101 protein-coding genes, 3 tRNA genes, 9 pseudogenes and 2 riboswitches (1 of these 115 running past the window's edge) are annotated in these 115,343 nt (G+C 67.3%); of the genes and pseudogenes, 47 read left to right on the top strand and 66 right to left on the bottom strand.

Annotation, left to right across the window (positions count from 1 at the left end; genetic code table 11):
• On the top strand, window positions 1-100 hold the end of the coding sequence (locus tag G6N20_RS17910) for a PaaX family transcriptional regulator C-terminal domain-containing protein (protein ID WP_083050338.1). 689 nt of this gene lie to the left of the window's left edge; only the last 100 of its 789 coding nucleotides appear in the window; the start codon falls outside the window, past its left edge; its stop codon occupies window positions 98-100.
• 204 nt (window positions 101-304) lie between these two features.
• Here the strand turns inward: G6N20_RS17910 and G6N20_RS17905 are convergent.
• From G6N20_RS17905 to G6N20_RS17865, 10 genes and pseudogenes are all read right to left on the bottom strand, one after another.
• A pseudogene (locus tag G6N20_RS17905) lies at window positions 305-720 on the bottom strand (PE family protein); the annotation flags it as partial.
• Window positions 721-888: 168 nt separating this feature from the next.
• Window positions 889-975 (bottom strand): annotated as a pseudogene (locus tag G6N20_RS21485) (hypothetical protein); the annotation flags it as partial.
• Window positions 966-1,145, bottom strand: a pseudogene (locus G6N20_RS17900) (oxidoreductase); the annotation flags it as partial. The pseudogenes G6N20_RS21485 and G6N20_RS17900, both read right to left, overlap by 10 nt.
• 4 nt (window positions 1,146-1,149) lie before the next feature.
• Window positions 1,150-1,500 (bottom strand): lsr2/espR transcriptional regulator, encoded by a 351-nt coding sequence (locus G6N20_RS17895; RefSeq protein ID WP_083048165.1) that lies wholly within the window; start codon window positions 1,498-1,500, stop codon window positions 1,150-1,152.
• 108 nt (window positions 1,501-1,608) lie between these two features.
• Entirely contained in the window at window positions 1,609-2,061 is a 453-nt protein-coding gene (locus G6N20_RS17890; protein WP_083048167.1) for a pyridoxamine 5'-phosphate oxidase family protein, read from the bottom strand.
• A complete protein-coding gene (locus G6N20_RS17885; protein ID WP_083048169.1) occupies window positions 2,058-2,879 on the bottom strand; it encodes a sigma 54 modulation/S30EA ribosomal C-terminal domain-containing protein in 822 nt (273 codons plus the stop codon). Before G6N20_RS17885 ends, G6N20_RS17890 begins: the two co-directional genes overlap by 4 nt.
• 103 nt (window positions 2,880-2,982) lie before the next feature.
• Window positions 2,983-4,212, bottom strand: coding sequence for a geranylgeranyl reductase family protein (locus G6N20_RS17880; protein WP_083048171.1), 1,230 nt, complete (start codon window positions 4,210-4,212; stop codon window positions 2,983-2,985).
• Window positions 4,213-4,326: 114 nt separating this feature from the next.
• Entirely contained in the window at window positions 4,327-5,517 is a 1,191-nt protein-coding gene (locus G6N20_RS17875) for a CaiB/BaiF CoA transferase family protein (protein WP_083048173.1), read from the bottom strand.
• Window positions 5,514-6,101, bottom strand: a complete 588-nt coding sequence (locus G6N20_RS17870) for a UGSC family (seleno)protein (RefSeq protein WP_083048175.1) — start codon at window positions 6,099-6,101, stop codon at window positions 5,514-5,516. The genes G6N20_RS17875 and G6N20_RS17870 overlap by 4 nt, the downstream gene beginning before the upstream one ends.
• 26 nt (window positions 6,102-6,127) lie before the next feature.
• A complete protein-coding gene (locus G6N20_RS17865) occupies window positions 6,128-7,234 on the bottom strand; it encodes a hypothetical protein (protein ID WP_083048177.1) in 1,107 nt (368 codons plus the stop codon).
• Window positions 7,235-7,305: 71 nt separating this feature from the next.
• Here G6N20_RS17865 and G6N20_RS17860 point away from each other — a divergent pair, with 71 nt between their 5' ends.
• The 3 genes and pseudogenes from G6N20_RS17860 to G6N20_RS17850 all read left to right on the top strand — a co-directional run.
• Complete coding sequence (locus G6N20_RS17860) at window positions 7,306-8,235, top strand: LysR family transcriptional regulator (protein ID WP_083048180.1); 930 nt, start codon at window positions 7,306-7,308, stop codon at window positions 8,233-8,235.
• Between the two features lie 193 nt (window positions 8,236-8,428).
• The gene (locus tag G6N20_RS17855) at window positions 8,429-8,635 is read left to right on the top strand and encodes a hypothetical protein (RefSeq protein ID WP_083048182.1); all 207 of its coding nucleotides are present in this window, start codon (window positions 8,429-8,431) and stop codon (window positions 8,633-8,635) included.
• Window positions 8,632-8,910: pseudogene (locus G6N20_RS17850) on the top strand (nucleotidyl transferase AbiEii/AbiGii toxin family protein); the annotation flags it as partial. The gene G6N20_RS17855 and the pseudogene G6N20_RS17850, both read left to right, overlap by 4 nt.
• A 58-nt stretch (window positions 8,911-8,968) precedes the next feature.
• Here the strand turns inward: G6N20_RS17850 and G6N20_RS17845 are convergent.
• The gene (locus tag G6N20_RS17845; RefSeq protein ID WP_083048184.1) at window positions 8,969-9,574 is read right to left on the bottom strand and encodes a TetR/AcrR family transcriptional regulator; all 606 of its coding nucleotides are present in this window, start codon (window positions 9,572-9,574) and stop codon (window positions 8,969-8,971) included.
• A 56-nt stretch (window positions 9,575-9,630) separates the two neighbouring features.
• Here G6N20_RS17845 and G6N20_RS17840 point away from each other — a divergent pair, with 56 nt between their 5' ends.
• A complete protein-coding gene (locus G6N20_RS17840) occupies window positions 9,631-10,473 on the top strand; it encodes an alpha/beta fold hydrolase (RefSeq protein ID WP_083048186.1) in 843 nt (280 codons plus the stop codon).
• A 15-nt stretch (window positions 10,474-10,488) separates the two neighbouring features.
• Here the strand turns inward: G6N20_RS17840 and G6N20_RS17835 are convergent, their stop codons facing one another.
• Together G6N20_RS17835 and G6N20_RS17830 are read right to left on the bottom strand one after the other, a co-directional pair.
• On the bottom strand, window positions 10,489-11,481 hold the full coding sequence (locus G6N20_RS17835; protein ID WP_083048188.1) for an ATP-binding cassette domain-containing protein: 993 nt from the start codon (window positions 11,479-11,481) through the stop codon (window positions 10,489-10,491).
• Between the two features lie 3 nt (window positions 11,482-11,484).
• Entirely contained in the window at window positions 11,485-12,534 is a 1,050-nt protein-coding gene (locus G6N20_RS17830) for an ABC transporter permease (RefSeq protein WP_083048260.1), read from the bottom strand.
• Between the two features lie 93 nt (window positions 12,535-12,627).
• On the opposite strand from G6N20_RS17830, the gene G6N20_RS21480 reads away from it, so the two are divergent.
• Window positions 12,628-13,077, top strand: coding sequence for a hypothetical protein (locus G6N20_RS21480; protein ID WP_232065372.1), 450 nt, complete (start codon window positions 12,628-12,630; stop codon window positions 13,075-13,077).
• 233 nt (window positions 13,078-13,310) lie between these two features.
• On the opposite strand, the gene G6N20_RS21475 is transcribed toward G6N20_RS21480, so the two are convergent.
• Window positions 13,311-16,748 carry a PE family protein gene (locus tag G6N20_RS21475; RefSeq protein ID WP_232065371.1) on the bottom strand — a complete coding sequence of 1,146 codons (3,438 nt, stop codon included), beginning with the start codon at window positions 16,746-16,748 and terminating at the stop codon, window positions 13,311-13,313.
• Between the two features lie 674 nt (window positions 16,749-17,422).
• A riboswitch (glycine riboswitch) is annotated at window positions 17,423-17,513 on the top strand.
• Window position 17,514: 1 nt separating this feature from the next.
• Window positions 17,515-17,622, top strand: a riboswitch (glycine riboswitch).
• A gap of 57 nt (window positions 17,623-17,679) precedes the next feature.
• Between G6N20_RS21475 and gcvP the strand changes: the two genes are divergently transcribed.
• From gcvP to G6N20_RS17805, 3 genes are all read left to right on the top strand, one after another.
• Window positions 17,680-20,583 carry an aminomethyl-transferring glycine dehydrogenase gene (gene gcvP / locus G6N20_RS17815; protein WP_142272025.1) on the top strand — a complete coding sequence of 968 codons (2,904 nt, stop codon included), beginning with the start codon at window positions 17,680-17,682 and terminating at the stop codon, window positions 20,581-20,583.
• A gap of 82 nt (window positions 20,584-20,665) precedes the next feature.
• The gene (gene glyA / locus G6N20_RS17810) at window positions 20,666-21,943 is read left to right on the top strand and encodes a serine hydroxymethyltransferase (protein ID WP_083048265.1); all 1,278 of its coding nucleotides are present in this window, start codon (window positions 20,666-20,668) and stop codon (window positions 21,941-21,943) included.
• Entirely contained in the window at window positions 21,940-23,325 is a 1,386-nt protein-coding gene (locus G6N20_RS17805) for an L-serine ammonia-lyase (RefSeq protein ID WP_083048194.1), read from the top strand. Before glyA ends, G6N20_RS17805 begins: the two co-directional genes overlap by 4 nt.
• Before the next feature lie 18 nt (window positions 23,326-23,343).
• On the opposite strand, the gene G6N20_RS17800 is transcribed toward G6N20_RS17805, so the two are convergent.
• A complete protein-coding gene (locus G6N20_RS17800) occupies window positions 23,344-24,255 on the bottom strand; it encodes an SDR family NAD(P)-dependent oxidoreductase (RefSeq protein WP_083048196.1) in 912 nt (303 codons plus the stop codon).
• A 113-nt stretch (window positions 24,256-24,368) separates the two neighbouring features.
• On the opposite strand from G6N20_RS17800, the gene G6N20_RS17795 reads away from it, so the two are divergent.
• From G6N20_RS17795 to G6N20_RS17780, 4 genes and pseudogenes are all read left to right on the top strand, one after another.
• On the top strand, window positions 24,369-24,932 hold the full coding sequence (locus G6N20_RS17795) for a TetR/AcrR family transcriptional regulator (protein WP_083048197.1): 564 nt from the start codon (window positions 24,369-24,371) through the stop codon (window positions 24,930-24,932).
• Window positions 24,933-25,053: 121 nt separating this feature from the next.
• On the top strand, window positions 25,054-27,285 hold the full coding sequence (locus tag G6N20_RS17790) for an NADP-dependent isocitrate dehydrogenase (RefSeq protein ID WP_083048199.1): 2,232 nt from the start codon (window positions 25,054-25,056) through the stop codon (window positions 27,283-27,285).
• A gap of 106 nt (window positions 27,286-27,391) precedes the next feature.
• Window positions 27,392-28,603: an acyl-CoA dehydrogenase family protein gene (locus G6N20_RS17785; protein WP_083048201.1), complete on the top strand. Its 1,212-nt coding sequence runs from the start codon at window positions 27,392-27,394 to the stop codon at window positions 28,601-28,603.
• A 65-nt stretch (window positions 28,604-28,668) separates the two neighbouring features.
• A pseudogene (locus G6N20_RS17780) lies at window positions 28,669-28,845 on the top strand (VapC toxin family PIN domain ribonuclease); the annotation flags it as partial.
• Between the two features lie 59 nt (window positions 28,846-28,904).
• Here G6N20_RS17780 and G6N20_RS22310 read toward each other — a convergent pair.
• From G6N20_RS22310 to G6N20_RS17770, 3 genes and pseudogenes are all read right to left on the bottom strand, one after another.
• On the bottom strand, window positions 28,905-29,165 hold the full coding sequence (locus G6N20_RS22310; RefSeq protein WP_232065369.1) for a hypothetical protein: 261 nt from the start codon (window positions 29,163-29,165) through the stop codon (window positions 28,905-28,907).
• The gene (locus G6N20_RS17775) at window positions 29,111-30,073 is read right to left on the bottom strand and encodes an ATP-binding protein (RefSeq protein WP_232065368.1); all 963 of its coding nucleotides are present in this window, start codon (window positions 30,071-30,073) and stop codon (window positions 29,111-29,113) included. The genes G6N20_RS22310 and G6N20_RS17775 overlap by 55 nt, the downstream gene beginning before the upstream one ends.
• Window positions 30,074-30,306: 233 nt before the next feature.
• Window positions 30,307-31,436 (bottom strand): annotated as a pseudogene (locus G6N20_RS17770) (glycoside hydrolase family 6 protein).
• A gap of 333 nt (window positions 31,437-31,769) precedes the next feature.
• On the opposite strand from G6N20_RS17770, the gene G6N20_RS17765 reads away from it, so the two are divergent.
• Window positions 31,770-32,114 carry a hypothetical protein gene (locus G6N20_RS17765; RefSeq protein WP_083048216.1) on the top strand — a complete coding sequence of 115 codons (345 nt, stop codon included), beginning with the start codon at window positions 31,770-31,772 and terminating at the stop codon, window positions 32,112-32,114.
• Window positions 32,115-32,289: 175 nt separating this feature from the next.
• Here the strand turns inward: G6N20_RS17765 and dnaB are convergent, their stop codons facing one another.
• Window positions 32,290-35,241, bottom strand: a complete 2,952-nt coding sequence (gene dnaB, locus G6N20_RS17760) for a replicative DNA helicase (protein WP_083048218.1) — start codon at window positions 35,239-35,241, stop codon at window positions 32,290-32,292.
• 253 nt (window positions 35,242-35,494) lie between these two features.
• Here dnaB and G6N20_RS17755 point away from each other — a divergent pair, with 253 nt between their 5' ends.
• The gene (locus G6N20_RS17755; protein WP_158084755.1) at window positions 35,495-35,671 is read left to right on the top strand and encodes a hypothetical protein; all 177 of its coding nucleotides are present in this window, start codon (window positions 35,495-35,497) and stop codon (window positions 35,669-35,671) included.
• Window positions 35,672-35,797: 126 nt separating this feature from the next.
• Here the strand turns inward: G6N20_RS17755 and rplI are convergent, their stop codons facing one another.
• The 8 genes and pseudogenes from rplI to G6N20_RS17715 form a co-directional block, all read right to left on the bottom strand.
• Window positions 35,798-36,259, bottom strand: coding sequence for a 50S ribosomal protein L9 (rplI, locus tag G6N20_RS17750; protein ID WP_083048222.1), 462 nt, complete (start codon window positions 36,257-36,259; stop codon window positions 35,798-35,800).
• 32 nt (window positions 36,260-36,291) lie between these two features.
• The gene (gene rpsR / locus G6N20_RS17745) at window positions 36,292-36,546 is read right to left on the bottom strand and encodes a 30S ribosomal protein S18 (RefSeq protein ID WP_083048224.1); all 255 of its coding nucleotides are present in this window, start codon (window positions 36,544-36,546) and stop codon (window positions 36,292-36,294) included.
• Between the two features lie 49 nt (window positions 36,547-36,595).
• Window positions 36,596-37,096, bottom strand: coding sequence for a single-stranded DNA-binding protein (locus G6N20_RS17740; protein WP_083048226.1), 501 nt, complete (start codon window positions 37,094-37,096; stop codon window positions 36,596-36,598).
• A gap of 148 nt (window positions 37,097-37,244) precedes the next feature.
• Window positions 37,245-37,535, bottom strand: coding sequence for a 30S ribosomal protein S6 (gene rpsF / locus G6N20_RS17735; RefSeq protein WP_083048228.1), 291 nt, complete (start codon window positions 37,533-37,535; stop codon window positions 37,245-37,247).
• Window positions 37,536-37,658: 123 nt separating this feature from the next.
• A complete protein-coding gene (locus G6N20_RS17730; protein WP_083048230.1) occupies window positions 37,659-38,297 on the bottom strand; it encodes a DJ-1/PfpI family protein in 639 nt (212 codons plus the stop codon).
• Window positions 38,236-39,919 (bottom strand): annotated as a pseudogene (locus G6N20_RS17725) (glycosyltransferase family 87 protein). The gene G6N20_RS17730 and the pseudogene G6N20_RS17725 overlap by 62 nt, the downstream one beginning before the upstream one ends.
• Window positions 39,916-42,516: a transglycosylase domain-containing protein gene (locus tag G6N20_RS17720; protein WP_083048234.1), complete on the bottom strand. Its 2,601-nt coding sequence runs from the start codon at window positions 42,514-42,516 to the stop codon at window positions 39,916-39,918. The pseudogene G6N20_RS17725 and the gene G6N20_RS17720 overlap by 4 nt, the downstream one beginning before the upstream one ends.
• A complete protein-coding gene (locus tag G6N20_RS17715; RefSeq protein WP_158084756.1) occupies window positions 42,416-42,859 on the bottom strand; it encodes a DUF5318 family protein in 444 nt (147 codons plus the stop codon). Before G6N20_RS17715 ends, G6N20_RS17720 begins: the two co-directional genes overlap by 101 nt.
• 126 nt (window positions 42,860-42,985) lie before the next feature.
• On the opposite strand from G6N20_RS17715, the gene G6N20_RS17710 reads away from it, so the two are divergent.
• The 6 genes from G6N20_RS17710 (at window position 42,986) to G6N20_RS17685 (ending at window position 48,243) form a co-directional block, all read left to right on the top strand.
• Complete coding sequence (locus G6N20_RS17710; protein ID WP_083048270.1) at window positions 42,986-43,855, top strand: DUF1707 SHOCT-like domain-containing protein; 870 nt, start codon at window positions 42,986-42,988, stop codon at window positions 43,853-43,855.
• Window positions 43,856-44,014: 159 nt separating this feature from the next.
• Window positions 44,015-44,557 carry a PadR family transcriptional regulator gene (locus tag G6N20_RS17705; RefSeq protein ID WP_083048236.1) on the top strand — a complete coding sequence of 181 codons (543 nt, stop codon included), beginning with the start codon at window positions 44,015-44,017 and terminating at the stop codon, window positions 44,555-44,557.
• Between the two features lie 63 nt (window positions 44,558-44,620).
• On the top strand, window positions 44,621-45,724 hold the full coding sequence (locus tag G6N20_RS17700; RefSeq protein ID WP_083048238.1) for an inositol-3-phosphate synthase: 1,104 nt from the start codon (window positions 44,621-44,623) through the stop codon (window positions 45,722-45,724).
• Between the two features lie 105 nt (window positions 45,725-45,829).
• A complete protein-coding gene (locus tag G6N20_RS17695) occupies window positions 45,830-46,615 on the top strand; it encodes an LLM class F420-dependent oxidoreductase (protein ID WP_083048240.1) in 786 nt (261 codons plus the stop codon).
• Window positions 46,616-46,697: 82 nt separating this feature from the next.
• The gene (locus G6N20_RS17690; protein WP_083048242.1) at window positions 46,698-47,390 is read left to right on the top strand and encodes a GntR family transcriptional regulator; all 693 of its coding nucleotides are present in this window, start codon (window positions 46,698-46,700) and stop codon (window positions 47,388-47,390) included.
• 349 nt (window positions 47,391-47,739) lie between these two features.
• On the top strand, window positions 47,740-48,243 hold the full coding sequence (locus G6N20_RS17685) for a MarR family winged helix-turn-helix transcriptional regulator (protein WP_083048244.1): 504 nt from the start codon (window positions 47,740-47,742) through the stop codon (window positions 48,241-48,243).
• Window positions 48,244-48,302: 59 nt separating this feature from the next.
• Here the strand turns inward: G6N20_RS17685 and leuS are convergent, their stop codons facing one another.
• Window positions 48,303-51,230: a leucine--tRNA ligase gene (leuS, locus tag G6N20_RS17680; RefSeq protein WP_083048246.1), complete on the bottom strand. Its 2,928-nt coding sequence runs from the start codon at window positions 51,228-51,230 to the stop codon at window positions 48,303-48,305.
• A 187-nt stretch (window positions 51,231-51,417) separates the two neighbouring features.
• On the opposite strand from leuS, the gene G6N20_RS17675 reads away from it, so the two are divergent.
• From G6N20_RS17675 to G6N20_RS17665, 3 genes are all read left to right on the top strand, one after another.
• Window positions 51,418-52,449, top strand: coding sequence for an LpqN/LpqT family lipoprotein (locus G6N20_RS17675; RefSeq protein ID WP_083048248.1), 1,032 nt, complete (start codon window positions 51,418-51,420; stop codon window positions 52,447-52,449).
• Between the two features lie 80 nt (window positions 52,450-52,529).
• Window positions 52,530-52,880 carry a hypothetical protein gene (locus G6N20_RS17670; RefSeq protein WP_083048250.1) on the top strand — a complete coding sequence of 117 codons (351 nt, stop codon included), beginning with the start codon at window positions 52,530-52,532 and terminating at the stop codon, window positions 52,878-52,880.
• A 19-nt stretch (window positions 52,881-52,899) separates the two neighbouring features.
• A complete protein-coding gene (locus G6N20_RS17665; RefSeq protein ID WP_142272027.1) occupies window positions 52,900-53,934 on the top strand; it encodes a bile acid:sodium symporter family protein in 1,035 nt (344 codons plus the stop codon).
• Window positions 53,935-53,940: 6 nt separating this feature from the next.
• On the opposite strand, the gene G6N20_RS17660 is transcribed toward G6N20_RS17665, so the two are convergent.
• Complete coding sequence (locus G6N20_RS17660) at window positions 53,941-54,570, bottom strand: YqgE/AlgH family protein (protein WP_083048252.1); 630 nt, start codon at window positions 54,568-54,570, stop codon at window positions 53,941-53,943.
• 138 nt (window positions 54,571-54,708) lie between these two features.
• Between G6N20_RS17660 and G6N20_RS17655 the strand changes: the two genes are divergently transcribed.
• The gene (locus G6N20_RS17655; protein WP_083048254.1) at window positions 54,709-55,995 is read left to right on the top strand and encodes an MFS transporter; all 1,287 of its coding nucleotides are present in this window, start codon (window positions 54,709-54,711) and stop codon (window positions 55,993-55,995) included.
• Between the two features lie 47 nt (window positions 55,996-56,042).
• On the top strand, window positions 56,043-56,816 hold the full coding sequence (locus G6N20_RS17650; protein ID WP_083048277.1) for a TIGR03084 family metal-binding protein: 774 nt from the start codon (window positions 56,043-56,045) through the stop codon (window positions 56,814-56,816).
• A gap of 192 nt (window positions 56,817-57,008) precedes the next feature.
• Here the strand turns inward: G6N20_RS17650 and G6N20_RS17645 are convergent, their stop codons facing one another.
• The 8 genes and pseudogenes from G6N20_RS17645 to G6N20_RS17605 all read right to left on the bottom strand — a co-directional run bounded on the left by G6N20_RS17645 (window position 57,009) and on the right by G6N20_RS17605 (window position 63,177).
• Window positions 57,009-57,425 (bottom strand): type II toxin-antitoxin system VapC family toxin, encoded by a 417-nt coding sequence (locus G6N20_RS17645; protein ID WP_083048256.1) that lies wholly within the window; start codon window positions 57,423-57,425, stop codon window positions 57,009-57,011.
• Complete coding sequence (locus G6N20_RS17640; protein ID WP_083048258.1) at window positions 57,422-57,670, bottom strand: FitA-like ribbon-helix-helix domain-containing protein; 249 nt, start codon at window positions 57,668-57,670, stop codon at window positions 57,422-57,424. Before G6N20_RS17640 ends, G6N20_RS17645 begins: the two co-directional genes overlap by 4 nt.
• Window positions 57,671-57,780: 110 nt before the next feature.
• Window positions 57,781-58,923, bottom strand: a complete 1,143-nt coding sequence (gene ltrA, locus G6N20_RS17635; RefSeq protein ID WP_197745484.1) for a group II intron reverse transcriptase/maturase — start codon at window positions 58,921-58,923, stop codon at window positions 57,781-57,783.
• Window positions 58,924-59,746: 823 nt separating this feature from the next.
• On the bottom strand, window positions 59,747-60,160 hold the full coding sequence (locus G6N20_RS17630; protein ID WP_083052334.1) for a PIN domain nuclease: 414 nt from the start codon (window positions 60,158-60,160) through the stop codon (window positions 59,747-59,749).
• Entirely contained in the window at window positions 60,151-60,378 is a 228-nt protein-coding gene (vapB, locus tag G6N20_RS17625) for a type II toxin-antitoxin system VapB family antitoxin (RefSeq protein ID WP_083052337.1), read from the bottom strand. Before vapB ends, G6N20_RS17630 begins: the two co-directional genes overlap by 10 nt.
• Window positions 60,379-60,514: 136 nt before the next feature.
• Window positions 60,515-60,844 carry a DUF2710 family protein gene (locus G6N20_RS17620; protein WP_083052340.1) on the bottom strand — a complete coding sequence of 110 codons (330 nt, stop codon included), beginning with the start codon at window positions 60,842-60,844 and terminating at the stop codon, window positions 60,515-60,517.
• 308 nt (window positions 60,845-61,152) lie between these two features.
• Window positions 61,153-61,894, bottom strand: a pseudogene (locus G6N20_RS17615) (PE family protein); the annotation flags it as partial.
• A 107-nt stretch (window positions 61,895-62,001) separates the two neighbouring features.
• A complete protein-coding gene (locus tag G6N20_RS17605) occupies window positions 62,002-63,177 on the bottom strand; it encodes a DUF5631 domain-containing protein (protein ID WP_083052343.1) in 1,176 nt (391 codons plus the stop codon).
• A 79-nt stretch (window positions 63,178-63,256) separates the two neighbouring features.
• Here G6N20_RS17605 and G6N20_RS20500 point away from each other — a divergent pair, with 79 nt between their 5' ends.
• Complete coding sequence (locus tag G6N20_RS20500) at window positions 63,257-63,400, top strand: hypothetical protein (protein WP_169715475.1); 144 nt, start codon at window positions 63,257-63,259, stop codon at window positions 63,398-63,400.
• A 4-nt stretch (window positions 63,401-63,404) separates the two neighbouring features.
• Here G6N20_RS20500 and G6N20_RS17600 read toward each other — a convergent pair whose 3' ends face one another.
• The 6 genes from G6N20_RS17600 to G6N20_RS17575 form a co-directional block, all read right to left on the bottom strand.
• Complete coding sequence (locus tag G6N20_RS17600) at window positions 63,405-63,710, bottom strand: DUF2694 family protein (protein WP_083052346.1); 306 nt, start codon at window positions 63,708-63,710, stop codon at window positions 63,405-63,407.
• Between the two features lie 16 nt (window positions 63,711-63,726).
• A complete protein-coding gene (locus G6N20_RS17595; RefSeq protein ID WP_083052349.1) occupies window positions 63,727-64,044 on the bottom strand; it encodes an ESX-1 secretion-associated protein in 318 nt (105 codons plus the stop codon).
• Window positions 64,045-64,102: 58 nt separating this feature from the next.
• Window positions 64,103-65,413 carry a DUF4226 domain-containing protein gene (locus tag G6N20_RS17590; RefSeq protein WP_083052352.1) on the bottom strand — a complete coding sequence of 437 codons (1,311 nt, stop codon included), beginning with the start codon at window positions 65,411-65,413 and terminating at the stop codon, window positions 64,103-64,105.
• A gap of 129 nt (window positions 65,414-65,542) precedes the next feature.
• Window positions 65,543-65,902 carry a DUF4226 domain-containing protein gene (locus G6N20_RS17585; RefSeq protein ID WP_083052356.1) on the bottom strand — a complete coding sequence of 120 codons (360 nt, stop codon included), beginning with the start codon at window positions 65,900-65,902 and terminating at the stop codon, window positions 65,543-65,545.
• A 48-nt stretch (window positions 65,903-65,950) separates the two neighbouring features.
• Window positions 65,951-66,787 (bottom strand): C40 family peptidase, encoded by an 837-nt coding sequence (locus G6N20_RS17580; RefSeq protein ID WP_083052359.1) that lies wholly within the window; start codon window positions 66,785-66,787, stop codon window positions 65,951-65,953.
• A complete protein-coding gene (locus G6N20_RS17575) occupies window positions 66,784-67,554 on the bottom strand; it encodes a helix-turn-helix domain-containing protein (RefSeq protein WP_083052362.1) in 771 nt (256 codons plus the stop codon). Before G6N20_RS17575 ends, G6N20_RS17580 begins: the two co-directional genes overlap by 4 nt.
• Before the next feature lie 144 nt (window positions 67,555-67,698).
• Here G6N20_RS17575 and G6N20_RS17570 point away from each other — a divergent pair, with 144 nt between their 5' ends.
• Window positions 67,699-68,115 carry a WhiB family transcriptional regulator gene (locus tag G6N20_RS17570; RefSeq protein WP_083052365.1) on the top strand — a complete coding sequence of 139 codons (417 nt, stop codon included), beginning with the start codon at window positions 67,699-67,701 and terminating at the stop codon, window positions 68,113-68,115.
• A gap of 190 nt (window positions 68,116-68,305) precedes the next feature.
• Here the strand turns inward: G6N20_RS17570 and G6N20_RS17565 are convergent.
• The 3 genes and pseudogenes from G6N20_RS17565 to G6N20_RS17555 form a co-directional block, all read right to left on the bottom strand.
• Window positions 68,306-68,816: pseudogene (locus G6N20_RS17565) on the bottom strand (DUF222 domain-containing protein); the annotation flags it as partial.
• Window positions 68,817-68,985: 169 nt separating this feature from the next.
• Complete coding sequence (locus G6N20_RS17560; protein WP_083052368.1) at window positions 68,986-70,467, bottom strand: WS/DGAT/MGAT family O-acyltransferase; 1,482 nt, start codon at window positions 70,465-70,467, stop codon at window positions 68,986-68,988.
• Window positions 70,468-70,857: 390 nt separating this feature from the next.
• Window positions 70,858-70,940, bottom strand: a tRNA-Leu gene (locus tag G6N20_RS17555).
• 253 nt (window positions 70,941-71,193) lie between these two features.
• Between G6N20_RS17555 and G6N20_RS17550 the strand changes: the two genes are divergently transcribed.
• The 7 genes from G6N20_RS17550 to pknB all read left to right on the top strand — a co-directional run bounded on the left by G6N20_RS17550 (window position 71,194) and on the right by pknB (window position 80,918).
• Window positions 71,194-72,789 carry a DUF3662 and FHA domain-containing protein gene (locus G6N20_RS17550; protein ID WP_163663126.1) on the top strand — a complete coding sequence of 532 codons (1,596 nt, stop codon included), beginning with the start codon at window positions 71,194-71,196 and terminating at the stop codon, window positions 72,787-72,789.
• Between the two features lie 136 nt (window positions 72,790-72,925).
• The gene (locus G6N20_RS17545; RefSeq protein ID WP_083049421.1) at window positions 72,926-73,393 is read left to right on the top strand and encodes an FHA domain-containing protein FhaB/FipA; all 468 of its coding nucleotides are present in this window, start codon (window positions 72,926-72,928) and stop codon (window positions 73,391-73,393) included.
• Window positions 73,390-74,874: a PP2C family protein-serine/threonine phosphatase gene (locus tag G6N20_RS17540; protein ID WP_083049418.1), complete on the top strand. Its 1,485-nt coding sequence runs from the start codon at window positions 73,390-73,392 to the stop codon at window positions 74,872-74,874. Before G6N20_RS17545 ends, G6N20_RS17540 begins: the two co-directional genes overlap by 4 nt.
• A complete protein-coding gene (locus G6N20_RS17535; RefSeq protein ID WP_083049415.1) occupies window positions 74,871-76,280 on the top strand; it encodes an FtsW/RodA/SpoVE family cell cycle protein in 1,410 nt (469 codons plus the stop codon). The genes G6N20_RS17540 and G6N20_RS17535 overlap by 4 nt, the downstream gene beginning before the upstream one ends.
• On the top strand, window positions 76,277-77,752 hold the full coding sequence (gene pbpA, locus G6N20_RS17530; RefSeq protein ID WP_083049412.1) for a D,D-transpeptidase PbpA: 1,476 nt from the start codon (window positions 76,277-76,279) through the stop codon (window positions 77,750-77,752). The genes G6N20_RS17535 and pbpA overlap by 4 nt, the downstream gene beginning before the upstream one ends.
• On the top strand, window positions 77,749-79,041 hold the full coding sequence (locus G6N20_RS17525; protein ID WP_083049409.1) for a serine/threonine-protein kinase: 1,293 nt from the start codon (window positions 77,749-77,751) through the stop codon (window positions 79,039-79,041). Before pbpA ends, G6N20_RS17525 begins: the two co-directional genes overlap by 4 nt.
• A complete protein-coding gene (gene pknB, locus G6N20_RS17520; protein WP_083049406.1) occupies window positions 79,038-80,918 on the top strand; it encodes a Stk1 family PASTA domain-containing Ser/Thr kinase in 1,881 nt (626 codons plus the stop codon). Before G6N20_RS17525 ends, pknB begins: the two co-directional genes overlap by 4 nt.
• On the opposite strand, the gene G6N20_RS17515 is transcribed toward pknB, so the two are convergent.
• Together G6N20_RS17515 and G6N20_RS17510 are read right to left on the bottom strand one after the other, a co-directional pair.
• Window positions 80,896-81,582, bottom strand: coding sequence for an aminodeoxychorismate/anthranilate synthase component II (locus G6N20_RS17515; RefSeq protein WP_083049403.1), 687 nt, complete (start codon window positions 81,580-81,582; stop codon window positions 80,896-80,898). The genes pknB and G6N20_RS17515 overlap by 23 nt on opposite strands.
• A gap of 21 nt (window positions 81,583-81,603) precedes the next feature.
• Entirely contained in the window at window positions 81,604-82,347 is a 744-nt protein-coding gene (locus tag G6N20_RS17510; protein ID WP_083049401.1) for a DUF881 domain-containing protein, read from the bottom strand.
• Between the two features lie 123 nt (window positions 82,348-82,470).
• Between G6N20_RS17510 and crgA the strand changes: the two genes are divergently transcribed.
• Both crgA and G6N20_RS17500 read left to right on the top strand, forming a co-directional pair.
• Window positions 82,471-82,752, top strand: coding sequence for a cell division protein CrgA (gene crgA / locus G6N20_RS17505; RefSeq protein ID WP_083049398.1), 282 nt, complete (start codon window positions 82,471-82,473; stop codon window positions 82,750-82,752).
• Between the two features lie 155 nt (window positions 82,753-82,907).
• Entirely contained in the window at window positions 82,908-83,315 is a 408-nt protein-coding gene (locus G6N20_RS17500; RefSeq protein ID WP_083049443.1) for a PH domain-containing protein, read from the top strand.
• Between the two features lie 83 nt (window positions 83,316-83,398).
• Here G6N20_RS17500 and G6N20_RS17495 read toward each other — a convergent pair whose 3' ends face one another.
• Window positions 83,399-83,947: a peptidylprolyl isomerase gene (locus tag G6N20_RS17495; protein WP_083049395.1), complete on the bottom strand. Its 549-nt coding sequence runs from the start codon at window positions 83,945-83,947 to the stop codon at window positions 83,399-83,401.
• A gap of 142 nt (window positions 83,948-84,089) precedes the next feature.
• On the opposite strand from G6N20_RS17495, the gene cwsA reads away from it, so the two are divergent.
• Window positions 84,090-84,518, top strand: coding sequence for a cell wall synthesis protein CwsA (gene cwsA, locus G6N20_RS17490; RefSeq protein ID WP_083049392.1), 429 nt, complete (start codon window positions 84,090-84,092; stop codon window positions 84,516-84,518).
• 117 nt (window positions 84,519-84,635) lie between these two features.
• On the opposite strand, the gene G6N20_RS17485 is transcribed toward cwsA, so the two are convergent.
• From G6N20_RS17485 to dnaA, 9 genes are all read right to left on the bottom strand, one after another.
• A tRNA-Ala gene (locus tag G6N20_RS17485) sits at window positions 84,636-84,708 on the bottom strand.
• Window positions 84,709-84,852: 144 nt separating this feature from the next.
• Window positions 84,853-84,926: transfer RNA gene (locus G6N20_RS17480), tRNA-Ile, on the bottom strand.
• A 90-nt stretch (window positions 84,927-85,016) separates the two neighbouring features.
• Complete coding sequence (locus tag G6N20_RS17475; protein WP_083049389.1) at window positions 85,017-85,892, bottom strand: DUF3566 domain-containing protein; 876 nt, start codon at window positions 85,890-85,892, stop codon at window positions 85,017-85,019.
• Between the two features lie 152 nt (window positions 85,893-86,044).
• Window positions 86,045-89,689, bottom strand: coding sequence for an intein-containing DNA gyrase subunit A (gene gyrA, locus G6N20_RS17470; protein ID WP_083049387.1), 3,645 nt, complete (start codon window positions 89,687-89,689; stop codon window positions 86,045-86,047).
• A gap of 10 nt (window positions 89,690-89,699) precedes the next feature.
• On the bottom strand, window positions 89,700-91,727 hold the full coding sequence (gyrB, locus tag G6N20_RS17465) for a DNA topoisomerase (ATP-hydrolyzing) subunit B (RefSeq protein WP_083049440.1): 2,028 nt from the start codon (window positions 91,725-91,727) through the stop codon (window positions 89,700-89,702).
• 254 nt (window positions 91,728-91,981) lie between these two features.
• A complete protein-coding gene (locus G6N20_RS17460) occupies window positions 91,982-92,530 on the bottom strand; it encodes a DUF721 family protein (protein WP_083049385.1) in 549 nt (182 codons plus the stop codon).
• Window positions 92,527-93,684, bottom strand: coding sequence for a DNA replication/repair protein RecF (recF, locus tag G6N20_RS17455; protein ID WP_083049382.1), 1,158 nt, complete (start codon window positions 93,682-93,684; stop codon window positions 92,527-92,529). Before recF ends, G6N20_RS17460 begins: the two co-directional genes overlap by 4 nt.
• A gap of 20 nt (window positions 93,685-93,704) precedes the next feature.
• Window positions 93,705-94,904 (bottom strand): DNA polymerase III subunit beta, encoded by a 1,200-nt coding sequence (gene dnaN, locus G6N20_RS17450; protein ID WP_083049379.1) that lies wholly within the window; start codon window positions 94,902-94,904, stop codon window positions 93,705-93,707.
• A 523-nt stretch (window positions 94,905-95,427) separates the two neighbouring features.
• Window positions 95,428-96,948, bottom strand: coding sequence for a chromosomal replication initiator protein DnaA (gene dnaA / locus G6N20_RS17445; RefSeq protein ID WP_083049377.1), 1,521 nt, complete (start codon window positions 96,946-96,948; stop codon window positions 95,428-95,430).
• Between the two features lie 558 nt (window positions 96,949-97,506).
• On the opposite strand from dnaA, the gene rpmH reads away from it, so the two are divergent.
• The 9 genes from rpmH to G6N20_RS17400 all read left to right on the top strand — a co-directional run bounded on the left by rpmH (window position 97,507) and on the right by G6N20_RS17400 (window position 104,125).
• Window positions 97,507-97,650 carry a 50S ribosomal protein L34 gene (gene rpmH / locus G6N20_RS17440; RefSeq protein WP_083049437.1) on the top strand — a complete coding sequence of 48 codons (144 nt, stop codon included), beginning with the start codon at window positions 97,507-97,509 and terminating at the stop codon, window positions 97,648-97,650.
• A 22-nt stretch (window positions 97,651-97,672) separates the two neighbouring features.
• Window positions 97,673-98,029, top strand: a complete 357-nt coding sequence (gene rnpA, locus G6N20_RS17435; RefSeq protein WP_083049434.1) for a ribonuclease P protein component — start codon at window positions 97,673-97,675, stop codon at window positions 98,027-98,029.
• 86 nt (window positions 98,030-98,115) lie between these two features.
• A complete protein-coding gene (gene yidD / locus G6N20_RS17430) occupies window positions 98,116-98,361 on the top strand; it encodes a membrane protein insertion efficiency factor YidD (protein WP_232065539.1) in 246 nt (81 codons plus the stop codon).
• On the top strand, window positions 98,345-99,472 hold the full coding sequence (gene yidC, locus G6N20_RS17425; RefSeq protein WP_083049374.1) for a membrane protein insertase YidC: 1,128 nt from the start codon (window positions 98,345-98,347) through the stop codon (window positions 99,470-99,472). Before yidD ends, yidC begins: the two co-directional genes overlap by 17 nt.
• 97 nt (window positions 99,473-99,569) lie before the next feature.
• On the top strand, window positions 99,570-100,175 hold the full coding sequence (locus tag G6N20_RS17420) for a Jag family protein (protein WP_083049371.1): 606 nt from the start codon (window positions 99,570-99,572) through the stop codon (window positions 100,173-100,175).
• A 70-nt stretch (window positions 100,176-100,245) separates the two neighbouring features.
• Complete coding sequence (rsmG, locus tag G6N20_RS17415) at window positions 100,246-101,019, top strand: 16S rRNA (guanine(527)-N(7))-methyltransferase RsmG (RefSeq protein ID WP_083049368.1); 774 nt, start codon at window positions 100,246-100,248, stop codon at window positions 101,017-101,019.
• 101 nt (window positions 101,020-101,120) lie between these two features.
• Window positions 101,121-102,056: a ParA family protein gene (locus G6N20_RS17410; protein WP_083049429.1), complete on the top strand. Its 936-nt coding sequence runs from the start codon at window positions 101,121-101,123 to the stop codon at window positions 102,054-102,056.
• Entirely contained in the window at window positions 102,053-103,042 is a 990-nt protein-coding gene (locus tag G6N20_RS17405) for a ParB/RepB/Spo0J family partition protein (RefSeq protein ID WP_083049365.1), read from the top strand. The genes G6N20_RS17410 and G6N20_RS17405 overlap by 4 nt, the downstream gene beginning before the upstream one ends.
• 327 nt (window positions 103,043-103,369) lie before the next feature.
• On the top strand, window positions 103,370-104,125 hold the full coding sequence (locus G6N20_RS17400; RefSeq protein WP_083049363.1) for an acetyltransferase: 756 nt from the start codon (window positions 103,370-103,372) through the stop codon (window positions 104,123-104,125).
• A gap of 27 nt (window positions 104,126-104,152) precedes the next feature.
• On the opposite strand, the gene G6N20_RS17395 is transcribed toward G6N20_RS17400, so the two are convergent.
• From G6N20_RS17395 to G6N20_RS17360, 8 genes are all read right to left on the bottom strand, one after another.
• Window positions 104,153-105,370, bottom strand: coding sequence for an N-acetylmuramoyl-L-alanine amidase (locus G6N20_RS17395; RefSeq protein WP_083049360.1), 1,218 nt, complete (start codon window positions 105,368-105,370; stop codon window positions 104,153-104,155).
• A 130-nt stretch (window positions 105,371-105,500) separates the two neighbouring features.
• Window positions 105,501-105,854: a thioredoxin gene (gene trxA, locus G6N20_RS17390; RefSeq protein ID WP_083049357.1), complete on the bottom strand. Its 354-nt coding sequence runs from the start codon at window positions 105,852-105,854 to the stop codon at window positions 105,501-105,503.
• A complete protein-coding gene (trxB, locus tag G6N20_RS17385; RefSeq protein WP_083049354.1) occupies window positions 105,851-106,852 on the bottom strand; it encodes a thioredoxin-disulfide reductase in 1,002 nt (333 codons plus the stop codon). Before trxB ends, trxA begins: the two co-directional genes overlap by 4 nt.
• Before the next feature lie 88 nt (window positions 106,853-106,940).
• Window positions 106,941-107,684: an anti-sigma factor gene (locus tag G6N20_RS17380; RefSeq protein WP_083049351.1), complete on the bottom strand. Its 744-nt coding sequence runs from the start codon at window positions 107,682-107,684 to the stop codon at window positions 106,941-106,943.
• Between the two features lie 57 nt (window positions 107,685-107,741).
• The gene (gene sigM / locus G6N20_RS17375) at window positions 107,742-108,308 is read right to left on the bottom strand and encodes an RNA polymerase sigma factor SigM (protein WP_083049348.1); all 567 of its coding nucleotides are present in this window, start codon (window positions 108,306-108,308) and stop codon (window positions 107,742-107,744) included.
• A 55-nt stretch (window positions 108,309-108,363) separates the two neighbouring features.
• Window positions 108,364-111,969, bottom strand: a complete 3,606-nt coding sequence (locus tag G6N20_RS17370; protein ID WP_083049346.1) for a lipid II flippase MurJ — start codon at window positions 111,967-111,969, stop codon at window positions 108,364-108,366.
• Window positions 111,966-114,377, bottom strand: a complete 2,412-nt coding sequence (locus G6N20_RS17365; RefSeq protein ID WP_142272075.1) for a hypothetical protein — start codon at window positions 114,375-114,377, stop codon at window positions 111,966-111,968. Before G6N20_RS17365 ends, G6N20_RS17370 begins: the two co-directional genes overlap by 4 nt.
• A complete protein-coding gene (locus G6N20_RS17360) occupies window positions 114,374-115,129 on the bottom strand; it encodes an NUDIX hydrolase (RefSeq protein ID WP_083049345.1) in 756 nt (251 codons plus the stop codon). The genes G6N20_RS17365 and G6N20_RS17360 overlap by 4 nt, the downstream gene beginning before the upstream one ends.
• Window positions 115,130-115,343 lie beyond the last annotated feature (214 nt).

Here is a 115,343-nt window from a genome sequence, read left to right as displayed (position 1 = left end):
GATCGGCCAGCGCTGGCCGGGGCATACGCTGCGCAGCACCTACCGCCGTTTCGACGCGGCCCTCAAACGGCGAATGGGTCGTGCCTTCCGCCGAGCATAGGGTCGGTTGGCGATATCCGTCGCGCCGTCACCAGGGGCGTGGGTGGCGTGCGACCCGATCACGGCGCAGCGGTCGTTAATCCGGTGCGCCGTTGGCGCCGGCCAGGCCGTTCGTCCCGTTGGCGCCGGCGATGCCGCCGATGTTGACCGTCCCACCCGAGGCTGCACCGCCTTTGCCGCCGGCGCCACCGGTGCCGAAGCCGCCGCCGGTGCCGCCGGAACCGCCGGTGCCGGCGGCGCCGCTGATGCCCGGCCCGCCCATCAGCAACCCGCCGGGCCCGCCCGCGCCACCGATGCCGGCGCCGCCGCCATCACCGCCGTCCCCGCCCGCGCCGCCGCCCCCGCCGAGACCACCGGCCCCGCCGATGGCGGTGCCAGCCCCAATGGATTGCGCGGGGCCGCCGGCGCCACCCACACCGCCGCGCTGTGCGCCTGATACTCCCGGGCGTACCCGCCGAACAACGCCGCGACCCGCGTCGACACCTCATCGGCACCGGCGGCCAGCACCCCGACGGTCGGGGCCGCCGCCACCGCGTTGGCCGCATCGATCATCGAACCAATTCCAGCGAAATCCGAAGCCGCCGCCAACAACGCCTCCGGCGCCGCGATCACAAACGACATCCCGCACCTCCCACCAGGTTTGGGCAACCCGGCCAACGCCCGGCCACCCCCGAGCACTCAGCAGAGAAAAATCGTAAGACGATCCTCCGGCCGATCCCAGCGCGCGGGGTAGCGGCGTGGTGTATGACATCGCTCGACCCCAACCCCAGACACCGCGGGCACCCGCAGTTACAGGTCGTTGCCGGCGTAGGACTGGTTGAAGCTTTCGTTGGCCAGTGGGAAGTCGGGGACGATGGTGTCGGCCAATACACCGGGCCGAAGGCGCCCGAAATCTCCACCTCGCCCCCGTTGCACGAACTGGCGTCGACATGCCGGATCTGCAACGAACCCCGCACCCCCGCCGGCGGTTCGGTGGCCGCCGCCGGCGCTGGGCTCGCGGGCTCGGCCGCCCGGCCAACACGACAAATCTTGGCGACCCAGCCCATGGCGTTACTTGGACGTAGCGGTGCCGCCGGCGCGTAGGTCCTCCAGCACGGCGACCCGGTCGCTGAGCACCCTGGCCAGCACCTTGCGGGCCACCGCTAACAGCTCGGCGATATCGGGCGAGGCGATCGAATAGATCACCGCGTTGCCGTCACGGCGCGCGGCCACGACGCCCGCCCGGCGCAGCACGCCCAGCTGCTGGGACAGATTCGACGACTCCAACCCGACGTCGGAGGACAACAACTCGCCGACCGAGCGGTCCCGCTCCACCAGCAGCTCCAAGATCCTGATCCGCGCCGGGTGCCCGAGGGTCTTGAAGAACTCCGCCTCGAGCTTGTACAGCGGCTCCGTCCCCACCGCATCTCCTGAAAAGTTCAGTGTCCCGATAGTCAATGAATTGAAGGACTTATCAGATAATGCTCGGGTCGCGATCCGGCAGTGCGCCCATCGGGTTGCGCCGGTTAGTTATCGCGTGTGGCTGTCGGCAACGATGCGGATGCCGGTCACGATCCCGGGTTCGATCGCGATCACGCTGTCCATGGCCATGTTCACCCACGGGTGCAGCAGGTGTTCGTAGCGGGCGATCTGCTCGGGGTCGGTGACCGCGGTCGCCAGTCCGGTCACCACCACGCTCCAGCCCATCCGCCGCCGCGGGTCGAGGTCGTCGGCTTCATAGGCAACCACGACACCGGCGCTGGATCGCACCGAGACGGACACCTTGCTGGTCAGCCGGGTGCGCACGATCACCCGGCCGTCGACGACGAGGTGATTGACCGGGCGGATCGCCGGCAGCGCATCGCGGGTGAACACCACCCGCCCATGGTCGACGCTGGCCAACAATCGCATTGCCTCGTCACGGTCGAGCTCGACAACCTCCCGGTCGGTGTCGGGGCTGGCACATCGGGAATCCTGGCTCATGGCACGCCGTCCTCCCCGCCGTCGCCGTTCGTGGTGATCAACCCGAGGTCACCGGCGTAGCGCGGGTACAGCAACCGGCCGCGACCGGTGACCGGATCGGTGAAAAACAGAAACGGCAGGCCGTGCTCGCACATCCGGCCCACCGCGGAGTCCTCCGTGAGGACCGGCGTCGGTCGCGAGCTCACAACCAGCGGGACCGGCGGGACAGCGCTGCCAGCCGACCACGACCATCCAGGGGGGTACACGTGTCTCTGGCGGGCCAGCCGCAGCCCCGACGGTCCAGCCCGGTAGACCACGGCGTCCTCCCCGCTCTCGGCGTCGGTGAACAAATGCACGTCGTAGTCCATCGCGTCCATCGCCGCGACGGCCCCCAACGGGGTGTCGCGCCGTGGCACAACGGGTTTGCGACGGGTGATGTGGGCACCGGCCGGCGCGGTCAGAACCCGGCGGCGCCGATCCGGCCAGGGCCGGGGCCGCCACTGCGCCAACAAACGCACGATCTGCAAGTCCAGCCTGAGCAACGCGGACGACAGCTCGTCGGGCCCGGGTGTGACGGCCTGTACCCGCGCCGGGGTGTCACCCACCCGCAGGTTGACCTGCATCAGCGCCGGCCCGTCGGCGCAGTCCGCCGTCGTCAGGCGCACCCGAGCACCCCCGGCGATGCCGCGACGGGCCAACACGCGGCCCACGGCATGGGCGACCCATTCGGCCTGCGAAGCCGTGACTCGGCCGCCGCGACACACGCGGACGTCGGGAAATTCTCGCGCCGGTGATGACTCGGGTGCATACATGACGAGACGACTCCGCCTTTGTTCCACCTTCGCAACTCTCGACGATGGCCAACGCTCAAGCCTTTCTGGCTGACACCCGGATCGGACAGGGCCGAAAGTCCCGCACCGCAGGTGGCGTTGGTCACCGCTGTCAGCTGAACGGCGGCCGGCTCTCGAGGATGCGCGACCCGGCGCCGGCTCGCCGCCACCACCGCGCGGTCAGGTCCGCGTCGTCGTCGGTGAAGAAGTTTCCCATCACCCGAACGGCACGATCTGTCAATGTGGCTGACCGCATGGCGATCACGCCGCCGGCCGGCAGAAACCCGGGCACCGTCAGCAACCGCCCAAACCGCCGGGCGATCGAGAAGTCGCGCGCGAAATGCCGTCGCAGCAGCCGCGGCCAGGTTTGCGAAACATCACCGCTGCCAAGCAGTCCGGCCGCCAGCCGGCCGCTCTGAAGCCCGTAGTCGATGCCCTCGCCGTTGAGCGGGTTGACACACGCGGCGGCGTCGCCGATCAGCATCCAGTTCGGGCCGGCCAGTCCGGACGCCGCACCGCCCATCGGTAACAGTGCCGACGCGACCGCCCGTGGCTCGCCGTCGAATCCCCACGCATCGCGTTGCATGTTGGTGTAGTGGCTGAGCAGTTGGCGCAGCGCCACCTTCGCCGGTCGCTGTGCAGTCGCCCACGCGCCGACGCCGATGTTCACCTGGCCGTTGCCCAGCGGGAAGATCCACCCGTAGCCGGCCAGCCGGCGGCCATCTGGCCGCCGCAGGTCCAGGCTGGTGGACAGCAACGGCTCGTCGCTGCGTGGCGATGTCAGATAGCCGCGGACGGCTACGCCGTAGACCGTCTGCCGGTGCCACCGCCGTCCCAGCATGCGCCCGATCTCGGATCGCGCCCCGTCGGCGACGATCACCTGCCCGCACCGAATGCGGGACACCGTGCCGTTGCGGCGGACCACCAGTTCCGCCACCCGTCCTGCCGGATCTTGATGCACGTCAACAACTTTGCGGCCGAGCAGCATCGAGGCGCCGGCGGCCGCGGCCGTCTGGCGCAGCCGGTCGTCAAGTTCGGCCCGCGGAACGGCGCTGCTGTGAGACGGAAACGATGGTGCCGGCCAATCCATTTCGATCGAGCCGCCGAAGCCAGAGACCCGCAGTCCACGGTGTTTGATGTGGTGGTCGAGCCACCCGCCGAGGCCCAACAGCTGCAATTCGGCGACGGCGCGAGGCGTGAGCCCATCCCCGCAGGCCTTGTCGCGGGGAAACTCGGAGGCGTCGATGACGAGCACGTCGCGACCGGTTTGGGCCGCCCACACCGCGGCGGCCGAACCGGCGGGCCCCGCGCCCACCACGACGACGTCGGCACTGGTGTCCATGGCTTATCGCACGGTTCCTGTCGTCCGGTTTGCATCTGAGGTTAATTCGGAGCCGCGCGGGTTGCGGATGCCGACGATCACGTCACGGTGGGCCGGCGATGACAGCGGTGAATGTCACGCTGTGCTACGCGCCGTTGTGCGCCCGGCCTCAAGCTCGGCGAGCCACCCGCGGATGTCGGTGCTGTGTTCGCCCAGCCGCGGTGCCCTGATGCGATACGTCACCGGTGTGGCCGACAGATTGATCGGACTGGCCACCTGGCCACCGAACCGACGGTCGCCGTCCTCGGTGCTGCGGATCGGGTGCAGTCCCAGCCGCTCGGCCAGCGTAAAAGCCTCGGCGATGTTGTTGATCGCTCCGGCGGGAACTCCCGCGGCGGTGAGGGCCATCGTCCAATAACCGGCCGGGTAGTCGGCCAGCGCCTGTTCCAGGGCCTGGCGTAACGACGCCCGATTGTGCACCCGCAACTCGTTCGTGCGGAAGCGGTCATCCGCCGCCAACTCGGCAATGCCCAAGACTTTGCAGAGTTTGCCGAATTGCTTGTCGTTTCCCACGGCCAGCACGATCATCCCATCCTCGGTGGCATAGGTGTCATAGGGGGCGATGCTGGGGTGGCCGTTCCCGACGGCGCGTGAGATCTGCTCGGCCAGAACATAACTGGCGGACTGGTTGGCCAACGCAGACAGCAGCACCGACATCAGGTTGATCTCGACATGCTGGCCCCGACCCGACCGATCGCGCTCACGCAGGGCCGACACGATGCCGACGGCGGCAAACAGCCCCGCCAGGACGTCGACGAGGGCCATCCCGACTTTGGTCGGAGTGGCGGGATCTGGCCCGGTGATGCTCATTAACCCGCCGAGTGCCTGGATGAGCAAGTCGTACCCGGTCAGCTCGCGTCCCGCGGCGGGCCCAAACGCCGAGATGCTGCAGTACACCAGCGCCGGGTTGGCCTGGCGAACAGTGGGCTCGTCCAGGCCGAACCGCGCCATGGTGCCGGGGCGGAAGTTTTCCACCAGCACGTCGGCGTGCTCGGCCAGGGTTCTGGCCACTCGCAGGTCGTCGGGGTCGCGCAAATCAAGGACGATGCTGCGCTTGTTGCGGTTGACGCCGAGGAAATAGGCGCTTTCGTTGGCGACGAACGGCGGGCCCCAGGCCCTGGTGTCATCACCGCCCGGTTGCTCGACCTTGATGATCTCGGCGCCCAGATCGCCGAGGGTCATCGTGGCGAACGGCCCAGCCAGTATCCGGGAGAAGTCCGCCACCAGCAGGGATGACAGCGGTGGTGGCGCAACCTGATTCATCATGCGCCCAGCTGCCCCAACGTCATGGGCGCTGCACCGTCTCGGTGCGATGGCGCCTCGGCACCGAACCAGATGCGCCAAGCCTGCGCGGCGATTTCGGCGGCGCGGTCGTTGAGTTGGTCAAGCGTCAGGCTGCTGATCGGATGGGTGACGACCGCGGGTTCGAGACCGGCCATGCCGCGCGACGCACGCTGCAGGCGTGCCTCATGCTCGAATTCCGTGGTCACCACGACCAGCGTTGGCACCCCAGCGGATTCCAGACGCACCGCGTCGTTGACGCATGCCGAGCAGCACGAGCCACAGTCGCCGATCGCCGTGAGGGCGATGTCGTTTTCTGCGGCCATTTGACGGATCAGCTCGGGACTGGCATCCGTGGAGAAATGCTGCTTGTCGTAGTGGTTGACCGCGGCGAAAGTGAGTCCATGCTCGGCCAACTCGCGCACCGTGGCGCGCAACAACTTGGCCGCGTTCCACTTGGTATTGCTCAGCACACCCAGGCGCAGCCCCACCATGCTGGTCGGTCGGGGAGCCATCGGAATGGCCTCCACCTCGACCACACCGCAGGGGTCGTAGACAACGTTGGTCATTACCCTTCTCCTCAGTTGGTCTGATCTCAAAGCCGACAGCTGCCGTCGGAGCAGTCAAGCTCACGGTTGGTAGCGCCGGCAGCACTCTCATCGATGGCGCGTAGCACCGGCGTCGTCGCGGTGCTCCATCCCGGCAGGAACGCGGAGAATCGACCGGCGACTCCACCGGCGACAAACACGTGAATGTCGTCGGGGGTGAACACGATCGGCAACCGCCTGCCCGACTCGCGGGGATACCACCTCGGCAGATTGCGGTTGTAGGTGCGTCGGCCGGGCGGCGCATACCGGTTGCCGTAGCTCACCTCGTCCCAGTCGTTGGTGCCGTTGAGCCACAGGTAGCGGCGGACGTCGTCGCGGGTCCAGCCGAAGGAGGCGATGGTGCGGGCATGTTCCACGCCGATGACGACCGTGCAGGAACCCCCGAGCACGGCGTTGTTGTGGGCGATGGTGCTCATCGCCGACGCAACGGAGTCGAGGATCCCGTGCGGGTCATCGGAGATGTGGTTGGTCACGCTGTGGGGGGCTTCGGCGCCGATCACCAGGACGGTGCTGTCCTCGGGCGCGTAGCCGTGCTCGACGTGATAGGGCGCCCATGGGCTTTCTTCTTCGTTTTCGGCGATGCAGAACGTGTATTTGCCGGGATGGCCCAGGGTGCTCTTGTCGAACTCGCCCGGGATGCCGCCACCGACGCTGAGCAGGATCAGCCGTACGGCGCGGCCGATGGTGGCGTTGGCGCGATTACCCGAACCGAAAACGTTTGCACCGGAGTTCATTCCGATCTGACGTGCGATGGGACCGTTGACCACGATCAGCGGTGAGACGACATGGGTGGTGGCTTGAATGCCGTTGAGGTTGAACCGCGTATCGGTCAGGGCAAGAATGGCCGCTCGCACGACGGGGGCGTATTCGGGTTTGCAGCCGGCCATCACCATGTTGACCGCCAGCAGTTCCGCGGTCAGGTTGCCCCAGCGCGGGGGGATGCGCGCCAGGAGTTGCTTCGGGTCCCCGCCCAGCACGTCCAGCACCGCGGCGACGTGCTCCGGTGTTGGTGGAACCACGGGTAACCCGTCACTCCAGGGCTGGTCGAAGTAGTACTCGACGAGATCACGCTCTGCGGTGGTTATAGCGGTCATGTCGGTAACGGTAAATCCGCGACATCTTCATAGTCCAAGACATATTCAGACAGCTTTTATATCCTGTGTATATGGATCCCGAGCTGCGGTTGCTGCGCTACTTCGTGACCGTTGCCGAGGAACGGCACTTCGGCCGCGCGGCGGCGCGACTGCACATCGCCCAACCGCCGCTAAGTCAGCAGATCCACAAGCTCGAACGCCAGCTGGGGGTGGACCTCATCGATCGGTCCCGGCGTCCGATCGAACTCACCGATGCTGGCAAAGCACTTCTGGATGAGGCTCGGCTGGCGCTCACCCATGCCGAGCGCGCCTTTGCGGCCGCACGCAGGGCTGCCGCCGGTCATCTCGGTCATTTGCATATCGGTGCCCTGCAGGCGGCGGTGGATGGCGTCCTGCCGTACGTCATGCGCGCACATCGCCGGGCATATCCCGACGTCCAGCTCGAGCTGACCGAACTGGGCACCGCCGAGCAGGTGGCCCATCTCGTCGAACACCGCATCGACGTCGGTTTCCTGCGCGGGCCGGTCGATGAGCCGTCGCTGAGCATCCAGACGCTGATCGACGACCCGCTTGCCGCCGTCGTGTGCGACGAGGAGCCTCTTGCCGACCACGAGCGGATCACCCCAGCCCTGCTGGCACATCAGCCGATCGTCTTGTGGGCGCGAGCCGCGGCGGCCACCACATACGCCGACGTCGTCGAGCTATTCCGGCTACATGACATCGAGCCACCGATCGTTGCCGAAGTGCCCAACATCCAGACGATCCTCGCGCTGGTCGCATCTGGAGCGGGAATTGCGGTGTTACCAACGTCTTTCATCAACCTCAACCGAAAAGGAGTCCGGTTTATCCCGCTGCATGGACCCCTTCCATTCCGCCCGCTGGCGTTGGCATGGCGCACCGCCAACCAGTCGCCAAGCGTGCGTTGCTTTCTCGACGTAGCGACACAGGCTTCTCCGCAGTACCTGCGCGACCTCGGCGAGCATTATCCCCAACTCGCATAGCCAGCCGAAGCTTGCTAAAGCCTCCGCTGAGGAGGCCATCAGGTTCCTTCCCGAGTCAAAAGTCCAGCGATGCTGTGGCCCGCACGTTGACCGCCGGCCAAACCCCGGGACCGCAGTGGGGAAGGGCAGGCCCAGTTGCTGGATTTTGTGCGGATTGGCTCGTTGCCACCCGGTCGCCCAGTAGGCTTTGAGTGTGGCAAATTCGGTCGCCGCGCGGAAGCTGAGGCTCGCGCTCGACATCTACGAGGTCGGCGAGCAGATGCAGCGCATGAGGCTGCGCCGTGAACGACCCGATGCGGATGTCGTTGACATCGAAGTGGCCATCGACGCGTGGCGGATGACGCGCCCGGGGGCGGAGGCAGGCGACAGCGCCGGCCGGACATCCACACGGTTCATGTGAACGCTGTCGAGTCGGCACTCCGTAGGGCGGCCAAGGACCTGACCGGATTGGGTCAACGGTGGGCGTTGGTCGGTGGTTTCGCGGTGTCTGCGCGATCCGAGCCACGTTTCACCCGTGACGTGGACATTGTTGTCTCGGTGGCAAACGACGATGCCGCAGAGTCATTAGTTCGTCAGCTTCTCACCCGGCAGTACCATCTCCTGGCGTCGGTAGAGCAGGACGCAGTCGGACGGTTGGCAACGGTCCGTCTCGGAGCAACCGCAGACACTGCCGCCTGCGCGGCTTCCACCGGGACCGTGACCTGGCAGCGGAATGGACACGGCTTGTCCAGCGCTAGCCGGCCAGCATCCCATCGATGAGCCGACGCAGCACCTGCCTGGTCTCCCGGCGCGCGCGCTTCGGGTCGTCGGCGGTGGCGATGAACATCGCCGCCTCGTCGAGCGCTCCGATGAGCACGTGCGCCAGCGGCCGCACCGGCAGCCGATCCAGTTGGCCCACGCGGATGGCCTCGGTGATCAGTTGTTCGGTCATGCCCAGGCTGTACCGCTGGGCGACATCACGGAAGCCGGACCAGCCGAGCACGGCGGGTGCGTCCAACAGGATCAGCTGACGCACCTCGGGCTCGCTGGAGACCTCGAACCAGGCGTCGACCGCCGAGCGGATCGCATCCGCGGGCGTCGCCGCGCCCGACGAACCCACCAGGGTCGCCAGCCGGGCCATCACATCCTGCTCCACCGTCTCCACCACGTCGCGGAATAACGCTGCCTTGTCTGCGAATTGGTGGTACATCGCACCGCGGGTGACCCCCGCCTCCTGGGCAATCTCGGGCGTCCCCACCTCCGCATAGCCACGTCGACCCCACAGTGTGCGAGCGGCCGAGATCAGCGCCGCGCGGGTCGCCGCGGAGCGCTCTTCCTGAGTCCGCCTCTTGATTTCCATACAGTCTGTTGGTAAGTTACCGGCAATCTGTTTGTAACTATAGATCGGAGTGATCGATGTCGAAAATCGACATTAGCGCCGGAACCATTCATTACGAAGCAACCGGGCCCGAGAATGGCAGGCCCGTCGTGTTCGTGCACGGCTACCTGATGGGCGGTCAACTGTGGCGCCACGTCAGCGAACGGCTCGCTGGCCAGGGCCTGCGGTGCATCGCCCCGACCTGGCCGCTCGGCGCGCATCCACAGCCACTGCGGCCGGGCGCCGACCGAACCATCACCGGCATCGCCGGCATCGTCGCCGATGTCCTTGCCGCCCTTGACCTCGACGACGTGGTGCTGGTCGGCAATGACACGGGCGGGGTCGTCAGCCAACTCGTCGCGGTGCACCATGCTGAGCGGCTCGGCGCTCTGGTACTCACCAGTTGCGATGCGTTCGAACACTTTCCGCCGCCGATCCTCAAGCCGGTGATCGTTGCGGCCAAGTCCAAGACGCTGTTCCGGGCGATGAGCCAGGTGATGCGGGCACCGGCCGCCCGCAAGCGGGCATACAACGGCCTGGCGCATGCCAACATCGACGACCTCACCCAGACCTGGGTGCGGCCCATGCTCACCAATCCGGCGATCGCCGAAGACCTGCGGCAACTTTCGCTGTCGCTCCGCGCCGACGTCACCACCGCAGTCGCGGCCCGGCTGCCCGGGTTCGACAAGCCCACGCTCATCGCGTGGTCGGCCGACGACGTGTTCTTTGACCTCGGCGACGGCGAACGACTGGCCGCGACCATCCCCAACGCCCGCCTCGAGATCATCGAGGGAGCGCGGACCTTCTCGATGATGGACCGGCCGGGCCGACTCGCCGATCTGCTGTCAACGATCGCGGTGCGCGGCCCCAGCCCGCGTTAGGGTTAGGGCCGGGGATCAGTCGCTGGCAAGCGCGCGGTGCTCGATCAGGTCGCGCAGGCCGCCCACGCCGAGCCGTTCGCGAAACGCCTGCGCCGTGTACCCCACCGCCGTCGCATCGGTGCGGGCGCGCACGGTCGCCGAGCGCGGCATGTGAAACAGCACGCCCATTTCGCCGAAGTAGTCCCCGCGCCCGACTACCTTGACCAATTCCTCACCGCCATCGGCTAATTCGTGCACAATGTCAAACTCGCCCTCGGTCACCACATAGATCAGCTCACCCATCGTGCTCTGCTCAAACAACACCTCGCCGGCCTTGAGTTGCACGGTTTCGGGTTCTCGGTCGGTGTCGGCGAACTCGGGTGTCAGCTCCACGACGCGATCGGCCATCGGTAACATCCTGCTGTCGTGGGTGGCGACCACCACGACACGGTCGTCGTCGGCGAGTTCACGGATCAGCCGCAGCACCTCCTCCACCTGGATGAAGTCCAGGTGCGCGGTCGGTTCGTCGGCGAGAATCAACGGTGGATCCAAAGCGATCGCGCGGGCGACCGCGACGCGTTGCTGCTGCCCGCCGCTCAGGTCGCCCGGTCGGTGTTTCATTCGGTCCTGCAGGTTGACCCGGGTCAGCAATTCCTCGGCGCGCTTTCGCGACGCCGAGCGCGACCACCCGGCCGAGCGCAGTGGAACCATCACGTTCTCCACGGCGGTGAGGCTGGGCACCAGGTTGAACGCCTGAAAGACGATGCCCACCTTGTCGCGCCGGTACCTCGCCAGCGCGGCCCCCTCGAGGGTGGTGATGTCGACATCATCGAACTTGATGGCGCCCGACTTTGGCCGCAGGATGCCGCCCAGGCAGGACAGCAGCGTCGTCTTCCCGCAGCCACTGGGCCCGAGCAGAATCACCAGTGACCCGGCCGCCACGTCGAGGTTCAAGCCATTGATCGGCCGCAGCACATATCCGCCGCTGTAGTATTCGACGACAAGGTTTTGAATGCTGAGATCGCCCACCGTCTACGGACCTCCAAACGCCAGCGCGGGATCGACGGCCACCACGCGCCTCAGCCCGGCCAGGCTGGCCAACAGACCGATGACGATCGCCACCACCGGTAACGCCAGGTAGGCACCCGCGGGGACGGCCACGATCATCGGGAAGAGCGGCGCCAACAGCTGCGCGAGGATGACGCCCACCAGCGCCGCCAGCAGCGCAACGACGAGCGCCTGCAGTGCCAGCCCCGCCACGATCGAGCGCGTTGGCGTGCCGATCGCCTTGAACACCGCGAAGTCACGCAGTCGCTCGAGCGCGGACAGGTACACCACCGATCCGACGATGAGCACCGCCACGATCCACAACAAGACGGCCACGATCGAGATCGAATTCACCGCGACCTTCAGCGGGCGCACCAACTCGTTGACGGCGCCCGTGCGGTCGAAGCTCTGGTAGCCCTCCGGGAGCTGTCGGGGTGCACCTTTGATTCCGAACGACGTGATGTTCGGCTGCCCGTTGTAGGCCAGTCGCTGCAAGCCCTCGGTGGTCAGGAAGACGTTGGGAATCTTGGCCATTGCCGTGGAATCGGGCACGATGCCGACGATCCGCAAGGTGTGCGTCCCGACCTCGATGGTGTCGCCGACATGCCGACCCACCGTGCTCGACGCCGCCACCTCGTCCGGCGTCGACGGCGCCCGGCCCTCGGAGACCTGCGGCATGCCCGGTCCATGCTCGGGCGCGCCGAAGGCCGTGACGTTGCGCGTTGACGTGCCTTCCTTCATCATCGTCCCCACGCAACCCAATGGGGCCGCAGCCACGACGCCGGGTAACGAGGCCACCCGGGCCAGGTCAACATCGGGAAACGGTATCGAACCCAGAAACGGTCCGGCCGCACCAGATTTGACCACAAATTCGTCGACACCCATCGAATCCACGGTGTGCCTGGCCTCGACCCGAAAGCCGTTGGCGAGCCCGGTCAGAACGAGCGTCATCCCGAAGATCAAACCGGTGCTGACGATCGCGATAACGAGGCGCCGTTTTCGCCATTGCATGTCACGCAGGGCCGCAAAGAGCACCACCAGAATGTACCAACGCCGAACCGATTGGGGGCAAGATTAGCTAGCCGGCCGCCCCCCGGTTCTGCCGGGCGTCCTTGCGCGCCGCTGTGTGTGCGCCGCCTGTTTCCTGCGATGATGTTGGCGCCCAGGCCCGAACCGTCGCCCCAGGCGTTAGAATCCCCGCTTGTGACGACGCCGTCGAACCCCTGGGGCGACGAACGAAAGAACCATCAGCTGCGGTTGCGGGGTCAGCGTCCTGGGCGCCGGCAGGCGCGCCGGCTGAGCCGGCGCTTTGCCCGGGTCGGCGTCGAAACCCCGCCGCGGCGTCTTCGGGAGTTGCTGGCGGGCGCGCCCGCCGCGGAGCGCGAATTGACCGACCTTAATTTCGCGATCATCGCCACCCGAATCAACCGTGAAAAGCGCGTCGCGAAGTTCGAACAGCTAAAACGTCGCGGCACCCGCTCACTGATGTTCGCCGGCCTGTTTCTGGTCGTGTTGAATTTCCTATTCTGCTTGGCCTACGTCTTCGTCGACCTGACCCAACTGGCCGTGCCGCCGTGACGACGTGGTGAGGCAGGAATTCACGCCGGTCGGATCTGGCCTGCCACAGCGATCCGGCCCAACCCTACCGCCAGCTTTGCCGGCACCAGAGCCAATTCACCACCGCAGCACTCACGGCAGTTTGAACGCCAACCTGGTCTGATTGTGAACTTCGCCTGACCAAGCGAACCTTTAGTTTCGTTTTCGTGTTGGCGGTTTCACCAGCTCTCGGGCTTTACCGGTCGGACCTCGGCTCAGTAGATGTCGAATCGGGCCAACACGTCCGCAACAGCGTTGAGGACATCCTGCTCCGCCGTGCCGAGTGCGGTGAGGAGGATCTGTTCGGCGGTGCCCAACGCCTCGATGGGGTTGCGCGCCGCGTCGAAGACTTTTTCCTGGGCGACCTGGATCGCGGTGAGGAGGTCTTGTTTGGCGGTGGCCAGTGACCGGGTGAGCTCAGGGACGGCGAGCAGGTTCTGTTCGGCCGTATGGATCGCCGTGAGCAGATCCTGTTTGGCGTTGGCCACTGTCTGACTGGGACCGTGGACCGCGCTGAGGAGATTCTTCTCGGCCGCGTAAAAAGCGTCGAGCAGGTTCTGTCCGCCGGCGGTGGCGCGGGGCTGGCCGGCTACGCCCTCCGCGCCTGCGGCACCGCCCACGCCGTTGGCCCCATGGCTACCGCCGCCTCCCACGCCGCCCCGGCCGGCAAGGTTACCAAACATCGCGTCGCGTTGGCCCGGCTGCCCGCCTTGGCCGCCGCTGCCCTCGACGCCCCCGAGGCCCGCCTCCCCGCCGTCGCCACGGTTGCCGGGGTTGCCGAAGAACCCACCCGCGCCGGCGTCGCCGCCCCGTCCGCCGTTGCCGCCGTTGCCGCCGTTGCCGCCATTGCCGCCGTTGCCGCCATTGCCGCCCCTGCCACCAGCTTCGCCAAGGACGCCGGCGGTGCCGCCAGACGCGCCAGCGCCCCCGTCGCCGCCGTTGCCGCCGCCAGCGCCGGCGCCGCCGACGTTGCCCATGCCGCCACGGCCACCGTCGCCACCATCGCCGACAAGCAGCCCACCACGGCCGCCCGCGCCGCCGGCGCTACCCCCGCTGCCACCGGCGCCAGCGGCGCCAGTGCCGCCGTTGCCGCCGTTGACACCACCGTCGCCGCCGTCACCGCCGTGCTGCCCGAAGGTGGTGCCGGGACTTCCGGGCTGGCCCGCGGTCGTGGTGGTGCCGTTGGCGCCGTTTGGCGCTGGTACGCTGGCCGGGTTATTTCCGGGGGCACCGGCCGCCCCGTCACCGCCGTCACCGCCGTCGCCGCCGGAGCCCCACAACCCGGCGTTGCCCCCGGCGCCGCCCTGACCGCCGGAGCCACCGGCCACCACGGCCATCCCGCCGGGGCCGCCATCACCGCCGTTCCCGTAGAGCCAGCCGCCATTGCCGCCGGCGCCGCCGGCCGCGCCGGGCCCGCCGCCGCCGCCGCGTCCGCCGTTGCCCCATAGCCCGGCATGGCCCCCGCGCGTGCCGGCCACTCCGGCGGTTGTGCTGGTGTAGCCGGCCCCACCGTTGCCGAACAGCAGCCCGCCATCCCCGCCGGCCTGGCCCGGCGTGGTGGCATCGGCGCCGTCGCCGATCAGCGGGCGCCCCAGCAGGGCCTCGGTCGGGGCGTTGACCACGTGGAGCACATTCTGTTCGGCGTCGTGAACCCCGGTGAGCAGGTGTTGTTGGGCGTTGGCCAGTGCCTGGCTAGGGTTGTGGACCACGTCAAGAACATGCTGTTCTGCCGCCTGAACCCCGCTGAGCAGGTTCTGTGCGGCGCCATGGACCCCGGTGAGCACGTCGTGTTGAGCGTTGACCAGTGCCTGGTTGGGGTTGTCGGCAACGTCGGAAACGTGCTGTTCGGCTGCACGAATCCCGGTGAGCAGGTTCTGTTCGACGGCATGGACGCCGTTGCGGAGGTGCTGTTCGACGTTGGCCAGTGCCTGGGTGGGTACCGCGTCCAGGAGGCCTCGCTCGGCCGCCTGGATCCCGGTGCGCAGGTTCTGTTCGGCTGCGCGGAGCCCGTTGAGCAGGTTGTGGTGAGCGTTGACCACCGCCTGGTCGGGGTTGTGGACCGCGTCGAAAACGTGCTGTTCGGCCGCGCGGACCTCGCTGAGCAGGTTCTGTCCGGCGGCATGGACCCCGCTGCGGAGATGATGTTCGATGGCCAGTGCCTGGGTAGGTACCTCGAGGAGGCCTTGCTCGGCCGCACGAATCCCGCTGAGCAGGTACTGTTCGGCTGCGCGGACGGGGTCGAGCGGGTTCTGTCCACCAACGGTGGCGCCGGGCTGACCCGCCACCCCTTGGGTGCCGACGGCACCGTTCACGCCGTTGCCGCCCGAATTCCCGCCGGGAGACCCGGACCCGCCGTTACCCGGCGTGCCGGTATTTCCGCCGACGCCCCCGGGGCCCGCCTCCCCGCCGTCGCCGCGGTTGCCGGGGTTGCCGAAGATCCCACCCGCGCCGGCGTCGCCGCCCCGTCCACCGTTGCCGCCGTTACCGCCGTTGCCGCCGTTCCCGCCATTGCCGCCGTTGCCGCCGAAGTCATTGCCGTTGAGCACGCTGTCGTCGCCACCATGGCCGCCGTTGCCGCCGTCAGCGCCGGCGCCGCCGACGTTGCCCATGCCGCCACGGCCACCGTCGCCACCATCGCCGACAAGCAGCCCACCACGGCCGCCCGCGCCGCCGGCGCCGCCGCTACCCCCGCTGCCACCGGAGGCGCCAGCGGCGCCAGTGCCGCCGTTGCCGCCGTTGACACCACCGTCGCCGCCGTCACCGCCGTGCTGCCCGAAGGTGGTGCCGGGACTTCCGGGCTGGCCCGCGGTCGTGGTGGTGCCGTTGGCGCCGTTTGGCGCTGCAACGCTGGCCGGGTTATTTCCGGGGGCACCGGCCGCCCCGTCACCGCCGTCACCGCCGTCGCCGCCGGAGCCCCACAACCCGGCGTTGCCCCCGGCGCCGCCCTGACCGCCGGAGCCACCGGCCACCACGGCCATCCCGCCGGGGCCGCCATCACCGCCGTTCCCGTAGAGCCAGCCGCCATTGCCGCCGGCGCCGCCGGCCGCGCCGGGCCCGCCGCCGCCGCCGCGTCCGCCGTTGCCCCATAGCCCGGCATGGCCCCCGCGCGTGCCGGCCACTCCGGCGGTTGTGCTGGTGTAGCCGGCCCCACCGTTGCCGAACAGCAGCCCGCCATCCCCGCCGGCCTGGCCCGGCGTGGTGGCATCGGCGCCGTCGCCGATCAGCGGGCGCCCCAGCAGGGCCTCGGTCGGGGCGTTGACCACGTGGAGCACATTCTGTTCGGCGTCGTGAACCCCGGTGAGCAGGTGTTGTTGGGCGTTGGCCAGTGCCTGGCTAGGGTTGTGGACCACGTCGATCAGATGGTGCGCCGCGTTGGCCGCCTCGGTGGCAACGTACGAAGCCCCAGCATTGCTCAGCGTCTGCACGAAATGGTCGTGAAATAAACCCACTTGGGCGCTAATAACCTGATAATCCTGCGCATGCGCGGATAACAGCGCCGCGATTGCTGCCGACACCTCGTCCTCGGCGGCGGCGACCACATTCGTCGTGTAGGCCGCGGCTGCCACGTTGGCCGAGTCGATTGCCGAACGTATACCCGCCAATTCCGTTGCCCCGGCCACTAGGAATTCCGGCAGAGTGATCACAAATGCCATTTCCCGTCCTCCGAAACGTCCTTTGCTGCAGCGCGTGCGCGTTGGTCAGCGCCAGCGTCTGACCACGAAACTAACTTGCCCGATGCGATTGGCGGTCGCTGACTCCGTGCGATTCAATACGTAAATACGTAAATGACATTAGGTCTAGCCGGCTTTCGGTAAAGGTTCGATGATCATGAAACTCACAGGTTATAGTGGGTTGTCGCCGGGCGAGGTAGTCTGGATCGTGCAAGTGTTGAAGGTTGTATTGTCGCCAAAGACGGCAAGCCGGCGGCGCGCCCACCTGGGAATGCGGAATTCACCATTTATTCGCATTCTCGGAGCCCGAAAATAGCGGCTTTGTCATCGGTGATAGCGGGCTCTGACGGCGGTCCCGGCGCTGTACCGGGTCACCAATCGCTCGCTTCGCGGCGACCGTGGTCCTGGTCTGTGGGTTGGTCGCGGCCGTCGACGCGGTCCGGGTGCACTGCCCCCCGGGCCACATCGCGATCCCGACATGGGCGCTGTTGCTGTTGCCGGGCGTTTTCGGCCGTGCCTACCGCCATCAGCCACAGGCTGCCCGTGCCGCACAAGCACCCACCCGCCACGCGCTCGACGTCGGTGAGCCACGGCGGACACGTGACAAGACCGCGCTTGGTGTGTATCTTGAGTCCCCGACACAACTGAACCGCCGTTGAAGCGTTGCGGGAGAACCTCGATATCGAGGCGCCGTAGGAGCAATCTCCTCCCCGGGAATCTCTCAGGCCCCAGTACCGCACCGCCAAGGCAACTCTGGAGACAAGGACCGGTCAGCACGACCGACCTTACCGAAGGTGTACGGCCCCGCCAGCATGCGCGGCCACAGACTCTCAGGTTTCAGGACAGAGCGGGGAGGGAGCGACCAGCCCGGTGCCGTCGGGCTCACTGAAACCGGAGTTGCCCCTTGTCCGAGATGCGTGTTCAGGTCCCCAGCTGCCTAGCCGGGCCGGCGAGCTTTGCGCCCCGCCACATCGGAGCCGACCCTGCCGCGGTTGCGCACATGCTCGCCACGGTCGGCTATGCCAGCCTCGACGACCTTGTCGAGGCCGCCATCCCGGCGCAGATCCGCGACACCGCGCCGATGGCCTTGCCCGCGGCCCGCACCGAGCGGCAGGTGCTGGCCGATCTGGCCTCGATCGCCGCGCGCAACATCGTTCAGGTGTCGATGATCGGGCAGGGCTATTTCCCCTGCGTGACACCGGAAGTGTTGCGCCGCAATCTCATCGAATCACCGGCCTGGTACACCTCCTACACCCCGTACCAGCCGGAGATATCCCAGGGTCGCCTGGAAGCGTTGCTGACCTTCCAGACCATGATCGGAGACCTCACCGGACTGCCCGTGGCCGGCGCCTCGCTGCTCGACGAGGCCACCGCCGTCGTGGAGGCGATGCTGCTGATGCGCCGGTCCAACAAGAACCGGTCGGCGCGGCTCCTGGTCGACAGCGACTGCTTCCCGCAGACCCTGTCGGTGCTTCGGACGCGCGCCGCGGCGGTGGACATCGACGTCGACATCGTGGACGTGGACAAGCTTTCGGCGGATTTGCCCTCCGGTGATTTCTTCGGGATCGTGCTGCAATCACCCGGCGCCAGCGGAGCGGTGCGAGACCTGGGCGCCCTGATCGCCGCGGCAAAAGCCCGCGGGGCGATGACCACGGTGGCCGCCGACCCGCTGTCGCTGACGCTGCTGACGCCCCCGGGCGAACTGGGCGCCGACATCGCCGTGGGCTCGGCGCAACGGTTCGGGGTTCCGCTGTACTTCGGCGGGCCGCACGCCGGGTACCTGGCCGTGCGCAACGGCCTGGAACGCGCGTTGCCGGGCCGGCTGGTCGGGGTGTCCCAGGACGTCAACGGTGCCCCGGCCTACCGCCTGGCATTACAGGCTCGCGAACAACACATCCGCCGCGACAAGGCCACCAGCAACATCTGCACCGCGCAGGCGCTGGTGGCCAACCTCGCCGCCATGTACGCGGTGTACCACGGCCCAGAAGGATTGCGCCACATTGCCTCTCGAGTGCACGCGCACGCGGTGTCGCTGGCGGCCAGTCTGCGCTGCGCCGGATACACCGTGGTGCACGAACGATTCTTCGACACGGTGCTGGTGGCGGTCCCCGGACGGGCCCGCGACATCGCAGCGCGTGCCTACGAACTGGGCGTCAACCTGCGGATTGCCGACGCCGATCACATCGGGATCAGCTGCGACGAGACCACCACCACCGACATCATCGCGCTGGTGCTCATGGCCTTTGGTGTGGAGCGCATTGCACCGGGGCTCTCCGGGCTCGACCCGAAGCTGCTCAGAAAGACGCCCTACCTGCAGCACCGGGTGTTTCACGAACACCGCTCCGAGACCGCGATGATGCGCTACCTGCGCACCCTGTCGGATCGCGATCTGGCGTTGGACCGCACCATGATCCCGTTGGGGTCATGCACCATGAAGCTGAATTCCGCGGTGGAGATGGCGCCGATCAGCTGGTCCGGCTTCGCCGCGATCCACCCGCACGCCCCGGCTGAGCAAACGGGCGGCTATCACAAACTGATCACCGATCTGGAACGCTGGCTGGCCGAAATCACCGGCTATGACCAGGTGTCGGTGCAACCCAATGCGGGTTCACAGGGTGAGCTCGCCGGGCTGCTGGCCATCCGGGCCTACCACGCCAGCCGCGGCGAACACCGGCGACGGATATGTCTGATTCCGCAGTCGGCCCACGGCACCAACGCCGCTTCGGCGGTGCTGGCCGGCATGCGGGTGGTCGTGGTGGCCACCGCCGCCGACGGCGCCATCGACCTCGCCGACCTGCGGGCCAAGCTCGCCGCCCACGGCGCGGAGCTGGCGGCGATCATGCTCACCTACCCGTCCACCCACGGCGTTTACGAGGCCGATATCACCACGGTGTGCGATCTGGTGCACGACGCGGGTGGGCAAGTTTACCTCGACGGCGCCAACCTCAACGCGCTCGTCGGGGTGGCGCGGCCCGGCCAGTTCGGCGCCGACGTGTCACATCTGAACCTGCACAAGACGTTTTGCGTCCCGCACGGCGGCGGTGGGCCCGGTGTGGGCCCGGTGGCCGTCCGCGAACACCTGGCACCGTTTTTGCCGGGTGACCCGTGCCAGGACACCGCGAACCCGCCGGTGGCGGCGGCGGCCTACGGTTCGGCGGGCATCCTGCCGATCAGCTGGGCCTACATCGCGCTCATGGGACCCGACGGACTGGCCGCGGCCACCAAGACCGCCGTGCTGGCGGCCAACTACCTGGCCACCCGGCTGCGGGAGCATTACCCCGTGCTCTACACCGGCCCCCAGGGGCTGGTCGCCCACGAATGCATCCTGGATCTGCGGGAGTTGACTCGCCGCTCCGGCGTCACCGCCGAAGACGTCGCCAAGCGGCTCATCGACTACGGATTCCACGCCCCCACATTGTCTTTCCCGGTGAACGGCACCTTGATGGTGGAACCGACCGAGTCCGAGAACCTCGCCGAACTCGAGCGGTTCATCGCCGCGATGATCGCCATTCGCCACGAGATCGACCGGGTCATCGACGGCAGCTGGCCGTTGGAGTCCAGTCCACTGCGACAAGCGCCGCATACCGCGGAACTGGTGTGCGCAGACACCTGGGACCTGCCCTACCCACGCAGCGTCGCCGCCTTCCCGGCCCCCGGCCTGGCCGCCACCAAGTACTGGCCCCCGGTGCGGCGCATCGACGGGGCACACGGCGACCGCAACCTGCTCTGCTCGTGCCCGCCGCCGCTCTTCGACGCCAGCAGCCTCCCCGAAAACGGCCATGCCCCAATTATGTTGACCGACAGGGTGCCGACATAACGACCCCCTCGGCCACCCGGTCCCTGACCGTGCGATGCCCGACGGCCGCGGCCACACCGCCGACCCGAATGGACTTGAGCTGATGAACGATCTCAATCAACCACTGGCCACGTCTGACCCCGACATCGCCGCCCTGATCGACGGCGAACTGCACCGCCAGGAAACCGGGCTGGAGATGATCGCCTCGGAGAACTACGCGCCGCTGGCGGTGATGCAGGCCCAGGGGTCGGTGCTGACCAACAAGTACGCCGAGGGCTACCCGGGCCGGCGCTACTACGGCGGCTGCCAATTCGTCGACGGCGTCGAGCAACTGGCCATTGACCGGGTCAAGGCCCTGTTCGGCGCCGAATACGCCAACGTGCAACCACATTCGGGGGCCACCGCCAACGCGGCCACCATGCACGCCCTGCTGACCCCGGGAGACACCCTCCTCGGATTGTCGTTGGCCCACGGCGGTCACCTCACCCACGGGATGCGGATCAACTTCTCCGGCAAGCTCTACCACGTCGCCGCCTACGAGGTGTCCAAACGGGACCATCTCATCGACATGGACGCCGTGGCCGAGGCCGCCCACGAACATCGGCCCACGATGATCATCGCGGGCTGGTCGGCGTACCCCCGGCAGCTGGACTTCGCTCGGTTCCGCGAGATCGCCGACCAGGTGGGCGCCCTGTTGATGGTCGACATGGCACATTTCGCCGGCCTGGTCGCCGCCGGCCTGCATCCCAACCCGGTGCCGCACGCCCACGTCGTCACCGCCACCACCCACAAAACACTCGGCGGGCCGCGCGGCGGCATCATCTTGTGCAACGACGCCGCCGTCGCCAAGAAGATCAACTCCGCGGTCTTCCCCGGCCAGCAGGGCGGCCCGCTGGAGCACGTCATCGCGGCCAAGGCCACCGCGTTCAAGATGGCCGCGCAACCGGAATTCGTTCAGCGTCAGCAACGCTGCCTCGAAGGCGCGCGGATTCTGGCCGACAGGTTGACCCGGACCGACGTCGCCGAACGTGGCATCACCGTGTTGACCGGCGGCACCGACGTGCACCTGGTCCTGGTCGACCTGCGTCACTCCGAACTCGACGGCCAACAAGCCGAAGACCGGCTGGCCGCCGTGGATATCACGGTCAACCGCAACGCGGTGCCGTTCGACCCCCGCCCGCCGATGGTCACCTCCGGCCTGCGGATCGGTACCGCCGCCCTGGCCGCCCGCGGCTTCACTCTCGACGACTTCCGCGCGGTGGCCGACATCATCGCTGCCACGCTGACGGCCCCCGGCGACGACCGGCTGGATCGGCTGCGCGCCCAGGTCCATGAGCTTGCCGCCCGCTACCCGCTCTACCCCGGGCTACACACGTCATGACCATCAGCGTCTTCGAGCTATTTACCGTCGGCATCGGGCCGTCCAGTTCGCACACGGTGGGCCCGATGCGTGCGGCCAATCGGTTCGTCGACACGTTGCGCTCGGACCGTCGGCTGCATCTGGTCGGCACGGTGCAGGTGGACCTGTACGGTTCGCTGGCGGCCACCGGCGCCGGCCACGGCACCATGTCGGCGATCCTGCTGGGGCTGGAAGGCTTTCGGCCGGAACTGATTACCGCCGAAATCAAGGAGCTTCGCCTCGGCGAGATCGCCGCGTCGGCCACGACGTGGATCGACGGCATGGTGCCGGTGCCATTGACCGAGGGTGACATCGCCTTGCATCCCGACGTCGTCCTGCCAACCCACCCCAACGGAATGACGTTCACCGCCTTCGATTCCCGCGGCTCCGTCCTGGCCACCCGGACGTACTTCTCGGTGGGCGGCGGTTTCGTCGTCACCGACCAGGACAACCCCAACGGCGCCCAACATGCCTGCCCAATGGCCCTGCCGTACACGTCGGCCGCCGAACTGCTGGACATCTGCGACCGGCTGGACCTCGCCATCAGCGAGGTGGCGTTGCGCAACGAGTCATGTTGCCGCACCGAGGACGAGGTTCGCGGTGCGCTGCTGCACCTGCGCGACGTCATGGTCGAGTGCGCACAACAAAGCATCGCTCGCGACGGGCTGCTTCCCGGCGGCCTGCAGGTCCGCCGCCGCGCGAAGCGTTGGTATGACCGGTTGTGCACCGAAGATCCCACTCGCAAACCGGAATTCGCCGAGGATTGGGTCAACCTGGTGGCGCTGGCGGTCAACGAGGAGAACGCCTCGGGCGGGCGGGTGGTCACCGCACCGACCAACGGCGCCGCCGGCATCGTGCCCGCCGTGCTGCACTACGCGACGCACTACACCCCGGCCGGGGCCGCGGACCCCGACGATGTCGCCGTGCGTTTCCTGCTCACCGCGGGGGCCGTCGGGTCGTTGTTCAAGGAACGCGGGTCGATCTCCGGCGCCGAGGTCGGCTGTCAGGGCGAGGTCGGCTCCGCGGCCGCCATGGCCGCTGCCGGATTGGCGGAAATCCTCGGCGGCACACCGCGACAGGTGGAAAACGCCGCCGAGATCGCGATGGAACACAGCCTGGGCCTGACCTGCGACCCGATCGCCGGATTGGTGCAGATCCCCTGCATCGAACGCAACGCGATTTCGGCCGGCAAGGCCATCAACGCGGCGCGGATGGCGTTGCGCGGAGACGGCTTTCACCGCGTCACCCTCGACCAGGTGATCGACACCATGCGCGCCACCGGTGCCGACATGCACAGCAAGTACAAGGAAACCGCCGCCGGCGGGCTGGCCATCAACGTGGCCGTCAACATCGTCGAATGCTGACCGTGGCCGGGCACCCCGTCAGCCGACGGGATAGCTTACCCCGGTGAGTTCTTCGGAGACCGCCCACAACCGCCGCTGCAGGTCGAGGTCGTGCGACTGGGCGCTGGAGGCCACGACCTTCGGGTAGCCCCGCAGTTCACCGAAACCGTCCGGCCCGTAGTACTGCCCACCGGTCACGGCGGGGTCGGTGGCGGCCCGCAGGATCGGCAGCGCGCCCAGGTCGGCGTCTTGCATCAGCGGTGCCAGCAGGGCGGAGACGGCCACCAGCGGCCGCGGCATGTTACGAATCAGTTCGGTGTTGGAGACCCCCGGGTGGGCGGCGACCGCGATGGTGGTGCCGCCGGGGGCCAGTCGGCGCTGCAGTTCGTAGGTGAACAGCAGATTGGCGAGCTTGGATTGCCCGTAGGCGGCGACCCGGCTGTAGCGGCGTTCCCATTGCAGGTCGTCGAAATGGATTGCGGCACGGATACGATGGCCCACGCTGCTGACCGTGACCACCCGCGAGCCGGGCACAGGCAGCAGCCGATCCAGCAGCAGTCCGGTTAGGGCGAAGTGGCCCAAGTGATTGGTGCCGAACTGCATCTCGAAGCCGTCCGCGGTGGTCGACTTGGGTGTATACATCACCCCGGCGTTGTTGATCAGCAGGTCGATGCGCTCGTACGCGGAGCGCAGCTGGGACGCGGCGGCGCGCACGGAAGCCAGCGAGGTCAGGTCGAGTTCCTGCAGCTCCACGCCGGCACCGGGAGCGACCTCGCTGATCCGCGCCGCGGCCTGCTTACCCTTGTCGAGATTGCGCACGGCCAGCACGACGCGCGCACCGTGGGTTGCGAGCGCGGTCGCGGTCTCGAAGCCCAGGCCGGTGTTGGCGCCGGTTATGACGGCGGTGCGGCCGGTCTGGTCGGGGATGTCGGCGGCGGTCCATCTGGTCATCGGGGGCTCCTCGCTATCATCCAGTAAACGGGGCAGGCGCTCCGCTTGATCTGATACTATACGGAACGACCGCCCCGCTTTGCAACGGCTTCGCGGCAGCTCGGAGGTGCGACGTGGCTCAACGGGCTCGGCCGGTGCGCGCCGACGCCGCCCGCAACCGGGCGCGCATCTTGGAGGTCGCCTACCACACCTTTGCGGCCGAGGGCTTGTCGGTGCCGATTGACGAGATCGCCCGCCGCGCCGGGGTCGGCGCGGGCACGGTGTACCGGAATTTCCCCACCAAGGAGGCGCTGTTTCAGGCGGTGATCGCCGACCGGATGCGTCACATCATTGACGACGGCCATGACCTCCTCCGATCGAAGCAACCCGGTGAAGCGCTGTTTACCTTTCTGCGGTCGATGGTGTTGCAGTGGGGCGCCGCCGACCGCGGCCTGGTCGAGGCGTTGGCCGGGATCGGCATCGACATCAACAGCGCGGCCCCGGACGCCGAGGCGGACTTCCGGGATCTGCTCGCCGGCCTGTTGCACGCCGCTCAGCGGGCCGGCACCGCTCGCCGCGACGTCGGGGTAGCCGAGGTGAAAACGCTCTTGGTCGGGTGCCAGGCGATGCAGGGCTACAACGCCGCGTTGGCCGAGCGGGTGACGGATGTGGCCCTCGACGGCCTGCGGCAACGATGATCGACGGGACTCCCGCCGTCGCGCCCTCCGCTTCGTGCCCGACGGCCCTGCTGGTGGTGGGTCGAATGTGCTGAGATGGTAGAGCCACCTTTAAATCTGACCCCGACGCCGGGAGAGCACTATGAGCGCCGAGCAGCCGACCATCATCTACACGCTGACCGACGAGGCGCCGCTGTTGGCGACCTACGCCTTTCTGCCGATACTGCGGGCCTTCGCCGAGCCTGCCGGCATCAAGATCGAGGCCAGTGACATCTCGGTGGCGGCACGCATCCTGGCCCAGTTTCCCGATTACCTCACCGAAGAGCAGCGGGTGCCGGACAACCTCGCCGAACTGGGCAGGCTGACGCAGCTACCGGACACCAACATCATCAAGCTGCCCAACATCAGCGCCTCGGTGCCCCAGCTCGTCGCCGCCATCAAGGAACTGCAATCCAAGGGCTACGCCATCCCGGACTATCCGCAGGACGCCAAGACCGACCAGGAAAAGGACATCCGCGCGCGCTACGCAAACGTCCTGGGCAGCGCGGTGAATCCGGTGCTCCGCCAAGGCAACTCGGACCGCCGCGCGCCCAAGGCGGTGAAAGAGTACGCGCGCAAGCACCCGCACAGCATGGGCGAGTGGTCAATGGCCTCGCGCACCCACGTGGCGACCATGAAGCATGGCGACTTCTACCACGGCGAGAAGTCGATGACCCTGGACCGCGACCGCGAGGTGAAAATGGAACTGGTCACCCGCGGCGGCACGACCATCGTGCTCAAACCCAAGGTCTCCCTAGAGCAGGGCGACATCATCGACAGCATGTTCATGAGCAAGAAAGCGTTGTGCGAGTTCTACGAAGAACAGATGGAGGATGCGCGCAAGACCGGCGTGATGTTCTCGCTGCACGTCAAGGCGACGATGATGAAGGTCAGCCACCCCATCGTGTTCGGACACGCGATCCGGGTCTTTTACAAGGACGCCTTCGCCAAGCACCAGAAGCTGTTCGACGAACTGGGTGTCAACGTCAACAACGGGCTGGTCGATCTCTACGGCAAGATCGAGTCGCTGCCGGCGACGCAGCGCGACGAGATCATCGACGATCTGCACCGGTGCCATGAGCATCGCCCGGAACTGGCCATGGTGGACTCGGCCAGGGGAATTACGAACTTTCATTCGCCCAGTGACGTGATCGTCGACGCTTCGATGCCCGCGATGATTCGCGCCGGCGGCAAGATGTACGGCGCCGACGGAAAGCTCAAGGACACCAAGGCGGTGCACCCCGAGTCCACCTTCTCCCGCATCTACCAGGAGGTCATCAACTTCTGTAAGACCAACGGCGCGTTCGATCCGGCGACCATGGGCACCGTCCCCAACGTCGGCCTGATGGCCCAGCAGGCCGAGGAGTACGGCTCGCACGACAAGACGTTCGAGATTCCCGAGGACGGCGTGGCCAACTTCGTCGACCTGGCCACCGGGGAGGTGCTGCTGTCGCAGAACGTGGAAACCGGCGACATCTGGCGGATGTGCATCGTCAAGGACGCCCCGATCCGTGACTGGGTCAAGCTGGCCATCACCCGGGCCCGCATCTCCGGGATGCCGGTGCTGTTCTGGCTGGACCCCTACCGGCCGCACGAGAACGAGCTGATCAAAAAGGTCAAAACCTACCTGAAGGATCACGACACCGAGGGCCTCGACATCCAGATCATGTCGCAGGTGCGGTCCATGCGTTACACGTTGGAACGGTTGATCCGCGGGCTGGATACCATCGCGGCGACCGGCAACATCCTGCGCGACTACCTCACCGACCTGTTCCCCATCCTGGAGCTGGGCACCAGCGCCAAGATGCTGTCCATCGTGCCGCTGATGGCCGGCGGCGGAATGTACGAAACCGGGGCGGGCGGTTCGGCGCCCAAGCACGTCAAGCAACTGCTGGAAGAGAACCACCTCCGCTGGGACTCGCTTGGTGAATTCCTCGCGCTGGGCGCCTGTTTCGAAGACATCGGCATCAAGACCGGCAACGAGCGAGCCACACTTTTGGCTAAGACCCTCGATGCGGCCATCGGCGAGCTGCTGGACAACGACAAGAGCCCGTCACGCAAGACCGGCGAGCTGGACAACCGGGGCAGCCAGTTCTATCTCGCCATGTACTGGGCGCAACAGCTGGCCGCGCAGACCGATGACCGGGAGCTGGCCGAACATTTCGCGCCACTGGCCGATACGTTGACCAACAACGAAGACATCATCGTGGCCGAACTCGCCGAGGTACAGGGCGAGCCGGTCGACATCGGCGGCTATTACCAACCCGACAACGACAAGACCGCGGCGGTGATGCGACCGAGCAAGACGTTCAACGAGGCACTGGCGGCTTCGTAACGGTGCGCCGGCGCGTTGTGTCATCGTCGACTGTGAATGCCGCGACGCCACACCGGCGTGTCGCGTCGTCAGGTTCACCGTCGGTGTATCCAAGAGGGAGTGGACTGTGGCGTTCTCACTGCAGCTGAGCGACGACGTGATCGCCGTTCGGGATTGGGTGCACCGATTCGCGGCCGAGGTGGTCCGGCCCGCCGCCGCCGAATGGGACGAACGTGAGGAAACTCCGTGGCCCGTGATCCAGGAGGCCGCGAAGGTGGGGCTGTACTCCGCCGACTTTTTCGCGCAGCAGGCGGCCGAGCCGACCGGGCTGGGCATGCTCACCGCGTTCGAGGAGATGTTTTGGGGGGACGCCGGCATCGCGCTATCGATCATGGGTACCGGCCTGGCCGCAGCGGCGTTGGCGGGCAACGGAACTCCCGAGCAGTTGGGCCACTGGCTGCCCGAGATGTTCGGAACACCCGGCGAGCCCAAGCTCGCGGCGTTCTGCTCGTCGGAGCCCGATGCGGGTTCCGACGTCGGCGCCATCCGCACTCGCGCCCGCTATGACGAGGCGTCCCGCGAGTGGGTCCTCAATGGCACCAAGACCTGGGCCACCAACGGTGGCATCGCCAACGTGCACATCGTGGTGGCATCGGTCTATCCCGAGCTCGGCACCCGCGGCCAGGCCAGCTTCCTCATCCCGCCCGGCACCGCAGGTTTGGTTCAGGGGCAGAAATTCAAGAAGCACGGGATCCGCGCGTCGCACACCGCCGAGGTGATCCTCGACAACGTCCGGCTGCCCGAGGATCTGATTCTCGGTGGCCGGGAGAAATTCGAAGCACGGATCAAACGGGTCAGATCGGGAGCCTCCGCGGGCGGGCAGGCGGCGATGAAGACCTTTGAGCGTACCCGGCCCACGGTCGGTGCGATGGCCGTCGGTGTGGCACGGGCCGCCTATGAGTATGCGCTCGAATACGCCTGCCAGAGAGAGCAATTCGGCCGCAAAATAGGTGAGTTCCAGGCGGTGGCGTTCAAGCTGGCAGACATGAAGAGCCGCATCGACGCGGCTCGTCTGCTGGTGTGGCGGGCCGGCTGGATGGCGCGCAACAACCAGGCATTCGACTCGGCGGAGGGCTCGATGGCCAAGCTGGTGGCCAGCGAGACGGCGGTCTATGTCACCGATGAGGCCATCCAGATCCTGGGTGGCAACGGATACACCCGCGACTATCCCGTCGAGCGGATGCACCGCGACGCCAAGATCTTCACCATCTTCGAGGGAACCAGCGAGATCCAACGCCTGGTGATTTCGCGGGCGCTGACCCGTCTGCCCATCCGCTAGGAACCGCGTAGCGGCGACCAACGTGTTTCGCGCCGCCAGGATAGGCGTTAGGACGTATGTTGGGGATCGATTCGGCGCAGCACCGGCTCGCGAGAGCGGGCGCGGTCGCTGCCCTGTCGGTCGTCGATCTGCTGATCTGCGGCACCGCGGTGGCCAGGGGCCTGGTGGTCCTCCACGATGACGCCGACTACGAACTCGCCGGGCGCCACCTTCCGGACGTCACCGCGCGGCGCGTCGCTTGAGTCGACCGGCAGCTCGGTTCGGGCGAGTGGCTGCGCCACCCCCACTGCGACGGCTTGGATCAGAGGTACATCCCCGCCGGAACCGCGGCCCGATACCGCCCGCTGCCCACCTCGGCCAGCAGCCGCGTCGTGCTGACGCTTCCGCCGTCACCGGCCAGCACCGCCCGGCGGACGATTTCGCGGATGTCGCTGCCGCTGGTGCGCTCGGGCAGCGCGGCCGCCACCGCCGCCGTGTCCACGGCGTGGCCACCGGAGATGTCGCGGATCAGCGCCGCCAGGATGCGCGCCGCGTCGGCGCGGTTGGGGTAGCCGACCTGCACGACGGAGTCGACGCCTCGACGTAGATGACGGTGAATTCCCCGACCACCTCCCGGGCCACGACCGCGCTCACCGCGGACTTTCCGGTGCCGGGCGGACCGCACAGCAGCACACCGCGCCGCGCGCCCAGGCCGTGTGCGTTGAGCACCTCGTGGCGGTCGCGCACCGCGGTGACGCCCAGGTCGACCTCGGTCCACACCACGTCGGGCACGATGACGGTGTCCCGCGCCGCCGTCTCCGGCAGGTCGATGACGGTGAAGCACAGCCCCCGGTTGTCGGTGGCGCGCACCGCCCGGCCGCGGTACGGGTTGAGCTCGTTGGCCCGCTCGGCCAGCCGGTCCAGCACGGCGCGGGCCTGGGCCTGGTTGTCCGGTGTCACATACGCCGACACCTCGGCCGAGTACAGGACGGTCTCACGCGCCTCGATGTGGATGACGCACCCCGTGTCCTGTAGCAGCGTCCCGGCGGGGAAATGCGCGCGCAGGCACAGCGGGTGCCGGTACCGCCGCCCGCCGATCTCGGTCTGCGTCCACTTCGGCGGGTAGCCGCACTCACCCGGACCGACCTCGCAGACGTGCGCGTACTCGTCGATCCACTCCGCCAGCGCCAGCGCGGCGGTCAACCGGGACACCGGATTGAGTGCGCGTTCCTCGTCGAGCAGGTGCCCGACGTCCGGCACGCCCAGGCAGCGGGCGGTGAACCGGTCGGCGCTCTCGGCGCTGCCGCGCTCGGCGACACCGACCAGCAGCTCGCCGAGCGCGCGCAGCGCGGGACGGACACCGCAGTCCAGGCTGTCCAGCCAGGCGTTGACGTCGTTGATGGGTCGGCGGTGCGCGTCGTCGCCGCCGGTCAGCTCGGCGGTCAGGTCGGTCAGTTGGTCGTCGGCTAGGGTCATGGCTTTCGCGGTCATCGGGAGCAGGGCAACTGATCAGGGTCTCACCCGGCTGGCACGTGGTCAACCGGTTTTAGGTTTAGGTGTGCGCCGATCCCGCCGCCGCCCCTACTTGCGGGTGCGCGCACGCGATGATCCTTGTCGTGATCGCGGCGCGGCGTCGGATGATGCACCGTCGCGCGCCGGCCACCGCCCTTGTCTCACGAACCGTTCATTCCTACGGCCGCCCACCGCGGCTGCGCGTGAGGCCGCTACCGGCCCGCGTTGTGGGCCAAATCGATGGCGTACTGACTAACAAACCGACCGGCCTGGGGCTCCCCGCGGCCGCAAGCGCCGTCGGATTCACCGGGACGTTTGATCCACAGGTAGGCGTCGGCGTGCGCGCCCGCGGTGGCCGTGGTGGGCGGCGCGCCCAGGGCGCGGCCGCTGGGGTTACACCAATTGACCGGCGAGTCGGGCGCCGGTCCGGCGCCGTTGCGTGACGTGTCGATCACGTAATGCGAACCGTTGGTGAGCCCCGAAATCGCCTCGCCGTAACCGATTTCCTCATCGGTGGTGTAGAAGTTCGAGACGTTGAGGCTGAATCCCCGCGCACGGCCCACACCGACCTGGTTGAGCCTGGCGGCCATTGCCTCGGCGCTCAGCCAGCGCGAATGCCCCGCGTCGATGTACACCGCGGCGGCCGGATCGCGGGTCAGCGTGTCGAGGGCGTACCGCACCAAGTCGAAACGTTCCTGGCGCTGCTCGGGCGACAGACAGTCGGCCATGGCGAGCGCATCGGGTTCGACGATGATCGCCGCCGACGATGAGCCCAGGCCGGACGCGACAGCATCGACCCAGCCGCGGTAGTCGCCGGCCGTCGCGAACCCGCCCGATGCGTAGCTGCCGCAGTCGCGATGCGGGATCGCATACAGCGTCAGAACCGGCATGGCACCGGCAGCCTCCGCCGCGCCGGTATACCTTGCCACCGTGCCGGCGACCGTGGCAGGCGGGAACGCCTGGTCGAGCCAGTAGGATTGCGGGGTGTTGGCGACGGCTGTCAACTCCGCACTCGGCGGGTTGGCGTTCCGGGCCGCGACCATGGCCGCCGACGCGGGATCGACGTAGAAGGGCCTTCCGGCCAGCGGGTTGGGCTGATCGACCAAGTTCACACCTGGTGCGCGAACGATCGGCACCGGTCCGGCGAACATACCCATGCACGCAACGGCCGTAACCACCAGCAAGGGGGCGATCCATCGCGCGATCACACCAACGGTTGAAGACATCACCCCAGCAAAATAGTGGCACCATTCAACAAACGCCAATACCGACGACCGGTGACGGGACGCTGCCCGTGAGTTGCGGACGGGGACGTCGCTAACGTCCAACGCCACCCCGACACCGGTGTTTCGTTGCACCGCAAACTCGAAACCACCAGCGGCCACTACCACGTCGGCCAAACCCGCCGCCAAGCCGAACCGTGTATGTCCAGCCCGGCGACGGTGTGCTCGCCAGCCCAGCCCCCGCATCGTATACAATCTCCCCGACGGTTGTGCCTTCCCGAGTCAGTGCCTCGTGCCAGTACGTCAATGCCGGCTCGTGTTCGGAACGAACAGGACTTCAGAGCTGTTCTCGGGAATGCCTGTCCGCCTTCGCCTCATCGCCGCGGCTCCTCCACAAATTCTGGCCATTGCTTGGAATCCGCCGAGTCGATTCAACGTTGGACGGGGTTGAAATGAAGTTGAAGCTTACTCGCCTTGGGGCTGCGCTATCGGGTTGCGCTGCGGCGCTGGTGTTTTCTGCCGCGGTTGCCAGCGCTGATCCGCCTGACCCGCATCAGCCGGACATGACGAAAGGCTATTGCCCGGGTGGTCGCTGGGGTTTTGGCCAATTGGCGGTGTGCGATGGCGAGAAGTACCCCGACGGCTCGTTTTGGCACCAGTGGATGCAAACCTGGATTACCGGCCCGCAATTTTACTTCGATTGCGTCAGCGGAGATGAGCCTCTCCCCGGCCCGCCGCCGCCGGGCGGTTGCAACGGAGCAATTCCGCCCGAGCAACCCGTCCCACCCACAACCTGACCGCGGCGGGGTCCTGTCGAAAACGGCTGGTAATCTCCAATGAATGCATCCAGGTCAGAGTCGGCGGTTGGCTACCGGCTCTGACTGGTCGCGCTGCTGCAGCCGGCGTGACTGATGGCGGCCACAGGGCGGGTAGGCGTAGCGAGCGACGGCTCCTAGAACCCGTCGTGTCGCGTCACCTCGCCATGTTGGCGAATCGCGACAAGTGCAGCTGATGCGCTACGGTGACCGTCTTCGTCGGACCGTTACGGTGTTTGGCGAGAATGAAATCCGCCTCTCCCCCACGTGGATCGTCGCGGTCGAAGGCGTCGGGTCGATGTAGCAGGATCACGACGTCGGCATCTTGTTCCAGCGAGTTGTGTAAACTAATGCCATTAGCGACGAAATTGTGTGTGCCGCTTACAGTTCCATCGTAAACGTGGTGATCACCAAGGCTCGTGATCTCTACGATGGCATCCCAGTACACATCGCCGGCCGCCAACGCATCGATCTCGTGATCCTCGAGCGGTTCCGCCGCCGCCCACACCCCAATTGGCACGGTGTCTAGGTTCGGGTTCCCCACCATTCCCTCCAGGTGACATAGCATCTCTTGTGCCGCTGCCGCTGTGGCACCGTGCACCCCCACGTGGCGAAGGAAGCTGGCCTGATCTTCCGCGCCGCAGATATGTAGCTGCCACGAGTCGCGGCAGCCCAGCTTAGGGGCGTTTTTGATCCGTGCAAAAACCCCAACCCGTAACAGCAATTGAGCCACATCGTCGACGAGACGCCGACTGGTAGATGCGTAACAGATCCGCGCTTGGCCGGCCTTTGCATCCCATCGAACAGCGCCATCCGTCGCCCAAAGATGCCGCAGGAACAATGCCACCTGGTCGTTGGGAGCGCGAAATACGGCCTCCGGCACGAATTTCTCGTGACTGCGACACCCGAACATCCCCGGACCATCGAACCGGGTCGCGATCCGGTTGCGCCGCCCGCGCGCCACCGGAACCGGCGACGGCAACCGCAGCGTGGTCTCCCGCGCCCCGGGGGACTCATCGCGAACCGCGGTCACGCCGAAATGAGCGGGAGAGGCCGTCACCGCCGCGAGGTTGGCCTCGTTCACCGACGCTTCCCGGATGAGCCGACACTTCACACACGCACCAACACCGATCGTGTGGGCCAGCACAATGATCTCGGAATCGGCCATCCGCCGGGTGTCCACAGGCTCGGGCACCCGCCGGGGCGTGGCAATGCGGTCACCAACCGTCAGCTGCTCCAACGGAGTCCAGCCCTCGAGTTTTTTCATGAAGGGGTGGTTGCCGCTGGCCTCAACCACACGCCCTGAGGCCAGCCGCAGCCGAAACACTTCCTTGCGGCCGCTCGGGAACACATCGGTCATCGGCCGGGCGACCATCCGCAGCCGTTCGTCCAGCGACCACACCAAGGGGCGCTCACCGGTGCGCATGAGCTCACCGAACGCGACCTCGGCACCGGTGTCGGCACGCAGGATTCGCGTGGCGGCCGTCAGACATCCCGACTCGCGAAGATCCGCCAGCATCGGCTTCTTGTCGGTGCGCTGCTCGGGCCCGCGGTTGAGCTGGCTGATCGCCACCACCGGAACCTCGAGCTCCTTGGCCAAGAGCTTGAGCTGACGGGAGAACTCGGACACTTCCACCTGCCGTGACTCATACTTCTTGCCCGAGGTCATCAGTTGCAGGTAGTCGACCACGATCAGCTTCAGGCTGGCCTTTTGCCGCAGCCGGCGCGCCTTGGCGCGGATCTCCATCATGGTCAGGTTGGGCGAGTCATCGATATACAGCGGGGCTTCGCTGATTTCGCTCATCCGACGCGCGAGCCGCGTCCAGTCATCATCGGTCATCCGGCCCGAACGCATGTCGGAGAGCTTGATTTTCGCCTCCGCCGACAGCAGCCGCATCACGATCTCGGACTTGCTCATCTCCAGTGAGAAGATCACGCTGGCCTGACGGTGCTTGATCGAGCAGGACCGCATGAAGTCCAGCCCGAGGGTGGAGTTGTGCGTCGGCACCATCCCGCGACCGGCCAGGTACAACCGTGCGGGGTTGTCCACTTCGACGCACCGCACCGGAACACTGGGCACCCGTCGCACCGAGTCGATCTGCAGCACCGGAGCCATCACGGCCGTCTGACGCCCCGTCAACCCGGCTGCAGCGATCGTGTCCCGGCCGCAACGCAACTGACCCGACGTCCGAATCCCCTCACCCGTGGGCCACCGATGCTCGGCGTCGGCGACGATGACGGTGCCGTCGGAGAATTCGATCTCGTAGCACGGCCGGCCCAACATGACTCCCGTGGTGCCGACCACCCGGGTCGGCTGCCCGAGGGCGTCGAGCAACTGGTCGCCCACGGCGACCTCGCCCATGGTCGTCCAGCCGGTCGATGTGGGCAGCGGCGTGTCGAGGGCGAGTGCCTTGCCCACACCCGGGCGCGCCGCGACGATGATCATCTGTCCCGGATGCAGACCATTGGTCACCTCGTCGAGTTCGGTGAAGCCGGTGGGCACGCCGCGCGCCAGACCTCCGTTGGAGGCGATGGCGTCGATCTCGTCCATCGTCGGCTGCAGCAGATCCTCAAGCGGCACAAAGTCTTCGGACAGCCGCCGGTCGGTGACGTCGTAGATTTCCGCCTGCGCGCGGTCGACCACCTCGGCAACGTCTGCGCCCTCGGCACCGGCATAGCCGTACTGCACCACCCGGGTGCCGGCCTCCACCAGCCGGCGCAGCAGCGCCTTCTCGGCGACGATGCCCGCGTAGTAACCGGCGTTGGCGGCGGTCGGCACCGTCGAGATCAGGGTGTGCAGGTAGGGGGCACCGCCGATCCGGCGCAATAACCCGCGGCGGTCCAGTTCGGCGGCCACCGTCACGGCGTCGGCGGGTTCCCCGCGCCCATACAGGTCCAGGATGGCGTCGTAAACGTTTTGGTGCGCTGGGCGGTAGAAGTCGCCGGGGCGTAGCCGTTCCAACACATCGGCGATGGCGTCTTTGCTCAACAGCATGCCGCCCAGCACCGACTGCTCGGCGGCGAGATCCTGCGGTGGCTGGCGGCCGAAGTCCTCACTGGGCGGCGGGCCATCCATGCCCGGATGCGCCAAATCGTCGACCACCGCCACGCGCTCTCACCTCCTCCGACATAAGCACTCGAATGTACATTCGATACCGATATCCAGAGCGTAAGTCACGGCTCCGACAACCCCGCCCGCTGACACCCATGGGCCGACTCCTGGCGGGCCGCTGCCCGGTCCGCCTCGTCACCGCCCCAGGGCACCCTCTTCGCCTTGCGCCGGGACGACGCTAAGCGTTGCTGGCGAGTACTCCAAGTGGGTCCTGTTTATGCAGTTGTGCATCGGGTGTGCATACCCGACGATGGCCGTGTTGAGCGGGATGTGGAAAAGCTGTGGATTGATCCGGAACGTCGGCGCATCGCTGCAGCTAACCTCCATGGAACGCGACGCGATTGGTGTGGACAACAATCTCTGCGGCGTGTCGGGGCAGGTTACCAAGCCGGGCGTGTTGGATTTCCCTGACGTTTTCACCGGGTGACGGGCCGGTAACGCGGCCGGCGCGGGGTACACCTGGACAAAAGTTCGCCGGCGCCAGAGTCCTTCAGGACGCAGATCAGGGCGACGTCAGCAGCCGCCATCGGGACCGGCAACGCCGGGTCCGGGCTTAAGCCCCCTCGGAGACGACGTCAAGCGAAACCTCGACATCGATTTCCGGGTGCAGGTGCACCACCACCGAATGCATGCCCACGGACTTGATATGTGCCTTGGGCAGCCGGACGATTCGCTTGTCGAGGTTGGGGCCCCCCGCCTTCTTGATGGCCGCGACAACATCGCCGGCGGTCACCGAGCCGAACAGCTTGCCGGAGTCGGCCGAGGTCTTCACCGGCAGCGACACCGGGCCGAGCTCCTCGATCGCCGTCCTGATTTCGTTGGCGTGCTCCCGGTCACGAACCGCCTTGCTTTCACGGGCCCGACGGATCTCGTCGGCCTGCTTTTGGGCACCACGGGAAGCGACGATCGCCAGCCCGCGGGGCAGCAGGAAGTTGCGGCCATACCCGTCCTTGACCTCGACGGTGTCGCCGACCGACCCAAGGTGGTCGACATCGGCGGTCAGAATCAGCTTCATCGTTTGCGTGCTTTCCGTTGAACGGCCGGCGATTACCGCGCCGAGGAGGTAAAGGGCAGCAGTGCGACCTCGCGGGCATTCTTCACCGCGAGCGCGATGTCTCGCTGGTGCTGCACGCAGTTGCCGGTGACCCGGCGCGCCCGGATCTTGCCGCGCTCGCTGATGTAGGTCCGCAGCAGCGCGGTGTCCTTGTAGTCGATCTTTTGGTCCTGCTTAGCGCAGAAGACGCACTTGCGCGTCTTAACCGGCTTCTCCGGCGCCGGGCGGCGCCTGTTGGACTTGGCCATGTGTGTCTTTCTTTCCGTTCCTCAGTTGCGCTGAAGTGTTGGTCGGGAATCAGAACGGCGGTTCGTCGTCGCCACCGCCGAACGAGCCCGACGCCGGGGCGCTGCCCCAGGGGTCGTCACTGGGCCCGGCCTGGGCTGCCCCCGGACGAGACCCGCCGCCACCAGCGAACCCGCCGCCACCGGTGCGGCTTGCCTTGTTGACCTTGGCGGTGGCGTACCGAAGCGACGGCCCGATCTCGTCAACCTCGACCTCGACGACGGTGCGCTTCTCGCCTTCGCGGGTCTCGAAGGACCGTTGCTTGAGCCGGCCCGTGACGATCACCCGCGCCCCCCGGGTCAGGCTCTCCGCCACGTTCTCGGCGGCCTCCCGCCAGATATTGCAGCGCAGGAACAGCGCTTCCCCGTCCTTCCATTCCCCGCTCTGGCGGTCATAGATCCGCGGTGTGGACGCCACGGTGAAATTCGCCACGGCAGCACCCGACGGGGTAAACCGCAATTCGGGATCAGCGGTGAGGTTTCCGACGACGGTGATGGTGGTGTCACCAGCCACAATTTCCTCCTGTGTCCGCCTGATGAGTGGTCATGAGGGTCTCTCGTTGACCTTGGAAACGAGCCTAGGCAACAGCGCCGACAGCGGACAGTCGGTGCTCGATAACCCGGCTGGCGTTCGCCCGGCTCGCGGTCGCATCGTGGCCAGGCTAGTGCTTGTCGGTGCGCATCACCTTGGTGCGCAACACCGACTCGTTAAGGCTGAGCTGCCGATCAAGCTCGGACACCGTCGCTGGGTCGGCCTTCAGGTCGATGACGACGTAGATGCCTTCGGCGTGCTTGGCAATCTCGTAGGCCAGCCGCCGGCGGCCCCAGATGTCGACCTTCTCGACCGTTCCGCCGTCTTTGCGGACCACGTTCAGGAACGTCTCCAGCGACGGCGCGACGGTACGTTCGTCGAGGGTGGGGTCGAGGATGACCATGATTTCGTACGGACGCATACGGACCTCATCACCTCCTCTGGTCTGGGCGGCCACGGTCGGTCCGTGGCAGGAGGGTCGCCTGCGCCGGCAACCGCACCAGGCTACCGGACTCGGGGCTGGCTGTTAAATCACCGGCCACATCTACTTCCGCGTGTGCAGGAATTCGGCCGCCCGGGACCTTGTCCCGACATCGGCCTTGCCCAGCGCTCCCGAATCGAACGGCGGCTGCGGGTCGTATTCGATGAGCAATTGGGCGGCCTGCGCGGCCTCACGGTCCACCAACAGCTCGACCAGCCGCAACGCCATGTCGATGCCGCTGGACACCCCCGCCGCGGTGATGATCCGCTGCGGTAGATGCTCCACGACGCGCTGGGGCACATACCGCGCCCCCAACTCGTCGAGCAGATCCGCGGCCCGCCAGTGCGTCGTCGCGGTGAGTCCGTCGAGTAGGCCCGCGGCCGCGAGCAGCAGCGCGCCGGTACACACCGAGGTGGTGAACCTGGTGTGCGGGTGCACCGATTGCAGCCAGCAGCGGACGGCTTCGTCGCCGACCAGCACGCGGGTTCCGATGCCGCCGGGAAACACCACGACATCGGGTGCGCGAACTTCCTCGAAGGTGGCGTCACACGTGACGCCGAGCATGCCGTTTTCGGTGCGCACCTCCCCCCGCCGGTGCCCGACGAACACCACGTCCAGTGCCGGAACGCGTTGCAGCACTTCATAGGGCCCCACCGCGTCCAGCGCGGTGAACCGCGGAAACAGTGGGATGGCGACCTGCATCAAGCCTCCCCGGCGCCGGAGGCGACCCGCCGCCGAAGCGGAGCCGGACGTAGCCACCCCGGCAACCAGCCGGGCGGGGCGTCGGGGGCGCGGTCATACACCCCGCCCACCGGGTCGTCGATGCGCCCGCCCCAGCGCACCAGGTCCTCGTCGGGCCGGTAGATCTGGCGGATCACCAAGGCGCACAGCATCATCACCGCGATGTCACGCACCAGCACCGTCGCGGTAAACCACTGCTCGGGCAGCGAGCGGTTCGGGTTGCCGTACAGGTAATACATCCGGGGCACCCACACCAGCGCATCGATCGTCATCCACGCCAGCAGGACCCGCCGATGCGGCACGGCCAGCACCGCCAACGGCACCAGCCACAGCGAGAATTGGGGACTCCATACCTTGTTGGTCACCAGGAAAGCCGCCACCACCAAAAACGCCAACTGCGCCAGCCGCGGCCGCTGCGGGGCGGTGAGCGCGACATATCCCAGCGCCGCGCCCGCCACCGTGAACAACACCGCGACAACGGTGTTGAGCACCATCGGCGGCTCCCAGAAGCCCAACCCGGGATCGAAACCGCGCCACGCGGTGAACGACTTCACGACGTTGTACAACGAGTCCATGTCATCACCGCGGCGGGCGTTGAGCCGGAAGAACTCCGACCAGCCCCTCGGGAACAGCAGCAGAATGGGCACATTCACCATCAGCCAGGCGACCGCGGTCGCCATGGCCGTGCGGGCGACAGCGCCCAGGCGACCGGCGCGGATTCCCAGCACCAGCAGCGGGCCCAGGAACAGCAGCGGATACATCTTGGCCGCCGCCCCCAACCCGATCAGCACACCGGCGAGCACTGGGCGGCGCCGAGCCCAGGCTAGCAGGCCGCCCATCGCGAAAGCCGTTGCCAATGCGTCGAAATTGGTGAATATCTGAAATATCACCAGCGGTGAGGCCGCCACCAGCGCCGCATCCCACACTCGCCGGCCCGCCAGCCCCGCGCTGGCCCACACGGTGGCCAACCAGGCCAACGCCAGCCCGACTGCGGCGAAGTTGAAGAACATCACCACCTCGGCGACCACCGGAACGGGAGCTATCTTGCTCACCACGGTGTAGGTCTTGGCCAGCGCCATCGACATGTACTGGTAGAGCCCGGTCAGCACCGGGTACTCCATGTAGCGCACCGCGACCTGACCGTCGTAGCGGATCTGCGGAGCACCGGTGCTGTCGGTTTCGATCCAGCTCGACTTGTACGGAAACTTGCCCTGGTTCAACAACTCCGCGCCGTAGAGCGGGACGATGTCGGAGTAGCACAGCTCGTAATAGGCCCGCTGGTTATCCCAGTTGGCCACCCGCTGATCGCCGGGCCCGCTGCCGGTGCTTTGCAGGCAGGCCGCCTTCGTCGACCAACCCAGCCCCAGGAATGCCAACGCGATCACAAACATCACCCGCAGCGGCGTCATGAAACGGGTGCGGCCGATCAGCGCGTGCCGGCCCACCGGCCCGCCGACCACATCGGCCAGGGCAGCGCCCAAAACGTCGGTGCGACTGGGGCAGTCGCGGTTGTCTGAGCTACGCAGATCAGTGGCCAACGACCGTGGCGAGATGGTGGGGCTGGGCGTGGTTGCGCCGGTCACGGTGGCGCGGAGGGGGTCTCGGCGGGCGGCGACGCCGACGGCGGTGCCGGCGCAAGGGTGATCGTGGTGGGCGGACCGACCGGGATGGTGATCCCCGGCGCGATCTCAACCGTGGGTTGGATCACCGTTTCCGTCGGTGGCGGCGCGGACGGGGGCGGCGGCGGCGCGGCGGGCACACCCGCATAGCCGCCGATCTCGGCGGGCTTGGGGAAGGTTTCGTTCGGGGTGCCCTTCAGGGCGCCGTCCATGGTCGCCTTCCAGATGTCTGACGGCAGGCCGGAGCCGTAAATCGGTGCGCCCGAGGCGGTTTCCAGGGGCACGTCGCCCTTGACGGTGCCCACCCACACGGCCGTGGACAGCGACGGCGTGTACCCGACCATCCAGGCGTCCTTGTTGGCGGTGGTGTCGCCCAACTGCGTGGTGCCGGTCTTGCCCGCCGACTCCCGGCCGCCGGCCAGGTTGTGGCCGCGGGAATATCCGGCGATCGGCACCATCGCCGCGGTGACGTTGTCGGCCACCGCCTTCGGGATGCGCTGCTCACCGGTGGTGTCCGCGGTGCTAGCGTCGAAGAGCACTTGACCGCTCGCGTTGACGACCTTTTGCACGAAGTGTGGCGGGTGGTAGCGGCCCGACGCGGCCAGGGTGGCGTACGCCGACGCCATGTCGATCACCCGGGTTTGATACTGGCCCAGCACGATCCCGTTGTTGGGCGGCCCGCCCTTGCCGTCTTCGGACAGCGTGTGCGCAACACCCGGGAAGCTGGCGGCGATGCCGGCTTGGTGCGCGGCGTCCGCGACGGCCTTCGGGCCGCCGTTGAGTTTGAGCATCAGCCGGTAATAGGAGGTGTTCAGCGACATCTTGAGCGCTTCGGCGATATTGCACGTCCCGCAGCCTTCGCCCTCGACGTTGGTGATCGTGATGCCGTCGACCGTCAGCGGGGAGCTGTCCACCTGGTAGCCCAACCCGATCCCCTGCTCCAGCGCGGCGACGAGCGCGAACACCTTGAACGACGACCCGGTCTGCAATCCGGCCTGGGCGAAGTCGAACCCGCTGGCATTGTCCCCGCCGTAGTAGGCGCGCACCGCCCCATTGTGCGGGTCGATGGAAACCACCGCCGCACGCATTTCGGGATCTTGTCCGTCGAGGTACTTCGCCACCGCCTTTTCCGCGGCCTGCTGGGCCTGCGGGTCGATCGTGGTGGTGACCTGCAACCCTTGGGTGTTTAGGGTCTGCTCGTCGATGTTGAACAGCTCGAGCAGCTCCCTGGTCACCTGTCGTTCGATCAGCCCGGTGGGACCGCTGGTCTGGTTGGCCGCGCGTGCCTGCTCGGGCGGCACGGTGTTGGGAAACACCTGCGCCGCACGATCATTGGCGGACAGTGCCTTGGTCTCCACCATCCCGTCGAGCACCCAATTCCAGCGGGCCAGGGCACCTTCGGGATCGATCGCGGGATCCAGCGTGGAGGGCCGCCGAATCAGCGCGGCCAGCAGCGCTCCCTCGGAGACGGTGAGTTGCTCGACGGGCTTGCCGAAATAGGCTTTGGACGCCGCCGAGATCCCGTAGGCGCCCCGACCGAAGTAGATGATGTTCAGATAGGCCTGCAGCACATCGTCTTTGGACCACTCCCCCGACATCTTGGTCGCGATCACCAGTTCTTTGGCCTTGCGCAGCAAACCGCTCCACCCGTGTTGCGCGGTGCCCACCAGCGCGTTCTTCACGTACTGCTGGGTGATGGTGGAGCCGCCCTGCAGATCACCGCCCAAAAGGTTGTTCTTGGCCGCCCGGGCAAATCCGCTGAGCGAGAATCCCGGGTTGGTGTAGAAGCCACGGTCTTCGGCGGCGATCACCGCCTGACGCACGTGCACCGGCACCTGGCTGAGGTTGACGTCGACCCGATTGCCTTCGGGCGGAACGATTTTAGCGATTTCCGAGCCGTCGCTGGCCAGGATTGTCGAGACCTGGTTGGTACGGATGTCACCCGGCCTGGGCACGTCGACGATCAGGTAGGCCATCGTGAAGGTGACGATCGGCAGCAGGATGACCGCGGCCGCGGTCAGATACACCGCGCGTCGAACCCATGTCCAGTTGATCTGCTGGACCCAGGTCACGCCCGCCTTTGGCCTGGTGGCCCTGGCGCTGGGCGGCCCGGGCGGGCCCGGCGGTCCGGGCGGCCCCGGCGGGCGGCGATCGCTCAATCGGTCCTGCCGCGGCGGTGTGCCCGCGCGGTGGTCCAGCTCCCCCTCGACCCGCGGGGCGCGCCGCAGCGGCGTCGACGGCGGGCCGTCTAAGGCGGCCTTGACCGCTTCGATGGGATCGGCGTGCCCGGTCGATCGGTCGTCGGTCACCGGCGGGATGATCGTGGTCAATCTGTCGTCGGGGGGAACGTGCTGACGCTGGCCGGACACAGGACGCGGGTGGTCCGGGCCGCTGGAATGCCTGCCCGCACCCGCCGTCGCGCCTTCGGCCGCGCTGGGCGACTGGTGGGGGCCGTTGGGGCTATTCACTGGCGGTGCGGGCGCCGTTGCGCGCAGTCCGCGGGCCGCCCGCCCCACCGGGGGCCCTAGGGGGTTGTGCCGGACGCGCCGCGCCCAGGACATACGACTTGACCAGATGATTCCAGCTGCAGGTGCGGCACACCTCCACCACGTGCACGGCGAACTCCGAGAACCGTGCCGCCAGCATGACCAGCTCTTCGGCGGTGCGCGCCGAGCCCGATACCGCGCCGAGGTGCTCGCCGAACACCCACGACACCAGCGTGAGCTGCTCTTTCCGGCAGATCGGGCAGATCACCTGGCTTGGTTTCCCGTGAAACTTGGCAGCGCGCAGCAGATAGGGATTCGCATCACAAACCTCGGTCACACCGGTGCGTCCGGAGTACACCTCGGCCAACAGCGAGCGCCGCCGAAGCGCGTAATCCACCACCTGTCGCTGCAGTCGCACGCTGACCAGCCTACGTCGCCAACCCCGGCCTCGATACACACCGACGCCCCGGTGGCCCGTGTGCCCGGGCGTTCGGTGATCACCCGCGCGCTGCCCATCGGTGGTCGGACTTCTACCATCGTCCCCGTGGCGAAATGGCTGGGCACCCCGCTCGCCCGCGGTGCGATGGCGACAACCCGGGCAAAGGACTCCGATCGTCAGGACGCCTGCCGGATTCTCGACAACGCCCTCGCCGACGGCGAGCTCTCGATGACTGAGCACCGGGAACGCGTCAGCGCGGCCACCAACGCGGTCACCCTGGGCGACCTGCAGCGACTGGTGGCCGATCTGCAGTTCCAGAGCGCTCCCGCGCAGATGCCCGCGTTGAAAACACGAGCCCGGCGCAACGGGTTGGGCCTGCTGATCGCCGCGCTGGCGACGTCGGTGGTGCTGGGCATCGGCATCGGCTGGGGCCTGTACGGAAACACCCGCTCTCCGTTGGACTTCACCACCGATCCGGGAGCCAAAGCCGATGGTGTCGCGGCAATAGTGCTCACCCCACCCAGACAGCTGCAGTCCCTAGGCGGGCTCACCGGATTGTTGGAACAAACGCGCAAGCGATTCGGCGACACGATGGGATATCGGCTGGTGGTCTACCCGGACTACGCGTCGATCGATCGCCTCGACCCCGCCGACGACCGCCGCGTGCTGAGCTATACCTATCGCGGCGGATGGGGCGATCCGTCCAGCACGGCCAAGAGCAGTGCCGACACCGTCCTCGTGGACCTGAGCAAATTCGACGTCAAGACCATGGTGGGTATTCTGCGCGGTGCCCCGGAAACCCTCGGCATGAAGCAGTCCGACGTCAAGACCACGTATCTGACCGTCGAACCGGCCAAAGACCCGACCGCGCCCGGGGCGCTGTCGCTGTCGCTGTATGTCTCCACCGATTACGGCAGCGGCTACATCGTCTTCGCCGGCGACGGCACCATCAAACACGTCAGCTACCCGACATAGCCGAGCGCCGGGCCGCCGCCGATGGTCAACTCACCCATGGTGTGATGAACGGCGCATTAACGCTCAGTGTGTTGTCCCTAATATATCGAGACGATACGATGACGCGAGGCGTCGGACCAACGTAACCAACGTAACCAGCCATCGGGAGGAGGTGACTCGATGCTCGAGCTCGCCATCCTCGGTCTCCTGATCGAGTCGCCCATGCACGGCTACGAGCTGCGCAAGCGGCTGACCGGCCTGCTCGGTGCCTTCCGGGCGTTTTCGTATGGTTCGTTGTACCCCGCGCTGCGGCGTATGCAGGCCGAGGGGTTGATCGCTGAGAACGCCGCCCCGGCGGGCACCCCGGTGCGCCGGGCGCGCCGGGTCTACCAGCTCACCGAGAAGGGCCGCCGCCGCTTCGCTGAGCTGGTGGCCGACACCGGCCCGCACAACTACACCGACGACGGCTTCGGGGTGCACCTGGCGTTTTTCAACCGCACACCGGCCGAGGCGCGGATGCGCATCCTGGAAGGCCGCCGCCGCCAGGTCGAGGAACGCCGGGAAGGCCTACGCGAAGCCATCGCCCGGGCCAGCACGTCGTTTGACCGCTACACCCGCCAACTCCATCAACTCGGGCTCGAGTCCAGCGAGCGCGAGGTCAAGTGGCTCAACGAGCTCATCGCCGCGGAACGGGCAGCGCCCAACCACGCCGAACAGACGTAACCCCACACCAGACCATCGACCACCCACGACACCCCAGAGGTTATGAGGTTAGGAGAACGCCCTATGAGTCAGTACAACGCGCCACAGGCGTCGCAGGCGCAGGCGGAGGTACGTGTGGCCATCGTCGGCGTCGGCAACTGCGCGTCCTCGCTGGTTCAGGGCGTCGAGTATTACCACACCGCCGACGACTCGTCGACGGTACCGGGCCTCATGCACGTGCGGTTCGGCCAATATCACGTTCGCGACATCAAGTTTGTGGCGGCGTTCGATGTGGACGCCAAGAAGGTCGGGTTCGACCTGTCGGACGCGATCTTCGCCTCGGAGAACAACACCATCAAGATCGCTGATGTGGCGCCCACCAATGTGATCGTGCAACGCGGCCCGACCCTCGACGGCATCGGCAAGTATTACGCCGACACCATCGAGTTGTCCGACGCCGAGCCGGTGGACGTGGTCCAGGTGCTCAAGGACGCCGAGGTCGACGTGCTGGTCTCCTACCTGCCGGTGGGCTCCGAGGAGGCCGACAAGTTTTACGCCCAGTGCGCCATCGACGCCGGCGTGGCGTTCGTGAACGCGCTGCCGGTGTTCATCGCCTCCGACCCGGTATGGGCCGAGAAGTTCGCCCACGCCGGGGTGCCGATCATCGGTGACGACATCAAGAGCCAGGTCGGCGCGACCATCACCCACCGGGTGCTGGCCAAGCTGTTCGAGGACCGCGGCGTGCAGCTGGACCGCACCATGCAGCTCAACGTCGGCGGCAACATGGATTTCCTCAACATGCTGGAGCGGGAGCGGCTGGAGTCGAAGAAGATCTCCAAGACGCAAGCGGTCACCAGCAATTTGCAGCGCGAGTTCAAGACCAAGGATGTGCACATCGGCCCCTCCGACCACGTCGGCTGGCTCGATGACCGCAAGTGGGCCTACGTGCGCTTAGAAGGCCGCGCCTTCGGCGACGTGCCATTGAACCTGGAGTACAAGCTCGAGGTCTGGGACTCGCCGAACTCGGCGGGCGTGATCATCGACGCGGTGCGGGCGGCGAAGATCGCCAAAGACCGCGGCCTCGGCGGACCGGTGGTGGCCGCGTCGGCCTACCTGATGAAGAGCCCGCCGCAGCAGCTGCCCGACGACATCGCGCGCGCCCAGCTCGAAGAATTCATCACCGGCTAGCGTTGAACTCTGCGCTGACCACGCAAGCGCTACTCGCACATTTGCCTGGTATCCGCAGAGTCAACGTGGCGTCGATACGGGGGCGGCCCCGCCTACGGTGGTTGTATGACGGCTGATTTTCCCATTCGCATTGGCGTGCAGCTGCAGCCCCAGCATGCTGCGCGGTACCGCAGCATCCGAGACGCTGTCCGCCGGTGTGAGGACATCGGCGTGGACATCGCCTTCAACTGGGACCACTTCTTCCCGCTCTACGGTGATCCCGAGGGACCACATTTCGAATGCTGGACCATGCTCGCGGCCTGGGCCGAGCAAACATCACGCATTCAGATCGGCGCCCTGGTGACCTGCAACTCCTACCGCAATCCGGAGCTGCTGGCCGACATGGCCCGGACCGTCGACCATATTTGTGACGGGCGGCTCATCCTAGGGATCGGATCGGGCTGGAAAGAAAAGGACTACGCCGAGTACGGCTACCCGTTCGGCACCGCCGGCAGCAGGCTGCACGACCTGGCGGCCGCATTGCCCCGGATCAAGGCGCGGCTAGCCAAGCTGAACCCGGCGCCGACGCGCAACATCCCGGTGCTGATCGGCGGTGGGGGTGAGCGCAAGACCCTGCGGCTGGTCGCCGAATACGCCGACATCTGGCACAGCTTCACCTCCGCCGACGAGTTCCCGGCGAAGTCAGCCGTGCTCCACCGGCACTGCGCAGACGTCGGTCGGGACCCGGCCAGCATCGAACGATCGGCCGCGGTGGATAGTGGCCGGGGGCTGATCGCCAACGCCGAAGCCCTCACCGGCCTCGGCGTCACACTGCTCACGGTGGGATGCAACGGTCCGGACTACGACCTCACCGCCGCCGAAACGCTCTGCCGGTGGCGTGATTCACGCTAACCTCTGCAAACGTCGGTGCAGCGAGTCGTGAGAAACTTGCCGGCGCTGAGGCTCTAGCTAGCGGGAAAGACGCGACGTACTGATGCCTAAGAGGTATGGGGTCAAGGAAAAGGACCAGGTTGTCACGCACATTCTCAACCTGATATTGACCGGCAAGCTGCGCAGCGGCGACCGCGTCGACCGTACCGAGATCGCCCACGGTCTGGGGGTCAGTCGCGTGCCCATCCAAGAGGCCCTGGTCCAGCTCGAACATGACGGCATTGTGTCGACTCGCTACCACCGGGGCGCGTTTGTCGAGCGGTTCGACGAAGCCACCGTGCTCGAGCATCACGAGCTCGACGGCCTGCTCAACGGCATTGCCTCAGCGCGCGCGGCGGCCAATCCCACACCGCGGATCCTGGGGCAACTCGACGCGCTGATGCGTTCGATGCGCGCTTCCAAGGATTCGCGGAGCTTTGCCGAAATCTGCGGGGAGTATCGGCGCACGGTCAACGACGAGTACGCGGGGCCACGGCTGCACGCCATCATCCGCGCCTCCCATAACCTCATCCCCCGAATGTTTTGGACGACATATCAAAACACCCGCGACGACATCTTGCCTTTCTACGAAAAAGAAACCTCCGCGATCCACCGGCGCGACCCGGACGCCGCCCGAGCCGCGTGCATGGGTCGCTCGCAGCTGATGGCGCAGACGATGCTGGCGGAGCTGTTTCGGCGCCGAGTGTTCGCCCCGCCCGACGACTGTCCTGACCATCGGCAATGGGCGGCGACTTAGGTTAGGTGGCATCGATTGTGCGCTGACCGGTCGTTGGGTGGACCTACGGTGGCGGTGACGAGGTTACCGGCGCCCTCGCCCGCTTGACCACCGAAGGTGAACGCCGTCAACCGGTTTCATCGGCCGCGCCCCGCCGGCCGGAATCTGGCACCGTCGTCCGGACCGAGTTGGGCTGAAACACAAGGCCAGTTCCGGTCCGGCCAGCTGTCGGGTCGCGCCGCCGCACGGTATGACAATGCTCGTAGTCACCCGCGGCCGCAGCGGTCCCGGTACCAGGTGAACCGACCGTCCAAGGCCGGTCTAAAGAGTGGTCTTCCGTCACCGGCGCGTCGGGTTAGACTGCCGACTTATGGCGGACTGCGAATCCACCGCGCCCGAGGTGACGGAGCTTGCGGAGGGGTTGCACCGCGCACTGTCCAAGCTTTTTGCGATCCTGCGCCGCGGCGACCCCAACGGCGCGGTGGCCCGTGAATTGACGCTGGCGCAACTGTCGATTCTGGTCACCCTGCTCGACCGCGGACCCATCCGGATGACGGACCTGGCCGCGCACGAGCGGGTGCGGACCCCAACGACCACCGTGGCGATCCGGCGGCTGGAAAAGATCGGGCTGGTGAAACGCTCACGCGACCCCTCCGACCTGCGCGCCGTACTGGTCGACATCACCCCGCAGGGCCGTGCGGTTCATGCCGAGTCGCTGGCCAACCGGCACGCCGCGCTGGCGGCGATGCTCGGCCAACTCCCCCACACCGACCTGGAAACGCTGATGAAGGCGCTGGCACCGCTGGAACGCCTGGCCCGCGGGGAGCCGGCCGACAGCGCCGTCGGCGACTCCGACACACGCCAGCAGGCCTGAAAACTCCTGACTACCAATCAATATCGCAACGGCTAGCACACAGGGCGGTTGCAGCTAGGCTAGACGACCAGATTGACCAACCGGCCGGGAACCACGATCACCTTGCGCGGTGTGGCACCCGCCAGGTACGCCCGCACCTTTTCGTCGGCCAGGGCCGCCGCTTTCAGCGTGTCAGCGTCCGCGTCGGCGGCCACCACCACGCGGCCACGCACTTTGCCGTTCACCTGCACCGGGTATTCGACGGTCTCGTCGACCAGGTAGGCGGGATCGGCCTCCGGAAACGGGCCATGTGCCAACGAGGTGGCGTTACCCAGCCGCAGCCACAGCTCTTCGGCCATGTGCGGGGCCAGCGGCGCCAGCATCAGCACCAGCGGCTCGACCGCCGCCCGCGGAACCGCGTCACGCTGCCGCTTGGTCAGATGGTTGGTGTACTCGATCAGCTTGGCCACCGCCGTGTTATTGCGCAACGCCGCATAGTCTTCGGACACTCCGGCGATGGTTCGATGCAGCGCTCGCAGCGTGTCCGTGTCCAGCTGACCACCCTCGTCGACCACTCGGGTTTCACCGGTGTGCTCGTCGACCACCAGCCGCCACACCCGTTGCAGAAAGCGATGGGCGCCGACGACATCCTTGGTGGCCCAAGGGCGCGACGCTTCTAGGGGTCCCATCGCCATCTCGTAAACCCGCAGCGTGTCCGCGCCGTAATCGTCGCAGATCTCGTCGGGTGATACCGAATTCTTCAGGCTCTTACCGATTTTGCCGAATTCCTGAAAGACCTCGACCTCACCGCCTGGCCCCGGATAGACGAAGCGCCCGTCCCGCTCGATCACCTTCTCGGCCGGGACGTAGGCACCGCGCGAATCGGTGTAGGCGTACGCCTGGATGTAACCCTGATTGACTAGCCTGCGATAGGGCTCACGTGAGCTGACGTGACCCAGGTCGTACAACACCTTGTGCCAAAACCGCGAATACAGCAGGTGCAGCACCGCGTGTTCGGCGCCGCCGACGTACAAGTCCACACCACCCGGGTCATCCGGTCCGTGCTCGGCGGGCCGCGGACCCATCCAGTATGCCTCATTCTCCTTGGCGCAGAACCGCTCCGAGTTATGCGGATCGGTATACCGCAGCTCGTACCAGGAGCTGCCGGCCCACTGCGGCATCACGTTGGTATCACGGGTGTAGGGCTGCAAACCATCGCCGAGATCCAGCTCCACGTGCACCCACTCGGTCGCCTTGGCCAGTGGCGGCGATGGCTCGCTGGCGGCATCGTCGGGGTCGAACAACACCGGCGAATAGTCCGGCACGTCGGGCAGTTCGACCGGCAGCGACGCCTCGTCGAGCGCATGCGGACGTCCGTCGCTGTCATAGACGATCGGAAACGGCTCACCCCAATACCTTTGCCGCGCGAAAAGCCAGTCACGCAACTTGAATTCGACACGGGCCTGACCACGACCATCCGATTCCAGCCGTTCGGTAATCGCCTTCTTGGCCTCCGCCACATTCATGCCGTCGAGGTACCCCGAGTTCACCAACATGCCATCCCCAACGTATGCGGCCTGCGAAATATCCCCTCCAGCAATGACTTCGACAATTGGCAGACCAAAGGTCCGCGCGAAGTCCCAGTCTCGCTGGTCATGGCCCGGGACCGCCATGATCGCACCGGTGCCGTACCCGACCAGCACGTAGTCGGCGATGAAGATCGGCACCGGCTCGCCGTTGGCTGGGTTGATCGCGTAGCTGCCCAAAAAGACGCCGGTCTTCTCCTTGTTCTCCTGCCGCTCCAGGTCCGACTTGGCCGCTATCGCGCGGCGGTAGGCGGCCACCGCCGCTCCCGGCGTAGCACCGCCATAGGTCCACGCGGGGTCGACTCCGTCCGGCCAGCTGGCAGCGACCAGCTCGTCAACCAGGTCGTGCTCGGGGGCCAACACCAGATACGTGGCACCAAACAAGGTATCCGGCCGGGTGGTGAACACTTCGATGTCGACTGCCTGCCCGGCCCTGTCACCGGTGTTCACCGTCGCCGAGAACAGCGCTGCGGCGCCGGTAGAGCGCCCGATCCAGTTGCGCTGCATGGTCTTAACCTGTTCGGGCCAGTCCAGTAGGTCGAGGTCGTCGAGCAGCCGGTCAGCGTAGGCGGTGATCCGCATCATCCATTGCCGCAACCGCTTCCGGAATACCGGGAAGTTACCGCGGTCGCTGCGACCGTCGGCGGTGACTTCTTCGTTGGCCAGCACCGTACCCAGCCCGGGACACCAATTCACCATCGAATCCGCTCGGTAGACCAGCCGGTGGTTGTCGATCACATCGGCCCGCTCCCCCGCCGACAGGTTGGCCCATTCCCGACCATCCTCCAGACGACGTGCACCGGAATCGAATTCGGCTACCAGTTCGGAGATGGGGCGCGCCTTGTTGGCCGCGGTGTCGAACCAGGCGTTGTAGATCTGCAGGAAAATCCACTGCGTCCACTTGTAGAACTCGACGTCGGTGGTCGAGAAGCTTCGCCTGCTGTCGTGCCCAAAGCCCAGCCGGCCCAACTGCCGTCGAAAGTTCGCGATGTTGGCCTCGGTCCTGGTCCGCGGGTGGGTGCCGGTCTGCACCGCGTACTGCTCGGCGGGTAACCCGAAGGAGTCGAAACCCAACGCGTGCAACACGTTACGGCCAATCATCCGGTGATACCGGGCATAGACATCGGTGGCGATGTAGCCCAACGGGTGGCCGACGTGCAGTCCCTCGCCGGAGGGGTAGGGGAACATGTCCTGGACGAAGAGCTTGGACTCGGGCGCCTGCAGGATATCGGCGCCGTCCTTCGGTGCCAGCGAGCCGACCGGATTGGGCACATGAAACGTCCCGTCCCGGGCCCAGTTGTGCTGCCAAGTCCGTTCCAGCGTTGCCGCGAGTCGCGCGGTGTAGCGGTAAGGTGGCGCGGCAGAGTCCGCATCGTGCACTCCGGACGGGCCACCGGGAGCTGCCATCGGCGATTCGGTCACGTCCAACAGGGTATAAGGGTGTGGCCGGCCCAGTGCCGGGCCACAGGTTGATCTCGGTTGCGTTGCACACCGATCAGAGGTTCATCCCAGGTCGATTTCGGCCCTGTTCGGTGTCGTCGAGCACTCGCTACATTCAGCCTCTATGGCGGGCAGTGGCGCCCCAGCGAGTTCGGAGGGACCGACGCACATGCATCAGTACGTGCCCACCCGGCGGCTGTTCGCCGCGGGTATGGCAACCGGTTTCATCGGCGTGATGCTCATCGCGGGCGGGAGGGCCTCGGCTGATCCGCTGTTCCCACCGCCACCCAACCCCGTGCCGGTACCCACCCAAGCCGCAGCCCCACCCGTCCAGAACCTCACGGCGTCACCCGGGGGCGTTGCCGCCAACAGGTTCGCCCCGGCCCCGGCCCCCGCGCCGGCGCAGGCGCCCGCGCTCGTCGCCTCACCGATTCCAGCCACCGCCGCAGCCGCCGCCCCCACCGTGGTGGCGCCGATGCCGCCCACCATGACACCGTTGGTCACCGGGACGCTGCGGGAATACCTGCAGGCGCAGGGGGTCAAGCTGGAGGCGCAGCGGCCGCAGGGGTTCCAGGCGCTCGACATCACCCTGCCGATGCCCCCGCGCTGGACTCACGTGCCCGATCCGAACGTGCCCGATGCCTTCGTGGTGATCGCCGACCGGCTCGGCAACAGTGTGTACACGTCGAACGCGCAGGTGGTGGTGTACAAACTGGTCGGCAACTTCGATCCCGCGGAGGCGATCACGCACGGCTACGTCGACAGCCAGCGCCTGCTGGCGTGGCAGACCACAAACGCGTCGCTGGCCAATTTCTGCGGCTTTCCGTCCTCGATCATCGAGGGCACGTACCGCGAAAACGACATGACGCTCAACACCTCCCGGCGCCACGTCATCGCCACCTCCGGGCCCGACAGGTACCTGGTGTCGTTATCGGTGACCACCGCCCTGTCCCAGGCGGTCGCCGACGGACCGGCCACCGACGCCATCATCAACGGATTCCGGGTGACGGCACCCGCGGCTGCCGCTCAGACACCGGCTCCGGGGCCGGCGCGGGGGACGCCTCCGCCCGCGCCTCCCCAGGCGCCGCCCCCGACGGCCCAACCGGCGCCCCTGGGTGTTGGCGGCCATCAGTCACCGGCGCCGAATACGAATCCGGCCCAGCCTCCGCTGACCAACCTGACGCCGGTTCCGGGACGCTAACGCGCGACGGCCCCGAAGGGAAGGTCGAACCCGGTGCGGCCGGGCAAGCGGAATTGCCGGCGAACTCGTATTGTGAGCGCATGCTGATGACGGGCGTGCTGTGCGTGTGCGCGGCGGCGATGTCCGCCACGGTGGGGGCCTGGTCGCTGTCACGTGCCCACGCCGACGACACCGTCACGCTGGCGCTGCGCGCGATGGCTCCCACACAGCTGGCGGCCGCGGTAATGCTGGCCGCCGGGGGAGCGGTGGCGCTGGCGGCGTCGCCGCGCACCGCCCTGGTGGTGGTGGTCGTGGGTATTGCCGGCGCGATCGGAACGCTGGCCGCGGGCTCCTGGCAGAGCGCCCGCTACGCGCTGCACCGCGAAGCCGCCGGCCTCCAGGCCGGCGCCTGCGGCGGGAGTTGCGCGGTCTGCAGCCAGTCGTGCCGTTGATCGTCGCGCGGCAAACGTCGTGCTCAGGCCGCTGAAAGCGATCCCGGTCGACACGTTTCTGCTCGCGCTGGCCGCGACCGTGGCCGTGGCCGCGCTGCTGCCGGCCCGCGGCCCGGCCGCAGACACCGTGTCCGTCGCGGCCAAGGCGGCCATCGCGTTGCTGTTCTTCCTCTACGGCGCCCGGTTGTCGCCGCGGCAGGCCTTGCAGGGCATGCGTCAGTGGCGGCTGCACCTACTGGTCTTGGCTACCACTTTTGTGGTGTTCCCGGTGCTCGGGCTGGCCGCTCGAGCGCTGGTGCCCTCGGTGCTGACCATCAGCCTGTACCACGGGGTGCTGTTCTTGTGTCTGGTCCCGTCGACGGTGCAGTCGTCCATCGCATTCACGTCGATCGCGCGGGGTCATGTCTCGGCCGCCATGGTCAGCGCGTCGTTGTCCAATATCCTCGGCCTGGTGCTCACCCCGCTGTTGGTGATGCTGCTGATGCACACCGGCACCGGGGTCCACGTCGATCGCATCGCGGCTATCGAGATTGTGCTGCAGCTGCTGCTGCCCTTCGGGCTGGGTCAATCGGCGCGGCCATGGCTCACGCCGGCGCTCGCCCGACATGCGGTGGTGCTCAAGGTGTTCGACCGCGGGTCGATCCTGCTGGTGGTCTACACGGCCTTCTCGGTGGGAGTGGTCGAGGGAGTCTGGGTCAGCGTCGAACCCTGGCATTTGGTCTCTGTGATCGTCATCGCCATCGTGTTGCTCGCAATGGTGTTGAGCTGCACCATCGGGCTCGGCCGGCTCGCCCGGCTCGACCGCGGTGACGCCATCGTGCTGCTGTTCTGTGGCTCGAAAAAGAGTCTCGCATCCGGTCTTCCCATGGCGTGGGTGCTTTTCGACGCCGCGACGATCGGGGTGATCATGTTGCCGCTGATAGTCTTCCACCAGATCCAATTGGTCGTGTGCTCCCTGATCGCCAACAGGCTGGCCCGAGAACACACCGCGGAAACCCGCTCGGTGGCGCCGGGGCCGACCGAGCCCGGCCCCCAGGCGGGGGAGGGGCCTTAGCTGGGCTCAGTTGCGGCTGACGTCGATCGGATGCGTGGCCAGCAGCGAAAGCGGCAACGGCTGGCGTCGCAACACCTGCCCCCACAGGTCTTCCCTCGGTCCGACCAGAACATCAGAAGGCAACGCCGACAACACAATCCAGTCGTCGCGCTCGATCTCACCTTCGAGCTGACCGATGGTCCAGCCGGAGTATCCAGCGAAGATCCGCACCCCTTCCACCAACGGTGCGATCTGATCAGGCTCGGCATCTAGATCGACCATCACCACCCGGCCCGCGACATGCCTGAGGCCCAGCATCCCGTCCGGTTCGGCGCCGACCCGCAGCGTCGCCAGGCATAAGGCCGCGTCGCGCTTCACCGGGCCGCCGATGAACATCGTCTTCGGCTTGGCCGCGATCTTGGCCCAGTGCGGCAACACGTTGTAAACCGCGGTTTCGCTGGGGCGGTTGAGCACCACACCCAAGGTGCCGCCCTCGTTGTGTTCGACGATGTAGATCACGCTGCGACGAAATGTCGGTTCCAGCAGATCGGTGTTGGCCAGCAGCAAGGTACCCGCTCGCACCCGTTGAGCGGCGGGTGCGACATAGTCGTCGGGGTCTTCGTGCGCCACCACAACATCATCGCACCCCGGCAGCATCGCCCGCGGCAAACGAGCGCGGTCGACAAATATTTGTAATGTTGTCCAGGCGGCCATCGAGCGAAACGGGCCTCGCCCGCACGCCGTCGTGGTACCCGCGCCCGTTGGTAGAAGTGGGGTCCTGTGACTCGCAGCCGGATGCACGCCAGCCCGCCCGTCGACCTTTGGCGGTCGGTGCGTGGTTTGCCCGACTTCGGGCGACTGCTGTTGGTGCGGATCACGAGTCAGTTCGGTGACGGCCTCTTCCAAGCGGGTTTGGCGGGAGCGCTGCTGTTCAACCCCGACCGGTCAACGGATCCGATGGCGATCGCACGCGATTTCGCGGTGCTGTTTCTGCCCTATTCACTGGTGGGACCGTTCGCCGGGGCGCTGCTGGACCGTTGGGATCGCCGATTGGTGCTCGTCGGCGCCAACGTCGGCCGCCTGGCCTTCATCGCCGGGATCGGCACGATCCTGGCGACCCGAGCCAGCGACCTGCTGTTGTTGTTCGGGGCGTTGCTGGGCAACGGCTTGGCCCGGTTCGTGAACTCGGGCCTGTCGGCGGCATTGCCGCACGTGGTGCCGCGCGAGAAGGTGGTCACGATGAACTCGGTGGCGATCGCGTCGGGTGCGATCGCGGCCTTTCTGGGCGCCAACTTCATGCTGCTGCCCCGCTGGCTGGCCGGGGCAGGGGACGCGGGCGCGTCGATCGTCATTTTCATCACCGCGATTCCGGTGTCGATCGCGCTGCTGCTGTCGCTGCGGTTCAAGCCGCGGGTGCTGGGCCCGGACGATACCCAGCGCGCGATCCACGGCTCGGTGGTCTACGCCGTAATCACCGGCTGGATGCACGGCCTGCGCGCGGTTGTGCAGCTCCCGACGGTCGCCGCCGCCCTGTCCGGGTTGGCCGCGCACCGAATGGTGCTCGGTATCAACTCGCTGCTGGTCTTGCTGTTGGTCCACCATCTGACCACCCCCGCGGTCGGCGGGTTGGGGACGGCGCTGGTGTTCTTCGCCGCCACCGGTCTGGGCGCCTTCCTGGCCAACGCGATCACCCCGGCCCTGATACGGCGTTGGGGGCGTTACGCCAGCGCAAACGGTGCGCTCACGGCGGCCGCGACGATTCAACTCGCCGGTGCCGGCCTGGTGCTACCGGTCATGGTGGTGTGCGGCTTCCTGCTGGGTGTGGCCGGGCAGGTGGTCAAGCTGTGCGCCGATTCGGCCATGCAAATCGACGTCGATGACGCCCTGCGGGGCCACGTGTTCGCGGTGCAAGACGCGCTGTTTTGGGTCTCATACATCGCTTCGGTCACGGTGGCCGCGGCGTTGGTTCCCGACGACGGGCGCGCGCCGGTGTTCGCGTTGTTCGGCTCGGTGATCTATCTGATCGGGCTCGCAGTGCACAGCCTCGTCGGCCGGCGGGGCCAGGCCGCGACCGGTGGTTAAGGTACGTAGGTGATTTCCGCGACCAACTGTCCCTCCGGGAGGCCATGATGGCGGGTCCAGGTCCGATCGTCGCCGACCTGCGCGCGGAGAGCGACGACCTTGACGCGCTGGTGGCGTCTCTTCCGACGAACCGCTGGGCGGATCCGACGCCCGCACCGGGCTGGACCATCGCACACCAGATCGGCCACCTGCTGTGGACCGATCGAATCGCGCTCACCGCGGTCACCGACGAGGCCGGGTTCGCCGATGTGCTGACCGCTGCGGCGGCCGATCCCACCGGCTTCGTCGACGCCGGCGCCGAGGAAATGGCGGCCCTGGCGCCGGGCGAGCTGCTTGCGGACTGGCGGAGCACCCGCGGGCGGCTGCACCAGGCGCTGCTGACCGTCGCCGATGGCCGCAAATTGCCGTGGTTCGGCCCTTCGATGAGCGCCGCGTCGATGGCGACGGCCCGGTTGATGGAAACCTGGGCGCACGGGCTCGACGTCGCCGATGCCCTCGGCGTCACCCGGCCCGCCACCGACCGGCTGCGCTCGATAGCCCATCTCGGTGTCCGCACCCGCGATTACGCGTTCCTCGTCAACAATCTGGCCCCGCCGACCGGTCCGTTCTTGGTCAAGCTGCGTGGCCCTGGCGGGGATATCTGGTCCTGGGGACCGTCCGATGCGGCCCAGCGGGTCACCGGATCCGCCGAGGACTTCTGCTTCCTGGTCACCCAGCGGCGCGCGCTTAGCACGCTGGACATCACTGCCGTGGGTGACGACGCGCAGCGCTGGCTGACGATCGCTCAAGCCTTCGCCGGGCCACCCGGCCCCGGTCGATGAGCGCGCACAGCGCGCGAAAAGAGCCGGGGCCCATCAGCCCAAGCCCCGGTCGATGAGCGCGCACAACGCGCGAAAAGAGCCGGGGCCCATCAGCCCACGCCCCGGTCGATGAGCGCGCACAACGCGCGAAAAGAGCCGGGGCCCATCAGCCCACGCCCCGGTCGATGAGCGCGCACAACGCGCGAAGGGTGCTCAGTCCCAGGGGTTGACCAGTCCGATTCCCATCGCATCAAAGTGTCGAGTGTTACGTGTGGCAAGTATGGCTCGCCGGGCGGTGGCGATACCTGCGATCTGCACATCACGGATATCCACCGTCTGGCCAGCGCGCCGACGGGTCGCGGCGACGGTTGCGGCGGCTACGGCTGCCGCCTGGTCAAAAGACAGGACACGGGCATTGAGGTCATCGCAGAGAATCTGTGAAAACAATGCTTCAAGACGTTTGCGGCGCCGCCCTCGTTCCAAAAGTTCAATGCCGGTGCGGACTTCAAGGACCGTAATCGAGGTCGTCCAGATTGACTCGGCCGGTTGCGCGTCGAGCCACCCGATGACAGCCGGGTCGGGTACGTGCTGCATGAGCGCGGAGAGCACGTTGGTGTCCAGCACGATCATGACTCGAACTGTGCTGGTTGGACCGACTGCCCCCGCAGCTCGGCGATCTCCTGCCGGAGACCGATACCTGTGACGCGAGCTGCGATGCGTGACCCCAGCCGGGCCGGGGGTTCATCAACCCCGCGCACCGCATTACGAAGGATTTCGCGGACTTCCTCTTCGGTGCTGCGCCCATGCTGCCGAGCCAGGCGCTGGAGTTTGCTCTTGGTGTCGTCGTCGATCTGCCGGATCAGAATTTGCGCCATTGGTAGTCAGGGGCGCGGTGTCCGCAAAGCGGATCCGTTTCCCCATCCCCCTTTCAATCCGTGCGTGCGGTTTTCCCGCACACGGCTTACCGATGATCTTCTGAACATGGTTACGCTGCCTTCGGGTAGCGGATGGTGCCACGCAAGCGGTGCAGGCCGTGCCCGTTGAACCACGCTTCGGTCCACTGATCGGCTTGTCCAGCACACAGATTGCGGCCCCGCTTCTTGACCATCAAGCGGAACAGCCGCCGCACCACGTACCGGTCGATCTGGCCGAATTTCTGGGCGGCGTTGCCGGTGCGAAAGTAGTTACCCCAGCCGCGCAGGATCGGATTCAATTCCGCAATCACGTCACGGATATCCAGCCCAACCCGATTGCGGCCGGTGCGATCACGCACCTTGGCCCGTAATCGGACCATCGCGCGCTGCGAGGGCCAGCGCTGCAGGTAGTAGCGCACAATACGGCGCTGCTCCCACAGCCGTCCCGACATGCGAGCCCGGAAGTGACAGCCCAGAAAATCCAGACCGTCGCGACCCTCCCTCAGATCGACCACCTTCGTCTTATCCGGATGCAGCCGCAACCCCAACGACGCCAGGATTTCCCCGACCGCCGCCAAGGCGTGCTCGGCTTGCGCCGCGCTGCGGCACAACACCACCCCGTCATCGGCGTAGCGCACCAACTCACCCACCCCACGGGCGGCCAGTTCGGTGTCGAGCAGATGCAGATAGATGTTGGCCAACAGCGGCGAGATCACCCCGCCCTGCGGTGTGCCCGCGACCGTCCGCTGGATCACCCCTTCGACCATCACTCCTGCCTGCAGCCACAAGCGCAGCAGTTTGAGCACCCGCCGATCCGAGACCCGCCTACCCACCTCAGCAAGTAGACGCTCATGGTCGATCTCGCCGAAGAAATTAGCGATATCGAACTCGACCACGAACTGGTAACCCTCGATGAACCCGGTCCGCAAGCGTTCCTTGGCCATCGTCGCCGACCTCCTCGGCCGAAACCCATACGAGCACGACAAAAAATCCGCCTCGAAAATCGGTTCCAACACAATCTTGGCCGCCGCCTGGACCACCCGGTCTCGCACCGTGGGAATCCCCAACGGCCGCAAACCACCCTGTGGTTTCGGGATCTCCACCCGACGCGCCGGCGCCGGACGGTAACGACCCGTGCGAAGGTCACAGCGCAACTCACGCAACATGCGGTCCACGCCGTAGTCCTCCACCGCAACCAGGGTGATCCGATCCACCCGGTCGCGCCTTTGTTGTTGCGCACCCGTTCCCACGCCTCCCACAGGACGTCACCCTGTAGATACGGTCATATAGGGCATGGAAACGCCGACCCTCAGACTGCTTGGCCGCAGCCCATAGCGCCCGTTGCAGTTGTCGCACTTTCACCGGCGAGACCACCAACGGCTCCTCGTCGGCTACGGCAAGCGATGGCTTGCCGGGGGAATTGGACCGAGCAAACCCGGTCATGCCCTTGCGCTTACCCGCTCCGCGCGCGTGATCAAAGCAGGGGCCCTTCCCTCCCGACGTGTCTCTCACGCCGATCAGCGGTACTACGACCCCCTCGGACTCCCGCTGCTCTCCAAGGGATTTCACCATCGGCTTATACCCCTGGTCTTTGCCCGACGCAGGCTGAGCAGACGGGCCTCTCCTGTTCCCGACTGAACTGTGTGCACGTGCCGCTCCCCGTACCCCGGAAGGACCCGCCGAGCTAACCCCGGACCAGGGCTCGACGAACATAGGCCTTCGCCGTGACATGAGCGGCTCGGCTCCTCCGTTGTAAATCTGACGAGGCTGCAGGACTCGCACCTAACGGCACTACGGCCCGCGCACTTGCTCCCTCCAAAGAGGCTCTTGACACCCCGCTTAGCCCGCCGCCTCTCAACGACGAACCGGGGCCTGCTACCCGGCGCTCCGGTGCCTACCGGGACGGGACTCACACCCGCTAGTTCAGTCCAACTTGCAGGACGCAACATGAACAGGATGCTATCACGATAGCATTCTGTTCATGTCCGCCGCTGTTTACAGCACTGGCGGCCCAAACGTGATCTCCCGTGCGAAGCCTTACGCCAGGCGAAGCCGCTCGACCGACTGCCCCGTCAGCTGCGCGATCACTTCAAAGTCCTTGTCCAGGGCCAAGACTGTGAGGCCGGAAACTTCTGCGAGGGCCGCGACGAGAAGGTCGGGGATCGATGGCCCACGATGCTGGCCACGATCGGCGAGCATCAGCTGCACCCGGACTGCGCGATCTTCCGCCGCCGGAGTGAGGTATTCCACCGGCATTAGGGCCAAAGGCGGTGATACGGACTCCCGACGTGTCTGCGCAGCGGTCCGGAAGGAATACCCAACCTCAAGTCTGGTGACCGTGCTGATTCGCACCATGCCGCGTTGGATTCGATCAATCCATGCCTGCGCATCGGGTGATTCGGCCAACCGGGTATAGGCCGACTTGTCGATGAGCCACGTGGTCACCGCCACGCGGCCGCCATCACTTTCGGATTGTTGAGATCGGCGGCGGCTTCGGCCGCGCGGCGCAGGTCTTCGATGGTGAATCTGCCGCTGGCTTCAGACGGCGATCGCTCGGCTTCGAACCTGCGACGCAGATACTCGTTGCGGGAAAGGCCGTGAGCTGCAGCGTCGGCGTCGATGCGGGCGACCGCGGCCTCTGACAAACCCCTGATCAGTACATCTGGCATAACGGCCTCCCCTTTTGATATCGACGTTATCAACCGGTGCCGGCGTCAACGTGTGTCCGACATCATGCGCGCGATCAACTGGGCTTCCAGGTGCCGTCTGCCGCAGGGCTGTGAATGTCAAGGGCGCCGACCGACGTCATTGCAGCCGGCCGGCGTACCGTGTCTGGTTCTCGGCCTCGACCTCCTCGCGCAGCGCCACGATCGCGACGTTCAATCTGTCGGCGAGCTCCCCGTGCGCATAGCCGGTCATCACGCCCGGATGCAGCGTCAACTTGAGCAGCCGGCCGTCGGAATTGGCAACGGCCTGAACATCTCCCAGGTCGACGCTGTACGTGACGCTCTCAGCCTGCGCGACGAGTGCTTCCCACTTGTCGGCTGTTTCACTCAGTTCACGAAGAACCGATTCGACGAGTTCCTTGTCGCTCAGGTCGCTCAGTTCACTGCCGCTGCCCGACCCCGACACCATGACAGTATGTCCAGGCCTCCCACCAGCGTCAATTCATCCCATAGGTGATCATTACGGTCGCGCTCGAACCGCTTTGCCGGGTGCCCACCCGTTAGCTGTTAGCAGGTCCCACCTCTTGTCCACCCCACTTCGTCGAGCCTCGCCGGTGGCTGCGAACATGCCGGTGCGCTGCCCTGCCTGGCTGACTGGGATGCGCTGTACTCATAGAACTTTCGCGCTTGCCGTGGTTGGCCGATCCATCGAGCGCGGATACTGCGTTGGTCGGCGAACCATTATCGTGTCGGGCTGCAGCGGCGCCACCCTGATCAACCATCCGGGCCGTTCGCGCCGGGGGTGCCGTACAGGAACCCTCCCGTGCCACCCAGTCCGCCGGCCCCACCGTCCCCGGCGGGACTGCCGGACCCGCCGAACCCGCCGGACCCGCCGGCACCACCGTTGCCCCACAGCCAGCCGCCCTGACCGCTAGCCCCACCGTTGCCCCCGGCAGCGCCAAGCGCGCTGGCCCCGCCGGCCCCGCCGAACCCACCGACACCGAACAGCCCGGCGTGACCGCCGTTGCCACCAGGCAGGCCGAGCCCGGTCACCGCGGTGCCGGCGTCCCCACCGGACCCGCCGTTGCCGTTGCCGTACAGCAGCCCGCCGGCACCGCCGGCCTGTCCCGGCGCCGTCCCGTCAGCACCATTTCCGATCAGCGGCCGGCCCAGCAGCGTCTGGGTGGGCGCGTTGACCAGACCCAGCACGTATTGCTGCACGCTCTCCAAGGGCGCGGCGTTGGCCGCCTCGGCGGCCGCATACAAACCCCCGGCATCGTTGATGGCCTGGACAAACCGGGCTGAAACGCCGCCGCCTGGGTGGTCAACGCCTGATAGGCCTGCGCGTGCCCGGAAAAAGCGCCGCCACCGCCGCCGACACCTCATCGGCCCCGGCGGCCAGCACCCCCGTGGTCGGGGCCGCCGCCGCCAGATTCGCGGCGCTGAGCGCCGAACCGATACCCGCCAATTCCGTTGCCGTCGCCACCAGCGCGTCCGGGGCCGCCACCACCAACGACATCGTAACCCTCCCATCCGGTCATCGCTGACCGTTCGGTGAAAGTCCAACCTATCGCCGCCGCGCCCAACACATCTGGTGTTCGCCCACCAACCTTTGCGCGCCGGCCGTTAGCTTGGCCCGCACACATTCGCCGGCGACTGGCCCGCCGCCGGCGCGCCCAGCTCCTGAAACCAGCTGAAGTGATAGTTCGCCGATACCGGGTCGCCGACAACGAAGGCTTCGGTGGCGGCCAGCAACATGCAGTTGAGCAGGAGCGCGGTGTCGATCTTGGGATACTGGGCCAACACCTGGGAGCGCGCGGTATCAAGATGCACCCGCAGCAGGTCGGCTTCGTCTCCGGTGACCACCGCCCCCGCGGTCGCGGCCCCGGCGATCGTGTGCGCCAACCGCGGCAGTCCGTCACGACGGTGGGTGGCTCTGCTCAACCGCCCTCCCAGATCGTCGACCGCCGGCAGCTCGCGCGGCCGCATGGAGGGCGTCGTGCCGGTAGGGTCCGTCAACCACCTCAACGAGTCGCCGGGCGTGTACGTCTGACAGCGCGTCGCGGAGCCGATCAGCGCGGACACTCCACCGGTGCGTCGTTCGGGCGCCAACAACCGCACGCCTTCGGGAAGGGTGATGCCCGAAGGTATCCAGCCGTGGGCGAGGTCGGTGACCAACACCGTCGTGCCGTCCGCGTGCGCACCCACCGCCCAGTTCACCCGTGGCTCCTGACGGGCCACAAACGCCAGCAGGCGCCGCAGCCCCTCGTCGTCGTCCTCCCTGACCCGAGCGGGCGACGAGGTACCGGCGTGGTCGGGCTCTGGGTGCCGTACCGCCGACCACTCGGGTGGCACCGCCCGGGCGGCCGGCAGGACCCGCGTGGTATCCAGATCGGTGCCAACGGAATCCGCGGAGACGGGCGGGCCCTGGCTTGCCGTGGCAACGCGGCGCGTCATCGGGCGCAGTCGACGCATCGTCAACTCGACCCGCCGCACGGCCGCCGCACGCGCGCCGTCGATCACTGTGGCTTCTGCCGCCCGTCGCGCCGAATCAACCATCCCCGCTCGTCGGAGACTCATCAGCTGGTCGTTGGCAGCACTCACGATCAGTTGCAAGTCCGCCTCGAGATGCTCTGCGAGAGCGGCGGTTTCGGCGGTGCTCGACGATAGCTCGGCAGGCCAGAGGCCGCCCATCACCCAGGGGGTGCAATCGGGGGGAGACCTGAAGGTCGGAATCGTAAGGGATTCCCGGGTCGCTCTCCGCAGGCGCTGGCGCGCGCTCCTTCGACCAAAGATCGCCACCGGTTAAGCGTACCGGCATCCCTACGGCCACCGCGGGCGGTGAATTGTGCGGCCGGCAGAGCCTGGGTAGCGTGGGGCCATGGCAGATTCTGCGCTGCAGCAGCAACTCGACGAGGTGCGGGCTCTGCTACGTCGTGCACGAGAGTTGTTTGGCGCCAATCCAATCGAGCCACCCACCGATATCGTGCCGCAGCCCGATAACGTCAAGACTTGGCGCGCATAGATTTTCAGCGTTCGCGGCGCCGCAGTTGATGCGCCAGCAACCTTTCAATCGCCGCGTGCAGATCTTCGGCCGTCGGAACCTGCGCCGACGGGGTATGGCCGGCCGCGACGATCTCCTCACGCACCTCCAACAAGGCTTTGAGGCAGGACACGTCCGCGGTCAGCAGGATGCCCTCGGCCAGGGTTTCCGCATCGGTGTCCATCGCCCCCTCGCTCAGCGCGACACTGTGCAAACACCCACCGCGGCAGGACCTAACCAGGATGTGCCCGCTGGGGTGAACGGTGTCGAAGGCGGGGTTGGCGTCTGTCATGAATGTCGCGGACCCGTCATCGACCGTCGTCAACGATGCCGCCGAAGCTGCGCGACGCCTCTTCCTCGTGCTGCTCCCACATCGCGGCCGACGCTCGCAGGTTCTGGGCGATCTCGGCGTGGTTGTCGGCTTGTTGCTCGTAGCACTGCCGTCTGAGTTCGAGCAACTCGCGTCCGGCCTCGCGGAGCTCGCTGAAGATGGGCCCGAGCGAGTCCAGGCTCTCCTGGATCGCGGGGTGCGCCGACGGCACGGTGCGCAAGTAGTCGGCGGTCTGCTGGTGCTGGGCGGCGGCTGCACGTAAGTGCGCCGGCACCACATGGATTCGACCTGCCATCCGCTGTCTCCTTGTCTGTGCCTGCCGGCGGTAAGGCCGGTGAACTCGCTGTTGGGATCTATTGCGTCGCCGTCGGCGGGGCCGCCGGCCGGGTCGGGGTCGGGGTGTCGGTTCTCGCCGGGGCGGTCGCGGTCGCCGGCACCGGCGGATGCTCCCAGCCTAGAAAGCTCGGCCCGCGCACGGTGGAGATGTGTTGCATCTGGCCGTCGAGCAGGGCTTTGCCGTTGCCGAGGGCCAACGCGTGGCGATCGGTGAAGATACCGATGTCTCCGGGTGCAACCCGTGCCGGGTCGATGGGGTCGGTGACCGCCGTCCCCGGACGGGGGATCGTGATCCCCTGCTGTTGGAACGCGTCTGCGATCGGTGTTCCGCCGGCCGCGGCCTGGATCACCGCGGCGAGCTGGGGGCTGGCGGCGGTCACCGTCTCACCGTTGGGCAAGGTGACCGTCGTCGGACCCGGCGGAGGCGATTCGGGAGAACTCGCAGTGGCGTTCTGCTCCTCGCCTTCCCCGTGGTCGCGGTCGCCGCGTTCGTCTGAGAGCGCACGGTCGGGGTTCCGGGAGTCCCGGCCTTCGTCGAGTCCGCGTAGTTCCGGTTCGGTGTCGGCTCCCCGGAGCAGTCCGGGGAGCGGAAGCCCGCCCGGCGCGCCCATTCCGGGCAGGGAGACCGGTGCCATTCCCCCGCCCGGCAGCGTTGCCCCACCGAGGGTGGGCATGCCTGGCGCCGCCGGCGGTTGCGGCATCACCGGCGAGGTGATGCCCGGCGCCGGCGGGTCGTCGGAAAACAGCGCCGGATCGTCCAGCGGCAGCGAATCGAGCAGGTAATCGTAGGGCACCTCGGGTGACGGGGCCGCCGGTTGGCCAGCCCCGCGGGTGGGCGCGTCCTTGGGGGCGGCCGTCACCGGGGCACCGTCGCCGGGAACGCCTCGTTCACCCCTCGAGGCGTCATACAGCGACGTCCAGGCGGCCATCAGGGCGGATTTGGACGTGTCGTCCAGGCTCGTGTTCGCGACCACTTCGCGGATGTCCCGCAGCTTGCCGATCAAATAGCGCTGAAAGTCCCGCGCCCCGGCCGGGGTGTCCAGATCCGACCGGGTACGCACCGCGGCTTCGATGTCGTGCTGCAGCGTGCTCAGCGCTTCGCTGCCCTCGACGGCCTTCAAATGCGCATTCAAGATTGCCGAGATCACCTGCAGGTCAAGCTGAGCGATCGCCGAATTCTGGTGCGCTAGCGCGGCTTCCGCATCTGCGATGGCCCGGGCCGCCGCCCCCTGTGCTCGGCTCGAGGGCGCCGGGTCGGCGGGCAGCACGGTCGGCGTCGACCCGACCTGCCCCGCGTTGGGGTCACCGGCGCGGTCACGGATAGCCATCGTCTAGTCCATTACCGCGGCGGCCCGCTGCGGGCAATGCGGTGACCCTTCATGCCGCGTGACAGTACTCAGGCAGCTTGCTGCCGACAATTCACCTCAACGCACCCGGTATCCGCGTGCGCTACGCCGCTAGCTGACGGGTTCGGCGTACCGCGTCCGCAGCCGCTCTAGCACACCGCTATTCGCGTGAGCGAACTCGCGAGCGTCGGCGACGATCGCCGCGATCTCCCGCTGTTTGGCAACCAGAAACCTGTGAAACTCACGCGCTCCCATCGGCGTATCGGCGGCGAGCTGATCCTGATCCGCAACGGCACGATCGATCTCGGCGGCGATCGCGTCCAGCCGGCGGACGCTGTCTCGCATCGCGGCGTGCGCACCGGCAAGCACCTCGGCCAGCACCCGGTCGGCGTCGGCGACGGTGCCCTGTTGCCGTGCCAGCAAGGCCTGCCGCGCCGCCGTGGCGGCTTCTGAATAGGGGTGCTCCGACATGGTTCAACCTTCTCATCCTGCCCACCTGACGGGGCGACTATCTGCGACTCATAACGGTCGGCGGATTTGTACGTTGGTGCCCAGCGGGCTGATCCGCACCGACGCACCCGCGTAGGGCGCCTCGACGACCAGGTTGTTGCCGATCGCCAGCTGCACGTGTCCGGGATGCGGGAATACCAGGTCGCCCGGCCGGACCTGTGAGCGGGGCACCGGGATACCGTCGTTGATCTGTTGGTAGGTGGTGCGATCCAGGTGAACGCCGGCCTGCGCATAGGACCATTGGACCAAGCCTGAACAGTCGAACTGGTTGGGCCCGGTCGCGCCCCACACGTAGGGGCGTCCGAGGCGGGACAATGCTGCGCGGACCGCGATCCCGGCGCGGCCACTCGGTGCCGGCAGGCCACGTCTGCCCAGCGCGGCGCCGTGGTGGTGCGACGTCCGGTACCGCAGCGCACGCAGCACCGCTAAATGTCGCTGTGCCCGCCGCCGCGCCGACAGGACATGGGCTCGTTGCGCGCGCAGCCGCGCCACCCGTCGACGCATCGCTTCGCGCTGGGCCATCGGCGTAACCGGACTCACCGCGTTATCGGCACGGGCCTCGTCGACAATGCTTCCGGTCAGCTCCCGCGCCCTGGCCCGGTCCTGGTGGGCGCCGGCGACGACGGCCGCCAACTCATCATCGGTGCGTGCTGCCGATAGCAGGGTTGCCCGGCCGTGTTGTGCCGCGAGCCGATACCGACCCTGCGCCGCTGCCGCATTCAGCCCGGCGGTCCGCTGCAGCAGTTCGGCCTGGGCTGCGGTGCCCGCATCCACGACCGGTTGCCAACTGGCTCCGGCGAAAAGCTGGTGGGCGCGGGTTAGCGCCTCGACTTCACTGCTGCTCATTGATCTCCCTTGCCGACGCGTTGACCTGCCTCGATCGCCTCGGTGAACGCTCGAACGCGGGGCAGCGCCCCCGCCGGGATGACACCCCGATTGCGGATGTCCCACATTTCGTCGGTGCCGACACCGATCAGCGCCGCGATGACCGTTTCCGGCAACGACGACTGCGCGCATGCGCGATCGAACCGGGCGCTCAAGCTTGCCGGCATCCGCTCGAGCAGGGCGCTCCGCGTCGCTTCCAGCGCCCGCAGGTGCTCCATGAGCCGGCCGGCCGAGTCGGCGCCCGCGTTCACCGCCACCCGCCACGAGCTGGCGGCCAGCATCTCCGCCTTCACACACTGCGCGATCACGGAGAGAATATACGTCTCATATTCGTTTGATGTCGTCGCGGGCAACCTGTCGATGACCGATCTCAGCGCATCGAGCTGTGCTTCGGCGTAACCTTCGAGCACGTCGGTGTCGCGAGGGCGGTCGACGACGACCGCGCCGGCGCGCCGAACCGGCGGTGTTTCCGGCGGCTGCGCGGCGATCACGCGCGCGAGTTCGGCATCGGGATCGGCCGCCACCAGCAGCCGCGAGTAGGTGCCCGGTGGCAGGCCGAGCCCGTTTTCAACCTTCTGAACTGTGCTTTTGTGGGGCTTGCGGGCACCGCGCTCCAGGTAGCTCAGGCCCATGACGCTGACGCCGGTCACGGCCGACAGGTCAGCCAGGGACCAGTCGCGCGATTCGCGCAACGCGCGCATGGCCGCGCCGGCCGACTCACGGCTCACCGCGAGTCTCCGGCCATAGGCGGGATATTACACAGCCGGGTCCGCATACCTCGGTATATCCGTTTTTGTCACGTTTCTCTTGCAGCCACCCCGACTTATGTATACGCTTTTGCCTACGTTTCAGCGGACGAAGGAGGCCGAGACATGGCGCACCCCTGCGCGGCGAACCCGGAATTATGGTTCGGCTACCCCGATGACGACGGTGGCGACGGCGCGGCAAAGGCCCGTGCCTACGAGCGGTCAGCCACCGAGGCACGCATCCAATGCCTGCGCCGATGCCCGCTGGCGCAGCAGCGACACTGCGCACAGCGTGCCATCAAGCACCGCGAGGAATACGGCGTCTGGGCCGGCATCAAACTTCCCGGCGGCCAGTACCGCAAGCGCGCGGAGCTCGCCGCGGCCCACGATGTCTTGCGCCGGATCGCCGCCGGCGAGATCAACCCTCGACAGCTGCCGGAAAACGCCGCGCTGCTGGCGCGCACCGAAGGATCCGCGATGCCGACGGCCGCGGTGGTGCTGCACTTGCCGACCGCGCAGCACGGCCCCCGCTCGGCGGCCTGACCGCCGGTGCGCTCAACCAACCCGGGACCACATCCGGGCGAGACGCCGCGCCGCCGCTACATCCGACGGCCAGGTCGGCCCGGCGTACTGTCGCGGCAAGGTGCCACGCGCGCCTCGACAAAGGATGGGTTTAAACCGTCGCGGAGCAGTTTTTCGGGATGGAAGTAACGGCGCTGCACCCACGATCCTTGGCGTTCAGGCCATCATGCTGGCGCTGGGCGGGGCCGCGGGTATCGCCCTCGATGGCCTGCTGCGACGGTGCACCTCCACGCACGGGGCCTGGTCGGCGGGGTTGCCCATGCCGGGGGCGGCAGCTTGGCCAACACCGCCTCCACGGTCGCCCGGGCCTTGCGGGGTCAGCCAGCCGCGCAACGCCGACATGCCATCGGCGCCCTGTTTGCCCAGCCCAGGGTGATGCCGCGCCGCCGGGCCCGGTCCTCATCGCTGTAATTCCCGTCGGGGTTCAGACAATCGGCGAGGTTGTCGGCCAGCCCGACCAGCTGTTCGGGCCGAAACTGGGTGCCCTCCTTGGCCAGCGTGGCCTCCGCGCAGTCGCGGGTGGGCGCATCGACCCAGCCGGACAGCCGGTCAGAGAACCGGCGAATCACCCCCACGCCCCCGCAAGCGGCAGGTGCCCCCAGCCCGGCGCCCAGCCGCCCGTCGCGGTGGGCGGCCGCGCTGGCCGCCAGGATCGGCGCCAGCGCGCCGAGAGACGGCTGAAACCAGAGTGGCACACGAGATTTCACACCGCCGGGTGTTGGCTTTGGGGAGGCACGACATCAGGAGGCCGATCTGTATGCTTGCGCGACGAAGCCCGGTGCGTACGCCGAGACCTCTGTCAGTTAATACGATGCCCAAATCCGAGGCGCGTCAGGTCGCTACCGAGGAAGCGCTCTGGCCCTCCAACTCGTCGAGCGCTTCCCCGGTGTAGACGGCCAGGTGCTGCAGGTGCGGCAGGGTGTCGCGGCAGCCGATGAACCCGAAGTTCAGCGTCCCGGCGTAACTCTGCATAGTGACGTTGAGGGCTTGGCTGTGCGCCACCAGGGAGACCGGATAGGAGGCCTCCATCCGGCTGCCGCGCAGATACAGCACGTCCTCGGGCCCGGGCACATTGCTGACACACACGTTGAACGTGTACGGCCAGGGCGGTGTCACCCCGCTGAGCGTGCTGGCCAGCTGTATCCCGTACGGCGCCATCAAGGCCGCGCTGTAGGCCAGGATCGCGTCCCTTCCCATCGACCTCAGCTGCGCCTTCGCGATCCCGGTTGCCGCGGTGACGGCCCGCAGGCGTTCGACCGGATCGGCGATATCGGTGCCCAGCGTGGCCAGGATGGTTCCGACGGCGTTGCCGCCGCCCGCATCGTCCTTGGGCCGCACGTTCACCGGCACCATCGCGATCAGCGATGTGTCGGGCAGCTCACCGAGCTCGCCGAGGAAGCGCCGCAAACCGCCGCCGATGATCGTCAACGCGACGTCGTTGATCGTCGCCTGGTGCTTGGCGCCGAGGGATTTCAGCCGGTCCAGCCGATATTGCTGGGTGGCGAAGCGGCGGTTGCGGCTGATGCGGGTGTTGAGGATGCTGTGCGGGGCCTGCGCCGAGCCGATGAGGTGGCGGTATTCGTTGTCGGTGCGCAGCTGGGTGTTGACCAGCGCCCTGGTGAGGTCGAACGAGGACCGTCCCGCGCTGGCGACAGAGCCAAGCACGCTGCCCACCCCGCTGACCATGTTGCCTAGGCTGTGCAGCACGCCGCCCAGGCCGCTGAGCACGCTGCCCACCACGCCGCCGTCAGCGGATTCTTCCTCCTCGGCGGGCGCTCGGCCGGGCTCGGGAATGCTGAAGAACAGCGGGTGCGTGGTGTCGTTCGGGTCGGTGGGCAAGCTGCGGGCCAGGATCTTCTGGGCGCTGTAGCCGTCGACGAGCGCGTGGTGCATCTTGATGTAGATCGCGAACCGTCCGCCCTGCAGACCCTCGATGAAGTGCATTTCCCACGGCGGACGGCCCAGGTCGACGGCGTTGCTGTGCAACCGGGACACCAGGATCCCCAGTTCACGCTCGTCACCCGGGCTGGCCAGCGCCGACCGGCGCACGTGATAGTCCAGATCGAAGTCCTCGTCGACAACCCATGACTGCGCGGGGTTATGCAGCAGGTTGGGGTGGCTCAGCTTCAGATTCCACGGCTCCACCACGTCGTGGGTCTTGCTGTCCTCGACGAGTCGGCGCAGGAAGTCCCGCGGCGCACCGGACGGCGGCGTGAACGGCATCAGCGCACCGATGTGCATCATCGTGTTGGGCGACTCGGAATAAAGAAAGTACATATCCTGCGGGCCTAGCCGTCTGGCGGTCTTGCTCACGGGTTGCTCCTTGAGTGGCGTTGTCGGCACGCGGGTAACGCTGCCCTCAGCCGCCGGGTTGGGCGACCGGTCGGCGACGTCAACAGCGTTTCCAGATGGTGACCGTAGTCCACGTGGGTGTCGGGGACCATCGCCTTTCCTGCTCGCGATGCCGCAGCCGGATGCGGCGCCGCCACCGCGGCGCTCACGGCTTGCCCGGTTCGGCCTGGGCTGCGCGCGGCCTCGTGGACGGCACCGGAGCGGCTTTGCCGTGTCCATGGGCAGCAAGCACGGTGTCACCGCCCGGGTCGCCGGTCGACCGCGGTTCGGGTGATCGGCCGCACCGCGGCCGCGCCGGATTCGTCGACGCCGCGGGAAAAGTGTCGCGGCTCGGGCGCACCCCGCTCACGGTGGGCGAAGGGGGACTTGAACCCCCACGTCCCGAAGGACACTGGCACCTGAAGCCAGCGCGTCTGCCATTCCGCCACTCGCCCGGACAACCGGAGGACCATACCACTGTAGTAGCCCAACGCCCCAACCGCCGCGCGGTGCCCGACGGCCGGGGCGCCCACCAACCGCGGCGTTTCGGGTCCGCCGGGGCACGCCGAACGGCCTCGCTGCAATTCTCAGCATTCTCCCGGTGCCAGCGCGTCACGGTGTCCCGATACCATGGTCTATTGACACGCCACGCGGGCGAGTCGATTGCCAGACGCGGCGAAATGCCAGAACGAGTGGGGCGAGCGCTACATGGGTACCCAAAAAGGGCTCGTTCAGCGCATCGAGCGCAAACTCGAGGCGACCGTCGGTGACGTGTTTGCCCGCATGTTTGGGGGATCGATCGTGCCGCAAGAGATAGAGGCGCTGCTGCGCCGCGAAGCGGCCGACGGCGTCCAGTCGCTGCAGGGAAATCGCCTTTTGGCGCCCAACGAATACATCATTACGCTCAGTGTGCACGACTCCGAGAAGTTGGGCGCCGACCCCGACCTCACGTCGAAAACTTTTGCTCGGTACTTGGCGGACTATATCCACGAACAGGGGTGGCAAACGTATGGTGAGGTGGTCGTCCGCTTCGAGCGGTCGACGCACCTGTACACCGGCCAGTTCCGCGCCCGCGGGGCTGTCAACCCTGATGTCGAGCCCCGCCCGACGGTCACCGATTCTGCCCGGCCACAATCAAATCACGCGTTTAGCGCAGAACCAGGAGTACCAATGAGTGACAATTCGAGCTACCGCGGCGGTCAGGGGCAGGGGCGGCCGGACGAGTACTACGACGACCGATACGCGCGTCCGCAAGAGGAACCACGCGGTGGCCCCGGCCAGCAGGGTGGCCCCGACTCCCGCGGCGGGTTTCCCCCGGAAGCGGGCGGCTACCCCCCTCCGCCCGGCTATCCGCCACCACGCCACCCCGATCAGGGCGGCTATCCCGACCAGCGCGGCTACCCCGACCAGGGCGGATACCCCGACCAACGCGGCCAGCGTGGATACCCGGACCAGGGCGGCTATCCCGACCAGGGACAGGGCGGCTACCCGCCGCCCTATGAGCAACGCCCGCCCGCTCCCTCCGGGCCTCCGCCCGGCTACGGCGGCCCGGGTTACGACCAGGGCTACCGTCCGCCCGGCGGCTACGGCCCACCGCCCGGCGGCGCACCGCCCGGCTACGGCGGGGGGTACGGGGAGTACGGGCGTGAACCCGCCCGCCCGGACGAGGGTGGCTACCCCGCGGCCCCTCCCGCCCCGCCAGTGCCGCCCGAACCCCCGCGGCCGGCATACCCCGACCAAGGCGGTGGCTACGGCCAGGGCGGCGGGTACGAACAGGGTTACCCGCAGGGCGGATATGGTCGCCAGGACTACACGGCCGGCGACTACACCCAATACGCCGAAACCCCGTCGCCGGGTGGGTACGCTCCGCCGAGCACCGGGTACGCCGAGTCCGCCAGCCGCGGCGAGTACGCCTACGGTCAACCCGGCGCCGACTACGGCCAGCCCCCCACCGACTACGGCCAGCCGCCCGGCGGTGGGTACGGCAGCTACGGGCAGGGCGGCTACGGGTCCACCGGGACCACGGTCACCCTGCAGCTCGACGACGGCAGCGGCCGGACCTATCAACTCCGCGACGGGTCCAACATCATCGGCCGCGGCCAGGACGCCCAATTCCGGTTGCCCGACACCGGCGTGTCACGCCGTCACCTGGACATTCGCTGGGATGGACAGGTTGCGCTGCTGTCGGACCTGAACTCCACCAACGGCACTACCGTCAACAACGCGCCGGTCCAGGAATGGCAATTGGCCGACGGAGATGTCATCCGGTTGGGCCACTCCGAGATCGTCGTCCGCATCCACTGACCTTCTGGGCCAAAGCTACCGAGCTTCGGGCCGCATCGACCACCCGCCAAGTATCGTGACTTAGCTGATGCGCTCGGTAACACGAGCGCCGGGTGAGCAGCGCCAGACGGAAGCGCCCAGACGGAAAGGACGCCAGATGCAGGGGTTGGTGCTGCAACTGTCGCGTGCCGGATTTTTAATGCTGCTGTGGGTCTTCATCTGGTCTGTGCTGCGGGTGCTGCGTACCGACATCTACGCACCGACCGGCGCGGTCATGGTGCACCGCGGGTTAGCGCTGCGCGGCACGCTGTTGCCGTCGCGCCAACGCAGACACGCGGCGCGCTACCTGGTTGTGACCGAAGGGGCACTCGCGGGCGCGCGGATCACGCTAAGTGGGCAACCGGTGCTGATCGGGCGTGCCGACGACTCGACGCTGGTGTTGACCGACGACTACGCCTCGACGCGACATGCCAGGCTGTCCCAGCGCGGTTCGGAATGGTATGTCGAAGATCTAGGATCGACCAACGGCACTTACCTTGACAGGGCGAAGGTGACCACCGCGGCACGAGTTCCACTGGGAACGCCGATTCGGATCGGCAAGACAGCAATCGAGTTGCGCCCGTGACCCTGGTCCTGCGTTATGCGGCCCGCAGCGATCGCGGCCTGGTACGCGCCAACAACGAAGACTCGGTGTACGCCGGCGCGCGGTTACTGGCCCTGGCCGACGGCATGGGTGGCCACGCCGCCGGCGAGGTCGCATCCCAGTTGGTGATCGCCGCGTTGGCCCACCTGGACGACGACGAGCCGGGTGGGGATCTGCTGGCCAAGCTCGACGCCGCGGTCAAGGCAGGCAACGCGGCCATCGCCGCCCAGGTCGAGGCGGAACCCGACCTCGAGGGCATGGGAACCACGCTGACCGCGATCCTGTTTGCGGGCAACCGGCTCGGCCTGGTGCACATCGGTGACTCCCGTGGCTACCTGCTGCGCGACGGCGAGCTCACCCAGATCACCAAGGACGACACCTTTGTCCAAACCTTGGTCGATGAGGGCCGGATCACCGCGGAGGAGGCCCACAGCCACCCGCAGCGCTCGCTGATCATGCGCGCGCTGACCGGTCACGAGGTCGAGCCCACATTGACCATGCGCGAAGCGCGCGCCGGTGACCGTTACCTGCTGTGCTCTGACGGTCTGTCCGACCCGGTCAGCGACGAAACCATCCTCGAGGCCTTGCAGATCCCCGACGTGGCCGAGGCGGCCTACCGCCTCATCGAGTTGGCGCTGCGCGGCGGCGGACCCGACAACGTCACCGTGGTCGTCGCCGACGTGGTCGACAACGAGTACGGCCAGACCCAGCCGATCCTGGCCGGGGCGGTGTCCGGGGACGATGACGAGGTGACCCTGCCCAACACGGCCGCCGGCCGGGCCTCGGCCATCGCCCCCCGCAAGGAACTCGCCCAGCGCGTCCCGCCGCCGACACATACCTTCAACCGGCCACGGTGGTCGCGGCGGCGGATTGCGCTTGTTGTTGCACTGGCCGCGCTGCTGGTGATTGCGGGCCTCTTCATCGGCCGTGCGATCATCCGCAACAACTATTACGTCGCCGAATACCACGGCAAGGTGTCCATCATGCGGGGAATCCAGGGGTCGCTGTTGGGTATGTCCCTGCACGAACCGTACTTGCTCGGGTGTCTCAACGCCCGCAACGAACTCACCCAGGTCAGTTATGGCCAATCCGGGGGCCCGCTTGATTGCCACTTGATGAAGCCCGAGGATCTGCGCCCGCCAGAACGCGCGCAGGTGCAGGCCGGGCTGCCCGTCGGCACGCTCAACGAGGCCATCGGGCAATTGCGCGAACTGGCGTCGCACTCCCTGCTGCCGCCGTGTCCGCCGCCACGGGCCACTTCCCCGCCCGAACCATCCGCCCCGGCTACCGCCAGCGCCGAACCCAGCGTCCCCTCCTCGCCAACCGCCAGCACGCCCGCCACCACCACCTCGGTCGCCCCCACAACCTCCGCGCCCGCCGCCGGCGCAAGTTCCACTCCCACGGTGACCGCACTCCCGCCACCTTCACCGCAGCCGGGCATTGATTGCCGGGCGGCGGCATGACGACGCAACTGCAGGCACCGGTAGCGGTGACGCCCCCGCTACCGACTCGGCGCAACGCCGAGCTGCTGCTGTTGTGCTTCGCCGCGGTCATCACCGTCGCGGCGCTGTTCATCGTGGAGGCCAACCAGGAGCGAGGCGTGCACTGGGACCTGGTCAGCTACGGGCTGGCCTTCCTGACGCTCTTCGGATTCGCCCACCTGGCCATCAGGCGCTTCGCCCCCTTCACCGACCCGCTCCTGCTGCCGGTGGTGGCGCTGCTCAACGGGCTCGGCCTGGTGATGATCCACCGCCTCGATCTGGTCAACCACGAAGTCGGCCGGCACGGTCACCCCAGCGCAAACCAGCAGATGCTGTGGACGCTGGTCGGCGTGACATCGTTCGCGCTGGTGATCGCGGTGCTCAAGGACCACCGGCAGCTCGCCCGCTACGGCTACATCTGTGGACTCGCGGGTCTGGTGTTGTTGGCGGTCCCCGCGCTGCTGCCGGCGTCACTGTCCGAGCAGAACGGCGCCAAAATCTGGATTCGCTTGGCCGGCTTTTCGATTCAGCCAGCGGAGTTTTCCAAGATTCTGCTGCTGACGTTCTTCTCCGCGGTGCTGGTGGCCAAACGTGGGCTGTTCACCAGCGTCGGCAAGCACTTGATGGGCGTGACGCTGCCCCGCCCCCGCGACCTCGCCCCGCTGCTGGCGGCCTGGGTGATCTCGGTGGGGGTGATGATCTTCGAGAAGGACCTCGGCACCTCGCTGCTGCTGTATGCGTCGTTTCTGGTGGTGGTTTATCTGGCCACCCAACGGTTCAGCTGGGTCGTGATCGGGCTGGTGTTGTTCGCCGCAGGCAGCGCGCTGGCATACCTTCTGTTCGCCCACGTGCGGGTGCGGGTGCAGACCTGGCTGGACCCGTTCGCCGACCCCGACGGCAGCGGGTACCAGATCGTGCAGGCGCTGTTCAGCTTTGCCACCGGCGGCATCTTCGGCACCGGGCTCGGCAACGGCCAGCCCGACACCGTGCCCGCGGCGTCCACCGACTTCATCATCGCCGCATTCGGCGAAGAACTCGGGCTGGTCGGACTGTCCGGCATCCTGATGCTCTACACCATCGTGATCGTCCGGGGCCTGCGCACGGCGATCGCCATCCGCGACAGCTTCGGCAAGCTGCTGGCCGCGGGCCTGGCCTCGACGCTGGCCATCCAGCTGTTCATCGTCGTCGGCGGGGTAACCCGGCTCATCCCGCTCACCGGATTGACCACACCGTGGATGTCCTATGGCGGCTCGTCGCTGCTGGCCAACTACGTGCTGCTGGCCATCTTGGCGCGCATCTCGCATGGCGCCCGCCGACCGTTGCGCACCCGCCCGCGCACCAGGTCGCCGATCGCAGCGGCGACCACCGAGGTGATCGAGAAGGTATGAACGCCTCGCTGCGCCGAATCTCGGTGACCGTGATGGCGTTGATCGTGCTCCTGCTGCTCAACGCCACGATGACGCAGGTGTTCACCGCCGACGGCCTGCGCGCCGATCCCCGCAATCAGCGCGTGCTGCTCGACGAGTATTCGCGCCAACGCGGCCAGATCACCGCGGGCGGGCAGCTGCTGGCCTACTCGGTGGCCACCGATAGCCGGTTCCGCTTCCTGCGGGTTTACCCCAATCCCGCGGTGTACGCGCCGGTCACCGGCTTTTATTCGCTGCGCTATTCCAGCGCGGGCCTCGAGCGGGCCGAGGATCCGCTGCTCAATGGATCCGACCAACGACTCTTCGGCCGCCGGTTGGCCGATTTCTTCACCGGCCGTGACCCGCGCGGCGGCAACGTCGACACCACGATCAACCCGCGTATCCAGCAGGCCGGCTGGGACGCGATGCAGCAGGGCTGCGGCGGGCCGTGTAGGGGCGCGGTGGTTGCCCTGGAACCGTCGACCGGCAAGATTCTGGCTTTGGTGTCGTCACCGTCCTATGACCCCAACCTGCTGGCGTCGCACGACCCCGACGTGCAGGCGCAGGCCTGGCAGCGGCTGCGCGACAACCCCGACTCTCCGCTGACCAACCGTGCCATCTCGGAAACGTATCCGCCCGGTTCCACCTTCAAGGTGATCACCACCGCGGCCGCGTTGCAGGCCGGAGCCACCGAGTCCCAGCAGGTGACCGCCGCGGCCACGATTGCACTGCCCAGCAGCACGGCCTCGTTGGAAAACTATGGCGGCGCCCCGTGCGGCCCCGATCCGACCGTGTCGCTGAGCGAGGCGTTCGCCAAGTCCTGCAACACCGCGTTCGTCCAGCTGGGCATCCGCACCGGAGCCGCCGCCCTGCGCAACATGGCGCAGGCGTTCGGCCTCGACACCCCACCGGCCCCGATTCCGTTGCAGGTCGCCGAATCGACCGTGGGGCCCATCCCCGACGGTGCCGCGTTGGGGATGTCCAGCATCGGGCAGAAGGATGTGGCGCTGACCCCGCTGCAGAACGCACAGGTCGCTGCCACCATAGCCAACGGCGGCATCGCGATGCGGCCCTACCTGGTGGAAAGCCTCAAGGGTCCCGACCTGGCCAACATCAGCAGCACGGCCCCGTATCAGCAGCGCCGCGCGGTGTCGCCGCAGGTCGCCGCTAAGCTAACAGAGCTGATGGTCGGCGCCGAGCAAACCGCACAACAGAAAGGGGCCATCCCCGGCGTGCTGATCGCATCTAAGACTGGTACCGCAGAGCACGGCACCGACCCCCGCCACACTCCGCCGCACGCGTGGTACATCGCCTTCGCCCCGGCGCAGGCACCGAAGGTGGCCGTCGCGGTGCTGGTGGAGAACGGCGGCGACCGGCTTTCTGCGACCGGGGGAGCGCTGGCCGCGCCGATCGGGCGGGCCGTGATCGAGGCCGCGCTGCAGGGGGGACCATGAGTCCCCGCGTTGGTGTGACGCTGTCGGGCCGATACCGCCTGCAGCGCCTCATCGCCACCGGCGGCATGGGCCAGGTCTGGGAAGCGGTGGATAGCCGGCTGGGCCGACGTGTCGCGGTCAAGGTGCTCAAACAGGAGTTTTCCCAGGATCCCGAATTCATCGAGCGCTTCCGGGCCGAGGCGCGCACCACCGCGATGCTCAACCATCCCGGGATCGCCAGCGTGCACGACTACGGCGAAAGCCAGCTGGACGGCGAGGGCCGCACGGCCTACCTGGTGATGGAGTTGGTCAACGGCGAGCCGCTGAACTCGGTGCTCAAGCGCACCGGCCGACTGTCGCTGCGGCACGCGCTGGACATGCTCGAGCAGACCGGCCGGGCGCTGCAGGTTGCCCATTCCGCCGGGCTGGTACACCGCGACGTCAAACCCGGCAACATCTTGATCACCCCCACCGGGCAGGTGAAGATCACCGATTTCGGGATCGCCAAGGCCGTCGACGCGGCCCCGGTGACCCAGACCGGCATGGTGATGGGCACCGCCCAATACATCGCGCCCGAGCAGGCCCTGGGTCATGACGCGAGCCCCGCCAGTGACGTCTATTCACTGGGAGTCGTTGGATACGAGGCGGTTTCGGGCAAGCGCCCGTTCGCCGGTGAGGGTGCCCTGACGGTGGCGATGAAGCACATCAAAGAGCCGCCGCCCCCGTTGCCCGCCGAGCTGCCGCCCAATGTGCGCGAACTGATCGAGATAACCCTGGTCAAAAACCCCGCCATGCGCTATCGCAGTGGGGGGCCGTTCGCCGACGCCGTGGCCGCGGTACGAGCCGGCCGCCGGCCCCCACGACCCAGCCAATCACCGCCGCCCGGCCGGGCCGCCCCGGCGGCCATCCCGTCCGCGACGCCGACTAGGCTCGCGGCCACGGCCGGCCGCACTCCGCCGTCGCGCCGATCCCGCCCGGCGACCGGCGGGCATCGGCCGCCACCGGTGCGACGCACGTTTTCGTCGGGCCAGCGCGCGCTGCTGTGGGCCGCCGCGGTGCTCGGGGCGCTGGCGATCATCATCGCCGTGCTCATCGTCATCGAGTCGCCCCCGGACCAGGTGCAGCAACCGTCCCCGCCGACCATCACCGACACCGGGAACCCACCGGCCACCCGGACCCCGGCCGGGCAGGCCCCGCAACTCAATTGGACGGATCGCGGCGAGATAGGTAATTCTGGACTGCACAGCTGGGTTGCCCCGCCGGCGCAAGGTCACCATGCGTCGCCGGCCCGATACGAGATACCGCAATGACCACCCCTCGGCACCTGTCCGACCGCTATGAATTGGGCGACATCCTCGGTTTCGGGGGCATGTCCGAAGTTCACCTGGCCCGCGACCTGCGGTTGCACCGCGACGTCGCGGTCAAGGTGCTGCGCGCCGACCTGGCCCGTGATCCCAGCTTCTACCTGCGCTTCCGTCGGGAGGCTCAGAACGCGGCCGCGCTGAATCACCCGGCGATCGTCGCGGTGTACGACACCGGCGAAGCCGAAACACCCGCCGGACCGTTGCCCTACATCGTCATGGAATACGTCGATGGGGTCACCCTGCGCGACATCGTGCACAACGACGGTCCGATGCCCCCCCGACGCGCCATCGAAGTCATCGCCGACGCGTGCCAGGCGCTGAACTTCAGTCATCAAAACGGCATCATCCACCGCGACGTCAAGCCGGCGAACATCATGATCACCGCGACCAATGCGGTCAAGGTGATGGACTTCGGCATCGCCCGCGCGATCGCCGATGGCGGCAACAGCGTCACCCAGACGGCGGCGGTGATCGGGACCGCGCAGTATCTGTCGCCCGAGCAGGCCCGCGGTGATTCCGTCGATGCCCGCTCGGATGTGTACTCGTTGGGCTGCGTGCTCTACGAGGTCCTCACCGGTCAGCCGCCGTTCACCGGCGACTCGCCCGTGTCCGTTGCCTACCAGCATGTCCGCGAGGACCCCGTGCCCCCGTCGGAGCGACACGAAGGCATCTCCGCCGACCTCGATGCGGTCGTCCTCAAGGCGCTGGCCAAAAACCCCGAAAACCGTTACCAGACCGCGGCGGAGATGCGCGCCGACCTGGTCCGGGTGCACAACGGCGAGCCACCGGAGGCGCCCAAGGTGCTCACGGGTGCCGAACGGCGATCGCTGCTGTCCTCCGCGGGTGGAAATCCCGTCGGCCCGCGCACCGATCCACTGCCTCGCCAGCTCTACGACGACGCCGACCGCGAGCGCATCATGGGGTCGGTGGGCCGGTGGGTGGCCGCGGTCGCCGTGCTGGCGGTGCTGACCATCGTCGTTTTCATCGCCATCAACACCTTCGGCGGCAATACCCGCGACGTTCAAGTGCCCGACGTGCGCGGACAGGTCTCCGCCGACGCTATCGCCGCACTGCAGAACCGCGGCTTCAAGATACGTACCCAGCAGAAACCCGACTCGACGATCCCGCCCGATCACGTCATCGGCACCGACCCGGGCGCCAACGCCTCGGTGGGCGCCGGCGACGAGATCACCATCAATGTGTCCACCGGACCGGAGCAGCGCGAACTGCCCGACGTCTCGTCGCTGACCTATGCCGACGCGGTCAAGAAGCTGACCGCCGCCGGGTTCGGCAAGTTCCGGCAGGCGAATTCGCCGTCGACCCCGGAGATGGCGGGCAAGGTGATCGGCACCAACCCGCCGGCCAACCAGACCTCGGCGATCACCAACGTGATCACCATCATCGTCGGGTCGGGACCGGAGACCAAACAGATTCCCGACGTCGCGGGGCAGACCGTCGACGTTGCGCAGAAAAACCTCAACGTGTACGGCTTCACCAAGTTCAGTCAGGCCGCGGTGGACAGCCCGAGGCCGGCCGGCGACGTGATCGGCACCAACCCGCCCGCGGGCACCACGGTGCCGGTCGATTCGGTCATCGAGCTGCAGGTGTCCAAGGGCAACCAGTTCGTCATGCCCGACCTGTCCGGCATGTTCTGGGTCGACGCCGAACCGCGGTTACGCGCGCTGGGCTGGACGGGCGTGCTGGACAAGGGGCCCGACGTCGACGCCGGTGGCGCCCAGCACAACCGGATCGTGTACCAGAACCCACCGGCCGGTGCCGGCGTCAACCGGGACGGCATCATCACGCTGAAGTTCGGTCAGTAGCGCCGGTATCGCTGGGCAGGTGCGGCCGCACCGCGGCCCGCACTGCGCTCTCCAGCCGGCGCACCAGCGTCTCGTCCCGCGCCCATCCGCAGTAGCCCAGCCAGTTGGCCAGCATCCGGTGGCCGCCCTCGGTCAGGATCGACTCCGGGTGGAATTGGACGCCGTGGATCGGCAGCTCGGTGTGCCGCACCGCCATGATGACGCCGCTTTGGGTGCGGGCGGTGACCTGCAGCTCCGGCGGCAACGACTCCGGCAGGATGGTCAGCGAATGGTATCGAGTCGCCGTGAACGGATCCGGAAGCCCTTGCAGCACACCCACGTTCGTGTGGAACACGCTGCTGGTCTTGCCGTGCAGCAACTCGGGCGCGCGGTCGACGGTGGCACCGAACGCCACGCCGATGGCCTGATGCCCCAGGCACACCCCGAGCAGCGGGGTGCACGCCGCCGCGCATGCCCGGACCAGGCCGACCGACGCGCCCGCGCGTTCCGGGGTGCCCGGGCCCGGGCTGAGCAAGACACCGTCGAACCGGGCGGCGATTGCGGCCTCGTCCGAGAGCCGGGCGTCGTCGTTGCGCCACACGTCGGCCGCAACGCCAAGCTGGCCCAGATACTGCACCAGGTTGAACACGAAGCTGTCGTAGTTGTCGACGACCAGGATTCGCATCGTGCCAGGGTACCGTCCGGTTCAGTATCCGATCGGACCCGCGGGCTGCGCGTAATGCAGCGGCGGCACCCCGGAATGCCCGACGATCGCCACGTCGGGCTTGACCTCTTCGTGGTAGCCCAAGCCGAATCGGACCACGTACTGCTTGTAGAGGCTCACCAGGGGAGCGGCCGCCAGCGCCGCTTGCATGGCGGCGGCGTTGCCGATCGCGGTGATCGTGTAGGGCGGGCTGTAGGTGCGCCCGTTGAGCAACAACGTGTTGCCGACACAGCGCACGACGGAGGTCGCGATGATGCGCTGGTCTTGCATCTGAATCGCCTCCGCGCCCGCGCTCCGCAGCGCGTTGAGGACACCGTCGATGTCTTGCTGGTGCACCACCAGGTCATCGGGGGAGGCGTCGCGCGGAAAGCGTCCGTTGGCGTCGCGTTGCGCGTCATCGAGCCTGACCACCAGGCCCGGCCCGTGGACCGGGTTCATATTCGCCTCACCGGCCAGCTCGGCGGCTCGTCTGAGCATCGCCGCCAACGCCGTATCCGATGAGCGGCCGTGCACCGCGTCGATCTGGTCGGTGAGCGCTTCCCGTCGGGTGTTGAGCCCGTCCACCGACGCCTGCGCCTCGCGGACAAGGTCGACCAGGCGCGGAGCGTCGCTGCGACGAATCTCGGCGCCGCCAGACACCCCGTGGGTGGCGGCCAGCAGCAGCCCGGCCAGCAAACACACCGGCGGGACGCCGAGGCGCCACGCGGAGCGGCGCCCATCGATCATCGCGTCTCCGTTTCCTGGTCACGGTGCCGGGTGGGTTAGGCTCGTAGCCACGGTATGCCCCCAGCTGCAACCGTACTCGTCGCACCGTCCCACTCGTCTTGTTGAGGTATCCACGAGGTAACAATGCCCAAGTCCAAGGTCCGCAAGAAGAACGGCTTCGCCGTCAGCGCGGTCAGCCGCACACCGGTGAAGGTCAAGGCCGGACCGTCGAGTGTGTGGTTCGTATCCTTGTTCATCGGTCTGATGTTGATCGGCCTCGTCTGGTTGATGGTGTTTCAGTTGGCCGCCCTCGGCAGTCAGGCGCCCGCGGCGCTGCGCTGGATGGCCGACCTCGGCCCGTGGAACTACGCGATCGCGTTCGCCTTCATGATCACCGGCCTGTTGCTCACGATGCGCTGGCACTGACCGTTGACGCGGGCGTAATGAATTCATCTTGCCGTGGGTTCTTTACTGAGCCAGCAACCTTGTTGGCGTTCAATCACACGCGTGTGATTCATCCCCACTGTTGATAGCGTCTGTGGATAACCGTATCCATCGTGGTGGGAGGGTTTAGGCAGCGCGTGCAGCAAACACAATGGGAGCCTAAGGCCGCAGGAATCGCTGGTTGTGGAGTCGGCGGCCTCGTGATGGCTACCGCCTGTGTGACCCTGGTCACAGATCCGGTGGGTCGCTTCATGACGGGCATTGCCGCCCTGGGTCTGATCCTGTTTGCGAGCTTCTCCTGGCGCGCGCGCCCGAAACTGGCAATCACCCCCGACGGCCTGGCGATCCGGGGCTGGTTTCGGACGCAGGTAATGTCCCGCCCGCAGATCAAGATCATCCGGATCTCGGAGTTCCGCCGCTACGCTCGCACGGTCCGGCTGCTGGAGATCGAAACGGTCGCCGGGGGACTGGTGGTCTTGTCCCGTTGGGATCTCGGCACCGACCCGCTGCGGGTGCTCGACGCGTTGACCGCGGCTGGGTACTGAGCCCGTCGTCCGCGAGGCCGCGTGGCGCTACGTCGACACGCCGCTGCGGCCGGCATTGTGCGCGCCGTCGCGGCGACTTGGGCTTAGGAGATCGTGATCGACTCGATGACCACCGGGTCGGTGGGCCGGTCGTTACCGTCGGTGGGCGTGTTCGAGATCGCGTCGACCACCCGCTGTGACTCCGGGTCGACCACTTCGCCGAAGATCGTGTGGCGCCGATTCAGGTGCGGGGTCTTGCCGACGGTGATGAAAAACTGTGAGCCGTTGGTGCCCGGGCCGGCGTTGGCCATCGCGAGCAGATAGGGCTTATCGAATTGCAGCTCGGGGTGGAACTCGTCGGCGAACTTGTAGCCCGGGCCGCCGCGGCCGGTACCCGTCGGGTCGCCCCCCTGGATCATGAACCCCCGGATCACCCGGTGGAAGATGGCGCCGTCATAGAACGGGCCCGAGGGACCGCCCGACGCGTTTTGGGTCGAGTACTCCTTGGTGCCTTGGGCCAGGCCCACGAAGTTCGAGACGGTCTTGGGCGCGTGGTTTCCGAACAGGGCGATCTTGATGTCTCCCCGGTTGGTGTGCAGTGTGGCGGTGGCGGTCTGGATGGGGCTGGTGGTCACGGGAGCACAGTCTGCCATTAGGCACTGTGGCTCCTGCGTCCGGTGCCCCTCCCGGCGGAACGGTGTGGCATGCGGGCATTATGCCCGCCGGCGTTCCTATGGTGGCAGTCTGTGGAGGTACTTTGCGTAGCTCTGGGTTCCGAAGACAGAAAGGCGGCAGATGAGCACAACGGCAGAAACCCGGTTGACCCCACGGGAGCGGCTGACCCGCGGCCTGACCTACTCGGCGGTGGGACCGGTGGACGTCACCCGCGGAGTCGTCGGACTCGGGGTGCAATCCGCGCGCGCGACCGCGTCGCAGCTTCGGCGCCGCTACCGGGAAGGCCGGCTGGCCCAGGAGATCGCTGCCGCCCAAGACACGATCGCGCAAGAACTGGCCGCCGCCCAGGAAGCGGTCGCCAACCTGCCGCAGGTCATCCAGGACGTTCGCCGGTCCCAACGGCACAACAAGCGAACCTGGTTGATTGCCGCGGCGACCACCACCGTGGTCCTGGCCGGGGGTGCCGTCGCTTTCACCATCGTCCGGCGCTCGATGCGCCCCGAGCCGTCGCCGCTGCCACCGAGCGTGGACGTCCAACCCCGGCCGTAGCTCAGCCGACCGGGCCCCGATGGGTTGCGAACGGTTGTCGGCGCACGGCGGATTAGGATTAGGTGGCCGGCACCGGCCGGCTTCGGTGTGGGCCAGCGCCCGTCGACCTAGTCGTAGTGGAGCCTAGGGGACTCGAACCCCTGACCCCCGCCTTGCAAAGGCGGTGCTCTACCAACTGAGCTAAGGCCCCTCTTCGTAGTCAGGCGCCTGACCAGAGCTCGGATCTGCCGCCAGGTGCCAGACCCCGACATCGCGTCGCGACCGCACCATCGCCGCCGCGGCCAGCACCGCCAGCTGCCGCGCCACCCACACCGTCGGGACGGGCACCTGGTCGTGGGCCTAGGAGGACTCGAACCTCCGACCTCTTCGTTATCAGCGAAGCGCTCTAACCGCCTGAGCTATAGGCCCGCGCTGTGCGGGCGGCCGAACGAGATTACCGCAATTGCCGCCCGCCTCCCAAAACGCGTTAGTCCAGGTTGGTCCTGCTTTGGTCCGGTCTTAGTCCCGGTCTGCCAGGGTCACTTCGATGCCGCCGATCAGATCGGTCGTCAGGTTGTACACGAACGCGCCGATGGTGGCCAGCGCCGTCAGCAGGACGATGTTGACCAGCCCGATCAGCACAGCGCCACCGAATATGGTGCCGCTGGAAACGAGTTCCCCGCTGCTGCCGCTGGTGTTGTTCAGCAGGTCGCCGACGTTGCTGTTGAGCTTGGCCCACACACCCATGCCGCCGAGCACCAGGTAGAGGAACGCCACCGCGATCATCCACACGAAGAACAGCGCCACCGAGAGCAGCAGCGACACCTTCAACGTGCTCCAGGGGTCGATCCGCCGGATCTGCATGCTGGCCCGCACCGGTCCGCGGGCTCGTCGGGAGGCCACCTGAACCCGGCTTTCGCGGATTTCTCGGCCTTCCGGCGTCGCCGAGCGGCCGGTGTCGGGTCCGACGGCCGGCACGCTGGGCACCTCCGGGCGTAGCTCGGGTGGGGGCTTGCGCGGTGCGGCGCGGGGGATGGGGCCCGACAGATCGGGCAACTCGCTGGCGTAGGCCTCCACAGGCGGACCGTCGCCGCGCATTGCCGAGACATCGGCCGCACCGGCAGCCGGTGCGGAGGTACCGGCGATGAAGCGGTTCAATCGGGCCTCTGCCGAGGTGGAGCCGGGCGGCCGCACCTCGGTGGGGGGATCGGACGCGTGCCACTGCGTTGGGTGCGGTGGTCGGGCGGCCCCGCGTTGCCAGGGTGGTGTGTCTGCGGCATCTGGCAGGCGGCTGGGTCCGCTCGTCGCCCGGTGTGTGCCGGTAAGCTCGGCCAACCCATCCCCAGTGGGGCTATCGCCCTGGTTGGGGGCGCCCGGCTCGTTCGGTGAAGTCACCCCGGCTCCTCACATGTGTTCCCAGGCCCGACTCCTCCGTAGGCCCCGCCCGCATCGTCGTCGGGCACCGCCCGCATCGTCGTCGGGCTGAGTCTAGTTGCCCGGGATCTCCCGGGCCGATCCAGCGTCTGGCCGACCTACCCAACCCATTGTCAGGCGGGCGGTGCGCCCACTCCGCGGGCGTCGCCCGAACCATTCTCGTCGGCGCCTTCCTCGGCGTTGCGTGCGATGGCTAACAGTGTGTCGCCCTCGCCCAGGTTCATCAAGCGCACGCCCTTGGTCTGCCGTCCCGCCTTGCGGACCTGGCGCGCCGCCGTGCGAATGACTCCGCCGCCGGAGGTGATCGCGTAAAGCTCGCTGTCGTCGTCGACGATCAACGCCCCGACCAACCTGCCGCGCCGCCGGTCGTACATCACGGTCAACACGCCCTTGCCGCCGCGCCCCTGCACCGGGTACTCCTCGATCGCGGTGCGTTTGGCGTAGCCGCCAGACGTGGCAACCAACAAATAGGTACCCGCACGGACCACGTTCAGTGACAGCAACCGGTCGTCGGGGTTGAACCGCATGCCCTGCACGCCGGAGGTGGCCCGGCCCATTGGCCGCAGCGCCTCGTCGGTCGCCGAGAACCTGATGGACTGCCCGTTGGCCGACACCAGCAGCAGGTCATCGCCGGCCGAACACAGCACGGCGCCAACGAGTTCGTCGTTGTCGCGCAGGTTGATGGCCACGATTCCACCCGAGCGGTTGGAGTCGAAGTCGGTCAACCGTGACTTCTTGACCAGACCGTTGCGGGTGGCGAGCACCAGATACGGGGCGTCCTCGTAGCCGCGGATCTGGATGACCTGGGCGATGCGCTCCTCGGGCTGGAAGGCCAGCAGGTTGGCGACGTGCTGGCCGCGCGCCGTGCGGGAGGCTTCGGGTAGCTCGTAGGCCTTGGCCCGATACACCCGGCCCTGCGTGGTGAAAAACAGGATCCAGTCGTGGGTCGAGCACACAAAGAAGTGCCGCACGATGTCGTCTTGCTTGAGCCCCGCGCCCTGCACGCCCTTCCCGCCGCGCTTTTGGCTGCGGTACAGGTCGGTCTTGGTACGCTTGGCATATCCGGTTTCGGTGATGGTGACGACGACGTCCTCGCGGGCGATCAGATCCTCGTCGCTGACCTCGCCGTCGGCAGCGACGATCCGGGTGCGACGGTCGTCGCCGTGCTTGTCGACGATCTCGCCGAGCTCGTCGCGCACGATCCCCCGTTGCCGTTCGGGTTTGGCCAGGATGTCTTCCAGGTCGGCGATCTCGGCCTCGATCCTGGCCAGGTCGTCGATGATGCGCTGGCGTTCCAGGGCGGCCAGCCGCCGCAGCTGCATGTCCAGGATCGCCTGGGCCTGGATCTCGTCGATGTCGAGCAACTCGATCAGCCCGGCCCGGGCGATGTCGACGGTCTCCGACGCCCGAATCAAAGCGATGACCTCATCCAGCGCGTCAAGCGCTTTGACCAAACCGCGCAGGATGTGGGCCCGCTCGTTGGCCTTGCGCAGCCGGTAGGTGGTGCGCCGGACGATCACGTCGAGTTGGTGGTCGACATAGTGGCGGATCAGCTGATCCAACCGCAGCGTGCGCGGCACGCCGTCCACGATCGCCAGCATGTTGGCGCCGAAGCTGGTCTGCAGCTGGGTGTGCTTGTAGAGATTGTTGAGCACCACCTTGGCCACGGCATCGCGCTTGATTTCGATGACGATTCGCAGACCGACCCGGTCGCTGGACTGGTCCTCGATGTTGGCGATGCCGGTGAGCTTGCCGTCACGGACCTGTTCGGCGATCGAGGTGATGAAGTTGTCGTGGTTGACCTGATACGGCAGCTCGGTGATGACCAGCGAGGTGCGGCCGCGTGAATCTTCTTCTACCTCAACGACTCCGCGCATCCGGATGGAACCGCGGCCGGTCGTGTAGGCGTCGGCAATCCCTTGGGAACCGACGATCAGTCCGGCGGTCGGGAAGTCGGGACCCTTGACCCGTTCCATGACGGCGGCCAGCGTCGTCTCTTCGTCGGCATCGTAATTGTCCAGCGCCCAAAACACCGCATCGGCAAGCTCGCGCAGGTTGTGTGGCGGGATGTTGGTGGCCATGCCGACCGCGATGCCGCCGGAGCCGTTGGCCAGCAGGTTGGGAAACCGGCTGGGCAGCACCGTCGGCTCCTGCACCCGGCCGTCGTAGTTGGGGATGAAATCGACTGTCTCCTCGTCGATTTCCCGTAGCATCTCCATCGCCAACGGGGTCAACCGGGCTTCGGTGTTGTGGCTGACAAAGCCGTTGGTCAGGAATGCGTGGTCCTCGGTGTCCACGCGCAGGCTGTACACCGCCTGCACGCCGGCGTCGGTCACGGAAGCGACGCGCGCGTAGTAGAACCGGCCGTCCGTCAGGTCGGTGGCGATGGCACGCACGTCGGGGTCGGCGATGTGCGACAGGATTTCTGCTCCGCGGGTGCGCCAGCGTTGGATGCGGTCGATATTGTGGCGGTTCAGCCAGTCCTTGTCGACCCACCGGCTGCCGCAGTGCTTGCGGATGAACCTCGCCAGCCCGGGAACGTGGTCGCCGTCCATCCCGGCGCACGGTGACATGGAGCCTAAGATCGTCGTCAGCTTGGTTTGCTTGACACCACCGAAACCGATTTGGGTGGCGAAGAGTTCGGCCTGGGCTCGGTTGGTGATGACGACCTTGTGCTCGCCGACAGCATGTCGGTAGCGCCTAGACACGACACCGAACTCCAGCAGCAGCTGCTGGACATCGGCGGCGAGGCGCTCACTGCGCGTCGAGTACGACACCTGAATGGTGTTGCGCGGCAATCTCGAGCACGAACCGGCACCTTCGAACAGCGCCTGCAGGAAGGCGCGTTTCACGGCGGCGGGCGAGTGCCACAGCCAGTCGGGTACCACCTTGCCCGCCGACCGTTGCCCACACACGTCGAAATAGTCGCGGTCGAGGTTATTGAATCCAGCGCGTGTGTCGGATACGAAACCCTCGCTGATCAAGGCGCCCAGCAGCAGCGCTTCCATGACGTCGTGCCAGTCCGCTGGACCCAATTCCACTGGCGGGGTCCGCTGCAGCACGACGTAATCGCCGGGCCGGATCTCTTCGATGAGCTTCCACAGCAGTGTGGGCACGCCGCCAACGTTGACCAGGCATAACAACGGGTGGTTCGACGTACCCGTGACCTCATAGCCCTCGGCGGTGCGCACGGTGTAGGTCTGATGGTCGCCGGAATGGAACAGCCGGTCGGCCACCACCGGGTTGCCGTGCCGATCCAGGACCTTCAGCTCGACCTCGTTGTCCGAATTGGGCCGGGCGTCCGAGACCACATCGGCGATCCGCACAGACTGCCCAAATGGCAAGCGCACCAATGTATCTCCGGAGGTGCAGTACCTCATCGCCGCCGGTGGGTCGTTGCCCGGCGAGCCAAAGTTGCCCTGGCCGTCGACCAGCGGATAGCGCAGCGACCACGGCTGCGCCATCCGCACCAGGGTGTCGTAAATCGACGCGTCGCCGTGCGGGTGGTAATTGCCCATGGTCTCGGCGACCGAGCGCGCCGACTTGGCGTGGCTGCGGTCCGGTCGGAACCCGGAGTCAAACATCGCATACAGCACGCGGCGGTGCACCGGTTTGAGGCCGTCGCGCACTTCCGGCAGCGCGCGGCCGACGATCACGCTCATCGCATAATCGATGTAGCTGCGCTGCATCTCCTGCTGAATGTCGACCGGTTCGATCCGGTCGACGGAGTCGTCAGGCGGCAGCGTCGTGTCTGTCATCTAGGTTGTCCTAAACGTCGAGGAACCGAACGTCCTTGGCATTGCGGGTGATAAAGCTGCGGCGCGCGTCCACGTCCTCACCCATCAGGATGGAGAACAGCTCGTCGGCGGCGGCGGCGTCGTCCAGCGTCACCTGACGCAGCACCCGCACCGAGGGATCCATGGTGGTTTCCCACAACTCCTTGGCGTCCATTTCGCCCAGGCCCTTGTAGCGCTGGATGCCGTCTTCCTTGTTGATCTTCTTGCCGGCCTTCAGCCCCGCCTCCAGCAGACCGTCGCGTTCCCGGTCGGAGTAGGCGAATTCGGGATCGGCGCGCTGCCACTTCAGCTTGTACAGCGGCGGTTGTGCCAGAAACACATGTCCGTTCTCGATCAGCGGTCGCATGAACCGGAACAGCAGCGTCAACAACAGCGTCGAGATGTGTTGGCCGTCAACGTCGGCGTCGGCCATCAGCACGATCTTGTGGTAACGCAGCTTGCTGATATCGAACTCGTCGTGGATGCCGGTGCCCAGCGCGGTGATGATCGCCTGGACTTCGGTGTTCTTCAGCACCCGGTCGATCCGGGCCTTCTCGACGTTGATGATCTTGCCACGCAACGGAAGGATCGCCTGGAACATCGAGTCACGCCCGCTCTTGGCGGAACCGCCCGCCGAGTCTCCTTCCACGACATATAGTTCCGACTTGCGCGGATCGGTGGAGCGACAGTCGGCCAGCTTGCCGGGCAGACCGCCGAGATCGGTGGCACTCTTGCGGCGTACCAACTCTCGCGCTTTGCGTGCCGCGATGCGTGCCTGCGCCGACGACACCGCCTTGTTGACAACAACTTTCGCGTCGGAGGGGTTGGATTCGAACCAGTGGGTGAGTTGTTCGTTGCAGACCTTCTGCACGAACGACTTCACCTCGGTGTTGCCCAGCTTGGTCTTGGTCTGGCCCTCGAACTGCGGCTCGGTGACCTTGACAGAGATCACCGCGGCCAGGCCTTCTCGAATGTCGTCGCCGGTGAGGTTGGGATCCTTGTCCTTGAGCAGCTTGCGGTCCTTGGCGTATTTGTTCACCACGGACGTCAACGCGCTGCGAAAGCCCTCCTCGTGGGTGCCGCCCTCGTGGGTGTTGATGGTGTTGGCGAAGGTGTGCACCGACTCGGAATACCCGGCGTTCCACTGCATCGCGATCTCGACCTCGTGCCCGGTTCCCTTGCCGGAGAAATCCACGATGCTGCTGTGGATCGCGTTCTTGGTGCGGTTGATGTGTTTGACGAAATCGACCAAGCCACCGGGATAGTGGAAGTTGCGCCGCTTCACCTTGTGCGGCGCGGCCGATTCGGCCGCGCGCTCAGTCGCCGACTTGGGTGCCTCGGCGACATCGCTGACCACCTCGTCGACCACCTCGTCCTGGGTCACCCGCTCGTCGGTGAGGTTGATGGTCAACCCCTTGTTGAGGAAGGCCATCTCTTGTAGCCGGCGGGCAACCGTTTCGAAGTCGTATTCGGTGGTTTCGAAGACATTCGGATCCGCCCAGAACCGAACCGTGGACCCGGTTTTCTTGGTTGGCGCGCCCTGTTTAAGACCCACCGGCACCGACTTCTCATAGACCTGGAACCATTCGTAGCCGTCACGTTTGATCTCCACCTCGAGGCGGGTCGACAGCGCATTGACCACCGAAACGCCGACACCGTGCAGACCACCCGATATCGCGTAGGCGTCCGAGTCGAATTTCCCCCCGGCATGCAGTTGGGTCATCACGACGTCAACGGTGGGTATTCCCGAAGCGTGCATGGCGACCGGGATCCCTCGGCCATCGTCGGCCACCTCGACGCCGCCGTCCTCGAGCAGCACAACGTCGACCGTGGTCGCATACCCGGCCATCGCCTCGTCCACCGCGTTGTCGACCACCTCCCAGATGAGGTGGTGCAACCCGCGCTCGCCGGTGGAGCCGATGTACATGCCGGGGCGTTTGCGGACGGCCTCTAGCCCTTCGAGAATGGTGATCGATGCCGCGTCGTATTCGTCTTGGGCCTTTTTCTTCTGGGCAGCCACGGTCCGAATGCTCTCCTTGGGGTTGCATGCGAGCGGTCCCATCACCGCAGCGGTCGCACCACACCACCTTACCGTGATCGGCTGGTGGCACCGATTTTCTCGGGGTGTTTCTACCTAGCTAACCGCGCCGTGTGCCCGGTTTCTTCGTCTCCGGTGCGTCCCGAGTTGGGCGTGCCGGTTCGGTTCGTCGTAGTGGCTCTGAGACGTCGCCCACGCCAAGCCCGCCGGTGTCGCCGCACCCGCGTCGCGCCCGGCTATCCATACGTGTCGCGGGGTCCCCTGCCCGCGATGTGTCGCGACCCCTTTCGCCACGACGGGGCCGCCGGGCCGGTGATCTTCAACGATGTCACCACACCGCTGCCGACGGCCGCGGCGATCTTGGCCAACAACTCGGCTTGGATGATCCTCAATTGTGTCGCCCACGCCGTGGATTCGGCGGCCACGCTGAGCACCCCGTCGCTCAGCGCGGTCGGTGTGGCGTGGTCGGCGATCTGCTGGCCGACCATCGCGCTCCACCGGCCGAACACCGTGCCCTCGGCAACGCGTATAGACCAGCCGCGCTTGGTCGCCAGTTCGCGTGCCAACCGGCCCAGGAGTTGCGGATCGCGTACGTCGGGCCCGGGCCCCGACCAGCCGCGTCGTTTCCCGGCGACCCGACGCGGGGCCACCGGCGCCGCACGGCCCCAGCCGACGTCGCGTCCCCGCGCCCGGGCCGCCGCGCGGGCTTCCTGCAGGGTTCGTCTCACCAGGTCGATCTCCGGCGGCGGTACTTGCTCGCCGCGGTGCGCGTCGGACCCGGTCACGGCCGCACCGCCGATACCGGCCCGGTGTCGCCCTCGCGCAGATCGACGTGCACCAACCTAGCGTCCCAGCCCGCCGGGACGTCGTCCAGCGCCGCCGCGGTGACCAGCACCTGCTCGGCCGACTCGGCCACCGAGGCCAGCGCGCGGCGGCGGGTGGCATCTAATTCGGCGAACACATCGTCGAGCAGCAACACCGGCTCGCTGCCGTCGGCACGCAACAATTCGTAGGCCGCCAATCGCAGCGCCACCGCCAACGACCACGACTCCCCGTGGCTGGCAAAACCTTTGGCGACCCGATCACCGAGTCGCAGCTCCAGGTCGTCACGATGCGGACCCACCAGACATACCCCGCGCTCCAGCTCGGCGTCGCGGCGCGCCGCCAGCGCCGCCAGCAGACCGGCGCGCAGCACCCCGCGATCGGTGCCGCAATGGTCGCCGGCACCGATCGCTGCCATGCTGGGACGGTAACCGATCGAAGCCGACCGTGATTCCGGCGCCAACAGCTGGTATGCCCGTTGCACTTCCGGCGCCAACGCATTCACCAAGTCGATGCGCGCCGCCATCAACTCGGCCCCGTGCTCGACCAGCCGGCTGTCCCACACGTCGAGGGTGTCCAGGGCACCCCGGTCGCCTCGACTTCGAGCTCCAGACACCGATTTCAACAGCGCGGTACGTTGCCGCAGCACCCGGTCGTACTCGGCACGCAGCGCCCCGATCGCCGGCCGGCGCACGGTCGCGAGGTCATCGAGGTAGCCGCGGCGGTCCGCCGGATCCCCGCGCACCAAAGCCAAATCTTCGGGGGCGAACAACACCGCTCGCAGCACCCCGACCACTTCGCGCGTGCTGCGCACCGGTGATCGGTTCAACCGCGCCTTGTTGGCCCGACCGGCGGCGATCTCCACGTCGACCGCGCATTCCCTACCCCCGCTGACCACGATGGTGGAAACCACCGCGCGGTCCGCTCCCACACGGACCAGCGGCACATCGGTGGCGACACGGTGGGAACTCAAGGTGGTCGAATACCACAGCGCTTCAATAAGATTCGTCTTACCAAAGCCATTGGGGCCGACGAACACCGTGCGCCCGGGATACAATTCAAGCTCTGCGTGCGCCCAGGATCGAAAGTCACGCAGCGCCAACCGCCGGACGTACACCTACTTCGGCGCCACCGCGATCAGCCCGTCAACCGAACCGGCATCAGCAGATACACGTAATCCGTCGGCACCGCCGGGAACGGCCCGGCGCCGGTCGGAACCGTTTCGTCGGCCGACACCGGCCGTAGCAATGCGGGCTTGCCCGGAGTGGTAAATCCAAACGACACCCGCTCGGTGTGCACTGACCCCAAGCCGTCGGTCAGGTAGGTCGGGTTGAACGCGATCGTCAGCGGATCGCCGGCAAAATCGACCGCCAGGTCTTCCTCGGCTCGGCCCACGTCGTCGGCGCCAGCCGATAGCCGCAGCACGCCGTCGGCGAACTCCATGCGCACCTGCGCGCCGCGGTCGGCCACCAACGCGACTAACTTGATCGCCTCGGTCAACTCGGCAACGTCCATGACGGCCACCGCGGTGTGTTCGGTGGGCAGCAATTGCCGAAACCTTGGAAATTCGGCGTCCAGCAGCCGAGTGGTGCTGCGTTTGCCGTTCCCGCTGATACCCAGCAGCCCGTCTTTTCCGATCCCCGTTCCAGCACCCAGTGACAGCGAAACATCGGAACCGTCGGTGGCGGCTTTGGCCGCCTCGGCCAGCGTCTTGGCCGGCACCAACACCGAGGCCTCGATCTCGGGGTCCAGCGCCGACCAGGTCAGCTGGCGAACCGCCAACCGGAACCTGTCGGTCGCGGCCAAAACCACCGTTTCTCCGGAGATCTCGACCCGGATCCCGGTCAACATCGGCAACGTGTCATCGCGGCCGGCCGCGATGGCAACCTGGGCGATCGCCTCGGCGAACACCTCCGCGGGTAACCTGCCGGTTTCTTCGGGCAGCGCGGGCAGCGTCGGGTAATCCTCAACCGCCATCGTGGGCAGCGAAAACCGGGCGTTTCCGCAGGTCAATGCCACCCGGTTGCCGTCGACGTAGAAGTCAACCGGCTTGTTCGGCAGCGCCCGGGTAATGTCGGACAACAACCGTCCAGATACCAAAACGCTGCCCGGAGAGGCAATTTCGGCGGCAACCTCCACTTCGGCGGAAACCTCGTAGTCGAATCCGGAGATCGTCAGGCCGTCGTCCGAACCGGTCAGCAACACTCCCGCGAGCACCGGGACGGTGGGCCTGGTGGGCAAATTTTTGGCCACCCACGACACCGCATCGGCAAAGGGCTCGCGCACCAACCGGAACTTCAAGTCGGTGAAGCCAACCCGTGTCGTAGCCGCGTCCATTGCGTCCCTTCACCTCACGATGAGTTTCAAACTCCAGTAGCTCCCCCGCGGGTGCGGGGACTCCCAGTGACGAACATCGGTGCTAGCCGGTCCGCCCGGTGCCCACAACTGCGGTCGCACACCAACCGTAGAGCTTTGAGCGCCAACTGAAAAGCTAGTCTGCGCTGGCGACAGGCCGGTTAGCCGGGCCGCGATCCGGTGACGTGGAGCCGGTATCCCCAGCGCTGCTTTTCAAAGTCGAGACGTCGAAGACATCTTCAATAACAGTATTAAGGCGTGTGGACGTTGGGGACAGTCGGCGTCGGCGCAGCTAGCGATCCCGACGGGGTGTGGATGACACCGCCGATGGCTGTGCGGTCGGTGTTGAGCCGTTGGGGATAAAGCACTGCTATGCACCCCAGCCCCCAGGGATGCCCGGCGGCGTGCCGGTTTGTGCACAGAAATCGCCACACCGGAGACCTGTGACTGGTGTGGCTGGGGTGAGGGAAGTTTTTGCGAAAAAGGGTGGAAATCGCTGCCTGGATCAGCGCTTGGAGCGTTGCCGGATGCGGGTAGTGAGCTCCTTGACGTGATCGAACACCTCCCGGCGCTCGGCCATCTCGGACAGGATCTTGCGCTGGGCATACATCACGGTGGTGTGATCACGACCGAACGCCTGGCCGATCTTGGGTAGTGACAGGTCGGTGAGCTCACGGCACAGGTACATCGCGATCTGCCGCGACTGTGCTAGCGCCCGGGTCTTGCCCGGACCACGCAGTTCCTCGACGGTGGTGTCGAAGTATTCGGCGGTGGCGGCCATGATGGTGGCCGCGCTGATTTGCATGGTGCTGGCGTCGGCGATGAGGTCGCGAAGCACGATCTCGGCCAGCGCCTTGTTGATCGGTGTCTTGTTCAGTGAGGCAAACGCGGTGACTCGGATGAGCGCACCTTCGAGTTCGCGGATGTTGCGCTCGATGCTGCTGGCGATCAGCTCGAGGACATCGTCGGGCACCGCGAGGCGTTCCATCTGGGCTTTTTTGCGCAGAATGGCGATGCGGGTTTCCAACTCGGGGGGCTGCACGTCGGTGATCAACCCCCACTCGAATCGGGTTCGCAGCCGATCTTCGAGGGTGGCCAGTTGCTTGGGCGGCCGGTCGGAGGAGATGACGATCTGTTTGTTGGCGTTGTGCAGCGTGTTGAAGGTGTGGAAGAACTCTTCCTGGATGCCTTCCTTGCCTTCGATGAACTGGATGTCGTCGACCAGCAGCACGTCGACGTCGCGGTAACTGCGTTTGAAGGCAACCTTGCGGTCATCGCGCAGCGAGTTGATGAAGTCGTTGGTGAATTCCTCGGTGGAGACGTATTTGACCCGCATGCCGGGGAACAGTCGTTGCGTGTAGTTGCCGGCGGCGTGGAGCAGATGTGTTTTGCCTAAGCCGGATTCGCCCCAAATGAACAGCGGGTTGTAGGCGCGGGCCGGTGCTTCCGCGATGGCCAGGGTGGCGGCGTGCGCGAACCGATTGGATGCACCGATGACGAACGTGTCGAAGGTGTAGCGACGGTTGAGGCTGGTCCCACCCGCGGCAGAGGTGGTGGTGCTATGCGGGCGCTCGGCGAAGTAGGCCGGCCAACCGTGGTGGGCGCCGAGGGTTTCCCCGGTGTCATCGGGGTCGTCACGATCTGTAGGCAGTTCCGCACCGGCGTCTTTGGTATGGGAGAAGGAGTCCGGCGGCGAGTCGGCCGGCAGGGAGTCGTCGTCGAGGTCGTTGGGTGAAGGTGGAGCGATACGCACACCGAGCTCGATTTGGTGGCCGAGTCGACGGCTGAGCGCGTCGGTGATGGGGGTACGCAGGTGACGTTCGATTTCGTGTTGCACGAAGCTGCTGGGCACCGATAACAGGGCAAACCCCTCGACGATGGTGAGTGGCTGCACGAGGTTCAGCCACGCCCGTTGCTGAGGGGTCAGCGGCGCGGTCAGGGTGGTGCCGTTGCTGAGTTCACCGTTGAGTTCGGAGACGACCGCGTTCCATACCGTGGCGAATCCGGAACCGGGGTCATCGGTCAACGACGCATCTCCCTGGTCCGACGGTCGGCGTGCAACCGTTGTTGACGACAAAGCAGCTGTCCACATTGGTTATCCACAGCTGTGGACAAGACGGTCGAAAGCTTGCCGTTGCCTATGGGCAACGGCTCGCGATCTTGGTGCTGCAGACTAGCCGAACGGTTGTCTGGGCAGCGAATCGATCGCCATCTTCGCTTCATTGTCGACCGCCGCATCAGGTCTGGAACGGCACTGCCCGAAGCTAACAGTTTTCGGTGCGGCTGCCAACCGTTGTTTTGTGTTCCGGTGGTGTAATTCGTGATCGTGATCGAGTCGGGTGGTCGGCCGGCAGGGGTTGGGCCCGGGCCACCAAGACGGTGCGGTGGCGAGTAGACGGTGAGGTTTGACCGGGCGAAGGCTCGTCAGTACCCTCAAAAAGTCGCCCGAAAGTCGGCGATACGGCTGCGACCTGGACCATCGGTGTGGGGACCGCGCCGGCCAGTAGCGAGACCACCTTCGGCCGATCGATTCGGGAAGCATAGCGGCCGGATGGTTTATGCCAGACACAGCGAGGAGAACGCCGTGGCCAAGGGCAAGCGGACCTTTCAGCCGAACAACAGGCGCCGAGCCCGCGTCCACGGTTTTCGACTGCGGATGCGTACCCGGGCGGGGCGAGCCATCGTGGCCGGCCGGCGCCGTAAGGGTCGTCGCGCGCTGTCTGCCTGATGCGGCGCCGGGCGTGGTGGCGGTGCTTTCGGCACATAACCGCATGAGGCGGTCGACGGAATTCGATGCCGCGGTGAAGCATGGGACACGAACCGCGCTGCCCGACATGGTGGTTCATGTCCGGCGGGACACCGACGACCCAACCGGCCCACGAGTCGGGTTGATCATCACCAAGCGAGTGGGCTCGGCGGTGGATCGTCATCGGGTGGCGCGCCGGCTGCGACACGTCGTCCGGCCGATGTTGACTGCGTTGCATCCGTGCGACCAGGTGGTGATTCGCGCGTTGCCGAGCAGCCGGCGGGTGTCGTCGGCGTGGTTAGAACAACAGGTGCGAACCGGGTTGCAGCGCGCTGTCGACGGTGCGGGTACCGACCGGTGAAGCCATGCACGGCCGGGCCCATCGGTGTGATCCGGGGCGCGAGCGCAGCGCGGGGATTGGTCTTCCTGATCGAGCTGTATCGGCACATGGTGTCCCCGTTACGGCCGGCATCCTGTCGGTTCGTGCCCACCTGCAGCAAGTACGCCGTGGACGCGCTCACCGAGTACGGCCTAACCCGGGGGGGCTGGTTGACGGTGGTCCGGCTGGCCAAATGCGGACCGTGGCATCCGGGAGGATGGGATCCGATCCCGGAGCGCCGGGAACGGGCCGAGAAGGCGGGCACCGGCCGGGGCGCCGCAACGATGCCAGGGGAGAGTGAGCCTGTTGTTTGACGTCTTCAGCCTCGACTTCATCTACTACCCGGTGTCGTGGATCATGTGGCTGTGGTACAAGCTGTTCGCGCTGGTGCTGGGGCCGTCGAACTTTTTCGCCTGGGCACTGTCGGTGATGTTTCTGGTTTTCACCCTGCGGGCGCTGCTGTACAAGCCGTTCGTTCGGCAGATCCGCACCACCCGGCAGATGCAGGAACTGCAACCACAGATCAAGGCGCTGCAGAAGAAGTACGGCAAGGATCGTCAGCGCATGGCGCTGGAAATGCAGAAGCTGCAACGCGAGCACGGCTTCAACCCGATCCTGGGTTGCTTGCCCATGCTGGCGCAGATCCCGGTGTTCCTGGGGCTTTACCACGTGCTGCGTTCGTTCAACCGCACGACGGGCGGCTTCGGGCAGCCCGAAATGTCGGTGATCGAAAACCGGCTGACCGGCAACTACGTGTTCACGCCCACCGATGTGGGCCACTTCCTCGACGCCAACCTGTTTGGTGCCCCGATCGGCGCGTCGATGACACAACGCGGCGGGCTGGACGCCTTCGTGGACTTCAGCCGCCCCGCGGTGATCGCGGTGGGTGTGCCGGTGATGATCCTTGCCGGCGTCGCCACCTACTTCAACAGCCGCGCATCGATAGCCCGGCAGAGCCCGGAGGCGGCGGCGAATCCCCAGACGGCGATGATGAACAAGCTAGCGCTGTATGTGTTTCCGCTCGGGGTGGTGGTGGGCGGACCGTTCCTTCCGTTGGCCATCATCTTGTACTGGTTTTCCAACAACATCTGGACGTTCGGCCAGCAGCACTACGTGTTCGGCATGATCGAACGGGAAGATGAAGCTAAGAAGCGGGAAGCCCTGCAGCGGCGCGCGGCGAACGCGCCGGCGCCGGGCGCCAAACCCAAGCGCGCCGGGAAGCCGTCGGGGAGCGGTGGTACCGAATCGTCCAGGGACGCCGGTGGGGTCACACCCGATTCGATGGGCTCCAAGCCCGATGGCGGCGCGCCGGAAGCCCGGGGGGGCAAGGCGGCGGCGGACAAGTCGAACCCGGCGGGCGGCAACGGTGGCCCGAGCAGCCGCACTCCGCGCCCGGGTGCCCGACCGAAGAAGCGCAAACGGTGACGACGGTGCCGCAGCCCTGCGGGCGTGTCGGCCCGGCGACCCCGGCCACCGTGAATCACTTGAACACCAACCCTGAGGGGAGAGGGACGAGAACGCCATGACCGACGCCGACAGCACCGAACTGGACGCCGCCGATACCCCGACCGACGGCGGCGCGGAGGACCCGGCGGTGTCGGGCGCCGTTGCCGGCCCGGGTGCTGGCGCCGAGGAACCCGACGATCTGGAGGAGCGGTTGGTCGCCGAGGGCGAGATCGCCGGCGACTATCTGGAAGAACTGCTGGATCTGCTGGACTTCGACGGCGACATCGACCTGGACGTCGAGGGCGACCGGGCGGTGGTGAGCATTGACGGCAGCGACGACCTCAACAAGCTGGTAGGCCGCGGCGGCGAGGTGCTCGACGCTTTACAGGAGCTAACCCGGCTGGCGGTGCACCAAAAGACGGGGGTGCGGAGCCGGCTGATGCTGGACATCGCGAGCTGGCGGCGGCGGCGGCGGGAAGAGTTGGCCGCATTGGGTGACAAGGTGGCCCGGCGGGTGGCCGAGACCGGTAAACGCGAGGAGCTCGCGCCGATGACCCCGTTCGAACGCAAGATCGTGCACGATGCGGTGGCGGCGGTGCCGGGTGTGCGCAGCGAAAGCGAGGGCACCGAGCCGGCGCGTCGGGTCGTGGTGTTGCGTGACCGGCCCGCGACCAATCAGTGAGCGAGCCGAACCCTGACGAGAAGTTACAGCCGTGTAGTTCGCGTGGTGCAGCGTGCCCGGGAAACGGAGGATGTTTCACGTGAAACATGTCGGCCGTGGTACGCGGGCGGAGCCGACGGCGATGGCCGACGCGGTGACATCGGCCACCGCCGAGCGGGACGCCGCGGCGCCCGACGTAGCCGTTCCCGACGTGGCAGCCGCCCTCTTCGGTTCGCGGCTGGACGTCGCCCGGCAATACGCGGCGGCGTTGGTGGGCGCCGGGGTGCAACGCGGGCTTGTCGGCCCTCGCGAAGCAACCCGGTTGTGGGAGCGGCACCTGTTGAACTGCGCCGTGATCGGTGAGCTCCTGGATCGCGGCGACCGGGTCGTCGACATCGGCAGCGGCGCGGGCCTTCCGGGTCTGCCGTTGGCGATAGCGCGCCCCGACCTGCGTGTGGTTCTGCTCGAGCCGCTCCTGCGCCGGAGCGAGTTTCTTCACGAGGTGGTGACGGACCTGGGGTTGGCCGTGGAAGTGGTTCGCGGACGCGCCGAGGAGCCGTGGGTGCGCGAGCGGCTGGGCGGCAGCGACGCCGTGGTGTCGCGCGCGGTGGCGACATTGGACAAGGTGACGAGATGGAGCTTGCCCTTGTTGAGGCAGGATGGGCGGATGCTGGCGATGAAGGGGGAGCGGGCGCTCGACGAAGTCCGGGAGCACCGGCGTGTAATGGCCGCGGCCGGCGCCGCGGATGTCAGGGTAGTCACATGTGGCGCGAACTTTTTGCATCCGCCCGCAATCGTGGTGCTAGCGCGGCGCGGAACGGCGGCGCACCGGTCGGCACGGCTGGCGAACAGGGGAACGGCATGACGTTTCGTTCGCACGCGGTTCCCACGCCGGCGCACCGGTCCAGCGCAGCGGGAACGGATGTGTCGGGTTCGGCAGCCGGTCCGGGGTGCGGGGTGGCCGCGATGGCCGGCGTGGCGCACAATCCGACGGTGAATGTTTCACGTGAAACATCGGCCGAAATCGACACTCCGATCGGTGCGGCCGCGGAACGTGCCATGCGGGTCCTGCACACCACCCACGATCCGTTGCCGCGGCCCCGCCAACGACGGCTGTTCACCGTGGCGAACCAGAAGGGCGGCGTGGGGAAGACCACCACCGCCGTCAATCTTGCCGCCGCGCTCGCCGTGCAAGGCCTCAAGGCGCTCGTCGTCGATCTCGATCCCCAAGGCAACGCCAGCACCGCGCTGGGCATCACCGATCGGCCGTCCGGCACGCCCTCTTCCTACGAGGTACTCCTCGGCGAGGTCTCGTTGCGGGCGGCGCTGCGGCGCAGTCCGCACAGCGAGCGGCTGTTCTGCGTGCCGGCCACCATCGATTTGGCCGGCGCCGAGATCGAATTGGTGAGCATGGTGGCGCGCGAAAACCGGTTGCGCACCGCCCTGGCCGAATTGGACAACTTCGACTTCGACTACGTCTTTGTCGACTGCCCGCCGTCGCTGGGTCTGCTGACGATCAACGCGCTCGTCGCGGCCCCGGAAGTGATGATTCCGATCCAGTGCGAGTATTACGCCCTCGAGGGCGTGTCGCAGCTGATGCGCAATATCGAGATGGTGCGGGCTCACCTCAACCCGCAACTCGAGGTAACAACCGTCATCCTCACCATGTACGACGGCCGCACCAAGCTCGCCGACCAGGTGGCCGAGGAGGTGCGCCGATATTTCGGCGGCAAGGTGCTGCGCACGGTGATCCCCCGCAGCGTCAAGGTTTCCGAAGCGCCGGGCTACAGCATGACGATCATCGATTACGATCCCGGTTCGCGCGGGGCGATGAGTTATCTCGACGCCAGCCGTGAACTGGCGCAGCGCGATCGACCACCAGCCGGGAAGGGACGACCATGACGCAGCCGTCACGCAGGAAGGGCGGCCTCGGTCGGGGATTGGCCTCACTGATCCCCACCGGCCCCGCCGACGGTGAATCCGGGCCGCCGGCCTTCGGACCACGGATGGGTGCCGCCGCCGCCGACGTGGTGATCGGCGGCCCGCTACCGGACGGCGCAGCCATCGGCGCGGTGTATCGCGAGATCGCACCGGCCGACATCGAAGCCAATCCTCGGCAGCCGCGGCAGGTGTTCGACGGGGAGGCGCTGTCGGAGCTGGTGCACTCCATCCGGGAATTCGGGCTCTTGCAACCGATCGTGGTGCGGGCGGCGCCGGGGTCCCCGCGCGGCGCTCGCTATCAGATCGTGATGGGGGAGCGGCGATGGCGGGCTGCCCAGGAGGCCGGCCTGGCCACCATCCCGGCGATCGTCCGCGAGGCCGGCGACGACACCATGTTGCGCGATGCGCTGCTGGAGAACATCCATCGGGTGCAGCTGAACCCCTTGGAGGAAGCCGCGGCATACCAGCAACTGCTCGACGAATTCGGGGTCACCCACGACGAGTTGGCCGCCCGCATCGGCCGCTCCCGGCCGCTGATCACCAACATGATCCGGTTGCTGAAATTGCCGATCCCGGTCCAGCGCCGGGTGGCCGCGGGGGTGCTGTCCGCCGGCCACGCGCGCGCATTGCTGTCTCTGGACGCCGGCCCGGAGGCACAGGAAGAACTGGCGAGCAGGATCGTCGCGGAGGGGCTGTCGGTGCGTGCCACCGAGGAAGCGGTCACGTTGGCCAATCGTGCCGGCGGGAACCCGACCAGGCCGGCGCCGCCGCGGCGCAAGCCAATCCAGATGCCCGGCCTGCATGAGGTCGCTGAACGCCTATCGAACACCTTCGACACCCGGGTGACCGTCAGCGTCGGCAAACGCAAGGGCAAGATCGTGGTGGAGTTCGGCTCGGTGGACGACTTGCAGCGCATCGTGGGCTTGATGACCACCGATAAGCCGTGACCGCAGACAGGCCGCCGTTACGTCACTGTGACACTGCGTGGCCTTCTGGTGTCCGTCCATCCGGCGCCGGATATCGCCACTCGGTGAGGTGCCCCGCCTTTCGGGTTGGGGCCCGGCGCCGAGTGACGCGACCGGCCAATACTGGCCCGATCGCCGCCGACTCTCCTATCCTGGAGGGGTTGCTGGTGCACATCAGCCTGGGGCCAATGGCTTCGCCTGGCGACGACGCGGGCCGCGGAGGAGCGGGGGCATTGGCTTCGCTTCGCGACGATGCGGGCCATACGACTCGCATCGGAGCGCCAGTACCGCACGGAGGCCAGGAGACTAGTGTCAGCTCGTATCACCGCGCTGCGGCTGGAGGCTTTCGAGCAGCTTCCCAAGCATGCGCGGCGCTGTGTGTTCTGGGAGGTCGACCCGGCGACCCTGGGCAAGGATGACCACCTGGCCGACCCGGAATTCGAAAAAGAAGCCTGGCTGTCGATGGTGATGCTGGAGTGGGGCTCATGCGGTCAGGTGGCGACCGCGCTTCCCGACGACCGCGGCCACAGCGAACCGCCCTGCGTGGGGTATGTGCTTTACGCGCCGCCGCGCGCGGTCCCCCGGGCCCATCGCTTTCCCACCGCCCCGGTGTCCGCCGATGCCGTGCTGTTGACATCGATGGGTGTCGAGCGCGGACAAGCGCCCGACGACCTGCCGCATAGCCTGATCGCTCGGGTGATCGACGAACTGGTGCGGCGCGGCGTGCGGGCGTTGGAGGCCTTCGGCCGCACGCCGGCAGCCGCCGGCCTACAGGATCCGGCCACGGCGGACACCGACGTGCGGCCGGTGCTGGAGGCTCTGGGCGATTGTTCCGTGGAGCACTGCGTCATCGACGCCGACTTCTTGACGGACGAGGGGTTTGTCGTGGTGGCACCGCATAAGTATTTCCCGCGGCTGCGCCTCGAATTGGACAAAGGGCTGGGCTGGAAGGCCGAGGTCGAGGCCGCCCTGGAACGCCTGCTGGAGAATGCGCAGCTGCAGCAGCCGGTGGGGGCGGCTTCGACGGCCGCCAACACGTTGCAGTCGCGGGAGCCCCAGGGCTAGCGACCCTTGGGTGTTAGGGGCCGACAACTACGAACCGCCGAGCCTGCTGCGCTCGACGGACAATTCGTGGGCCAACAACTCGGCGAACGTGAACGTACCAGTGGGCCGGTCGTTCTTGCCCAACAGGTACAGTCGTTTGACCGCGGCGAGGATACCCTCGGCGATGGCGTCGCGGGTCTGCGTCGAGATCAGCATCCTGCGGTCATGTGGATTGCTGAGGTAGCCGACATCGACTTGAACCGTCGGCATCCTCGTCAGTCGCAGCAGATCCCAGGTTCGGCCATGCACACGGCAATCTCGTAAACCGGTGCGCGCCACTACTTCTCGTTGAATGAAATCAGCCAGGTTGCGGCCGATGGTGGAGACCGAACCATGTGAATTGCCAAAGTGAAAGGAGGCCACCCCGTTAGCCGCTGGGTTGCGGTGAGTTTCGCATCGCAGGCTGATCATGAGGTCTGCGCCAACAGCATTGGCGGTGGCGGCCCGTTCAGCGTCCGACGGGCTGCGATTTGTTGGCCGCGACAGGAACGTCTCCATGCCGATGGCCGTCATCCGTCCTTCGAGTCGACTTGCCAAGTCCCACAACACGTCTGCTTCGCTGATAGGACCGTCCGGACCTTGGGTGATCAGACCGTGGTCGGCACCGCCACGGCCGGGGTCGATGATGATTCGCTTGCCTGAAAGTTTCGGGCCGGAGCTGCGGACCAGTTCTTCCTCGCGAATCGCGTGTGGCGAACCGCCACTGACACGCGAACTAAGAAAGTACAAGGAGCGCAACGTTTCTGGGCCGCAAATGCCGTCGGCAGCCAGTCCGTACTCGCGTTGGTATGACATGAGCGCGTTGTGGGTTTGCAGTCCGAAATATCCATCGACCAGACCGGTGTAGAAACCGAGGTCTTGCAGGCGGGCTTGCAAGGTGGCGACGTCATCGCCATAGAGCGGGGCACCGAATTGGTGGTACAGCGTGCGCGCGCCCAGCCGATAGGAGGCCTCCTTGAGCGCGCGATAGGTGGCCTCGCCGACGATGCCGTCCACCAGCAGTCCACGATGTTGTTGGAAGGCACGCACCGCGCGGTCGAGCTCTTCGTCGAACAAATCGGGTGCGACGTGCCGGCCGGTGGTCAGGTCTTCGTCGGGATGGTCCAGCATCCCCAGTGCGGCCAGCGCAGCTCGGATCTCGGTAACAGCGGCGCTGCGATCACCGCAGCGCAGCACGTCGCCGTCTTCGCGGCGCGGACTCGGCATACCAAGGGCCCTCCGGGACTAACTGACATCGCTGATGTGTCCATGACAGCTAGCGGTATTGTCGCAGATCCTCGCCGATTTCGGGAAAACCCCAGGCTAACCGCGGGCCCCGCGCCGTGGCTAGGCGAGGCTAGGCGAGGTTGGGAACCACGTCGGAGAGCTCGCGCAGCAACGCCGCCTTACCCTTGGCGCCGACGATCCGCTTCACGGGCTGGCCGTCCTTGAACAGGATCAGCGTGGGGATCGAGACGACCTGGAATTCGCGCGCGGTCTGCGGGTTGGCGTCCACATCCAGCTTGGCGACGGTGAGGCTGCCCGACCGTTCGGCCGCGATCTCGTCGAGGACCGGCGCCACCATCTTGCACGGCCCACACCAGGTTGCCCAAAAGTCAACCAGCACAGGCCTGTTGCTGGATAGGACATCGGTGGCGAAGGAGGCGTCGGAAACTTCGATTGTGGCGCCGGACTTTTCGGCTTCGGTCATCGCTGTGCTCCAATCAACGTAGTGTCAGCGTCTCCAGATGTAGCGCCCATGTCCGGGTGCTCGGCTAGCCAGCGCTCGGCGTCGATGGCTGCGGCGCAACCACTGCCGGCAGCGGTGACCGCCTGCCGGTAGGTACGGTCCACCAAATCGCCGGCGGCGAACACGCCCTCGACCGAGGTACTGGTGGTGCGTCCTTGCACCAACACGTAACCGTCCGGGTCGACGTCGACGGCATCGCGCACTAAACCGGACCGCGGCTCGTGCCCGATCGCGACGAACACACCGGTCACCGGCAGCGTGGATTCCGCCCCGGTGACGGTGTGGCGCAACCGCAAACCGGTCACCGTGGTGTCCCCGTCCACCGCGACCACGACGTGATTGGTCAAAAACCGGATCTTGTCGTTGTTGCGGGCCCGATCGAGCATGATCTTGGAGGCGCGGAACTCCTCGCGCCGGTGCACCAGGGTCACGCTGCGGGCGAACCGGGTCAGGAAGGTGGCTTCCTCCATCGCCGAGTCACCGCCGCCGATGACGGCGATGTCTTGATCGCGGAAGAAGAAACCGTCGCAGGTGGCACACGAGCTGACGCCGCGGCCGAGCAATTCCTGTTCGCCGGGTACCTGCAGATAACGAGCGGCCGCGCCCATCGCCAGGATGACAGCGCGGGCCCGGTAAGTTTCCCCGTCCGCGGTGACCACCGATTTGACCGGCCCCTGCAGCGAGACCGACTCGACGTCTTCCATCCGCAGGTCCGCGCCGAACCGCAGCGCCTGCTCACGCATCTGGTCCATCAACTCCGGGCCGGTGATGCCGTCGCGAAAGCCGGGATAGTTCTCCACCTCGGTGGTGGTCATCAGCGCGCCGCCGAACGAGGTGCCCTCGAAGACCAGGGGCGCCAGTTGCGCGCGGGCCGCGTACAGTGCGGCGGTGTACCCGGCCGGACCGGAGCCGATGACGATGACCTCGTGGACGGTGTGTTGAGCGGACGAAGCGGTCATGCGGGCCTTTCCGGTGCGTCGAGCGGGTCTCAAGCTTTTACGAACGTCAGCCTAGGCGGGGGTGTTCCCGCGGGTGCTGCGCACCACATTACGAGCGGGCGACCGTGGTGCTGGCCAACAGCCCGGTATCGGCCGCGCTGCAATTCGGGGCGACCGCAAACACCGTCACGGAATCGGGCGCGTCACCGGGCACCACCAGCAGCACACCGGGACGGGCGTTGATCTCGATCGGCCGCGCGCCCAGCACCCGGGTGGACGCCGGATAGCCGAGACCGCTGAGGCAGGAGGCACGCCGTGACGGGTCGGCGAGGGGGCCGTAGTCGGGTGCGCGGTCGAGCAGCGCGAGGATGTCGGCCTGCGAGAGCGGTATCGCCGGGGCCGGTGTCGACACGGTGATGTGCTGCGCGGTGGGGGGTGCGGTCGGTGCGGGAGGCGGCGCATGGAGAAGTGCTGTGGTCCCCAGGCCGATCGCCGCGGCCGCCGCGGACAATCCGGCGACGCCGGCAATGACCCGGAGAACTCGCGGGCGCGGCCGCACCGCATGAGCGGCGCTGGGTGAGCGCCCGGGAGCCGCAGAACGCAGCGCCGCCAGCACCCCGGCGGTGACATCGGCGGGAACCTCCGGGGCCGACGTCGGATCGGCGCCCACCGCGGCGACGTCGCGGCGCACCTGGTGCAATGCCCGCAGCATCCCGGCGGCCTCCGGGTCGGCGCGGATTTGTCGGCGGACACGCGCGGCGGCTTCGTCGTCCAGCAGGCCGGCCTGCAGCTCGGCCAGCAGCTCGACGGTGAGCGGCGGGCCTCCGTCGGCCCGGTTTTCGGCTGCACCCATCCGCCCCAGTGTCCGTCATGCACCGCCCGGACGGCCACGCGGAGGGCGCGCTAACCGCTAACCGACCGTGTCGGCGTTCGCGTTGAGGTAGCCCAGCAGCTGCGCGAGGCGAGCCCGCGCGCGGGCGCAGCGGCTCTTCACCGTGCCCTCGGCCACCCCCAGCATTGTGGCGGTGTCGGCGATCGAATAACCCTGCATGTCGACGGCGACCACCGCGGCCCGTTGCTCCACGGGAAGGCGCATCAGCGCCCGGTGCACCACGATCGCGGTCTCGACCTGGGCCGTGCGGTCGGCCACCGCATACACGTCCTGCAGCGGAGCGGTCGGCTGGGCGTTGGCGCGGCGCAGCCGGTCCAGGCACGCGTTGACCACGATGCGGTGCAACCAACTGCTCACCGCGGCGTCATAGCGGAACGAGGCGGCGTTGCGGTGCGCCGACAGCATCGCCTCTTGCAGCGCATCGTCGGCGTCCTCGGGGGTCCGGCTGGTCAGCCGTGCCAGCCGATGTAGCTGGCGGTGATGACGCAGGAACAGGTGACCGAAGGCGTAGCGGTCGCCGGCGACGTGATCGGCCAGCAGGTCGGCGTCGCTGCGTTCACACCCGTTGCGTCCCCCGAAACCCACGGCCGGACACTAACCAATCGACTACCGCTGAGCACTTCACCCCGGTGGGGCCCGCTCAGGCTGCGGCGTGGATCGTGATTTCGGAGATGTCGGCGCGGCTTTTGCCGTCGGTGGTTCCCAGGGTGGTGATCCACACCAGCAGGTTCGACGTCGGTGAGGCGGTGGTAACCGCAACGGTGTTGTGACCGGGCTTGAGGGTGGTGGCCGGTGTCAACACGGTGGTGTCCCCCAGCTTGGCCGGCGCCGGCGTGGGTGAGGAACGAAGCTCCACATTGGTCCCGGTGCTGGAAATGTCGATCGTGACGGCGCCGATCACCGTGGGCTTGGGTAGCTGCAACATCAATCCGACGCCGTTTTTGAAGCCGGGGAACGGTACCGCGTCGGTGTAGGTGTCGGTTTGCCAGGCGGTGGTGGGGTCACCGTCGATGGCCAACCCGGCCTGGCCAGGGTTGTCGGCCTCACCCTCGGGGGAGAAGACGGTGGCCTTGGTGGGTTTGACGACGCTGCCGGAGGGCACCGAGTTGGCGGGAGACTCGGACGCCGACGAGGTCGCCGTGTTAAGACCGAGTTGCTCCCCGTTGAGGCCGTTGCCGAGGTCGAACAACCGGTTGAGCACCGACGCCAACACCAACATCGCCACCACGATGACAGCGGCGGCCGCGGCGATACCGATGATCAGGTTGCGGCGCCGGTTGCCCAAGGGCCCGGCACCGCGCACGGATGGCTCGGGTGGGGCCGGCGGTGGCGTCTCATCGATGGGCCCCAATAGCTCGGTGCGGTCGGCCACCGCCGTCGCCTGCTGCAGCAGGTTCAACAGCGTCGACGCACTGCGTATCCCGCCGTCCTCGTGCACCGACCGGGCCGCCACCGCGGAGATCTGAAAGGGGATGTCACGGTCGACGACGGCGGGTTCAACGGGATGACCGAGGGCATCGCGCTCGGCGGGCGCCAATCCGCTGCGCATCCCGGACTCCGGTAGCGGCCACCGGTTCACCAGCAGGGCATACAGCGAGGCGCCGATCCCGCGGATATCGTCCTGCGGACTGGCGTCGGGCATGGTCGCGGGGAAGGCCAGCACCACGTCGCCGTCGATGCTGACACGCACCCGGCTGGGGTGGTCGATCGACAGGGCGACACCCGCCCGGTGGGCCGCGTCGGCGGCCGCTGCCAGCGACTGCATCGCGCGGATGGCGCCCACCGGCGACGGCGAGGTGTCGGCAACCTCCCGCAGCGAGCCGCCGCGGATCCACTCGGCGACCACCAGACCGCCGGCACCGGTGTGCACGACATCGAGTACCCGGGCGATGCCCGCCTTGTCGATCCTGCTGAGCCGCAACGTGCGGGCCAGGATCTCCTGCAGCATGTGGTCGGGCAGCGCGCCCTCGGGGTCGACAAAGGTCAGCGCGACCTGCCGGTCCAACGCGGTGTCCAGCGCCTGCCAGAACCGCAACAGCGCTGTGCCACCGTGGCAGATCAGCAGGCGGTAGCGGCCGTTGGCGACGTGAGCACCGGGAACCAGGGAGACATCGTCGCGGGCCACCGCCGATTCCGGACCGCGCTCACGGGCGGCGTCGAACGGACTCGGGCCGCGGGCATCGGCCGGATCACCGTTGAGCTGGTCGGCGCGGCGTGGCGAAGAGAGATCGGATCCACCGCTGACCGGAATGTCTGGCGGGAAGTGGTCGGCAACCGGCTCGGTGCCTGATGCGTAATTGGCCGAGGCGCTATCCGATGGGCGGTCGCTCACCTCCAGTCCTTTCGCTTTTCCGGCCCTGGGTATCGGGGTTGTGCGCCGGATCGGCTGCTGCACCGCGGTTCGAGGCGGCACGGCAGAATTTCTCTGCTCAGGGTACGTGACCGGGCGAGGCCGAGACGATCCGTTGGGCACGGTCGCGTGGCGACACGCCAAGCGCCGGGCGCGGCCCCGGATGGCACCCAGCGCCGCGTGCGCCTCGGGGACCTGTGCCCCGAGCATGACGGCGGCCAGGATCGGCACCATGATCATCGCCAACACCAGCAGCCGCAGCACCGACCCCGCGCCACCACCCTGGGCGGTCAGCTCACGCAACCCCAGCAGCCGATCGGGCAGGTAGGCGAGCAGGCCGGCCAGCAAGGACGCCGCCACCGTCACCAGGATGGTGCGCACCTCGCCGAGGCCGATCAACTGGCCGCCGCCGGGCCGCAGGGCGCGCCGCAGCAGGTAGTACCCGACGAGCGCGCCGGCCAGGAAGCCCAGGCCGTTGGCCAGCCCCAGATATCCGGCGACCAGTTCGCGGTCCGCGGTGACATGCGGCGCCAACACCGAGCCGGCGATCTTGACGCTGGTGATGACGACGATGATCAGGATCGGAGTCCACGGTTGCTGCCGGGCATAGAACACCCGCAGCTGCAACAGCACCAGCGCGTAGGGGATCAGCGTGAACGCCGACAACGCGATCGCGGCGCCCAGATACCCGGCGTCGACGGCACCGAAATTGCCGTAGGCGAACAGCGCGGCGCCGATCGCCGAGCCGCCGACCGTCATGAACGCCACCGTCGGGATCAGCGTGATCATGGTCAGCCGGGTGGCCAACGACAGGTCGGCCAGCACGCCCGGGACGTCATCGGCGGCGGCGTTGCGGCTCAGCCGCGGCATCACCACCGTCAGCACCGTCACGCCGATCATGCCGAACGGCAGCATCAGCACCAGCCAGGTGTAGTTGTAGATGGCCGGGCCGGAGGCCGCGGCCGTGCTGGCGATCTGGTTGCCAACCACCAGGCCGAGCTGGCTGATCAGCACGTAGAGCACCATCGCTGCGGCCATCGCGCCAAAGCGCTTGAGCCGCTCGTCGATTCCCCACAGCGGACGCAGGCTGACGTGGTGGCGCCGGAGCGCCACCAGCAGCACCGCGGCCTGCGCGAACACGCCTGCGGTGGTGCCGACGCCGAGGACCAGCAGCTTGGTGTTGCCCATCGCAACGGGATCGACCGACAGCTCGCCGGGCACACCGAGATACACGCCCAGGGTCGCGATCGCGACCAGGTTGTTGACGACGGGCGCCCATGCCGGTGGCCCGAACACGTTGCGGGTGTTCAGGATCGCCATGAACACCGAGGACAACCCGTAGGCGAGCACCTGGGGCAGCAACAGGTAGGCGAACGCCGTGGTCAGCGGCTCGTTGACTTGCGGGGTGCGGCCCAGCATCAACCGCACCAGCAGCGGCGCGGCCAGCACCGACAGTGCCGTGGCGGCCAACAGCAGGGTGGTGGTCAACGTCACCAGCCGGCGCACGAACGCCGTGCCCTGATCCGGGTCGTCCCGTTCGGCGCGGGCCAGCACCGGCACGAAGATCGCGGTGAACGTCGCCTCCAGCACCAGCGCGGCGACCAGGTTCGGCAGTTGGTTGGCCACCGAGAACGAGCTGGCGAGCGCGGCGCCCAAAATCGCGGCCAGCAGTACGATTCGGGCAAAACCGGTGATCCGGCTGATCAGGGTGGCGAACGCCATCGCCCACGACCGCGACACCAGCGCGGCGTCGGACAGCTCGGGCCGTCGGTGCGGCCCCGGCGGGGGCGGAAGGCCCGGCGCTGGCACCGGACCGGGCGCCCCCGAAGGCGGGCGTGCCCGCAGCTGCGCGTGTCGCTGCGGCACCGTTGGCACCCGCCGAGCGGCGGGTTTCATACGCGGTGGTCTTCCCGGACCCGCCGGTCCGTTGGCTGCCCGCCGTGTCCGCCGTGTCCGGTGCCGGGTGGATCGGGACGATCCAGGTCGGCCCGGTCGGGCTGACCACGGAACCGGTGCCACAGCCGTCGTCCGGCCAGCATCACCAGCACCGCGGCGGCGGTAAGGGTGATCGCGAACAGCACCTTGCCGTAGGCGTTGGAATGCACCGAGAGCCGAACCGGCTCGCCCAGCGCCGTGCCGTCGGGGGTCCGCAGCGCCACGTCGATGGCGACACGCTGGGTGAAGTTCACCTCGATCGGTACGCGCAGCGGCAGATACCCCGGCGGCAGCTCGATCTGGCCGACGTCGGTCACCGTCATCCCGGGCGGAGCGTCGACCTGCAGCCGCACCCGGATGGGCACCGCCAGGCCGTTGTGCAGCGCCAGCGGCAGCGGGCTGTGCTCGGTGGCCAGGGTGTAGGAGCCACCCGGGTTCACGATCGTCACCGAGCCGAACAGTTCGTCGATGGTGTTGCCCACGACCGCCAGCCGCTGCTGGGCCAGCCCGTTACGGGTATCGGGCGGCACCGATTGGCTCAATGCGCGCAGCATGTCTTCCCGCAGCGGCGCGGTGTACTGTACGCCGGTCAACCCGGTGCGGTTGTCGGTGGTCAGCGCCGACGTCAGCTTCCACAGCCGGCCAACCTGGCCGGCGATCTCGGCGGTGATGGTGTCGTCGATTCGGCCGCGCGCGGAGTCGTCGTCTCCGGCCGGCTGCGGCGGATCGGTGCGGGCGGCCGCGTCGGCGATCACCGCCGGTAGCGGTCGCGGCACCGCAAGGCCGGACCGGATGTCGGTGGCCAGCGCGGTCAGCAGGACCTGCGCGTCGTCGGCTTGCAGGTTCCACGATGCCGGCGGCACCAGGATCTGCGTGCGCGGCGCGGCGTCCGTGGCCAAACTGCGCCACAGCATGGCGCCCACGGCGTCCTGACGGCGGGCGGTGGCCGAGTCGTGCGTGATCCGAACCGACAACGAGGGGTCCAGGTAGGTCGGAACGATCGGGTTGGTGCCCGCTGCGGCCAGCGCGGCACCCACCGCCGGGTCGAACGGGGCGGTCACCACCTGCGGGGACAGCCGCCGCGGTGTGATGGGGGCGCCGGCGGAGCCGCCGCTGCCGGACGAGCCCCCGACGTCCTGGGCAGAAGGCTCGGCAGCCGCGATCGCGACCGTGCTGTCGTCGGCGCTGAGCAGGTCGACCGCCCGGCGGGTCAACTGGCCGTCGGGCAGCAGGGTTGCCCCGCGGGTGCAGGTGACGTCCAGGATGCGGTCGACGATGTCCCCGGCGCTGACGGTGGCGAACGAACTCAGCCGGGGATCGTTGACGCGCTGCAACGCATCCAGGTCGGCGTGGGCATACGGCAGTGGCGTGACGCACATGCGATGGGCAAGCGCGCGTAACCGGTTCAGCCAGGTGGCCGCGGCGGCCTGACCGGTGCCCGGATGCGTGGGGGTGCCCGGCCGCTGCCCGGTTCCGTCGGGGGAGTCGGACACCACATACCCGGCCGTCATCGCGTTGACGGTGACGAGCAGATCCGGATCGAGGGCCAGGCACAGCGCCCGTCCGACGGCCCCGTCCGGATCGACGTCGCGGCTGGTGGCCAGCTCGGCCGCGGACAGCAGCCCGTCCAGCCGGCCCCCGGTGGCCAGTGAGTTCGCCAGGTCGTCGTCGGTCAGCCGGACCGGAATGGTGCCGCCGGGGGCGCCGGGCGCCAGCCGGGGCCGGTCGGCCAGCGGCCACAGCATGGTGATCCACACGGGTTTTGTGGTGTCGGGTGCGACGGCCGAGTCGAAGGTGCCGCCGTGCTCGGGCGGCACCCCGACCACCGGCAGCAGGAACCGCGCATTGTCCAGCCGGGCCGGCGCCCCGTAGTCGGGCGTGCCGTTCACGTTGACCAGGACCGGGAATATGCCGGGCTGCTCGATGGACAGCGACGGCTTGGTCAACGAGCGCAGCGGGGCCGAGAGGGTAAAGCCGGCCCGCTGCCCGCGCTGGAGTTGGGGAGCCACCGTGAGGAAGTCCGCGGCCGGCTCATACTGGTCGGTGCTGCCGTCGAGCGTGGTGCGCAAGGCAGCCGGGGACGCGACGGCCGGAGCGTGCTCCAGCCGGACCATGACGTCTTTGACCGGGCGGTCACCGATATTGGTGATCATGCCGCTGACCGTGACGACGGGTTCGCTGGTCGTGGTGACCACATCCGGGGTCACCTGATCGATGCGAACCTGGACAAATGGTGTCGGGCTGGGCTCGCCGGCGGTTGCGCGGGGCGCGGCGGCGGGAACGGCGAACACCGCCAGGCAGCCGGCCGCGGTGCCGACGACCGCGGCGCGGCGCGCCAACCCGGCCCACCGAAATCGCAGCCCGATCACGGCCCCGGCCCGTCACCGTTCTTCCGGCCGTGCGCGGGTCCGGCCACGTGACGGGCGCGCGAATGCGTTTGCGGCCGCCGCCGGGGCGAGCTGGGCGGTAGCGGTGGGAGCGCGTCCGGGCCGTCGCTCTGCAGCTTGTCGATCAGCTCGTCGGCCACTTGGGCCAAGCGGCGTTCGTCGGCGTAGGCCAACCGCGACGGTAGTTCCCGGATCGGCACCCACGCCACCTCGGCGACCTCGAGATCGTCGTCGGACAGTTCTCCGCCCAGAAACCGCATCAAGTAGTGGTGCACCGTCTTGTGCACCCGCCGGCCGTCGGTGACGAACCAGTAGTCGATGCGTCCCAGCGCGGCCAGCACGCTGCCCCGGATTCCGGTCTCCTCGGCGACCTCACGAATGGCGGTCTGCTCGGCGGTCTCGCCCAACTCGATGTGGCCCTTGGGCAGCGACCACAGCATCCGTCCGCGCCGGTCGACGCGACCGATCAGGGCCGCGACCTGCTCATCACGTGGGCCGTCGATGCCGTCGATGACCAGGCCTCCCGCCGATGTCTCGTGGATCGTGCGCAGACGGGCCGGCCCGCGCCGCGCTGAGCGGGACCGTCGCGGCTTGGCGGGTCGCGGGGTCGTAGCGTCACCGGCGGGTTGGCTGGTGGGTTGGCCCTCGGCGCGGTTCACCGCCGAATCCGCGCCGCCACGACCGCGGCGCCGGCCTCGGCGTCGACGTGGTTTGGCTTGTTCGCCGTCCGACACCCAAGCGATATTAGCTGGTACGGGTGGGTGTACCCGATGTACTCGCCGGTTGTGCGGGGTGCGGCGGCGCGCGGCACCCCCCGATCATGGTCCCGGCTCCCGCGCTCGGGCGCTGGATCGGCCGGCGCACAGGTCAAGGTCTCGGTGACGGCGTCCCTCAACGATTCCGCGGGGCGAGCGGCTCGGCCACGGTGGAATCGGGTTCGGCGATGCG

Source organism: Mycobacterium shinjukuense (assembly GCF_010730055.1).
GTDB lineage: Bacteria > Actinomycetota > Actinomycetes > Mycobacteriales > Mycobacteriaceae > Mycobacterium > Mycobacterium shinjukuense.
Note: the sequence above shows the minus strand (reverse complement) of the source record. Positions and strands in the feature narration are given on the sequence as shown.

Excerpts from the sequence above, each read along its gene's own strand:
- G6N20_RS17890 (WP_083048167.1), bottom strand. The coding sequence starts at position 2,061 with ATGAGCCAGGATTCCCGATGTGCCAGCCCCGACACCGACCGGGAGGTT.
- G6N20_RS17880 (WP_083048171.1), bottom strand. The coding sequence starts at position 4,212 with ATGGACACCAGTGCCGACGTCGTCGTGGTGGGCGCGGGGCCCGCCGGT.
- G6N20_RS17875 (WP_083048173.1), bottom strand. The coding sequence starts at position 5,517 with ATGATGAATCAGGTTGCGCCACCACCGCTGTCATCCCTGCTGGTGGCG.
- G6N20_RS17870 (WP_083048175.1), bottom strand. The coding sequence starts at position 6,101 with ATGACCAACGTTGTCTACGACCCCTGCGGTGTGGTCGAGGTGGAGGCC.
- G6N20_RS17865 (WP_083048177.1), bottom strand. The coding sequence starts at position 7,234 with ATGACCGCTATAACCACCGCAGAGCGTGATCTCGTCGAGTACTACTTC.
- G6N20_RS17860 (WP_083048180.1), top strand. The coding sequence starts at position 7,306 with ATGGATCCCGAGCTGCGGTTGCTGCGCTACTTCGTGACCGTTGCCGAG.
- G6N20_RS17845 (WP_083048184.1), bottom strand. The coding sequence starts at position 9,574 with ATGGAAATCAAGAGGCGGACTCAGGAAGAGCGCTCCGCGGCGACCCGC.
- G6N20_RS17840 (WP_083048186.1), top strand. The coding sequence starts at position 9,631 with ATGTCGAAAATCGACATTAGCGCCGGAACCATTCATTACGAAGCAACC.
- G6N20_RS21475 (WP_232065371.1), bottom strand. The coding sequence starts at position 16,748 with ATGGCATTTGTGATCACTCTGCCGGAATTCCTAGTGGCCGGGGCAACG.
- gcvP (WP_142272025.1), top strand. The coding sequence starts at position 17,680 with ATGCGTGTTCAGGTCCCCAGCTGCCTAGCCGGGCCGGCGAGCTTTGCG.
- glyA (WP_083048265.1), top strand. The coding sequence starts at position 20,666 with ATGAACGATCTCAATCAACCACTGGCCACGTCTGACCCCGACATCGCC.
- G6N20_RS17805 (WP_083048194.1), top strand. The coding sequence starts at position 21,940 with ATGACCATCAGCGTCTTCGAGCTATTTACCGTCGGCATCGGGCCGTCC.
- G6N20_RS17800 (WP_083048196.1), bottom strand. The coding sequence starts at position 24,255 with ATGACCAGATGGACCGCCGCCGACATCCCCGACCAGACCGGCCGCACC.
- G6N20_RS17790 (WP_083048199.1), top strand. The coding sequence starts at position 25,054 with ATGAGCGCCGAGCAGCCGACCATCATCTACACGCTGACCGACGAGGCG.
- G6N20_RS17775 (WP_232065368.1), bottom strand. The coding sequence starts at position 30,073 with ATGACCGCGAAAGCCATGACCCTAGCCGACGACCAACTGACCGACCTG.
- G6N20_RS17765 (WP_083048216.1), top strand. The coding sequence starts at position 31,770 with ATGAAGTTGAAGCTTACTCGCCTTGGGGCTGCGCTATCGGGTTGCGCT.
- G6N20_RS17755 (WP_158084755.1), top strand. The coding sequence starts at position 35,495 with ATGGCCGTGTTGAGCGGGATGTGGAAAAGCTGTGGATTGATCCGGAAC.
- rplI (WP_083048222.1), bottom strand. The coding sequence starts at position 36,259 with ATGAAGCTGATTCTGACCGCCGATGTCGACCACCTTGGGTCGGTCGGC.
- rpsR (WP_083048224.1), bottom strand. The coding sequence starts at position 36,546 with ATGGCCAAGTCCAACAGGCGCCGCCCGGCGCCGGAGAAGCCGGTTAAG.
- rpsF (WP_083048228.1), bottom strand. The coding sequence starts at position 37,535 with ATGCGTCCGTACGAAATCATGGTCATCCTCGACCCCACCCTCGACGAA.
- G6N20_RS17730 (WP_083048230.1), bottom strand. The coding sequence starts at position 38,297 with ATGCAGGTCGCCATCCCACTGTTTCCGCGGTTCACCGCGCTGGACGCG.
- G6N20_RS17720 (WP_083048234.1), bottom strand. The coding sequence starts at position 42,516 with ATGTCCTGGGCGCGGCGCGTCCGGCACAACCCCCTAGGGCCCCCGGTG.
- G6N20_RS17705 (WP_083048236.1), top strand. The coding sequence starts at position 44,015 with ATGCTCGAGCTCGCCATCCTCGGTCTCCTGATCGAGTCGCCCATGCAC.
- G6N20_RS17700 (WP_083048238.1), top strand. The coding sequence starts at position 44,621 with ATGAGTCAGTACAACGCGCCACAGGCGTCGCAGGCGCAGGCGGAGGTA.
- G6N20_RS17695 (WP_083048240.1), top strand. The coding sequence starts at position 45,830 with ATGACGGCTGATTTTCCCATTCGCATTGGCGTGCAGCTGCAGCCCCAG.
- G6N20_RS17690 (WP_083048242.1), top strand. The coding sequence starts at position 46,698 with ATGCCTAAGAGGTATGGGGTCAAGGAAAAGGACCAGGTTGTCACGCAC.
- G6N20_RS17685 (WP_083048244.1), top strand. The coding sequence starts at position 47,740 with ATGGCGGACTGCGAATCCACCGCGCCCGAGGTGACGGAGCTTGCGGAG.
- G6N20_RS17675 (WP_083048248.1), top strand. The coding sequence starts at position 51,418 with ATGCATCAGTACGTGCCCACCCGGCGGCTGTTCGCCGCGGGTATGGCA.
- G6N20_RS17670 (WP_083048250.1), top strand. The coding sequence starts at position 52,530 with ATGCTGATGACGGGCGTGCTGTGCGTGTGCGCGGCGGCGATGTCCGCC.
- G6N20_RS17660 (WP_083048252.1), bottom strand. The coding sequence starts at position 54,570 with ATGCTGCCGGGGTGCGATGATGTTGTGGTGGCGCACGAAGACCCCGAC.
- G6N20_RS17655 (WP_083048254.1), top strand. The coding sequence starts at position 54,709 with ATGCACGCCAGCCCGCCCGTCGACCTTTGGCGGTCGGTGCGTGGTTTG.
- G6N20_RS17650 (WP_083048277.1), top strand. The coding sequence starts at position 56,043 with ATGGCGGGTCCAGGTCCGATCGTCGCCGACCTGCGCGCGGAGAGCGAC.
- G6N20_RS17645 (WP_083048256.1), bottom strand. The coding sequence starts at position 57,425 with ATGATCGTGCTGGACACCAACGTGCTCTCCGCGCTCATGCAGCACGTA.
- G6N20_RS17640 (WP_083048258.1), bottom strand. The coding sequence starts at position 57,670 with ATGGCGCAAATTCTGATCCGGCAGATCGACGACGACACCAAGAGCAAA.
- vapB (WP_083052337.1), bottom strand. The coding sequence starts at position 60,378 with ATGCCAGATGTACTGATCAGGGGTTTGTCAGAGGCCGCGGTCGCCCGC.
- G6N20_RS17620 (WP_083052340.1), bottom strand. The coding sequence starts at position 60,844 with ATGGTGTCGGGGTCGGGCAGCGGCAGTGAACTGAGCGACCTGAGCGAC.
- G6N20_RS20500 (WP_169715475.1), top strand. The coding sequence starts at position 63,257 with ATGGCAGATTCTGCGCTGCAGCAGCAACTCGACGAGGTGCGGGCTCTG.
- G6N20_RS17600 (WP_083052346.1), bottom strand. The coding sequence starts at position 63,710 with ATGACAGACGCCAACCCCGCCTTCGACACCGTTCACCCCAGCGGGCAC.
- G6N20_RS17595 (WP_083052349.1), bottom strand. The coding sequence starts at position 64,044 with ATGGCAGGTCGAATCCATGTGGTGCCGGCGCACTTACGTGCAGCCGCC.
- G6N20_RS17590 (WP_083052352.1), bottom strand. The coding sequence starts at position 65,413 with ATGGCTATCCGTGACCGCGCCGGTGACCCCAACGCGGGGCAGGTCGGG.
- G6N20_RS17585 (WP_083052356.1), bottom strand. The coding sequence starts at position 65,902 with ATGTCGGAGCACCCCTATTCAGAAGCCGCCACGGCGGCGCGGCAGGCC.
- G6N20_RS17580 (WP_083052359.1), bottom strand. The coding sequence starts at position 66,787 with ATGAGCAGCAGTGAAGTCGAGGCGCTAACCCGCGCCCACCAGCTTTTC.
- G6N20_RS17570 (WP_083052365.1), top strand. The coding sequence starts at position 67,699 with ATGGCGCACCCCTGCGCGGCGAACCCGGAATTATGGTTCGGCTACCCC.
- G6N20_RS17550 (WP_163663126.1), top strand. The coding sequence starts at position 71,194 with ATGGGTACCCAAAAAGGGCTCGTTCAGCGCATCGAGCGCAAACTCGAG.
- G6N20_RS17545 (WP_083049421.1), top strand. The coding sequence starts at position 72,926 with ATGCAGGGGTTGGTGCTGCAACTGTCGCGTGCCGGATTTTTAATGCTG.
- G6N20_RS17535 (WP_083049415.1), top strand. The coding sequence starts at position 74,871 with ATGACGACGCAACTGCAGGCACCGGTAGCGGTGACGCCCCCGCTACCG.
- pbpA (WP_083049412.1), top strand. The coding sequence starts at position 76,277 with ATGAACGCCTCGCTGCGCCGAATCTCGGTGACCGTGATGGCGTTGATC.
- G6N20_RS17525 (WP_083049409.1), top strand. The coding sequence starts at position 77,749 with ATGAGTCCCCGCGTTGGTGTGACGCTGTCGGGCCGATACCGCCTGCAG.
- pknB (WP_083049406.1), top strand. The coding sequence starts at position 79,038 with ATGACCACCCCTCGGCACCTGTCCGACCGCTATGAATTGGGCGACATC.
- G6N20_RS17515 (WP_083049403.1), bottom strand. The coding sequence starts at position 81,582 with ATGCGAATCCTGGTCGTCGACAACTACGACAGCTTCGTGTTCAACCTG.
- G6N20_RS17510 (WP_083049401.1), bottom strand. The coding sequence starts at position 82,347 with ATGATCGATGGGCGCCGCTCCGCGTGGCGCCTCGGCGTCCCGCCGGTG.
- crgA (WP_083049398.1), top strand. The coding sequence starts at position 82,471 with ATGCCCAAGTCCAAGGTCCGCAAGAAGAACGGCTTCGCCGTCAGCGCG.
- G6N20_RS17495 (WP_083049395.1), bottom strand. The coding sequence starts at position 83,947 with ATGGCAGACTGTGCTCCCGTGACCACCAGCCCCATCCAGACCGCCACC.
- cwsA (WP_083049392.1), top strand. The coding sequence starts at position 84,090 with ATGAGCACAACGGCAGAAACCCGGTTGACCCCACGGGAGCGGCTGACC.
- gyrA (WP_083049387.1), bottom strand. The coding sequence starts at position 89,689 with ATGACAGACACGACGCTGCCGCCTGACGACTCCGTCGACCGGATCGAA.
- dnaN (WP_083049379.1), bottom strand. The coding sequence starts at position 94,904 with ATGGACGCGGCTACGACACGGGTTGGCTTCACCGACTTGAAGTTCCGG.
- yidD (WP_232065539.1), top strand. The coding sequence starts at position 98,116 with ATGGTGTCCCCGTTACGGCCGGCATCCTGTCGGTTCGTGCCCACCTGC.
- G6N20_RS17420 (WP_083049371.1), top strand. The coding sequence starts at position 99,570 with ATGACCGACGCCGACAGCACCGAACTGGACGCCGCCGATACCCCGACC.
- rsmG (WP_083049368.1), top strand. The coding sequence starts at position 100,246 with ATGTTTCACGTGAAACATGTCGGCCGTGGTACGCGGGCGGAGCCGACG.
- G6N20_RS17410 (WP_083049429.1), top strand. The coding sequence starts at position 101,121 with ATGGCCGGCGTGGCGCACAATCCGACGGTGAATGTTTCACGTGAAACA.
- G6N20_RS17405 (WP_083049365.1), top strand. The coding sequence starts at position 102,053 with ATGACGCAGCCGTCACGCAGGAAGGGCGGCCTCGGTCGGGGATTGGCC.
- G6N20_RS17395 (WP_083049360.1), bottom strand. The coding sequence starts at position 105,370 with ATGCCGAGTCCGCGCCGCGAAGACGGCGACGTGCTGCGCTGCGGTGAT.
- trxA (WP_083049357.1), bottom strand. The coding sequence starts at position 105,854 with ATGACCGAAGCCGAAAAGTCCGGCGCCACAATCGAAGTTTCCGACGCC.
- trxB (WP_083049354.1), bottom strand. The coding sequence starts at position 106,852 with ATGACCGCTTCGTCCGCTCAACACACCGTCCACGAGGTCATCGTCATC.
- G6N20_RS17380 (WP_083049351.1), bottom strand. The coding sequence starts at position 107,684 with ATGGGTGCAGCCGAAAACCGGGCCGACGGAGGCCCGCCGCTCACCGTC.
- G6N20_RS17370 (WP_083049346.1), bottom strand. The coding sequence starts at position 111,969 with ATGAAACCCGCCGCTCGGCGGGTGCCAACGGTGCCGCAGCGACACGCG.